The 114,070-nt window shown below is 66.2% G+C and carries 101 protein-coding genes, 1 other RNA gene, 3 pseudogenes and 1 riboswitch (1 of these 106 only partly in view); of the genes and pseudogenes, 52 read left to right on the top strand and 53 right to left on the bottom strand.

Features of this window, described 5'->3' with window-relative positions:
- Nucleotides 1-11 precede the first annotated feature (11 nt).
- Together AR540_RS18905 and AR540_RS18900 are read left to right on the top strand one after the other, a co-directional pair.
- Nucleotides 12-410 (top strand): hypothetical protein, encoded by a 399-nt coding sequence (locus AR540_RS18905; RefSeq protein WP_059230952.1) that lies wholly within the window; start codon nt 12-14, stop codon nt 408-410.
- Between the two features lie 102 nt (nt 411-512).
- Entirely contained in the window at nt 513-962 is a 450-nt protein-coding gene (locus tag AR540_RS18900; protein WP_059230950.1) for a hypothetical protein, read from the top strand.
- A gap of 4 nt (nt 963-966) precedes the next feature.
- On the opposite strand, the gene AR540_RS18895 is transcribed toward AR540_RS18900, so the two are convergent.
- Nucleotides 967-1,042: non-coding RNA, sX9 sRNA (locus AR540_RS18895), on the bottom strand.
- 123 nt (nt 1,043-1,165) lie between these two features.
- Between AR540_RS18895 and AR540_RS18890 the strand changes: the two genes are divergently transcribed.
- A complete protein-coding gene (locus tag AR540_RS18890; RefSeq protein ID WP_059230948.1) occupies nt 1,166-1,402 on the top strand; it encodes a hypothetical protein in 237 nt (78 codons plus the stop codon).
- Between the two features lie 173 nt (nt 1,403-1,575).
- Nucleotides 1,576-1,719, top strand: coding sequence for a hypothetical protein (locus AR540_RS18885; RefSeq protein ID WP_177339258.1), 144 nt, complete (start codon nt 1,576-1,578; stop codon nt 1,717-1,719).
- Nucleotides 1,720-1,880: 161 nt separating this feature from the next.
- On the opposite strand, the gene AR540_RS18880 is transcribed toward AR540_RS18885, so the two are convergent.
- Nucleotides 1,881-3,317: a dihydrolipoyl dehydrogenase gene (locus tag AR540_RS18880; RefSeq protein ID WP_059230944.1), complete on the bottom strand. Its 1,437-nt coding sequence runs from the start codon at nt 3,315-3,317 to the stop codon at nt 1,881-1,883.
- A 232-nt stretch (nt 3,318-3,549) separates the two neighbouring features.
- Here AR540_RS18880 and AR540_RS18875 point away from each other — a divergent pair, with 232 nt between their 5' ends.
- Entirely contained in the window at nt 3,550-4,056 is a 507-nt protein-coding gene (locus tag AR540_RS18875; RefSeq protein ID WP_059230943.1) for a hypothetical protein, read from the top strand.
- 347 nt (nt 4,057-4,403) lie between these two features.
- Entirely contained in the window at nt 4,404-5,456 is a 1,053-nt protein-coding gene (locus tag AR540_RS18870) for an acyltransferase family protein (RefSeq protein ID WP_059230940.1), read from the top strand.
- Nucleotides 5,457-5,475: 19 nt separating this feature from the next.
- On the opposite strand, the gene crcB is transcribed toward AR540_RS18870, so the two are convergent.
- Nucleotides 5,476-5,853, bottom strand: coding sequence for a fluoride efflux transporter CrcB (crcB, locus tag AR540_RS18865; protein WP_059230939.1), 378 nt, complete (start codon nt 5,851-5,853; stop codon nt 5,476-5,478).
- A gap of 11 nt (nt 5,854-5,864) precedes the next feature.
- Nucleotides 5,865-7,031, bottom strand: coding sequence for a Na+/H+ antiporter NhaA (gene nhaA, locus AR540_RS18860; RefSeq protein ID WP_059230937.1), 1,167 nt, complete (start codon nt 7,029-7,031; stop codon nt 5,865-5,867).
- Between the two features lie 243 nt (nt 7,032-7,274).
- Between nhaA and AR540_RS18855 the strand changes: the two genes are divergently transcribed.
- Entirely contained in the window at nt 7,275-8,438 is a 1,164-nt protein-coding gene (locus tag AR540_RS18855; protein WP_059230935.1) for an HPP family protein, read from the top strand.
- A 3-nt stretch (nt 8,439-8,441) separates the two neighbouring features.
- Here the strand turns inward: AR540_RS18855 and AR540_RS26640 are convergent, their stop codons facing one another.
- Complete coding sequence (locus AR540_RS26640) at nt 8,442-9,305, bottom strand: methyl-accepting chemotaxis protein (protein ID WP_442963807.1); 864 nt, start codon at nt 9,303-9,305, stop codon at nt 8,442-8,444.
- Nucleotides 9,297-10,067, bottom strand: a pseudogene (locus AR540_RS26635) (MCP four helix bundle domain-containing protein); the annotation flags it as partial. The gene AR540_RS26640 and the pseudogene AR540_RS26635, both read right to left, overlap by 9 nt.
- Before the next feature lie 148 nt (nt 10,068-10,215).
- On the opposite strand from AR540_RS26635, the gene AR540_RS18845 reads away from it, so the two are divergent.
- The 4 genes and pseudogenes from AR540_RS18845 (at nt 10,216) to AR540_RS18830 (ending at nt 12,632) form a co-directional block, all read left to right on the top strand.
- The gene (locus tag AR540_RS18845; protein ID WP_059230930.1) at nt 10,216-10,647 is read left to right on the top strand and encodes a DUF4398 domain-containing protein; all 432 of its coding nucleotides are present in this window, start codon (nt 10,216-10,218) and stop codon (nt 10,645-10,647) included.
- Between the two features lie 29 nt (nt 10,648-10,676).
- A pseudogene (locus tag AR540_RS18840) lies at nt 10,677-11,051 on the top strand (DUF4398 domain-containing protein); the annotation flags it as partial.
- Nucleotides 11,052-11,166: 115 nt separating this feature from the next.
- Nucleotides 11,167-12,174, top strand: a complete 1,008-nt coding sequence (locus AR540_RS18835; protein ID WP_059230926.1) for a zinc-dependent alcohol dehydrogenase family protein — start codon at nt 11,167-11,169, stop codon at nt 12,172-12,174.
- 65 nt (nt 12,175-12,239) lie between these two features.
- Nucleotides 12,240-12,632: a response regulator gene (locus tag AR540_RS18830; protein WP_059230924.1), complete on the top strand. Its 393-nt coding sequence runs from the start codon at nt 12,240-12,242 to the stop codon at nt 12,630-12,632.
- Between the two features lies 1 nt (nt 12,633).
- Here AR540_RS18830 and AR540_RS18825 read toward each other — a convergent pair whose 3' ends face one another.
- A complete protein-coding gene (locus AR540_RS18825) occupies nt 12,634-13,017 on the bottom strand; it encodes a response regulator (protein WP_059230923.1) in 384 nt (127 codons plus the stop codon).
- A 238-nt stretch (nt 13,018-13,255) separates the two neighbouring features.
- On the opposite strand from AR540_RS18825, the gene AR540_RS18820 reads away from it, so the two are divergent.
- A complete protein-coding gene (locus tag AR540_RS18820) occupies nt 13,256-16,597 on the top strand; it encodes a PAS domain S-box protein (RefSeq protein WP_059230921.1) in 3,342 nt (1,113 codons plus the stop codon).
- 500 nt (nt 16,598-17,097) lie between these two features.
- On the opposite strand, the gene yghX is transcribed toward AR540_RS18820, so the two are convergent.
- From yghX to AR540_RS24945, 3 genes and pseudogenes are all read right to left on the bottom strand, one after another.
- Nucleotides 17,098-17,988 (bottom strand): YghX family hydrolase, encoded by an 891-nt coding sequence (gene yghX, locus AR540_RS18815; protein WP_059230919.1) that lies wholly within the window; start codon nt 17,986-17,988, stop codon nt 17,098-17,100.
- 118 nt (nt 17,989-18,106) lie between these two features.
- Nucleotides 18,107-22,225: a CheR family methyltransferase gene (locus AR540_RS18810; protein ID WP_059230918.1), complete on the bottom strand. Its 4,119-nt coding sequence runs from the start codon at nt 22,223-22,225 to the stop codon at nt 18,107-18,109.
- Between the two features lie 585 nt (nt 22,226-22,810).
- Nucleotides 22,811-23,026: pseudogene (locus AR540_RS24945) on the bottom strand (threonine ammonia-lyase, biosynthetic); the annotation flags it as partial.
- A 99-nt stretch (nt 23,027-23,125) separates the two neighbouring features.
- Between AR540_RS24945 and coaD the strand changes: the two are divergent.
- Together coaD and AR540_RS18800 are read left to right on the top strand one after the other, a co-directional pair.
- The gene (gene coaD / locus AR540_RS18805) at nt 23,126-23,611 is read left to right on the top strand and encodes a pantetheine-phosphate adenylyltransferase (protein WP_059231592.1); all 486 of its coding nucleotides are present in this window, start codon (nt 23,126-23,128) and stop codon (nt 23,609-23,611) included.
- A gap of 99 nt (nt 23,612-23,710) precedes the next feature.
- Entirely contained in the window at nt 23,711-23,962 is a 252-nt protein-coding gene (locus tag AR540_RS18800; protein ID WP_058762937.1) for a YfhL family 4Fe-4S dicluster ferredoxin, read from the top strand.
- Nucleotides 23,963-24,183: 221 nt separating this feature from the next.
- Here the strand turns inward: AR540_RS18800 and AR540_RS18795 are convergent, their stop codons facing one another.
- The 18 genes from AR540_RS18795 to AR540_RS18710 form a co-directional block, all read right to left on the bottom strand.
- A complete protein-coding gene (locus tag AR540_RS18795) occupies nt 24,184-24,546 on the bottom strand; it encodes a hypothetical protein (protein WP_059230915.1) in 363 nt (120 codons plus the stop codon).
- Nucleotides 24,547-24,632: 86 nt separating this feature from the next.
- The gene (gene lgt, locus AR540_RS18790; RefSeq protein WP_059230914.1) at nt 24,633-25,445 is read right to left on the bottom strand and encodes a prolipoprotein diacylglyceryl transferase; all 813 of its coding nucleotides are present in this window, start codon (nt 25,443-25,445) and stop codon (nt 24,633-24,635) included.
- A gap of 19 nt (nt 25,446-25,464) precedes the next feature.
- Nucleotides 25,465-26,247, bottom strand: a complete 783-nt coding sequence (locus AR540_RS18785) for a sulfite exporter TauE/SafE family protein (RefSeq protein ID WP_059230912.1) — start codon at nt 26,245-26,247, stop codon at nt 25,465-25,467.
- A 76-nt stretch (nt 26,248-26,323) separates the two neighbouring features.
- Nucleotides 26,324-28,603, bottom strand: coding sequence for a phosphoenolpyruvate--protein phosphotransferase (gene ptsP, locus AR540_RS18780; protein ID WP_059230910.1), 2,280 nt, complete (start codon nt 28,601-28,603; stop codon nt 26,324-26,326).
- A gap of 111 nt (nt 28,604-28,714) precedes the next feature.
- On the bottom strand, nt 28,715-29,188 hold the full coding sequence (locus AR540_RS18775) for an RNA pyrophosphohydrolase (protein WP_007161635.1): 474 nt from the start codon (nt 29,186-29,188) through the stop codon (nt 28,715-28,717).
- Nucleotides 29,189-29,379: 191 nt separating this feature from the next.
- On the bottom strand, nt 29,380-30,903 hold the full coding sequence (locus AR540_RS18770; RefSeq protein WP_059230908.1) for an MFS transporter: 1,524 nt from the start codon (nt 30,901-30,903) through the stop codon (nt 29,380-29,382).
- Nucleotides 30,904-31,013: 110 nt separating this feature from the next.
- On the bottom strand, nt 31,014-32,027 hold the full coding sequence (locus tag AR540_RS18765; RefSeq protein WP_059230906.1) for an Ldh family oxidoreductase: 1,014 nt from the start codon (nt 32,025-32,027) through the stop codon (nt 31,014-31,016).
- Between the two features lie 92 nt (nt 32,028-32,119).
- Nucleotides 32,120-33,187: a uroporphyrinogen decarboxylase gene (gene hemE, locus AR540_RS18760; protein ID WP_059230903.1), complete on the bottom strand. Its 1,068-nt coding sequence runs from the start codon at nt 33,185-33,187 to the stop codon at nt 32,120-32,122.
- A 369-nt stretch (nt 33,188-33,556) separates the two neighbouring features.
- A complete protein-coding gene (locus tag AR540_RS18755; RefSeq protein ID WP_059230901.1) occupies nt 33,557-34,975 on the bottom strand; it encodes an FAD-dependent oxidoreductase in 1,419 nt (472 codons plus the stop codon).
- Between the two features lie 90 nt (nt 34,976-35,065).
- Entirely contained in the window at nt 35,066-39,514 is a 4,449-nt protein-coding gene (gene gltB / locus AR540_RS18750) for a glutamate synthase large subunit (protein WP_059230899.1), read from the bottom strand.
- Between the two features lie 216 nt (nt 39,515-39,730).
- On the bottom strand, nt 39,731-41,335 hold the full coding sequence (locus AR540_RS18745; protein WP_059230897.1) for an AAA family ATPase: 1,605 nt from the start codon (nt 41,333-41,335) through the stop codon (nt 39,731-39,733).
- An 18-nt stretch (nt 41,336-41,353) separates the two neighbouring features.
- On the bottom strand, nt 41,354-42,448 hold the full coding sequence (aroB, locus tag AR540_RS18740; protein ID WP_059230894.1) for a 3-dehydroquinate synthase: 1,095 nt from the start codon (nt 42,446-42,448) through the stop codon (nt 41,354-41,356).
- Between the two features lie 52 nt (nt 42,449-42,500).
- Nucleotides 42,501-43,019 (bottom strand): shikimate kinase AroK, encoded by a 519-nt coding sequence (aroK, locus tag AR540_RS18735; protein ID WP_059230892.1) that lies wholly within the window; start codon nt 43,017-43,019, stop codon nt 42,501-42,503.
- Nucleotides 43,020-43,024: 5 nt separating this feature from the next.
- Nucleotides 43,025-45,262 carry a type IV pilus secretin PilQ gene (gene pilQ / locus AR540_RS18730; RefSeq protein WP_082707046.1) on the bottom strand — a complete coding sequence of 746 codons (2,238 nt, stop codon included), beginning with the start codon at nt 45,260-45,262 and terminating at the stop codon, nt 43,025-43,027.
- Nucleotides 45,263-45,781 carry a pilus assembly protein PilP gene (locus AR540_RS18725; RefSeq protein WP_153014273.1) on the bottom strand — a complete coding sequence of 173 codons (519 nt, stop codon included), beginning with the start codon at nt 45,779-45,781 and terminating at the stop codon, nt 45,263-45,265.
- Nucleotides 45,778-46,428: a type 4a pilus biogenesis protein PilO gene (gene pilO / locus AR540_RS18720; RefSeq protein ID WP_059230888.1), complete on the bottom strand. Its 651-nt coding sequence runs from the start codon at nt 46,426-46,428 to the stop codon at nt 45,778-45,780. The genes AR540_RS18725 and pilO overlap by 4 nt, the downstream gene beginning before the upstream one ends.
- Nucleotides 46,425-47,018, bottom strand: coding sequence for a PilN domain-containing protein (locus AR540_RS18715; RefSeq protein ID WP_059230885.1), 594 nt, complete (start codon nt 47,016-47,018; stop codon nt 46,425-46,427). The genes pilO and AR540_RS18715 overlap by 4 nt, the downstream gene beginning before the upstream one ends.
- Complete coding sequence (locus AR540_RS18710; RefSeq protein ID WP_059230883.1) at nt 47,019-48,083, bottom strand: pilus assembly protein PilM; 1,065 nt, start codon at nt 48,081-48,083, stop codon at nt 47,019-47,021.
- A gap of 167 nt (nt 48,084-48,250) precedes the next feature.
- On the opposite strand from AR540_RS18710, the gene AR540_RS18705 reads away from it, so the two are divergent.
- Nucleotides 48,251-50,671: a penicillin-binding protein 1A gene (locus AR540_RS18705; protein WP_059230881.1), complete on the top strand. Its 2,421-nt coding sequence runs from the start codon at nt 48,251-48,253 to the stop codon at nt 50,669-50,671.
- A 53-nt stretch (nt 50,672-50,724) separates the two neighbouring features.
- Here the strand turns inward: AR540_RS18705 and AR540_RS18700 are convergent, their stop codons facing one another.
- From AR540_RS18700 to rpmE, 3 genes are all read right to left on the bottom strand, one after another.
- On the bottom strand, nt 50,725-51,993 hold the full coding sequence (locus AR540_RS18700; protein WP_059230878.1) for a malic enzyme-like NAD(P)-binding protein: 1,269 nt from the start codon (nt 51,991-51,993) through the stop codon (nt 50,725-50,727).
- Nucleotides 51,994-52,105: 112 nt separating this feature from the next.
- Nucleotides 52,106-52,933, bottom strand: a complete 828-nt coding sequence (locus AR540_RS18695; RefSeq protein ID WP_059230875.1) for a thermonuclease family protein — start codon at nt 52,931-52,933, stop codon at nt 52,106-52,108.
- On the bottom strand, nt 52,933-53,148 hold the full coding sequence (gene rpmE, locus AR540_RS18690) for a 50S ribosomal protein L31 (RefSeq protein ID WP_007161618.1): 216 nt from the start codon (nt 53,146-53,148) through the stop codon (nt 52,933-52,935). Before rpmE ends, AR540_RS18695 begins: the two co-directional genes overlap by 1 nt.
- A 157-nt stretch (nt 53,149-53,305) precedes the next feature.
- On the opposite strand from rpmE, the gene AR540_RS18685 reads away from it, so the two are divergent.
- The 6 genes from AR540_RS18685 to AR540_RS18660 all read left to right on the top strand — a co-directional run bounded on the left by AR540_RS18685 (nt 53,306) and on the right by AR540_RS18660 (nt 61,125).
- Nucleotides 53,306-55,519 (top strand): primosomal protein N', encoded by a 2,214-nt coding sequence (locus AR540_RS18685; protein WP_059230873.1) that lies wholly within the window; start codon nt 53,306-53,308, stop codon nt 55,517-55,519.
- Between the two features lie 240 nt (nt 55,520-55,759).
- The gene (argS, locus tag AR540_RS18680; RefSeq protein WP_059230871.1) at nt 55,760-57,517 is read left to right on the top strand and encodes an arginine--tRNA ligase; all 1,758 of its coding nucleotides are present in this window, start codon (nt 55,760-55,762) and stop codon (nt 57,515-57,517) included.
- An 18-nt stretch (nt 57,518-57,535) separates the two neighbouring features.
- Nucleotides 57,536-58,273 (top strand): SPOR domain-containing protein, encoded by a 738-nt coding sequence (locus tag AR540_RS18675; RefSeq protein WP_059230869.1) that lies wholly within the window; start codon nt 57,536-57,538, stop codon nt 58,271-58,273.
- Nucleotides 58,274-58,516: 243 nt separating this feature from the next.
- Nucleotides 58,517-59,050: an ATP-dependent protease subunit HslV gene (hslV, locus tag AR540_RS18670; protein WP_058764934.1), complete on the top strand. Its 534-nt coding sequence runs from the start codon at nt 58,517-58,519 to the stop codon at nt 59,048-59,050.
- A 19-nt stretch (nt 59,051-59,069) separates the two neighbouring features.
- Nucleotides 59,070-60,419 (top strand): ATP-dependent protease ATPase subunit HslU, encoded by a 1,350-nt coding sequence (gene hslU, locus AR540_RS18665; protein WP_059230867.1) that lies wholly within the window; start codon nt 59,070-59,072, stop codon nt 60,417-60,419.
- A gap of 334 nt (nt 60,420-60,753) precedes the next feature.
- On the top strand, nt 60,754-61,125 hold the full coding sequence (locus AR540_RS18660; protein WP_059231588.1) for a gamma-butyrobetaine hydroxylase-like domain-containing protein: 372 nt from the start codon (nt 60,754-60,756) through the stop codon (nt 61,123-61,125).
- A 6-nt stretch (nt 61,126-61,131) separates the two neighbouring features.
- On the opposite strand, the gene AR540_RS18655 is transcribed toward AR540_RS18660, so the two are convergent.
- The gene (locus AR540_RS18655) at nt 61,132-61,410 is read right to left on the bottom strand and encodes a polyhydroxyalkanoic acid system family protein (protein WP_059230866.1); all 279 of its coding nucleotides are present in this window, start codon (nt 61,408-61,410) and stop codon (nt 61,132-61,134) included.
- A gap of 151 nt (nt 61,411-61,561) precedes the next feature.
- Between AR540_RS18655 and ubiE the strand changes: the two genes are divergently transcribed.
- The 9 genes from ubiE (at nt 61,562) to AR540_RS18610 (ending at nt 67,783) form a co-directional block, all read left to right on the top strand.
- Complete coding sequence (ubiE, locus tag AR540_RS18650) at nt 61,562-62,332, top strand: bifunctional demethylmenaquinone methyltransferase/2-methoxy-6-polyprenyl-1,4-benzoquinol methylase UbiE (RefSeq protein WP_059230864.1); 771 nt, start codon at nt 61,562-61,564, stop codon at nt 62,330-62,332.
- A complete protein-coding gene (locus AR540_RS18645; protein ID WP_059230862.1) occupies nt 62,332-62,967 on the top strand; it encodes a ubiquinone biosynthesis accessory factor UbiJ in 636 nt (211 codons plus the stop codon). Before ubiE ends, AR540_RS18645 begins: the two co-directional genes overlap by 1 nt.
- Nucleotides 62,964-64,562: a ubiquinone biosynthesis regulatory protein kinase UbiB gene (ubiB, locus tag AR540_RS18640; RefSeq protein ID WP_059230858.1), complete on the top strand. Its 1,599-nt coding sequence runs from the start codon at nt 62,964-62,966 to the stop codon at nt 64,560-64,562. The genes AR540_RS18645 and ubiB overlap by 4 nt, the downstream gene beginning before the upstream one ends.
- 333 nt (nt 64,563-64,895) lie before the next feature.
- Entirely contained in the window at nt 64,896-65,297 is a 402-nt protein-coding gene (gene hisI, locus AR540_RS18635; protein ID WP_059230856.1) for a phosphoribosyl-AMP cyclohydrolase, read from the top strand.
- A complete protein-coding gene (locus AR540_RS18630) occupies nt 65,290-65,622 on the top strand; it encodes a phosphoribosyl-ATP diphosphatase (protein WP_059231587.1) in 333 nt (110 codons plus the stop codon). The genes hisI and AR540_RS18630 overlap by 8 nt, the downstream gene beginning before the upstream one ends.
- 27 nt (nt 65,623-65,649) lie before the next feature.
- On the top strand, nt 65,650-65,916 hold the full coding sequence (locus AR540_RS18625; RefSeq protein WP_059230854.1) for a twin-arginine translocase TatA/TatE family subunit: 267 nt from the start codon (nt 65,650-65,652) through the stop codon (nt 65,914-65,916).
- A gap of 9 nt (nt 65,917-65,925) precedes the next feature.
- Nucleotides 65,926-66,282, top strand: coding sequence for a Sec-independent protein translocase protein TatB (gene tatB / locus AR540_RS18620; RefSeq protein ID WP_059230852.1), 357 nt, complete (start codon nt 65,926-65,928; stop codon nt 66,280-66,282).
- Nucleotides 66,279-67,076, top strand: coding sequence for a twin-arginine translocase subunit TatC (gene tatC / locus AR540_RS18615; RefSeq protein ID WP_059230850.1), 798 nt, complete (start codon nt 66,279-66,281; stop codon nt 67,074-67,076). Before tatB ends, tatC begins: the two co-directional genes overlap by 4 nt.
- Complete coding sequence (locus AR540_RS18610) at nt 67,073-67,783, top strand: 16S rRNA (uracil(1498)-N(3))-methyltransferase (RefSeq protein WP_059230848.1); 711 nt, start codon at nt 67,073-67,075, stop codon at nt 67,781-67,783. The genes tatC and AR540_RS18610 overlap by 4 nt, the downstream gene beginning before the upstream one ends.
- 70 nt (nt 67,784-67,853) lie before the next feature.
- Here AR540_RS18610 and mdoH read toward each other — a convergent pair whose 3' ends face one another.
- The 4 genes from mdoH to pip form a co-directional block, all read right to left on the bottom strand.
- On the bottom strand, nt 67,854-70,451 hold the full coding sequence (gene mdoH / locus AR540_RS18605) for a glucans biosynthesis glucosyltransferase MdoH (RefSeq protein ID WP_059230846.1): 2,598 nt from the start codon (nt 70,449-70,451) through the stop codon (nt 67,854-67,856).
- Entirely contained in the window at nt 70,444-72,009 is a 1,566-nt protein-coding gene (locus AR540_RS18600) for a glucan biosynthesis protein G (protein ID WP_059230844.1), read from the bottom strand. The genes mdoH and AR540_RS18600 overlap by 8 nt, the downstream gene beginning before the upstream one ends.
- Before the next feature lie 168 nt (nt 72,010-72,177).
- On the bottom strand, nt 72,178-72,615 hold the full coding sequence (gene dtd / locus AR540_RS18595; RefSeq protein ID WP_059230842.1) for a D-aminoacyl-tRNA deacylase: 438 nt from the start codon (nt 72,613-72,615) through the stop codon (nt 72,178-72,180).
- Nucleotides 72,612-73,577, bottom strand: coding sequence for a prolyl aminopeptidase (gene pip / locus AR540_RS18590; RefSeq protein WP_059230840.1), 966 nt, complete (start codon nt 73,575-73,577; stop codon nt 72,612-72,614). The genes dtd and pip overlap by 4 nt, the downstream gene beginning before the upstream one ends.
- 132 nt (nt 73,578-73,709) lie before the next feature.
- On the opposite strand from pip, the gene AR540_RS18585 reads away from it, so the two are divergent.
- On the top strand, nt 73,710-74,516 hold the full coding sequence (locus AR540_RS18585; RefSeq protein WP_059230838.1) for a hypothetical protein: 807 nt from the start codon (nt 73,710-73,712) through the stop codon (nt 74,514-74,516).
- Between the two features lie 179 nt (nt 74,517-74,695).
- On the opposite strand, the gene AR540_RS18580 is transcribed toward AR540_RS18585, so the two are convergent.
- The 7 genes from AR540_RS18580 to AR540_RS18550 form a co-directional block, all read right to left on the bottom strand.
- Nucleotides 74,696-75,190 (bottom strand): YbhB/YbcL family Raf kinase inhibitor-like protein, encoded by a 495-nt coding sequence (locus AR540_RS18580; RefSeq protein WP_059230836.1) that lies wholly within the window; start codon nt 75,188-75,190, stop codon nt 74,696-74,698.
- Nucleotides 75,191-75,207: 17 nt separating this feature from the next.
- Nucleotides 75,208-75,771, bottom strand: a complete 564-nt coding sequence (locus AR540_RS18575) for a lipocalin family protein (protein ID WP_059230833.1) — start codon at nt 75,769-75,771, stop codon at nt 75,208-75,210.
- Nucleotides 75,768-76,022, bottom strand: a complete 255-nt coding sequence (locus tag AR540_RS18570; protein ID WP_059230831.1) for a hypothetical protein — start codon at nt 76,020-76,022, stop codon at nt 75,768-75,770. Before AR540_RS18570 ends, AR540_RS18575 begins: the two co-directional genes overlap by 4 nt.
- Before the next feature lie 64 nt (nt 76,023-76,086).
- Nucleotides 76,087-78,000, bottom strand: coding sequence for an arginine decarboxylase (gene speA, locus AR540_RS18565; protein ID WP_059230829.1), 1,914 nt, complete (start codon nt 77,998-78,000; stop codon nt 76,087-76,089).
- A gap of 86 nt (nt 78,001-78,086) precedes the next feature.
- Complete coding sequence (locus AR540_RS18560) at nt 78,087-78,431, bottom strand: translation initiation factor Sui1 (protein WP_059230827.1); 345 nt, start codon at nt 78,429-78,431, stop codon at nt 78,087-78,089.
- A 142-nt stretch (nt 78,432-78,573) separates the two neighbouring features.
- The gene (locus tag AR540_RS18555) at nt 78,574-79,125 is read right to left on the bottom strand and encodes an NUDIX hydrolase (protein WP_059230824.1); all 552 of its coding nucleotides are present in this window, start codon (nt 79,123-79,125) and stop codon (nt 78,574-78,576) included.
- Nucleotides 79,125-80,141 carry a DUF2333 family protein gene (locus AR540_RS18550; RefSeq protein WP_059230821.1) on the bottom strand — a complete coding sequence of 339 codons (1,017 nt, stop codon included), beginning with the start codon at nt 80,139-80,141 and terminating at the stop codon, nt 79,125-79,127. The genes AR540_RS18555 and AR540_RS18550 overlap by 1 nt, the downstream gene beginning before the upstream one ends.
- Nucleotides 80,142-80,408: 267 nt before the next feature.
- Here AR540_RS18550 and AR540_RS18545 point away from each other — a divergent pair, with 267 nt between their 5' ends.
- The 12 genes from AR540_RS18545 to AR540_RS18490 all read left to right on the top strand — a co-directional run bounded on the left by AR540_RS18545 (nt 80,409) and on the right by AR540_RS18490 (nt 96,406).
- The gene (locus tag AR540_RS18545; protein ID WP_059231585.1) at nt 80,409-82,028 is read left to right on the top strand and encodes a response regulator; all 1,620 of its coding nucleotides are present in this window, start codon (nt 80,409-80,411) and stop codon (nt 82,026-82,028) included.
- A 56-nt stretch (nt 82,029-82,084) separates the two neighbouring features.
- Nucleotides 82,085-83,848 carry a protein-disulfide reductase DsbD gene (gene dsbD, locus AR540_RS18540; protein ID WP_059230819.1) on the top strand — a complete coding sequence of 588 codons (1,764 nt, stop codon included), beginning with the start codon at nt 82,085-82,087 and terminating at the stop codon, nt 83,846-83,848.
- 118 nt (nt 83,849-83,966) lie between these two features.
- The gene (aroQ, locus tag AR540_RS18535; RefSeq protein WP_059230816.1) at nt 83,967-84,413 is read left to right on the top strand and encodes a type II 3-dehydroquinate dehydratase; all 447 of its coding nucleotides are present in this window, start codon (nt 83,967-83,969) and stop codon (nt 84,411-84,413) included.
- A 53-nt stretch (nt 84,414-84,466) separates the two neighbouring features.
- Entirely contained in the window at nt 84,467-84,925 is a 459-nt protein-coding gene (gene accB / locus AR540_RS18530; protein WP_059230814.1) for an acetyl-CoA carboxylase biotin carboxyl carrier protein, read from the top strand.
- 16 nt (nt 84,926-84,941) lie between these two features.
- Nucleotides 84,942-86,288 carry an acetyl-CoA carboxylase biotin carboxylase subunit gene (gene accC / locus AR540_RS18525; RefSeq protein WP_059230813.1) on the top strand — a complete coding sequence of 449 codons (1,347 nt, stop codon included), beginning with the start codon at nt 84,942-84,944 and terminating at the stop codon, nt 86,286-86,288.
- 238 nt (nt 86,289-86,526) lie between these two features.
- Entirely contained in the window at nt 86,527-87,402 is an 876-nt protein-coding gene (prmA, locus tag AR540_RS18520; RefSeq protein WP_059230811.1) for a 50S ribosomal protein L11 methyltransferase, read from the top strand.
- A 266-nt stretch (nt 87,403-87,668) separates the two neighbouring features.
- On the top strand, nt 87,669-89,042 hold the full coding sequence (locus AR540_RS18515; protein WP_059230808.1) for a DUF3426 domain-containing protein: 1,374 nt from the start codon (nt 87,669-87,671) through the stop codon (nt 89,040-89,042).
- Nucleotides 89,043-89,198: 156 nt separating this feature from the next.
- A complete protein-coding gene (dusB, locus tag AR540_RS18510; RefSeq protein ID WP_059230805.1) occupies nt 89,199-90,191 on the top strand; it encodes a tRNA dihydrouridine synthase DusB in 993 nt (330 codons plus the stop codon).
- Nucleotides 90,188-90,508, top strand: a complete 321-nt coding sequence (gene fis, locus AR540_RS18505; RefSeq protein WP_059230803.1) for a DNA-binding transcriptional regulator Fis — start codon at nt 90,188-90,190, stop codon at nt 90,506-90,508. The genes dusB and fis overlap by 4 nt, the downstream gene beginning before the upstream one ends.
- A gap of 64 nt (nt 90,509-90,572) precedes the next feature.
- Nucleotides 90,573-92,165, top strand: coding sequence for a bifunctional phosphoribosylaminoimidazolecarboxamide formyltransferase/IMP cyclohydrolase (gene purH / locus AR540_RS18500; RefSeq protein WP_059230801.1), 1,593 nt, complete (start codon nt 90,573-90,575; stop codon nt 92,163-92,165).
- Between the two features lie 89 nt (nt 92,166-92,254).
- Nucleotides 92,255-93,538 carry a phosphoribosylamine--glycine ligase gene (gene purD / locus AR540_RS18495; RefSeq protein ID WP_059230800.1) on the top strand — a complete coding sequence of 428 codons (1,284 nt, stop codon included), beginning with the start codon at nt 92,255-92,257 and terminating at the stop codon, nt 93,536-93,538.
- 93 nt (nt 93,539-93,631) lie between these two features.
- Nucleotides 93,632-96,406: a hybrid sensor histidine kinase/response regulator gene (locus AR540_RS18490; protein ID WP_059230798.1), complete on the top strand. Its 2,775-nt coding sequence runs from the start codon at nt 93,632-93,634 to the stop codon at nt 96,404-96,406.
- Here AR540_RS18490 and AR540_RS18485 read toward each other — a convergent pair.
- Nucleotides 96,390-96,785: an acyl-CoA thioesterase gene (locus AR540_RS18485; protein WP_059230797.1), complete on the bottom strand. Its 396-nt coding sequence runs from the start codon at nt 96,783-96,785 to the stop codon at nt 96,390-96,392. The two genes, AR540_RS18490 and AR540_RS18485, sit on opposite strands and share 17 nt — an antisense overlap.
- Nucleotides 96,786-96,936: 151 nt before the next feature.
- Nucleotides 96,937-97,079: riboswitch (S-adenosyl-L-homocysteine riboswitch) on the top strand.
- A gap of 22 nt (nt 97,080-97,101) precedes the next feature.
- Between AR540_RS18485 and ahcY the strand changes: the two genes are divergently transcribed.
- The 3 genes from ahcY (at nt 97,102) to AR540_RS18470 (ending at nt 101,482) form a co-directional block, all read left to right on the top strand.
- Nucleotides 97,102-98,508: an adenosylhomocysteinase gene (gene ahcY, locus AR540_RS18480; protein ID WP_059230795.1), complete on the top strand. Its 1,407-nt coding sequence runs from the start codon at nt 97,102-97,104 to the stop codon at nt 98,506-98,508.
- Nucleotides 98,509-98,569: 61 nt separating this feature from the next.
- Nucleotides 98,570-99,406: a methylenetetrahydrofolate reductase [NAD(P)H] gene (gene metF, locus AR540_RS18475; RefSeq protein ID WP_059230793.1), complete on the top strand. Its 837-nt coding sequence runs from the start codon at nt 98,570-98,572 to the stop codon at nt 99,404-99,406.
- A gap of 183 nt (nt 99,407-99,589) precedes the next feature.
- Nucleotides 99,590-101,482 (top strand): DEAD/DEAH box helicase, encoded by a 1,893-nt coding sequence (locus AR540_RS18470; protein ID WP_059230792.1) that lies wholly within the window; start codon nt 99,590-99,592, stop codon nt 101,480-101,482.
- Between the two features lie 123 nt (nt 101,483-101,605).
- Here AR540_RS18470 and AR540_RS18465 read toward each other — a convergent pair whose 3' ends face one another.
- From AR540_RS18465 to AR540_RS18455, 3 genes are all read right to left on the bottom strand, one after another.
- Nucleotides 101,606-101,893 carry a PA4642 family protein gene (locus AR540_RS18465; protein ID WP_059230789.1) on the bottom strand — a complete coding sequence of 96 codons (288 nt, stop codon included), beginning with the start codon at nt 101,891-101,893 and terminating at the stop codon, nt 101,606-101,608.
- Nucleotides 101,894-102,002: 109 nt separating this feature from the next.
- On the bottom strand, nt 102,003-102,473 hold the full coding sequence (locus tag AR540_RS18460) for a WbuC family cupin fold metalloprotein (protein WP_059230787.1): 471 nt from the start codon (nt 102,471-102,473) through the stop codon (nt 102,003-102,005).
- On the bottom strand, nt 102,470-103,024 hold the full coding sequence (locus tag AR540_RS18455; protein ID WP_059230785.1) for a hypoxanthine-guanine phosphoribosyltransferase: 555 nt from the start codon (nt 103,022-103,024) through the stop codon (nt 102,470-102,472). Before AR540_RS18455 ends, AR540_RS18460 begins: the two co-directional genes overlap by 4 nt.
- 264 nt (nt 103,025-103,288) lie before the next feature.
- Between AR540_RS18455 and upp the strand changes: the two genes are divergently transcribed.
- Together upp and AR540_RS18445 are read left to right on the top strand one after the other, a co-directional pair.
- The gene (upp, locus tag AR540_RS18450) at nt 103,289-103,927 is read left to right on the top strand and encodes a uracil phosphoribosyltransferase (protein WP_059230783.1); all 639 of its coding nucleotides are present in this window, start codon (nt 103,289-103,291) and stop codon (nt 103,925-103,927) included.
- A 2-nt stretch (nt 103,928-103,929) separates the two neighbouring features.
- The gene (locus AR540_RS18445; RefSeq protein WP_082707044.1) at nt 103,930-105,195 is read left to right on the top strand and encodes a uracil-xanthine permease family protein; all 1,266 of its coding nucleotides are present in this window, start codon (nt 103,930-103,932) and stop codon (nt 105,193-105,195) included.
- Between the two features lie 20 nt (nt 105,196-105,215).
- Here AR540_RS18445 and AR540_RS18440 read toward each other — a convergent pair whose 3' ends face one another.
- Nucleotides 105,216-106,271: a ferrochelatase gene (locus tag AR540_RS18440; protein ID WP_059230781.1), complete on the bottom strand. Its 1,056-nt coding sequence runs from the start codon at nt 106,269-106,271 to the stop codon at nt 105,216-105,218.
- A complete protein-coding gene (locus tag AR540_RS18435) occupies nt 106,268-107,176 on the bottom strand; it encodes a TIGR01777 family oxidoreductase (protein ID WP_059230779.1) in 909 nt (302 codons plus the stop codon). Before AR540_RS18435 ends, AR540_RS18440 begins: the two co-directional genes overlap by 4 nt.
- A 177-nt stretch (nt 107,177-107,353) precedes the next feature.
- On the opposite strand from AR540_RS18435, the gene AR540_RS18430 reads away from it, so the two are divergent.
- From AR540_RS18430 to phrB, 4 genes are all read left to right on the top strand, one after another.
- Entirely contained in the window at nt 107,354-108,340 is a 987-nt protein-coding gene (locus AR540_RS18430; RefSeq protein WP_059230777.1) for an NAD(P)/FAD-dependent oxidoreductase, read from the top strand.
- Nucleotides 108,341-108,465: 125 nt separating this feature from the next.
- Entirely contained in the window at nt 108,466-109,434 is a 969-nt protein-coding gene (locus tag AR540_RS18425; RefSeq protein WP_059230775.1) for a YbgA family protein, read from the top strand.
- Between the two features lie 10 nt (nt 109,435-109,444).
- A complete protein-coding gene (locus AR540_RS18420; RefSeq protein WP_059230774.1) occupies nt 109,445-110,368 on the top strand; it encodes a MerR family transcriptional regulator in 924 nt (307 codons plus the stop codon).
- Nucleotides 110,365-111,786 carry a deoxyribodipyrimidine photo-lyase gene (gene phrB, locus AR540_RS18415; RefSeq protein WP_059230771.1) on the top strand — a complete coding sequence of 474 codons (1,422 nt, stop codon included), beginning with the start codon at nt 110,365-110,367 and terminating at the stop codon, nt 111,784-111,786. Before AR540_RS18420 ends, phrB begins: the two co-directional genes overlap by 4 nt.
- 28 nt (nt 111,787-111,814) lie before the next feature.
- Here the strand turns inward: phrB and AR540_RS18410 are convergent, their stop codons facing one another.
- The 4 genes from AR540_RS18410 to prmC form a co-directional block, all read right to left on the bottom strand.
- Nucleotides 111,815-112,339, bottom strand: coding sequence for an acyloxyacyl hydrolase (locus tag AR540_RS18410; RefSeq protein ID WP_059230770.1), 525 nt, complete (start codon nt 112,337-112,339; stop codon nt 111,815-111,817).
- A 151-nt stretch (nt 112,340-112,490) separates the two neighbouring features.
- The gene (gene murI / locus AR540_RS18405; RefSeq protein WP_059230767.1) at nt 112,491-113,282 is read right to left on the bottom strand and encodes a glutamate racemase; all 792 of its coding nucleotides are present in this window, start codon (nt 113,280-113,282) and stop codon (nt 112,491-112,493) included.
- The gene (locus AR540_RS18400) at nt 113,275-114,030 is read right to left on the bottom strand and encodes a molybdopterin-synthase adenylyltransferase MoeB (protein ID WP_059230766.1); all 756 of its coding nucleotides are present in this window, start codon (nt 114,028-114,030) and stop codon (nt 113,275-113,277) included. The genes murI and AR540_RS18400 overlap by 8 nt, the downstream gene beginning before the upstream one ends.
- Nucleotides 114,024-114,070, bottom strand: partial view of a peptide chain release factor N(5)-glutamine methyltransferase gene (gene prmC, locus AR540_RS18395; protein WP_059230763.1) — the end only. Its footprint extends 784 nt past the window's final position; 47 of the gene's 831 nt are visible here — the last part of the coding sequence; its start codon lies off the right edge, out of view; it ends in the stop codon at nt 114,024-114,026. Before prmC ends, AR540_RS18400 begins: the two co-directional genes overlap by 7 nt.

The following is a 114,070-nucleotide window of genomic DNA, read 5'->3' as shown; positions in this document are numbered from 1 at the left end:
GAGGTAGCTCCATGCTGCGTCGCCTGTCGCTCGTCCTCGGCCTGCTGCTGCTCGCCGCCTGTACCCAGGCGCCACTGGTGACGCCCCAGGAGGTCTTCCCTACCGATCGGGTGGAGAACGCCGCCGACGTCCGCAATGCCATCGTCGAGGTGCTGGAGACCCGCGGCTGGACCGTGGGCAGCGAGAGCCCCGGCATGATCGTCGCCAGCATCTTGGTACGCAGCCGTCACCAGGCCTGGATCGACATCCCCTACAGCACCAAGGGCTACCAGATTCGCTACCGCGACAGCGCGGGGCTGGACTACGATGGCGAACGCATCCATCGCAACTACAATCGCTGGGTGCAGCAGCTCGACGCCGATATCCGCCGGCAACTGCGGCTGCCGGCGCCCACGGCCGCAGCGGAGTGAAAGGTACTTCGCTTGCGCGATGTCGCAGAACACTGGCCCGCTAGCTGACGGTCAAGGCGTTCTGCGTTACAAAATCATCCCCCCATCCACAAGGAAGTCATCATGCGCAATCTCGCCCCGAAACTGGCCCTCGCCCTGAGCCTGGCCGCCCTGCTGCCCGCCGCCGCCCAGGCGCGCGATACCACCTTGCAACTGCCCTTCGCCGCAGTCGTCCAGGAAGCCCTGGCGGCCAAGCGCCTGGATGGCAGCGTCAAGTTCTACCTGGCCGGCAATCCGGTTCCCGGCAAGGCCACGGTGGTCAATCCCAGCATCACCACCAACCAGAAGACCAACGCCTTCAACAAGAGCGACGAAGAAGCCTGCCGCTGGGTGCTGCAATCGGCGCTGATCCGCCTGCAGGATGCGGCCAAGGCCGCCGGCGCCAATGCCGTCACCGACATCACCAGCTACTACAAGAAGAACGAGTGGAGCGATCCCAGCCGCTACGAGTGCCACGCCGGCGCCTTCATAGCCGGCGTCGCCCTCAAGGGCAAGCTGGTCATCCTCAAGTAAGAGCGGCTAACAAAACGTAGCGAGCGGCTGTCAGGCGGGTGCGCGCGGCGCGCAGGAACCGCAGTGTATGGGTGATACATGAGGATTCCGAGCACTGCACGCCCCCGTCTGGCGGACGCGCAGTAGTTTTGTTAGCTGCTCTAAGCCGGAACGGCGGCGCGCCGGGAGGGGTCTGTCTAGAAACCCGCTCCGAGACCGCCGCCATGCCCCAGTTCCGCGTCCACTACCGCAAGGACGGCGAGTCCCGCCAGTTCGACCTCGAGCAGCCACAGACGACCTTGGCTCCACATGAGGCGGCCCTCGCCTTGCTGGAACACCTGCGGGCCGACGCCGAGAACAGCCTGGCCCTGCCACCCGCCGATGCGCCAGCCGAAGCCATCCTGCGGCAAGCGGAGGTGCATGGGTTGACGGATATCAGGGTGGAGACGTCGGCCTCGTAGGCACAGCGAAGCCCAACGGGCAGGACCTTCCGGTACGGGGCTACCCTCCCCCCTGTCCCTGAAGGAAAGGGTGCAGTGCGTTCGGCATGGACTTACCGCTTGATCGCGGCCATACCTGCATCTTGCGCATGGGATCGCTCCGCTTACGCAGTGCGCTATACCTACCCGCTGTCGTGGCGCTGACCTACAACCCGGCTATCAAGGTGCAAGCCGAGCGGCTGAAAGCCAGGGGGATGAAAGGTAAACAAACCGTCTGCGCCGCCATGCGCAAGCTGCTGACCATCGCCTATGGCGTGCTCAAATCGGGCAAGCCTTAGCGACTGCACACCGAGGGGCGAAGACGGTATCTACGCAGGCTTCCGCACCGATAGCTCCTTCTGCCGCGTGCGGGAGAGGGGTGGGGGAAGGGCGCTATCGCAGAAGCGAATCAATAGCGTGGAAAACGGCGCAGCCTTTTCCACCGCTGGCGCCGCGCCCGTCAGGCGCCGGACGGCGAGCCCTGGTCGCGGTCGTTGCGCAGGCTGCTGTGGGCGGCCTTACAGATCTCGCGCAGACCGGTCTTGAGGCCCTCTTCCAGGGTGGGGTGGTAGAAAGGCATGTCGAGCAGCGAGCTGGCGGTCTCGCCGTGGATCAGCGCCAGTACCAGCAGATGGCCGAGATGATCCATGCCCGGTCCGACCATGGCGGCACCGGTCAACTTGCCGGTGCCCGGTTCGGCGTAGAAGCGGGCGATGCCCTGGTTGCGCGCCTCGACCCGGGCACGGCCCTGGTCGTGATAGGAAGAGGTGCCGATCAGGCTGCCCTCGTCCGGCGGACTGCCCAGCACGGCCACCGGCGGATCGGTGAAGATCAGCGAGAACGCTGGCGAACGGGGCGTGGCCCGGACCTCCGGGTAGCAGGCGGCATTGTGCCCGGCGATGGCGCCCTCGTCGGAGGCCTCATGGAGGATGGGCCGGTCATGGTCGGCATCACCGGCGATGAAGATCGACGAAGAGCCGCACTGCATCGTCTTGGGGTCATAGAGCGGGGTGCCATGATCGTCCAGCTCGAGGCCAGTGCTGTCCAGACCCAGCCCTTTTAGCCGCGGCGGTCGCCCGGCGGCCACCAGCACAAAGTCGAAATCTCCCTCGCCGCTCGTGGCGCCGGACCAGGACAGCCGCACACCCTCGCCTTCGCGCCGGGCATCCACCTCGACATTCAGGTACAGGGCCAGGTCCTGTTCCAGGATCTGGCGCAGTTCGGCCTTCACCTCGGCGTCCTTGAGCGCACCGAGACCGTCGTCCTGCCCGAACAGGGTGACCGCCACCCCCAGGCGAGCCATGGCCTGGGCCAACTCCAGGCCGACCGGGCCGGTGCCTATCACCGCCAGGGAGCGCGGCAGGTCCGGCAACTCGAAGATCGTATCATTGGTCAGCGCACGGTCGCCGAGGCGGCCGAACGGAGCCGGTACCAGCGGATAGGAACCCGTGGCGATGACCACGCTACGAGCCTGAACAGTCCGACCATCGCTGAGTTGCAGGCGGTCAGGCGCCATGAAGCGGGCGGTGGCACACTGGGCCACGCCTTCGGGCAGCTTCTCGAAACCCTGCTGGGTGGCGGCGACGAAATGGTCACGCTCGCGACGGACCCGCGCCATGACCGCTGCGCCATCGACCCTGACACTGCCCACCTCGATGCCGAAGGTACCAGCGCGCCGGACGGCGTGGTGGGCCTCGCCGGCGACGATCAGCAGCTTGGACGGCATGCAGCCCACCGAGGCGCAGGTAGTGCCGGCCCAACGGTCATCGATCAATAGGGTGCGGGCGCCCTGGCGGCGGGCCGCGCGTTCGGCGGCAAGGCCGGCGGTGCCGGCGCCGATCACGGCGACATCGCAGTGGATATCCGGGGTGTTCGAAGGCTGTGCGGGGTCACTCATCACGTCACCTGACATTGCGGAGGGTTACCCGACTCGCGCCAGGCTCTAGCTAGGGACCCGAAGCGCAGCGTTGAGGTTGCATCCTCAAGGCGTGATCCACTTCGACAAAAAACCGACATTTCTTGTCAGTAGCGTCAAATTCCATGCCATTGGTCGCCTTATACTGGCGCTATGGAACCATCGAGGTGCGACGCCCTCAATCTAGTCAACTTAAATGGACGAAGGCACTCACATGGAACGTGATCTCAGCAAGATTTCGCTCATCACCGATTGGTCCTACCTGATCGCCCTGGAGACCGGCCTGTTCACCCGCGGTGAACTCAGCGGCGCGGTGCTCAAGGCGCTCAACGACCAGGCCCGCCTGCTCTCCCGGCGCTACCTGGTGCAGAAGTCCAAGCTGGACGTGCGCCGGCTTACCCCGGCCGAAACCGAGATCCTCGACACCCTCAGCGAGACCGCTGCCAATCTACGCCGGCGCGGGCGGCTGCCGCACAACATCGTCAAGAGCCTGAGAGCCGGTGGCCTGATCGCCGCCGTCGAGCGCAGCGTGTGCGCCGCGGGCATCCTGCAGTGCCACAACGGTTTCTACGAAGACGGCCTGGAACCCGGCGCCTTCGAACGCATCGTCATGCGGCATCCCCAGGAATTCGGCGACCACGCCCGGCAGAGCGCCGCCCTCTACTTCGCCGACCACGCCCCGCCGGTGACCCTCGACCAGCCGCTGCAGGCCAGCGCCTGATGCGCGGGACGCGCGCAACCGACGTGGCGGCCGGGAGGCCCCAGTCCACGTCCGCACACGCGCGTCCCTCGTTCTGGGTTGCCACCGCCATGCTGCCTTGCCCCCGTTCCCGGCGTCTGCCGCCCCCCGCCCACGCCCAGCTCAGCCCCCCATAGCCGCCTGCCCTCGCCGGCCCGGCCGATCGCCCCGATCGCGTCGGCTGCCGCCCATCCGCTGCCGGCCCTGCCGGCAGCGGCCTTTGCCTGCGTTCGCCCCGAGGCGAGCGCGCCCGCCTGGGTCGACGTCACCCCTGCCTGCCATTGCCAGGCGCCGGGGTTGACCGCGACCGAGGCCGCGAGGAGCAGCTCATGCCTACCCCACCCGTCACCCATGGACGCAACAACTTCGACTTCCTCCGTTTCGCCGCCGCTTCCACCGTGGTCATCGGCCACGGCTTCTGGCTCTCGGGTCGTCTCGATGCCGAGCCGATCCTGCAACTCACTGGCTTCACCGATGCCGCCAGCATCGCCGTCTACGTGTTCTTCGTGATCAGCGGCTTCCTGATCACCGGGTCCTTCCAACGCAGCCGCCATCCGCTGGACTTCCTTGCCAAACGCGCCCTGCGGATCTTTCCGGCGTTGATCGTCTCGGTGCTCTTCTCGGTGCTGGTGGTGGGCTGGCTCGCCACCACTCGCGACACCGGCGCCTATTTCAGCGACCGCCAGACCCTGGGCTTCTTCAAGAACATCTTCCTGCTGACACGTTTCGAACTGCCCGGGGTGTTCGCCGACAACCCCTTTCCCGACACGGTGAACGGCAGTTACTGGACCCTGCCCTACGAGGCGTTCATGTACCTCTCGGTGATGATCATCGGGGTGCTGGGGCTGCTGACCCGCTCGGTGGTCATGGCCACCCTGGTGGTGCTGGTACTGGGCAACTTCCTGCTGCTGCCGCAGATGGGCGTCGCCAGTTTCGTGCTGCACAAGGTATTCAGCCTGGGAATGTTCTTCTTCGCCGGCGCCCTGCTACAGCTGGCGGGGCCGCGCATCCCCTGGCGCCTGGACCTGGCCCTGGCGTTCTGCCTGCTGTCGCTGGCGGCCATCGTCTGGCAGACGCTGCCGGTGCTGCACCTGGTGTCGCTGTCCTACGTGAGCCTCTACCTGGCCCAGGCCCGGGTGCCGCTGCTGCACGGCTTCGGCCGCTGCGGTGACTATTCCTACGGCCTCTACCTGTTCAACTTCCCGGTGCAGCAATTGCTCATGCACAGCTTTCCCGACAGCTTCTCACTGGGTGGCTTCCTGCTGGTGAGCTATGGCCTCACACTGGGCCTCGCGGTGCTGTCCTGGCACCTGATCGAGGCGCCGGCCCTGAGATTCAAGCCGCGGCGCAAGGCCCTGGCATCATCCACACCGCAGCCCTGAGGACGCCTGGCCGCCCGGCTCAGCCGAGCCGCGCGGCCAGGGCGAAGCCCGCCAGGGTCATGAGCAGCGAACCCAGCACATGGGCGCTGACGGTGAGCGCCGCCCAGCCCAGGCGGCCGTCCTGCAACAGGCTCACCACCTCGGCGGAAAAGGTCGAGAAGGTGGTGAAGCCACCGCAGAAGCCGGTCACCAGCAGCAGCTTCCAGTGCGGGTCCAGCCCCGGATAGCGGGCGAAGAGTCCGAGCGCCAGCCCGATGACGAAGCCACCGACCAGGTTCACCAGCAGCGTTCCCAGGGGCAACTGGGCGAGCACGGCGTTGAGCCGCAGACCGATCCACCAGCGGCAGGCGCTACCTACCGCCCCCCCGAGCATCACCGCGAACAGCGCATAGGGCATGACCTTTCCTCTCAACGACGCGCAGCGAACAGCAACACGGCGACACCCGCCAGGGCCGACAGCATGGACCCCAGCAGTACGCCGATCTTGACCTCGTCCACCAGGAAGGGCGCCGTGGGAAAGGCCAGGGCACCGATGAACAGGCTCATGGTGAAGCCGATGCCGCACAGCAGGGCCACGCCATAGAGCTGCAGCCAGCTGGCGCCTTCCGGCAGGCGCGCCAGGCCGCTGCGGATGGCCAGCAGCACCAGCAGCGAGATGCCGACCTGCTTGCCGAGGAACAGTCCCAGGGCCACGCCGAGGGGCACAGGGTCCAGCAGATTAGCGGGCGAGATGCCGGCGAGGGAGACCCCGGCATTGGCGAAACCGAACAGCGGCACGATGAGGAAGGCCACCCAGGGATGCAGGGCGGACTCCAGCCGGAGCAGTGGCGAGGCGGCGTCGGCCTCGGTGTCGCCCAGGGGAATGAACAGCGCCAGGATCACCCCGGCCAGGGTCGCATGGATACCCGAGCGCAGCAGGCAGAACCACAGCAGCGCCCCGACCAGCAGATAGGGCAGCAGCGTCCTGACCTTGAGCCGGTTGAGCACGAACAGCACCGCCACCAGGCCCGCCGCGGCCAGCAGCATGGAGGTAGACAGGTCGCTGGTGTAGAACAGGGCGATGATCACCACGGCGCCGAGGTCGTCGAGGATAGCCAGCGCCGAGAGGAATACCTTGAGCGACGGCGGCACGCGCGAGCCCAGCAGCGACAGCACGCCAAGGGCGAAGGCGATGTCGGTGGCGGCGGGAATCGCCCAGCCGGCGAGGGTCTGGGGATCGTGGCGATTGACCAGGGCATAGAGCAACGCCGGCACCAGCATGCCGCCCAGGGCCGCCAGCCCCGGCAGGGCGCGGTCGCCCCAACTGGCCAGTTGGCCGACCGCCAGCTCGCGCTTGATCTCCAGGCCCACCAGCAGGAAGAAGAGGGCCATGAGGCCGTCGTTGATCCAGTGGCTGAGGGACAGACCGCCCACGTACCAATGAAGGCTGGCGAAATAGCCATCGGCCAGGGGCGAGTTGGCGACGACGAGGGCCAGGGCGGCGGCGACCATCAGCACGATGCCGCCCGCGGCCTCGGCGGCGCAGAATTTGATGAGAAAAGCCAGGGCCTTGGCCGGAGCGAGGGGGGAAGTCACGGGCAGCCGAACTCCGCGCGGCGGCCCGACCTGCGCTTGGTTCAACCTGTCCTTCCGCACCATTGCGGCGACACCCAGCCGCCGATGGTACACCGCTGCGGCCTTGCTGCGCAGCCGCCAATCCGGCGACCGCTCTGGCACGGACCGGTCGAGACCGCGCTGGCCGTCCGGGCTCGACGACCTTGCCAGAGGCGTCCTGGCGGAGCACCATCAGCGCCCGTTCTGCCCGCCCGTCGCCGTGCCATGTCCCAGGATTCCCCGTCGCCCGCTGCCACCCGCTGCTCCCGCCTCGCCCAGGGCCTGCGCGCCTTCTGGCCGGCGCCGCTGCCCATCGACGGCCGCGAGCGCCTGCGCGCCAGCCTGGGCGCCGGGCTCGGCATCCTGCTCGCCGCCCTGCTGGCGGCCTGGTGGCTGGAAGGCCAGCCGGTGCATCAGCATGGCGCCCTGGCGCTGGCCCTGGTGGCGCCGCTGGGCGCCAGCGCCGTGCTGGTGTTCGCCCTGCCCGCCAGCCCCCTGGCGCAGCCCTGGTCGGTGGTGGGCGGCAATACCCTCTCGGCGCTGATCGGCATCACCTGCGCCCTGTGGATTCCCGAGGCCAACCTGGCCGCCGCCGCGGCGGTCGCCCTGGCCATCGCCACCATGTTCGCGCTGCGCTGCCTGCATCCGCCGGGAGGCGCTTCGGCGCTGCTGATGGTGCTGATCGGCGCCCAGGACTTCAGCTATGCCTGGAGCCCGGTGGCGCTGGATTCGCTGCTGCTGGTGGCGGCCGGGCTGCTCTACAACAACCTCACCCGCCGCCCCTGGCCCCATGTGCCGCGTCCGGCCGAAGCCGGCAGCGAGACGCGCCTGCAGCGCGCCGACCTGGACGCCGTGCTGGCGCGCTACAACCAGGTGCTGGACATCAGCCGCGACGACCTGGCCGAACTGCTCGAACAGGTGGAGGCGCGCGCCTACCAGCGCAAGATGGGCGAACTGCGCTGCGCCGACGTCATGAGCCGGGAGCTGGTGACGGCCCGTGCCGAGATGCCATTGCAGGAAGCCTGGGCCTTGATGCGTGCCCGGCGCATCAAGGCGCTGCCGGTCACCGATCGCCAGGGGCATCTGCTGGGCATCGTCACCGTCGCCGACTTCATGCGGCAGATCGATCTGGACGTCCACGAAGGCCTCGGCTGGCGCCTGCGCTCCCTGGTCCGCCCGCGGGCACGCCAGGGCGCCCGCACCGTGGGCCTGATCATGACCCGCACCGTGCGGGTGGCCAGCGCCGACCGCCTGCTGATCGACCTGGTGCCGGTGTTCTCCGAGAACGGCCACCGGCACATCCCCATCATCGACGGCTCGCGCCGCCTGGTGGGCATCATCACCCAGTCGGACCTGATCCGCGCCCTGTACCAGGCGGTGCGGGCCTAGGGCTCACACCTGGAAGCGATTCACCAGCCCCTGCAGGTCCACCGCCAGCCGCGACAGCTCCCGGCTGGCAGCGCTGGTCTGGCGCGCACCGTCCGCGGACTGGGTGGAGAGATCGCGGATGTTGACCAGGTTGCGGTCCACCTCGCGGGCCACCTGGGCCTGCTCTTCGGCAGCACTGGCGATCACCAGGTTGCGCTCGTACATCTCGCCGATGCGGTCGTTGATCTCCGCCAGGGCGACCCCGGCGGTTTCCGCCAGCGCCCGGGTGGATTGGGCGCGCTGGCTGCTGTCCTGCATGGAATCCAGCGCCTGGCTGGCACCGCTGCGCATACCGGAGACCATCTGCTCGATCTCGTGGGTGGACTGCTGGGTACGGCTGGCCAGGGCGCGCACCTCGTCGGCCACCACGGCGAAACCTCGCCCGGCCTCACCGGCGCGGGCCGCTTCGATGGCGGCGTTGAGCGCCAGCAGGTTGGTCTGCTCGGCGATGGCGCGGATCACGTCGAGCACCTTGCCGATGTCCTGGGACTGCTCGGCCAGGCGCTGGACCACGTTGCCGGTGGCGGCGACCTCGTCGGACAGCGCGCCGATGGCGCCCAGGGTATCGGCCACCCGCGCCTGCCCCTGCTGCGCCGCCTGGCTGGAGGCGCGCGAGGCTTCGGAGGTGGAGACGGCGTTGCGCGCCACCTCGTCCACCGCGGTGCTCATCTCGGTGACGGCGGTGACCGCCTGCTCGATTTCCTCGTTCTGCCGTTGCAGGCCCTGGCCGGCCGCCTCGGTCACCGCATTGAGCTGCTCGGCGGCGGTGGCGAGCTGGGTGGAAGAACCGGCGATGCGCGACAGGGTCGCGCGCAGTTGCTCCTGCATCTGCTGCAGCGCGCGCTGCAATTCGCTGACCTCGTCGCGTCCGGCCACCGCCAGGGTCTGGGTCAGGTTGCCCTGGGCGACGCGGCGCGCGGCCAGCAAGGCTTCGCGCAGCGGCCGGACGATGCTGACGGTCAGCAACCAGGCCATCAGCACCGTGGCCAGGGCGGCCAGGACCATCACCGCGATAACGATCAGCCGCGAGGCGTCGTAGCGCTCGGCGGACACCTGGCCATCGCGCTCGATGCCTGCGGCATAGAAGTCGCCCAGCTCGCCCAGTTGCTTGCCGGTGCCATCCACCACCGGCTTCATGTCCACCAGGGTCAGCTTGTTGAGCGCGGCGGTATCGCCTTTGCGGGCCAGGGCGAAGGAGTCGGTCATGCCCTGCTGGTAGGTAGCGAAGTCGCGTTTGAACAGGTCCCAGCGCTGCCGTTCCTCGGGGGTGTCGACGAGTACCTCGTAGGCCTTGATGCCCTCCAGCAGCACCCTGTTGCGCGCCTCGTACTGGCTCACGTAGGTATCGATGTTGCGGGGGTCCGGGTCGAGCGCCAGGCGCAGGGAGATGGTCCTGATGCGCAGCATGTTCTCGCGGATGGCATCCACCGCGCGGATGCTCGGTACCCAGTCGCGCTCCGTGGCCACCTGGCGTTCGCGGATACCCGCCATCTGCGCCAGGGAGAACCAGCCGAGAAAGGCCACCATCAGGGCGATCAGGCCGAAGCCCAGCGCCGCCCGGGGCGCGATGTTGCAGGTGCGTAGCAGCATGGAGATCCTCGTGGCCGGCGGCCTTCTTGTTGTCTGACAACGTATATCGGCCGTATCGGTGCCGGCTTGAGCGCAGCGAACCTCGCCGCGTTTTCGTCGTCTCAAAGGCACCGTCGCCCATTTCGGGCGACCTGACAGGAAAGTTCGGATGAAAACCGGTCCCTCTCGTGCCTCCCCGTTCTCCGCTCCCCGGACGCTGCTGGCCAGCCTGGTCCTGGGCGGTAGCCTGCTGCTGGCGGGCTGCGCCGGCAACCCACCGACCGAGCAGATGGCCGTCACCCAGTCGGCCGTCGACGAAGCGGTGAACTCCGGCGGTAACCAGTACGCCCCCATCGAGACCAAGTCGGCCCAGGACAAGTGGACCCAGGCCCAGACCGCCCTCTCGAACGAGAAATACGACGACGCCAAGCGCCTGGCCGAGCAGGCCGAGTGGGATGCCCGCCTGGCCACCCGCAAGACCCAGGCCGCCAAGGCCGAGGCGGCGCTCAAGGACGCCAAGGACAGCATCCAGCAGCTGCGTGAGGAAGGTCAGATCAACCTGCAGTTGCAACAGAATCTCCAGAAAAAAGTGCAGCAGTAAGCTGCCCGCTCTCTTGAAGGACAAAGCCCATGCGTAAATCTTTCCTGCTTCCGGTGCTGTCGGCGCTGACCCTCACCCTGGCCGCCTGCGCCACCCCGCCCAACCCCAACCTGGAAAAGGCGCGCAACGACTACGCCGCCCTGGAATCCCAGCCCCAGGCCGCCCAGTTGGCCGCCCTGGAGACCAAGGATGCCGGTACCTGGCTGGCCAAGGCCGACAAGGCCTACAAGGACGGTGAGAACGAGAAGACCGTCGACCAGCTGGCCTACCTGACCCAGCAGCGCATCCAGACCGCCATGCAGACCATCAAGCTGCGCCTGGCCGAAGCCGAGCTGAAGAAAACCGATGCCGAACGCGGCGAGGCCCGCCTGAACACCCGCACCCAACAGCTGCAACAGCTGCAGAAAGCGGTGAAGTGAGGTTCGGGGGCGCAGGCCCTGTCCGGGAATCCTGCGCCCCCTGCCGTGGTCCTCTACAGACCCGCGAGCCCTCGCTCGTCCCCTGTCTGGAGGATTCCCCATGAAAGCCATACGCCTACGCAAACCCGGTGGACTCGACCAACTGGAAAGCTGCGAGCTGCCCGATCCTGGCCAGCCCGGGGCCGGCGAGATCCGCGTGCGGATCAAGGCCAGTTCGCTGAATTTCCATGACCTCGGCGTGGTGCTCGGCAAGATGCCCGCCGCCGACGGTCGCATCCCCATGTCCGATGGGGCAGGCGTGGTCGAGGCCGTGGGACCGGGCGTCAGCGACTTCGCCGTGGGCGATCCCGTGGTGTCCACCTTCTTCCCCACCTGGCTCGACGGCGAGCCGCCCCTCGACGACTTTTCCACCACGCCGGGCGATGGCGTCGACGGCTTCGCCTGCGAGGTGGTGGTGCGCCCGGCCACCGCCTTCACCCGCGCGCCGCGGGGCTACAGCCATGCCGAGGCGGCCACCCTGACCACCGCCGGCCTCACCGCCTGGCGCGCCCTGGTGGTGGACGGCGGTCTCAAGGCCGGCGACAGCGTGCTGGTGATGGGCACCGGCGGGGTGTCCATCTTCGCCCTGCAATTCGCCAAGGCCATGGGTGCCACGGTGATCGCCACCTCGTCCTCGGATGAGAAGCTGCAGCGCGCCTATGCCCTGGGCGCCGATCACCTGATCAACTACCGCGAAGAACCGGAATGGGGAGCCAAGGTGCAGGCCATCACCGGCGGCCGCGGGGTGGACATCGTGGTGGAAGTCGGCGGGCCGGCGACCCTGGCGCAATCGATCCAGGCCGCCCGTATCCATGGCCACCTGGCATTGATTGGAGTGCTCACCGGCGTCGAGGGCCAGGTCCCCACCGCCAATCTGATGCGCCGCCACCAGCGCCTGCAAGGCCTGATCGTCGGCAGCCGGCGCCATCAGCAAGACCTGATCCGCGCCCTTGAGAGTACCGGGATCAAGCCAGTGATCGACCGCCACTACCCGCTGCAGGAGATCGCCCAGGCCTTCGCCTTCCATAAGGACGGCAGCCACTTCGGCAAGATAGTCCTGGATATCTAAATTAGTCATACCATGAAACTGCTAAGCTTCCGGAAGTCGCCCCCGTGTGAATTCCGGAACGCTCGATGAACCTAGCCAGCGCCCATCCCTATGCCGTCGTCATCGAAGACAACGAGCTGCTCGGCGAGCTGCTGGGCAATCACCTCGAAGCCAGCCTGGGCTGGACCTGCCTGAGGTTCGACACGGCCGACGACGCCCTGGTCCAGCTGCTGCAGCGGCCGGCGCCGCCGGCACTGCTGGTCACCGACCACCTCATGCCCGGCCAGCTGAAGGGGGGTGAACTGGTGCAGCTGCTGAGTCAGCGCTGGCCAGACCTGCCCATGCTGATCACCTCGGGATACGGTTACGAGATCACCACGAGGCTGCCGCCCCGGGTGGTCTTCCTGCAGAAGCCCTGGACGCTCGACCAGGTGGATGCGGCGGTCCGCCTGGCACAGGCGCGCCAGGCACAAGACTAGACTAGATACCGAGCTGGTGGCAGGCGTGCAGCAACTGGTCGATGGTCCAGGGTTTGGGTAGGAACAGCGCGCGCTCTTCACGCTCGGCGTACTGCTGGCCGGTGTAGCCGGAGGAGACCAGGATGGGCAGCTCGGCGAAGCGCTGGCGTACCTGCTTGGCCAGGGCGAGGCCATCGAGCCGGCCGGGCATGCGCACGTCGGTGAAGAGCAGGTCCGGCGGCGCGGGATCCTCGTCCAGCCAGGCCCAGGCGGCATCGGCGGTGGCGAAGGACTGCACGGCGTAGCCTTCCATCTCGAATACCTCCGTCGCCAGGGAACGCAGTACCGGATCGTCCTCGACGACCAGCACGGTGGTAATGGCAACGGGTGTTATTGCATCGGTCATGGCAACGCTACTTCATTAGTACGACTAATATGGACCGACTTTACCTGACTTGGATCACAGGATGCGGATGGACGGCTGGTCGCTACCCGTCCGCACCTGTCTGATGCGCCAGCGACGACTTAATTCCCGATTGGGCGGAAAATTTCTCCGGAATCCCTGCGTCACGCTGGACTCTCTTTGGTAAGCCCTCCAGGCTCCACCTTCCTCGGTACCGTCTACCCTCCGCTTCGACGACCCCATGGCTGAACAGACTCCCTCCTACGCCGACCTCCAGGCGGAAGTGCACCGCCTTCGCGCCGCCCTAGAGGCGCGCTGCGCCCTGCAGCCCCAGGATACCCAGCGGCGCCTGGCGATCTTCGATGGCGCCATCGACTTCGCCATGATCGTGCTCGACCCCAAAGGCACCATCACCGACTGGAACAGCGGCGCCGAACGCCTGCTGGGCTGGACCGCCGAGGAGATACGCGGCGGCCCGGCCGAGCGTTTCTTCACCCCGGAAGACAATCGCAGCGACCGCGCCGGCCTGGAAATGCGGCTGGCGCGGCGCGATGGCCGGGCCGAGGACGAGCGCTGGCACCTGCGCCGCGACGGGACGCGCTTCTGGGCCAGCGGCGAGATGCACCCGCTGCACGACGATGCCGGGCGCCACACCGGCTTCGTCAAGATCCTGCGCGATCGCACCGCCCAGCACCTAGCCGGCGAAGCCCTGCGCGCCAGCGAGCTCAGCCTCGGCGACGTCCAGCGACGCCTGCTGGAAAGCGAGCGCTACTGGCGCGACCTGTTCGAGCAACTGGAGGAAGGTTTCATCCTCGGCACCATCCTGCGCGATGAACAGGGCCGTGGGCGGGACTGGCGCCACGACCAGGTCAACCGTGCTTGGTCGCGCCTCTTCGGGCTCAGCGCGGAACAGACCGTCGGCCGCAGCGCCCGTGAACTCTTTCCCGAGCTGGAAGACAGCTGGGTGGAGGATTTCACCCGGGTGGTCGATACCGGTCAGTCGGTCAGCTACGTGCGGCAATTCCACCACGACGGGCGCTGGTACGAAGGCCATGCGCACAAGGCCGGGCCGGACAGTTTCCTGGTGCTCTTCCTGGAGGTCACCGAGCGGGAACTCGCCGCCCAGGCCAAGCGCCACGAGGACCGCTATCGCCTGGCGCTGCTGGAGCTGGGCGAGCGCTTCAACCATCTCGATGACAGCGCGGCCGTCACCGAGGTGGCCTGCGCCACCCTGGGCACCACCCTCGGCGCCCACCTGGTGGGCTACGGCCTGGTGGATGCCGATGCCGAGACCATCACCGTGGAGCGCGACTGGACCGTCCCCGGCGCACGGAGCCTGGTGGGCACCCTGAATTTCCGCGACTACGGCAGCTATGTCGAGGACTTCAAGCGCGGCGAGACCGTGGTGATCGCAGACGTCCAGGACGATCCCCGTACCCGCGACAACCTCGCCGCCCTGCGGACCCTGGACACCCGCGCCTTCGTCAACACCCCGCTGTTCGAGCACCACCGCTTCGTCGCCCTGCTCTACGTCAGTTCCCGCACTCCACGCCACTGGGCGCCCCACGAACTCCAGTTCATCCGCGAGGTGGCCAGCCGCACCCGCTCGGCCACCGCGCGCCTCACCGCGGAGCACGCGCTGCACGACAGCGAGATGAACCTGCGCCTGGTGGCCGACACCCTGCCCTGCCTGATCGCCTTCGTCGATCGCGACCTGGTCTATCGCTTCGCCAACGCCGAGGCGCCCAGGTGGTTCAAGGAGGCCCCGGACGGCCTCGTCGGGCGCCGCATGCCCGAGGTCTTCTCGCCCGCGCTGTTCGCCGCCCGCCAGCATGCCATCCAGGCCGCCCTGGACGGCATCCCGGCGCGCCTCGACCTGCCGTGGCCCTGGCCGGATAGCCGCCGCCGGATCGCCGACATCCACTACCGTCCGCGGCGCGATGCCAAAGGCGCCGTGGATGGCTTCTACGTCTTCGCCCAGGACGTCACCACCCAGCGCGACGCCCAGGCGCTGATCCAGGCGCAGAACCTGAGCCTCAGCCAGGAGGTGCAGGCCCGCACCGCCGAGCGTGACCGGCTCTGGGCGCTCAGCGAGGACCTGCTGCTGGTCGCCGATTTCGCCGGGCAGCTGTTGCGGGTGAGTCCGTCCTGGTCCCGGCACCTGGGCTATTCCGAAGCGGAATTGCTCAGCCGGCCCTACACCGAACTCATCCATCCCGACGACCTGCCGAAGGTGCTGGCGGCCCTCGATGAGCTGCACCGCAGCGGGCTGCCGGCGCGGCTGGAGAATCGCGTGCTGGCGGCCAGCGGCGACTGGCACTGGCTCTCCTGGACCCTCTCCCTGGACCCCGACCAGGACCACCTCACCGGCGCCGGGCGCGACATCACCCGCGAAAAGGAAGCCGCCGAAACCCAGGCGTTGCTGGAAGAACAGTTGCGCCAATCACAGAAGATGGAAGCGGTCGGCCAGCTCACCGGCGGCCTGGCCCACGACTTCAACAACCTGCTCGCCGGCATCGTCGGCAGTCTTGACCTGCTCACCGTGCGCATCGGCCAGGGCCGGCTGAACAATCTCGAACGCTACACTACCGCCGCCCAGGGCGCCGCCATTCGCGCCGCCGCCCTCACCCACCGGCTGCTGGCCTTCTCCCGCCGCCAGACGCTGGACCCCAAGCCCACCGACATCAACCGGCTGGTCGCCGGCATGGAAGACCTGATCCGCCGCACCGTGGGTCCGGCGATCCAGATCGAGGTGGCGGCGGCCAGCGATCTCTGGTCGACCCTGGTCGATCCGCCGCAGCTGGAAAACGCCCTGCTCAACCTCTGCATCAACGCCCGCGACGCCATGCCCGAGGGCGGCCGCATCTACATCGAGACCGCCAACCGCGCCCTGGATGCGCGCATGGGGCGCCTGCGCGACCTGGAGCCCGGCGAGTACATCGCCCTCTCCGTGACCGACAACGGTTGCGGCATGCCGCCCGAGGTGATCGCCAAGGCCTTCGATCCCTTCTTCACCACCAAGCCCATCGGCGTCGGCACCGGCCTGGGCCTGTCGATGATCTATGGTTTCGTGCGCCAGTCCGGCGGCCAGGCGCGCATCCATTCCCAGGTCGGCCAGGGCACCAGCGTCACCCTGTTCCTGCCGCGCCACCGCGAGGCCCCCGTCAGCGCCGAGCGGGCCGCCAGCCAACCGGCACTGTCCCGCGTCGGCCAGGGCGAGACGGTGCTGGTGGTGGACGACGAGCCCACGGTGCGGATGCTGGTCACCGAGGTCCTCGAAGAACTGGGCTACGCCGCCCTGGAAGCCGCCGACGCCAGCTCCGGGCTACGGCTGCTGGAGTCCGACGTACGCATCGACCTGCTGGTCAGCGACGTCGGCCTGCCCGGCGGCATGAACGGCCGGCAGATGGCCGACGCCGCCCGCCAGCGCAGGCCGGGGCTCAAGGTGCTGTTCATCACCGGCTACGCCGAGACCGCCGTGGTCGGCAATGGCCACCTGGAGCCCGGCATGCACGTGATGACCAAGCCCTTCGCCATGGACGCCCTGGCGATCCGCATCCGTGACTTGATCGAGGGCACCTGAACGACCCACGGCGCCTCTCGGTTGGCGCTGGGCGCAGTGCAGCGCAACGCTGCCTGTATCCAGCGGGACGGTATGCGGATCGCAGCCATGGCGGTCCGCCGATGCGGTCTTATCGCGGCCATGGGCCGCTCCTACACGAGCCCCACTCTCTGTAGGAGCGGCTGTACTATCGCATCACGGATACCTCACGTAGCGTGGAAAACGGCGCAGCCTTTTCCACTGGAGACTTCGTGGCGAGGGGCGTCCTTATTCCAACCCTCTCCCGAACGGAGAGGGGCTATCCGAGCAGGCGTTCAATTACCTCGCCCGGCGAAATCGCGATAAACCGCCGTGCCCCCCACTCGTAGGAGCGGCCCATGGCCGCGATAGGGCGATCGCTCCGTAGGAGCGGCCATATCGGCGGACCCCCATGGCCATACAAGACTGCTGGTCGGGCCTGAACGCCGGACTCGCATGGTCCTTCTCAGGCTGGGCTGCTCGGCATCCGGGATAGCCCCGGGTCAGCTCAGGTAACGCCCGAACCAGCCCAGGGTGCGCTCCCAGGCCAGGGTGGCCGCGGCTGCGTCGTAGCGCGGGGTGGAATCGTTGTGGAAGCCGTGGGTAGTGCCGGGATAGCGCTGCACCTCGAAGGTCTTGCCCTGGGCCTTGAGCGCCTCTTCGTAGGCGGCCGCGCCCTCGTTGATGCGCGGATCGTTCTCGGCGTAATGGATCAGCAAGGGCGCCTTGATCGCGGCCACCTCTTCGGCGCGCGGCTGGCGGCCATAGAAGGGCACCGCCGCAGCCAGTTCGGGATAGGCCACGGCAGCGGCATTGGCCACCCCGCCGCCATAGCAGAAGCCGGTGATGCCGACCTTGCCGGTACTGAATTCATGGCTCATCAGGGTTTCCACGGCGGCGAAGAAGTCGTTCATCAACTTCGCGGGATCGACCTGCTGCTGCAGGTCGCGACCCTTGTCGTCGTTGCCGGGATAGCCGCCCATGGAGGTCAGGCCGTCCGGTGCCAGGGCCAGGTAGCCGGCCTTGGCCAGGCGCCGGGCCACGTCCTCGATATAGGGATTGAGCCCGCGATTCTCGTGCACCACCACCACCGCCGGCACCTTGCCGCTGGCCTTGGCCGGACGCACCAGATAGCCGCGCACCCGCCCGTGGCCCTTGGGCGAGGGGTAGTAGACGTATTCGGCGACGATGTCCGGGTCGGTGAATTCCACCTGGGTGGCCAGGGCGTAGTTGGGGCTCAGCGCCGCCAGCACCCCGGTGGCCGACAGCCCCAGGACCGCGGCGCAGGCACCGGCGCGGTCGAGGAAGTCGCGCCGACTGATGCGGCCATGGACATAGAAGTCGTAGAGTTCGAGCAGTTCGGGCGAGAAATCCTGGGCGGTGAGACGGGTCATCGCGTGCTCCTCTGGCGGGAAACGCGGCGTCCGCCCCGGATGGGCCGGCGCCGCGGCTGGCCCCGAGTGTGCCGCGAATCATCTGACTATGTAACCCTCCCCGCGCCGAGGCATGCCTTCAGTCGGCCACCTGCAGCTCGTGCAGCACGGCGATCAGTGCCTCGAAGCTGACCGGCTTGTTCAGGTGCCGGGCGAAGCCCGCCGCCCGCGCCTTGTCGACATCCAGCCGCGTGCCATAGCCGGACAGCGCCACCGCCGGGGTGCCGACGTTGCGGTCGCCGGTGCGTATCTGGCGCAGGAATTCATGGCCATCCATCTCCGGCATGCCGATGTCGGAAAGGATGACGTCGAAGTCCTGGGCCTGGGCCAACACCAGGCCATTGCGCGAATCGGTGGCGGCGGTGACCGCTACGCCCTCTTCTTCCAGCAGCAGTTGCAGGGTCTCGACGATGTCGGGGGAGTCGTCCACCAGCAGCACCCGCAGTCCGGCGATGGACTGGTCGTCGGTACGCGACTCCAGGACACTCGGCCGCTCGCCCTGGCACAGCGGTAGCCAGACACTGAAGCGCGCGCCCTGGTCGAGCCCTGCGGAATAGGCTTCGATGCGTCCGCCATGGGCCTCCACCAGTTGCTTGACCAGCGCCAGGCCGATGCCCAGGCCATGTTGGGCGCGGGCGGTGTACTTCATCTCCGCCTGGCCAAACATCTCGAACACCCGCGGCAGGAAGTCAGGGGCGATACCCTGCCCGGTATCCCTGACGTCCAGCCGGGCGTCCTCGCCGTCCACCCCCAGGGCGATCTCCACCCGCCCACCGGCGGGCGTGAACTTGATGGCGTTGTTGAGCAGGTTCCAGACGATCTGGCCGACGCGGGTGGCGTCCGCCCAGACGAACAGCGGCGTCGTCGGCCACTGCGCGCAGCTGACCTCGACCTCCCCGGCGAGCGGCCTGACCACCTCGGCGATCTCGCGCAACTGCTGGGCCAGGTCCAGGCTCTGCCGCTCCAGCTTGAGCTTGCCGGTGCGGATGCGCGACAGGTCCAGCAGATCGTCGATGATCTGCGCCTGGCTGCGCACTGCGCGCTGGATGGCCTCGGTGGCCCGGCGCGCCAGGGGCACGTCGCGCAGCACCGGCGAACGGGTGAGGAGTTCGCTGTTGAGCTGGATGAGGTTGAGCGGGTGCTTGAGCTCGTGGGACATCACCGCGAAGAACTCGTCCTTGAGCTGCCCCAGGGCGCGCTGCTGGGCCTGCTGAGTAGCCGCCTCGCTGGCCTGCACATGGTCGGCGGTGGCATCCCGGGCGATCTTGGCGTAGCCCCGCCCGCCGGAGGCGTTGCTCATGCGGCTGAGGACCCCGGTGCAATAGAGGCGGCTGCCGTCCTTGCGCCTGAGCCAGCGCTCGTCGTGCGCAGCGCCGTGCTCGTCGGCGCTGCGCATTTCCGCTTCCGGCACCTGGGCGGCGATGTCTTCCGGGGTGAAGATCAGCCCCACCGGCTGACCGAGGGCCTCACGCTCGCTGTAGCCGAACAGGCGGGTGGCGCCACCGTTCCAGCTGTCGATGATGCCGCGGGCGTCCAGGGTGACGATGGCGCAGTTGTGGATGTTCTGCGTCATGAGGCGCATGTTCTCTTCGCCGGCACGGGCGCGATCCTGGGCCAGGCGCCGCTCGGTGACGTCGATGAAGGTCAGTACGGCCCCTTCGATGCGATCCTCGGCGGTGCGGTAGGGCAACAGCCGCGCCAGGTACCAGCGGTCGTCTTGGCTGCGCACCTCGCGCTCGATCAGACCGAGAGACTCGAACACCTGGTTGGCGTCGGTGGCCAGCTCCGGGTAGTCCAGCCGATGGGTGATATCGAGCAGCGAGCGGCCGGTGTCGCTGACGATCATGTTGAAGATGCTGGTCGCGCGCGGCGTGAATCTCTTGATGCGCATGCCGCGGTCGACGAACACCGTGGCGATGTCGGTGGAGGTGATGAGGTTCTGCAGATCGTCGTTGATCTTGCCGGTTTCCTCGATCTTGGATTTCAGCTCGTAGTTGACGGTGATCAGCTCTTCGTTGATCGACTGCAGCTCTTCCTTGCTGGTCTCCAGTTCCTCGGTGGCCGAGCGCAACTCCTCGTTGATGGCCTGCAATTCCTCGTTGGAGGCCTTGAGTTCTTCGGTGGAGGTCTCGGACTGCTCGATGGTCAGTTGCAGCTGTTCCTTGGTGCGCTGCAACTCGGCTTCCAGCTGGGTCAGGACGCTGTCCTTGGCCTCGGCGTGGTCGCTGGGGGAGTCGGTGCTCATGACGTCTTCGACCTCGTCGAAGAGCACCAGCAGGTAGTCGGTACTGGTGTCGCTGTCGCGGAACGGCCGCACCACCATGTTGATGTAGTAGCTGCGCTCGTCGCGCTGGATGTGCACGCGGCGCGCCTCGATGCTCTTGTTGCTCTGCAGCGCCTGGAACAGCGCCGTACGCAACTCCAGGCGCAGCTCCTCGAGCACCAGCGCCGGCAGGTTGTAGCTGGGCTCGCCACCGACGTAGCGGAGGAAGCGCCCGGCCCGCTCGGACAGGTGCACGATATTGGATTCGCGATCGACGATGATGCTCGGCGGGGCGTACTGTTCCAGCACCCGCTGGTGCACCTCGGCGAAGGACACCTTCTTGCGCCGGCCGACCTGGTGCGGTGGCAGGCGCACGCTGTGCACGCCGGGGTTGAGGTTGAGCATGGGCGTCGGGCGCCCCACGCTGGTGGTGTGCTTGGCGCGGTAGATGCGGTTCTTCTTGTCCACCGTGGCGAAGAGGCTGCTCTGCACATCGGCCGACTCGGAGCTGCCGAGGAACAGGTAGCCACCCGGCCTGAGGGCGAAGTGGAAGGTGTGCAGGATTTCGGCCTGCACCTCGCGATCCAGATAGATCAGCAGATTGCGGCAGCTGATGAGATCGAGGCGCGAGAACGGCGGATCGCTGAGCAGGTTGTGCTGGGCGAACAGCACCTTCTCGCGCAGCTCCTTCTTCACCCGGTACTGGTTCTGCTCCTTGAGCAGATGCTGGCGCAGCCGGGCGGGGGCGACATCCGTGACGATGGAGCCGGGATAGACACCGTGGCGGGCAATCGCCAGGGCGTGCTCGTCGAGATCGGTGGCGAACACCTGCAGCCGCGCACCGGATTGACGCAGCTCGGCCTGCTCGGTGAATAGCATGGCCAGCGAATAGGCCTCTTCACCACTGGAGCAGGCCGCGCTCCAGACCCGCAATTCCTGGTCGTCGGCCGCGCCTTGCAACTGCTCGAACAACTCCGGCACCACGTCGCGCTCCAGCGCTTCGAAGGCTTCGCGATCGCGGAAGAAGTTGGTCACGCCGATGAGCATGTCCTTGAGCAGCGCCGGGGTCTCCTCGGGATGGTCATGGAGAAAGCCGGCATAGGCCGGCATGTCGGCGATGGCGTTGACCTGCATGCGCCGCTCCACCCGGCGCAACACCGTGGCGGTCTTGTACTGCTTGAAGTTGTGCCCGGTGCGGGTGCGCAACAGGGTGAGGATGTCGCGCAGGGCCAGCTGTACCGCCTTGCTCGATGGCTCCGGCACCCGGGCGTCGAGATCGAAGTGGCGTAATTCGCCCTGGCTGAGGGTGCTGATGGTAGTGGCCAGCTCCAGCAGCTTCTGCGGCATCTCCACCACCGGTAGGACGAAGTCCACCATGCCGGTGGTGATGGCACTGCTCGGCATGGACTCGAACTCGGCATCTTCCGGCGCCTGGGCCAGGGTCACCCCGCCCTGCTCCTTCACCCGCGCCAGGCCCACGGCGCCGTCGGCGCCATTGCCCGAGAGGACGATGGCGATGGCACGCGTTCGATGGACATCGGCCAGGGTGCGGAAGAACAGGTCCACCGCCACGTGATCGCCCTGGGGCCGCTCCGCCTGGCTCAGGCGCAGATAGCCGTCGTTCATGGTCAGGTCGGCGCCGGGCGGAATCACATAGACGTGCTCGGCCTGGATGGGTACCGGCTGAACGACCTGTTGCACCGGCAAGCGCGTGGCGCGTTGCAGGATCTGGTCGAGATTGCTCTGATGCTCCGGGGAGAGATGCATCACCACCACGAAGGCCATGCCGCAATCGGCCGGCATGGCTTCGAAGAAGTGCAGCAGGGCCTGGATCCCCCCCGCGGAGGCTCCGATGCCCACCACCGGGAACGGCAGGTCGCTGGGGATCAGGTGCTTGGAGTCATTGGGTCTGGCCACGTCCGCCTGGTTGCTCATCTATCCGCCGTCTGAAAATCCGCAAGAAATCGTCATTGCCGCGACCGCACCGGCCACCTCTTGGCCAGGCCGTCCATTCCTTCTCGGAAAGACCCGTCACCGGCCGGAGTATAACGAGCGGGCGCCAGGAGGGCGGGCATCATCCGGCCATCGGAGCAGGTAACCCCAGGGTGGACCACCTAGATGGGACTGATGAGCACAGGGCAAGTGCGAGCGAAGCGCGGGAAAGCCTGGGCTGGGAAGAGGCGCTAGTGGCAAGGTACCCAGCATCCGCACCGGACCGCCCCTCCCCCCGTGTGCGGGAGAGGGTTGGCGTGAGGGTGTTCCACGCCACGCGATGGGCCACGCATGCAAGGACGCGTGGACAAGGCTGCGCCGTCATCCAACCCTGTATCTCGACGACAGCCTTTTCAGGGGGGCATAGTCCCCGACTGATCAGCGGAGGAGGATGGCAGGCCATGTCCAACCTTAGGCCCTTGAGCTTGCAACGTAGAGAGGCTGCCTCCTCCACACTCCTTCCCGAGTCCGAACGCTATCTACCCGTAGGTTGGTGCTGGGCGCAGCGAAGCCCAACGCCGCCAGACCTCAGCCCAGGAACAACCGATACGCCGGATTCTCGGTCTCGTCCCAGTAGCGATAGCCGATGGCATCCAGGGTCGCCAGCAGTTCCTCCCGCTCGGCCTGGCTCGCCTCCAGCGCCGCGAACACCCGCCCATCCGCCGCGCCATGGTTGCGATAGTGGAACATGCTGATGTTCCAGCGCCCGCCCAGGCGTTCGAGGAAGTCGAACAGCGGCCGATCACCTCGACGTTGGGCAGGTGCGCCGTCACCGCCTTGGCCAACTCCACGCGCCTGAGCTACCATCCAAGCCCCAACAGCTTCACCCCCAAGGACAGCGTCATGAACCGAGTGCTATACCCCGGCACCTTCGACCCCATCACCAAGGGCCATGGCGATCTGGTGGAGCGCGCCTCGCGGCTGTTCGATGAAGTCGTGGTGGCGGTAGCCGCCAGCCCCAAGAAGAATCCGCTGTTTCCCCTGGAGCGGCGCGTGGAGTTGGCCAAGGCGGTGACGGCGCACCTGCCCAACGTCGAGGTGATCGGCTTCAGCTGCCTGCTGGCCAACCTGGTGGAGCAGCAGAAGGCGACCATCATCCTGCGCGGCCTGCGCGCCGTGTCGGACTTCGAATTCGAATTCCAGCTGGCCAACATGAACCGCGTCCTGGCGCCCCAGGCGGAGAGCATGTTCCTCACCCCCTCGGAGCACTACTCCTACCTCTCCTCCACCCTGGTGCGGGAGATCGCGGCACTCGGCGGCGACGTGACCAAGTTCGTCCATCCCACCGTGCACCAGGCATTGCTGGAGCGTTTTCCGCCGGCGGACTGATTAACCCCAAGGACTGTCGGGTGCAGCCGGCGCGCGGATGGGGCAAAATGCGCGCCTGACTTTTGGATCGCCGCGCAGCCGTGTGGCGAGGAGCCGACGATGTCCCTCATCATTACCGACGATTGCATCAACTGCGACGTGTGCGAGCCCGAGTGCCCGAACGGCGCCATCTCCCAGGGTGCGGAGATCTACGTGATCGATCCGAACCTGTGCACCGAGTGCGTGGGCCACTACGACGAACCCCAGTGCCAGCAGGTCTGCCCGGTGGACTGCATCCCCCTCGACGAGAACCACGTCGAGACCAAGGAGCAGTTGCACGAGAAGTACCTGAAGATCAGCGGCCAGGCCTGACGCCAGGCCCTGAGAGCCTGTTCACAATCCAGCGAGCTAGAGCCAAACAAGGCCTAGGCGGCCCCACGAAAAGGGCTGAGGAAGCGGATCGGACCCGCGCTCGGGTTTACCAGTGATAAATGAGCATTGCGACGAGGCCGCCCAGGTGAGGCTGGCCTTCCAGGCCATTTTCAACGCAGTTTGGCCGACGCGCAGCAGATTTTGAACAGGCTCCGATGACGTTATTCCTCGTTGGTACGGCCATAACCGCTCTGGGTGCACCCCAGGCAGCGAACGAAGGCTGCCTTGCCCGGTTCGACCACCAGCGCCTTGCCGGCCTTGCCGACATTGCCGCCCGCGGCGGTGAACGGCAGGCTGATCACGAAAGCGCCGGCCCCGATCACGGTGGCGGCGATCAGCAACGGCCGCGCGATCAGCAGATCGCCGATCATGGAGAAGGCCTCGGGCGCCCGGGCTTCGCCGAAGGCCTGGTCCGCAGTCTGGTACTCGGTGATTTCACCCTGAGCCTGTTGCGCCTGCACCGGCAAGGCCTGGAAGGTCAGGGCCAAGGCCAGCACGGCAGCCAGGCTACGGAACGGATTCATACGGCTGATCCCTTGCGCGAAAAAGATTGGTGGTTCCTGAACTATAACAGGCCGCCCGCACTTGTCATGCGGGCGGGCCCCAGACGTCATTCGGCGCGGACGACCGGCTGCGGCGCCCGGCGATAGGCATAGACCATCAGGGCCACACCGCCCAGCACCATGGGCACGCAGAGCACCTGGCCCATGGTCAGCCAGCCCCAGGCCAGATAGCCAAGCTGGGCATCCGGTACCCGGACGAACTCGACGATGAAGCGGAAGATACCGTAGCAGAGCACGAACAGTCCGGAGACGGCCATCGTCGGCCGCGGCTTGCGCGAGTAGAGCCAGAGGATGACGAACAGCGCCACGCCTTCCAGCGCGAACTGGTAGAGCTGCGACGGATGGCGCGGCAGCTGGGCCGGATCGCTGTAGGGCGGGAAGATCATCGCCCAGGGTACGTCGGTGGGCTTGCCCCAGAGTTCGGCATTGATGAAGTTGCCGATGCGACCGGCGCCGAGGCCGATGGGCACCAGCGGGGCGATGAAGTCCATCAGCTCGAAGAAGCCCTTGTCGTGGCGCTTGCCGAACCACCAGACCGCCAGGATCACCCCGAGCAGGCCACCATGGAAGGACATGCCGCCCTTCCAGACCTCGAAGATCAGCGTCGGATTGGCGATGTATTCCGCCAGGTTGTAGAACAGCACGTAGCCCAATCGCCCGCCGGCGATGACCCCCAGCGCCACCCAGAACACCAGGTCGGACAGGGTTTCGCTGGTCCAGCGCGGGTCGAAGCGATTCAGCCGGCGCTTGGCCAGCCACCAGGCGCCGCCGATGCCCACCAGGTACATGAGGCCGTACCAGTGGATCTTCAGCGGGCCCAGTGACAGGGCCACCGGGTCTATTTGCGGATACGGCAGCATGGTGCCTCCTTGATGGGGATCAGAGTAAGAAGTTGAGCCCGACGCCGAACAGCAGCAGAGCGAACAGCCGCTTGAGCAGCCGCGGCGACAGGCGATGGGCCAGCCGGGCACCGAAGCGGGCGAAGAACATGCTGGTCAGGGCGATACCCAGCAACGCCGGCAGATAGACGTAGCCCAGGCTCCAGGCGGGCAGCCCTGGCTCCTGCCAGCCGACGACGATGAACGAAAGCGCTCCGGACAGGGCGATGGGCAGGCCACAGGCCGCCGAGGTGGCCACCGCCTGCTGCATCGACAGGCTGCGCCACACCAGGAAGGGCACGGTGAGCGAGCCGCCGCCGATGCCGAAGATGGCCGAGGCCCAGCCGATCACCACGCCCGCCACCGTCAGCGCCGGCTTGCCCGGCTCGCTGGCCCGGGCCTTGGGCCGCAGGTCCAGGGCCAGCTGGATGGCGATCAGGATGGCGAAGGTGCCGATGATCTTCTGTAGCAGCGGGCCATGGATGGCAGCCGCCGTGACGGCGCCCAGGGAGCTGCCACCGACGATGCCCAGCGCCATCCAGGCGAACAGTCGCCAACGTACCGCGCCCAGGCGGTGGTGGGCCCAGACCGAGTTGAGCGAGGTGAAGACGATGGTGGCCAGCGAGGTGCCCACCGCCAGGTGGGTGAGGATGTCCGGATCGAGCCCCTTGGCGGTGAAGCTGTAGACCAGCACCGGCACGATGATGAGGCCGCCACCGACCCCGAACAGTCCGGCCAGCACCCCGGCGCAGGCGCCGAGCACCAGGAAAAGCAAGAGATCCATCATCACCTCGGGCGCAAGAAGCGGCATGGTACGCCGCTACTTGCCGGGCGGGAAGCGAAGGCCCCGCCCGGCACGCTCAGCTCTGGACGCTGGCCGCCGGATTGATCACCCGACCCAGGCCGAGGTTGCGCAAGGCCAGGTGCAGGGCGCTGTGGATCACCTGGGGGTTATCGATCTGGCGCATCTGCTGCACCAGCTCCTGGGCCTTTTCCAGGGTGACCTGGCGCAGCAGCCACTTCACCTTGGGCAGGTTGGTGGCGTTCATCGACAGGGTGTCGAAGCCCATGCCCATGAGCAGCACCGCCGCCGCCGGATCGCCGGCCATCTCGCCGCAGATGCTCACCGGTACGCCCTCGGCATGGGCCCCATCCACCACCTGCTGCAGTGCCTGCAGCACCGCCGGATGGAAGTAGTCGTAGAGATCGGCCACCCGCGGATTGTTGCGATCCACCGCCAGCAGGTACTGGGTGAGGTCGTTGGAGCCTACGGAGATGAAGTCCACCTGGCGCGCCAGGTCGCGGGCCTGGTAGACCGCCGAGGGCACCTCGACCATGACGCCCACGGGCGGCATGGGAATGTCGACGCCTTCGTCACGCACCTCGCACCAGGCGCGGTGCAGCAGGTGCTGGGATTCCTCCACCTCGTGCACGCCGGAGATCATGGGCAGCATGATACGCAGGTTGTTCAGCCCCTCGCTGGCCTTGAGCATGGCGCGGGTCTGCACCAGGAAGATCTCCGGATGATCCAGGGTGACGCGGATACCGCGCCAGCCCAGGAAGGGGTTGTCTTCCTTGATCGGGAAATAGGACAGGGCCTTGTCACCGCCGATGTCCAGGGTGCGCATGGTCACCGGCGCCGGATGGAAGGCCGCCAGCTGCTCGCGATAGATCGAGAGCTGTTCCTTCTCGCTGGGGAAGCGCTCGTTGACCATGAAGGGGACTTCGGTGCGATACAGCCCCACCCCTTCGGCGCCCCGCTGCTGGGCGCGAGCCACGTCGGCCATCAGGCCGGTGTTGACCCACAGCGGCATGCGGTGACCGTCGAGGGTCTCGCAGGGCAGGCTGCGCAGGGCGTCGAGGCCCTGGGTCAACTGGCGCTCTTCTTCCACCACATCGCCGTACTGCTTGATCAGCGTCGGCGAAGGGTTGGTGAAGATCTCGCCGTGGTAGCCGTCGACGATGAGGTCGATGCCATCGACCTTGGAGTACGGCAGGTCAACCGCGCCCATCACCGTGGGGATACCCATGGCGCGAGCGAGGATGGCGACGTGGGAGTTGCCCGACCCCAACACCGAGATGAGACCGACCAGACGCCCTTCGGGCACCTCGCCGAGCATGGTCGGCGAGAGCTCCTCGCTGACCAGGATGGTGTTTTCCGGATAGATCAGGCAGGCCTGGTGGGCCTGTTGCAGATAGGCAAGCAGCCGGCGCCCCAGGTCGCGCACGTCGGCGGCCCGTTCGCGCAGGTAGGCGTCGTCCATCAGCTCGAAGCGCTGGACGTGCTCCATCACCACCTGGCGCAGGGCGCCCTGAGCCCACTGGCCGCTCTTGATGATGGTGGTCACCTCGTTACCGAGGGCGGCGTCGTCGAGCATCATCAGGTAGACGTCGAACAGCGCCCGCTCTTCCTTGCGCAACTGGGTGGACAGCCGCTTGGACAGCGCCTTCATGTCCGCCCGCACGCCCTCGAGGGCGGAGCGGAACAGCTGCAACTCCGCCTCGATGTCGGTGACGGTCTTGTCGGGCACCACTTCCAGATCGGCAGGTGGCAGCACCACCACGGCCTTGCCGACGCCAACGCCGGGCGAACCGGGAATGCCGACGAAACGGGCTTCCTGGATGCCCTTGCCCTGCCGATCCAGGCCACGGATGGTACCGGTGGCCTCGGCGTGGGCGATCACCCCGGCAAGCTGGGCGCTCATGGTGACCAGGAAGGCTTCCTCGCCCTCGTCGAACTGACGGCGTTCCTTCTGCTGCACCACCAGCACGCCCATGACACGCCGGTGGTGGATGATCGGGGCGCCGAGGAAAGACGCATAGCGTTCCTCACCGGTCTCGGCGAAATAACGGAAACGGGGATGGCTGGCGGCGTCTTCGAGATTGAGCGGCTCTTCGCGCGTGCCGACCAGGCCGACCAGGCCCTCGTTGGGGGCCATGCTGACCCGACCGATGGACTTCTTGTTCAGGCCTTCGGTGGCCATGAGCACGAAACGGTTGGTGTCCGGGTCCAGCAGATAGACGGAGCAGACCTGGGACTGCATGGCTGCGCGGACGCGCTGCACGATGATGGACAGTGCCGACCCCAGATCCTTGGCGGCATTGACCTCCTGGACGATCTTGCGCAGAACTGCAAGCATCTAGCGCCTCCGCAGTCGACGCCCGGCGAGACCGCCGGCGTGCATCACGTGTCGTTCATCCTGCATGACCACAGCTTCTCCTCACCTCTTTCGCACCGGCCAAGCCGGTAATCAGGCCAGCAAGCGGGGTGCCAACTCCTTGAGCGCCCGCCGATAGACCTCTCGCTTGAAGGTCACCACCTGGCCCAAGGGGTACCAGTAGCTCACCCAGCGCCAGCCATCGAATTCCGGCTTGCCCGTCACGTCCATCCGCACCCGCTGTTCTTCCGCCGTCAGCCGCAGCAGGAACCACTTCTGCTTCTGGCCTATGCACAGCGGGCGGCTGTGCGTGCGCACCATGCGCTGCGGCAGACGATAGCGCAGCCAGCCCCGGGTACAGGCCAGGATACGGACGTCGTCAGGGCTCAGCCCTACCTCTTCGTTCAGCTCCCGGTACAGCGCCTCTTCGGGCGTCTCCCGGTCATCGATCCCACCCTGGGGGAACTGCCAGGCATCCTGGTTGATCCGGCGGGCCCACAGTACTTGGCCGGCATCATTGGCGAGAATGATGCCGACATTGGGGCGAAAACCATCAGCATCGATCACGGCTGCCACCCTTGAAAAATGTCGTTGCCCGCATTGTTCCACAAAGCTCGACAGCCCAGCAATGCAAGCTCCGGACCGACTGGGGCGCGGCCGACCGGCGCGGTCTTCCGGCGACTGGCACGACCGGCAGGGGTCAGCAGTATGGTGGCTGCTCGCTGAACGCCGGCTTAAGGGTTGGCGATCAGCGGCCGCTAGCGGAAATGGCGTTGCAGGGCCATGTAGACGGCCAGCGCCAGGCCGATCCAGCCGACCAGCCAGAAGTAGTCGAGATAGCCCAGCACCTGGCTCTGGCGGGTGACCAGGCTGGAGATCTGCGCCAGGGCGTTGTCCGCACCGGTGGCCTGCCGATAGCGCTCGCCATAGGCCTGGTAGCTCTGGGCATAGGGGTTGATCGAGGCGCCGAGCACCGTGGCATGGAAGGCATCGCGCCACTGCAGGAAGACATTGGACAGCACGATGCCCAGGGGCATGACCAGTTGCTGGGTCATGTTCTTGATCTGGTAGGCCTGACTGAAATAGGCCGGTTCGACGCGCATGAAGGTGTACATGATGATCACCGCGAAGGTGCCGATCAGGTAGGTGCCGTGCATCATCAGGCCCGGTACCAATTGCTGATAAAGGGGCACATCGGCATGCTGGCGCACCATCCAGAAGCCGTAGCCGGCCAGCAGCAGATAGCCGGCCACGAGGTACTTGCGAAAACCACCCCAGGGAAAGCGCTCGCGCAGCCGCACCGAGGTGATCATCAGCAGCGGCGCCAGGCCGCACAGCCAGCCGAGCGCCATGACCCCGCCCGCGGTATAGACCGGCACCTGCAGGGCATTGACCACGTACTGGGGGATGATGAAGTTGTAGGCGCCAAGCAGGAAGTAGTTGAGCATCATGAACAGCATGCCGGCGAGGAAGCCCGGCGTGATGGCGTGCCTGAAGTCCAGGGTCGGCCGCGCCAGGCCCCGCTCGTAATAGATGTAGAGCCCGAGGATGGCTACCCCAGCCAGCAGCTCCAGGGCCAGCCGCGGCCCATCGCTGAAGAAGTCGAAGGCCAGCCGCTGGGTGGTGATGGTGAGCAACAGGCTGCCACCGGCCAGCAGCACCATGGACAGCAACGAGGGCGCGCCGGAGTTCTCCAGCGGATGGGAGCGCCGGGGCAGCGACAGCCAGACGCACACCGCCACCAGCAGGCAGGCCAGTGCCGGCACCATGAAGATGGCGCGCCACTGATGGCCTTCCAGCAATTCGGCAGTGGTGAAGGAGGCCAGAGCGCCGCCCAGGGGTACGCCCGAGGCGAAGGCGCGGATGCCGGTCGGCAGCTGCGGCCCGGAGAAGTACATCTGCACCAGCACCCGCGCCCCGGCGAAGAAAGTGGCGGCGCCAGCCCCCATCAGGACACGACCGGCGATGAAGGTCGGCAGGTCGGTGGCGATCAGGCAGAACACCTGGCCGACCAGGTGGATGCCGACGGCCGCGAAGATCAGGTTGCGATAGCCCAGGCGCTGGGCGAACCACTGGTGCGGCGCGCTGGTGAGGATGACCGCCGCACTGTAGCAGGCGGTGGCCAGGCTATAGCTGCGCTGGTCGATACCCAGGCCGCCGTAGACATAGCGATTGGCCAGGGCGATGGAGAGGTTGTCGAGGAAGTACACCAGCACCATGAGGGTGATGCTCAACAGGAGCAGGCCTCGGTGATGGGGACGGGCGGTGTCGTCGGCGTACATGAAGATCCAGGCTGGCACGATAGTAGCCAGCCGTGGACCTTGAGCCTGCGACGGGGTTCAGGAGGCGCGTTGTCGCAGTCCTCTACAGGTGATGCATATCGCGCGGTGGATCAGTCCGGCAGCAGCGTCCGGACCTCGGCGAGCAACTCGTCCGGCACCTCCAGCCAGCCGCGGGCGGTATTGCGTTCCCGCGCTTGGTAGCGACGCTGCGACGGCAGCCGGGCACCCTGGGCCTCGATACCGGCGAATAGCGCCTCGGCGCGCTGTTGATAGTCGGCTAGTGCAGCGCCGAGAAAGCGCTGGGGGTCGAAGGCCAGGATGAGTTCGCCGTGATAGGGCAGCCCGCCGGCTCCCGCATCGTAGTCGGAGGACTCCGGGCTGGTGAGATCACCGATCAACGGCCCGGCCAGCAACTCGATCATGGCCGACAAGGCCGAGCCCTTATGACCGCCAAAGGTGAGCATGGCGCCCTCCTCCAGCACGGTACGGGCATCGCTGCTGGGCGCGCCCTCGGCATCCACGCCCCAGCCCTCGGGCAGGGCCTTGTCGGCCCGGCGATGCAGCTCGATCTCGCCGCGGGCCACGGCGCTGGTGGCGAAGTCGAAGACGAAGGGCACACCTTCCGGTCGCGGCCAGCCGAAGGCGATGGGATTGGTGCCGAACAGGGGGCGACGACCTCCGGCCGGAGCGACGTAGGCCTGGGTCGGATTGCAGGCCAGGGCCACCAGGCCACGGGCAGTGAGGGCCTCCATTTCCACCCAGAGCGCCGAAAAGTGCACGCAGCGGTTGATCGCCAGGGCCGCTAGGCCGCAGGCCCGCGCCTTGGCCTCCAGCAGGGGCAGACCCGCCGCGAAGGCCAACGGGGAGAAGCCGCCACCGGCATCGACGCGGACGATGGCCGGGGCCAGGTCCTCTACCCTTGGCTCGGCATCGGGCACCACCTTGCCGGCCTTGAGCGTCTTGACGATGCCCAGCAGCCGATAGATGCCGTGGGAGGCGCAGTCGTCGCGCTGGCCGGCCACCATCATGGTAGCAATGGCCGCGCCCTGCGCCGGGCTGAAGCCATGGGCCTGAAGTACGTCCTCGGCCAGTTGCTGCAAGTCTTCCGGGGTCATCTGGGCCATGGCGGCGCTCCATCGGGAAAACCCCGACTATGCCGCAACCGGCAGCAGCCCGCTCGCTCGACTTGGGATCGGCTGGGCCGATCCCGGCACAGTCAGCCCTGGTGGTAGCGCCCAGACAACTCGTGCACGGCCTCGATGAAGGCACCGGCATGGGCCGGGTCCACCTCGGGGGTGATACCGTGGCCGAGGTTGAAGACGTGGCCGCTGCCCTGGCCATAGCTCTCCAGGATGCGTCCCACCTCGGCCCGAATGGCCGCCGGCTTGGCGTAGAGCACGCTGGGGTCCATGTTGCCCTGCAGGGCGACCTTGCCACCCACGCGGCGGCGGGCTTCGCCGATATCGCAGGTCCAGTCCAGGCCCAGGGCCTCAGCGCCGCTGTCGGCCAGGCTTTCCAGCCAAAGCCCCCCATTCTTGGTGAAGAGGATCACCGGCACCCGGCGTCCTTCGTGCTCGCGGATCAGCCCGGCGACGATCTTGCGCATATAGGCCAGGGAAAATTCCTGGTAGGCCGCCGCCGACAGATTGCCGCCCCAGGTATCGAAGATCTGCACCGCCTGGGCGCCGGCGCGGATCTGGCCATTGAGGTAGGCGGTAACCGCCTGGGCCAGCTTGTCCAGCAGCAGGTGCAGGGCCGCGGGGGTGTCGTAGAGCATGGCCTTGGCCTTGCGGAAGTCCTTGCTGGAGCCGCCTTCGATCATGTACGTCGCCAGGGTCCAGGGGCTGCCGGAGAAGCCGATCAGGGGTACCCGGCCGTCCAGCGCCGTGCGAATGGTGCGTACGGCGTCCATCACGTAGCCCAGGTCGGATTCGGCATCGGGGATCGGGAGCGCCTCGATGTCCGCCGGAGTATCGATCACCTTGCGAAAGCGCGGGCCCTCGCCGGTCTCGAAATACAGGCCCTGGCCCATGGCATCGGGGATGGTGAGGATGTCGGAGAAGAGGATGGCCGCGTCCAGCGGATAGCGTTCCAGCGGCTGCAGGGTCACCTCGCAGGCGAACTGCGGGTTCTTGCACAGACTCATGAAGTCACCGGCGCGGGCCCGGCTGGCGCGGTACTCGGGCAGGTAACGTCCGGCCTGGCGCATCATCCACACCGGGGTAACGTCCACCGGCTGCTTGAGCAGGGCACGCAGGAAACGGTCGTTCTTCAAGGCAGTCATGGCGACATCCGGCAGCAAAAGTGCCGGCATTGTCGCAAAGCGGCTGGCAAAAGGCACGGCGGCGAGCGGAGGCTTTTGTCTATCGGGGTGATGGGGTGCTCCGTAGGGTGACGGTGCAGCCTCGCCTATCGCCGGACAGTCATCCAGCCAGAAAACGCTGTGCGGTTTTCAATCCTACGGCTCGGCGGGCTAATCGCGGCCATGCCGGTGCGCCGTAGCGACCGCTCCTACAGAGTGGTGCTTTTCGTAGGAGCGGCCCATGGCCGCGATTGCTTGGCGGATAGTGCACGGAGCCCCGCGCCGACAGGATCCCGCCCACAAAAAAGCCGACCGGCTTGCACCGGTCGGCTCCTGTCCGACGGACTGGGCTCAGACGCCCAGGTAGTCGAGGATGCCCTCGGCGGCGTTACGGCCTTCGAAGATGGCGGTCACCACCAGGTCGGAACCGCGCACCATATCGCCACCGGCGAAGATCTTCGGGTTGCTGGTCTGGTGCTTGAACTCGTTCAGGCCAGGCGCGACGACGCGACCCTGGCTGTCGAGGTCGATGCCGAATTGCTCGAACCAGGGCGCCGGACTCGGGCGGAAACCGAAGGCGATGACGACTGCATCGGCCGGCAGGATTTCCTCGGAACCAGGAATTGGCTCAGGACTGCGGCGACCACGGGCATCGGGCTCACCCAGGCGGGTCTCCACTACCTTGACGCCCTCCACCTTGTCTTCGCCGATGATGGCGATGGGCTGACGGTTGAAGAGGAACTTCACGCCCTCTTCCTTGGCGTTCTTCACTTCCTTGCGCGAGCCCGGCATGTTGGCGGCGTCGCGACGATAGGCGCAGGTCACGCTCTTGGCACCCTGGCGAATGGAGGTGCGGTTGCAGTCCATGGCGGTGTCGCCGCCACCCAGGACCACCACGCGCTTGCCCTTCATGTCGACGAAGTCGGCCGCATCCTTTTCGAAGCCCAGGTTGCGGTTGACGTTGGCCACCAGGAAATCCAGGGCGTCGTGCACGCCGGGCAGGTCTTCGCCGGGGAAGCCGCCCTTCATGTAGGTGTAGGTGCCCATGCCCAGGAAGACCGCATCGAATTCCTCGAGCAGTTGGTCCATGGTCACGTCCTTGCCCACCTCGGTGTTGAGGCGGAATTCCACGCCCATGCCGCCGAAGACCTCGCGGCGACGACTGAGCACGGTCTTTTCCAGCTTGAACTCGGGGATGCCGAAGGTCAGCAGACCACCGATCTCGGGGTGCTTGTCGAACACCACCGGGGTCACGCCATTGCGTACCAGGATATCGGCACAGCCCAGGCCGGCCGGACCGGCACCGATGACGGCGACGCGCTTGCCGGTGGGCTTGACCTTGGACATGTCCGGGCGCCAGCCCATGGCGAAGGCGGTGTCGGTGATGTACTTCTCCACCGAGCCGATGGTCACCGCGCCGAAGCCGTCGTTGAGGGTACAGGCGCCCTCGCAGAGACGATCCTGCGGGCAGACCCGACCACAGACCTCGGGCAGGGTGTTGGTCTGGTGCGACAGTTCCGCCGCCGCCAGGATGTTGCCTTCGGACACCAGCTTGAGCCAGTTGGGAATGAAGTTGTGCACCGGGCACTTCCATTCGCAATAGGGGTTGCCGCAACCCAGGCAACGGTGCGCCTGCTCGGCGGCCTGCTGCGGCTTGAAGGGATCGTGGATCTCGACGAACTCCTTCTTGCGCTGGCGCAGCAGCTTCTTCTTCGGATCCTTGCGACCGACCTCGATGAACTGGAAGTCGTTGTTCAGACGTTCAGCCATTTCCAAACCTCTTGAAGCGACGCCCCTTCAGCTGGGCGTCACGAGCTAGCACGGTGAAACCGGCGCCTTGAGGAGCCGGCATCGAAGTCGTTATTCCGGACGGGCGCGGGTGCTGACCAGCAGCGAAGCCAGGCTGGCGGCCTTGGGCTTCACCAGCCAGAACTTGCGCAGGTAGTCGTCCAGATTCTCATGGAGATGGCTGCCCCAGGCACTGCCGGTCTCGCGCACGTATTCGGCCAGCACCCCTTCCAGGTGGCTGCGATAGGCTTCCATGGCCTCGCTGTTGATGCGCTGGATCTCCACCAGTTCGTGGTTGACCCGGTCATAGAAGCCGTTGTCCAGGTCCAGCACATAGGCGAAGCCGCCGGTCATGCCCGAGCCGAAGTTGTAGCCGGTCTTGCCCAACACGCAGACGAAACCGCCGGTCATGTATTCGCAGCAATGGTCACCGGTGCCCTCCACCACGGTATGGGCCCCGGAGTTACGCACTCCGAAGCGCTCACCGGCGGTACCGGCCGCGAACAGCTTGCCACCGGTGGCGCCATAGAGGCAGGTGTTGCCGATGATGGCCGATTCCTGGCTCTTGTAGCCCGCGCCCTGGGGCGGGGTGATGACCAGCTTGCCACCGGTCATGCCCTTGCCCACGTAGTCGTTGGCATCGCCTTCCAGATACAGATGCAGGCCGCCGGCGTTCCAGACGCCGAAGCTCTGGCCGGCGGTGCCCTTGAAACGGAAGGTCAGCGGGGCCTTGACCATGCCCTGGTTGCCGTGACGCCGGGCGATTTCGCCGGAGACACGGGCACCGATGGAGCGGTCGCAGTTGCCGATGCTCAGGCTGAAGTCACCGCCTTCGAGCTTTTCGATCCCCGGCAGCGCCAGGCGCACCATCTCCTCGGCCAGCAGGCCCTGGTCGAAGGGCGGGTTCTTCTCCACCTGGCAGAACTGCGGCTTCTCGGCCGGGATAAGGTCGCTACCCAGCAGCGGCGTGAGGTCCAGGTGCTGCTGCTTGGCGGTCTCGCCCGGCAGGATTTCCAGCAGGTCGGTGCGGCCGATCAGCTCGCCCAGGCTGCGCACGCCCAGCCTGGCCAAGCACTCGCGGGTTTCCTCGGCGATGAAGGTGAAGAAATTCATCACCATCTCCACCGTGCCGATGAAGTGTTCCTTGCGCAGCCGGTCGTTCTGGGTGGCCACGCCGGTGGCGCAGTTGTTCAGGTGGCAGATACGCAGGTACTTGCAACCCAGGGCGATCATCGGCGCGGTGCCGAAGCCGAAGCTCTCGGCGCCGAGGATGGCCGCCTTAATCACATCCAGGCCGGTCTTCAGGCCGCCGTCGGTCTGCACCCGTACCTTGCCGCGCAGGTCGTTGCCCCGCAGCGTCTGGTGCGCCTCGGCCAGGCCCAGTTCCCAGGGCGAGCCGGCGTACTTGATGGAGGTCACCGGCGAAGCGCCGGTACCACCGTCGTAGCCGGAGATGGTGATGAGGTCGGCATAGGCCTTGGCCACGCCGGCGGCCACGGTGCCCACACCAGGCTCGGAGACCAGCTTGACCGATACCAGCGCCTTGGGATTGACCTGCTTGAGGTCGAAGATCAACTGGGCCAGGTCTTCGATGGAATAGATGTCGTGGTGCGGCGGCGGCGAGATCAGGGTCACGCCGGGTACCGCATAGCGCAGCTTGGCGATCAGGCCGTTGACCTTGCCGCCGGGCAGCTGGCCGCCCTCGCCGGGCTTGGCGCCCTGGGCCACCTTGATCTGCAAGACCTCGGCGTTGACCAGGTACTCGGGGGTGACGCCGAAGCGGCCGGTGGCCACCTGCTTGATCTTGGAGCTCTTCACCGTGCCGTAGCGCGCCGGATCTTCGCCACCCTCACCGGAGTTGGAGCGACCGCCCAGGCGGTTCATGGCCTCGGCCAGGGCCTCGTGGGCCTCCGGCGACAGGGCGCCCAGGGAGATGCCGGCGGCGTCGAAGCGGGTGAAGATGTTGGCCAGCGGCTCGACCTCTTCCAGCGCCAGGGGCTGGTCGCTGGTCTTGACCTTGAGCAGGTCGCGGATCATCGCCACCGGACGCTGGTCCACCAGCGCGGTGTATTCGCGGAACTTGGCGTAGTCGCCCTGTTGCACGGCGGCCTGCAGCAGGTTGACCACGTCCGGGTTGTAGGCGTGGTACTCGCCACCGTAGACGAACTTGAGCAGGCCACCCGGCTGGATCGGCTTGCGGTTGTTCCAGGCTTCGCCGGCCAGCAGCTTCTGCTCGGCTTCCAGGTCGACGAAACGCGCACCCTTGATGCGGCTGGTGACGCCGGGGAAGCAGAGGTCGGTGACCTCGTCCGCCAGGCCCACGGCCTCGAACAGCTGGGCGCCACGGTAGGAAGCGACGGTGGAGATGCCCATCTTGGAGATCACCTTGAGCAAGCCCTTGGTGATGCCTTTGCGGTAGTACTTGAACACCTCGTAGAGATCGCCCAGCACCTCGCCGGTGCGGATCAGGTCGCCCAGCACTTCGTAGGCCAGGAACGGATAGACCGCGGTGGCGCCGAAGCCCAGCAACACGGCGAAGTGGTGCGGATCGCGGGCGGTGGCGGTCTCCACCAGGATGTTGCTGCTGGTGCGCAGCCCCAGGTTGACCAGGTGGTGGTGCACGGCGCCGGTGGCCAGCACCGCGTGTACCGGCAGCTTGCCCGGCTCGATGTGGCGGTCGGTCAGCACCAGCAGTACCTTGCCGGCACGCACGGCTTCCTCGGCCTGCTCGACGATGTTGCGCAGCGCCGCCTCGAGGCCCATGGACTCGGGGTAGTTGAGATCGATCTTCACATGCTCGAAGCCGGGCTTGGGCATGTTGAGGATGGTCCGCCACTTGGCCGGTGAGATCACCGGACTGCTCAGGATGGCGCGATCGGCGTGCTCGGCGGTTTCCTCGAAGACGTTGCGCTCGGCGCCCAGGCAGGTTTCCAGGGACATGACGATGGACTCGCGCAGCGGGTCGATCGGCGGGTTGGTGACCTGGGCGAATTGCTGGCGGAAATAGTCGTAGGGCGAGCGGACGCGCCGCGACAGCACCGCCATGGGGGTGTCGTCGCCCATGGAGCCGACGGCTTCCTGGCCCTGCTCGCCCAGCGGACGCAGCACCTGGTCACGCTCCTCGAAGGTGACCTGGAACATCTTCATGTACTGGCGCAGCTGATCCTGGTCGTAGAAGGCCGAACCATGGTCATGGTCCTCCAGGGTCGCCTGGATGCGCATGGCGTTCTTGCGCAGCCACTGCTTGTAGGGATGCCGCGCCTTGAGGCGGTTGTCGATGTCGTCGGTCTGCAGGACCTCACCGGTCTCGGTATCCACCGCGAGGATCTGGCCCGGACCGACCCGGCCCTTGGCGATGACGTCATCGGGCTGGTAGTTCCAGACGCCGACTTCCGAGGCCAGGGTGATGTAGCCGTTCTTGGTGGTCACCCAGCGAGCCGGACGCAGGCCGTTGCGGTCGAGCAGGCAGACGGCGTAGCGGCCTTCGGTCAGCACCACGCCGGCCGGACCGTCCCAGGGCTCCATGTGCATGGAGTTGAATTCATAGAAGGCGCGCAGATCGGCGTCCATGGTCTCGACGTTCTGCCAGGCCGGCGGAATGATCATGCGCACGGCGCGGAACAGATCCATGCCGCCGGTCACCAGCAGCTCCAGCATGTTGTCCATGCTCGAGGAGTCGGAACCCACGCGGTTGACCAGCGGACCGAGCTGGTCGAGGTCCGGGATCAGTTCGTTGACGAACTTGGTCCGCCGCGCCTGGGCCCAGTTGCGGTTGCCGGTGATGGTGTTGATCTCGCCATTGTGGGCGAGATAGCGGAAGGGCTGCGCCAGCGGCCACTTCGGCAGGGTGTTGGTGGAGAAGCGCTGGTGGAACACGCAGATGGCGGTAGCCAGGCGCGGATCGCCGAGATCCGGATAGAAGGCGGCCAGATCCGCCGGCATCATCAGGCCTTTATAGACGATGACCTTGGACGACAGGCTGCAGATGTAGTGCTCGGCATCCTCGGCGTTGCGTACCGAGGAGCGGCGGCGAGCGGAGAACAGCTTGACCCCGAACTGCTGGTCGTCGAGGCCGGGGCCGGCGACGAACACCTGCTCGATGCGTGGCAGCCGGGCCAGGGCCAATTCACCCAGCACGGAGGTATCGATGGGTACCTTGCGCCAGCCGACCAGGGTCAGGCCGGCGGCCTCGATCTCCAGGTTCATGTTGGCACGGGCCCGTTCGGCACGGGCCTCGTCCTGGTTGAAGAACACCACGCCCGCGGCGTACTGCTCGGGCAACTCGGCACCGAACTGCTCCTGGGCCACGGCGCGCAGGAAGGCGTCCGGCTTCTGCATGAGCAGACCGCAACCGTCGCCGGTCTTGCCATCGGCGTTGATACCGCCCCGGTGGGTCATGCAGGTCAGGGCTTCGATGGCCGTTTCCAGCAGGTCATGGCTGGGCTCGCCCTGCATATGGGCGATCAGGCCGAAGCCGCAGTTGTCCTTGAAGCTATCGGGATTGAACAGGCCTGCTTTCATAGCGCTCTCACCGGCAATCAGGTTATTGCGAAGGCATCACAAAACGGTCCGTTTATTTGAACTTTTTTCGGACAGTCAAAGGCCGTCCAGTGTAGCGAAAAAAATGGCTTCGACAAACACCGATGACACCTAATGAAAATTCAATGACGCAAAAAAGAAAGCCCCAGCGTCACTCTCGTGATAGCACCGGGGCTTTAGTTTCGTGTCAAGCAAGAATCAACGACTGGTCGCGATGTCCTGCTGAATGCTGGCGAAGGTACGCGGCCAGGGTTTGCTGGCCTGGACCTTGGCCGGCAGTTGCTTGACCGCTGCCTCGGCCGCCGCGCGATTGGCGAAGCTGCCGTAGGTCACCACATAGAGCGCCTTGCCCTGGTAGCTCTTCTTGAAATAGCGGAAGTTGCCACTGTCGGCCTGGCTGGCGATGAAAGCCTGAGCAGCCTTCTCGGTGCTGGTCCCCACCACCTGCAGGGCGTACTTGCTGCCGGACTGGCTGCCGTACCAACCTGCGCCAGCACCACCGGCGGCATGGGTCGGCGCCGCGACTGGAGCGGGCTTGGCGGGTGCCGGGGCCGACGTCGTCGGGGCAGGCGCCGTGTGCTTGGGCGCGGGTGCGGCGACCACCGGGGCGCTGGGCGCCGGCGTCCGCGCGGGCGTGCGGCTGGGCAGTTCGTCCTCGTCGCTGATCGGCGGCGCGTCCGTGGTCACGGTCGGCGGCACTCCGCCCGCACCCAGGTCATTGCCCGCCGCGGTACCGGCCTGACGACCACCGGCCGCTTCCGCCAGGGGCTCGCGAATCACCGGCTGCGAGTCACCTACCAGCGGTAGGGGCAGCGGCTTGGAAGAGCCATCGAACTGGATAGGGGCGCCCTGGGCCTCCTTGTTGGCCGCCGCCGAGCCCTGACCACCCAGCGGCAGCGCCTGACCGCTCGCGGCAGTGGTCGGCGCCTCGCTCTTGCCGCCCTTGAGCGACAGTGCCGCGGCACCCACCGCCAGCACCACGACGCCCAGGATGACCAGATGCTTGCGCGGCAGGGCGGCCAGCAGGTTACGCGATCCCTTGGCCGGCGCCGCAGCCTTCTTGCGGCGGGCGCTCATGCCAGCCACCAGGACATCCCGCGCCTCTTCGTTGAGCCGTCCCGGCCAACCGCCGGAACGCTCGTGGATAGTCGCGAGCTGCTCGTCGGTGAAGATCTCCAGACCCTGGCCGGCACCTTCCAGGCGCTGGGCCAGATACTCTTCGGCCTCGCTCTCGCTGTAGGGCAGCAACTCGATGGCGTGATAGCGCTCTTCACCCTGGGCGATGTCCTCCAGGCGCATCACCACTTCCGCCTCGCCGAACAGGAAGACGTGCAGGCGCTCCTTTTCGGCGCCACCGGCCAGCTCCAGCAGGGCTTCCAGCGCGGGGGTGGCCAACGCTTCGGCGTCATCCACCAGGATGTAGACCTCCTGCCCCGCCAGGCGCACTTCCGCCGCCTGTTCGAGGATGGCCGCTGGGGTCTGGCTGCTCGCCCCGACCCCCTTGGCGATCTGGCCCAGCACGGTACGGACGTCGCCGCCGTTCTGCGCGGAGATCACCACGCAATGCACGGCCTCCTTCTTGGTGCTGGCCACCAGCGCCTGGCGCAGCAGCGTCTTGCCACTGCCCTGCGGACCGCTGACCACCAGCAGCAGCTGGCTGTAGCGTGCCAGGTGGTGCAGTTGCCCCAGCACTGGCTTGCGTTGCGCCGGGAAGAACTTGAAGCCGGGCACCCGAGCGGCGAAGGGATCGTGAGTGAACTGATAGTGACCGAGGAAGGCTTCGTCGGCGTGCAGATTGGACATGGGACTCTCTTGTTCTCCTTACTGGGCGGTCAGCGCTTGGTAATCGGTACGCAGCGTCTGCTCGAGAATGTCGCGGGCGAAGTCGGCGGTCACCACGGCCTGGCCCAGGTCACTGAGCAGCACCAGCCGGAGTTGTCCATCCAGGACCTTCTTGTCCACCGCCATGAGGCGTTCGAAATCGGCCGGCTGCATGTCCGCCGGCGGCACCACGGGAAGCCCTGCCCGCACCAGCAGGCGAATGGCGCGGTCGCGCTGCTCGGTGCTCAACCAGCCCAGCAGCACGGACATTTGCAATGCCATCACCATCCCGGCCGAGACGGCTTCGCCATGCAGCCAGACGCCATAGCCCTGGTGGGTCTCGATGGCGTGGCCAAAGGTATGGCCAAGGTTGAGGATCGCCCGCAAGCCCGACTCCCGCTCATCGCTGCCCACCACCGCGGCCTTGGCCGCGCAGGAGCGTTCGATGGCTTCGGTGAGCGCCGCCTGGTCGAGGGACCGCAGGGCCTCGACGTGCTCTTCGAGCCAGCCGAGGAAGGGCTCGTCGCAGATCAGGCCGTACTTGACGACTTCTGCCAGACCCGCCGACAACTCGCGCGTCGGCAGCGTGGACAGGCTGTCGGTATCGATGACTACCGCCTTGGGCTGGTAGAAGGCACCGATCATGTTCTTACCCAGCGGGTGGTTGATGCCGGTCTTGCCGCCTACCGAGGAATCCACCTGGGACAGCAGCGTGGTCGGCACCTGGATGAAGTCCACGCCGCGCTGGTAGCAGGCCGCGGCGAAACCGCCCATGTCGCCGATCACCCCGCCACCCAGGGCGATGAGGGTGGTCTTGCGGTCGTGGCGGTCCTGCAGCAGTCCATCGAAGATCAGTTGCAGGGTTTCCCAATTCTTGTGCCCCTCGCCATCGGGCAGCACGATCGAGCTGATCGGTCGGTCGCCTAGCGTCTGCATCAGACGCTCCAGATAGAGCGGCGCGATGGTGTCGTTGGTGACGATGGCCACCTTGCGCCCGGCGAGATGGGGCAGGAAGCATTCCGGGCGATCCAGAAGGCCCTGGCCGATATAGATCGGGTAGCTGCGCTCACCGAGCTCGACGTGAAGAGTCCGCATGCCGTCACCTTGATTCAAAGGGCGCCTAGCATAGCGCAGAACGCCGTCGGCTTTAATGCGGCGCCAGGGCTTTCAGACGGTCGAGTATCTGCAGGACCACCAGCCGTGGCGGCCGCTCGTCGGTTTCGATGACGATGTCGGCGATTTCGCGATAGAGCGGATCGCGCATGGCCATCAGGTTGCGCAGTACCGCCGCCGGATCGGCCGTCTGCAACAGCGGTCGGTTGCGATCCCGCGCGGTTCGCTCGATCTGCTGCTCGATGGAGGCATGCAGATAGATCACCCGGCCACCGCGCTTGAGCGCCTGGCGATTGTCCTCACGCAGGACCGCTCCGCCTCCGGTCGCCATGACCAGGCCGTTTTCGGCGCACAGGTCGGCGATCGCGGCACTTTCGCGCTCACGAAAGCCCTGCTCGCCTTCCACGTCGAAGATCCAGGGAATGTCGGCACCGGTACGTTCTTCGATTACCTTGTCGGAATCCTTGAACGGCAACCGTAATTCCTTCGCCAGGAGCCGACCGATGGTGCTCTTGCCCGAGCCCATCGGTCCTACCAGAAACAGATTACGCACTTATGTCATCGACCAACCGCTATCGCCTGGTTGTTCATGATACGCGGCGTGAGGAAGATCAGCAGCTCCACTTTGCTGTCGGTGACCGCATCCCGGCGGAACAGCCGCCCTACGTAGGGAATGTCGCCCAGCATGGGCACCTTGATGGTGGAGCGGGTCTGGGTATTGGAGAACACCCCACCCAGCACGATGGTCTCGCCATCGCTCACCAGCACCTTGGCATTGACCTCGTTCTTGCTGATCGGCGGTACGCCGTTCAGGGCATTCTGGTAGTCCGGTGCATCCTTGTTGACCTTGACCTCCATGATGATGCGATTGTCCGGCGTGATCTGCGGCGTCACCTCCAGCGACAGGGCGGCCTGCTTGAAGCTGGTGCTGGTGGCGCCACTGGAGCTGGCCTCCTGGTAGGGTATCTCGGTACCGCGCAGGATCTTGGCGGTCTCCTTGTCCGAGGTCACCACCTTGGGCTGGGAGATGATTTCGCCGTTACCGCTGGCCTGGAGAGCGGACAGTTGCAGATCGAGCATCTTGCCGCCGACCATGAAGCCGACCCCGATACCCGAGGTACTGCCGCTGACGCCCATGTCGACGAAGGGCGTCGGCGCCACCCCGCTGGTCGCGGTGTAATTACCGATGGTGGTCGTACCCGGCAAGTAGACTTGGCCTGTCGTCTGGTCGACCGTGGTGGCACCATCCTTGCCGTAGACAGCGAAGTTACCTGAAGTTGCAGCGCCGCCCCAACGTACCCCCAGCTGCTTGCTGTAGTCCACATTGGCTTCCACCAGCCGCGCCTCGATCATCACCTGGCGCACCGGGATGTCCAGCTGGGAAACGATCCGCCGTAGCTCGTCCAGGCGGTTCTGGGTCTGGTAGGCGATGATGCTGTTGGTGCGCTCGTCCACCGAGATGGAGCCCCGCTCATCGGCGGTCTTGTCGGCACTGGTGACCGACTGGAACAGCTTGGCGATGTCGGCGGCCTTGGCATAGTTGACCTGGATGAGGTCACGGCGCAGGGGGGCCAGTTGCTGGATCTGCTTCTGGGACTCCAGCTCCTGGCGCTCGCGGGCCGCGATCTCGTCGGCCGGGGCCACCAGCAGGACGTTGCCGATCTGGCGCTTGTCCAGACCCTTGGTCTTGAGGATCAGGTCCAGGGCCTGGTCCCAGGGCACGTTCTGCAGGCGCAGGGTGATGTTGCCCTGCACGGTGTCGCTCGCCACCAAGTTGAGGTTGGTGAAGTCGGCGATCAACTGCAGCACCGAGCGTACGTCGATGTCCTGGAAGTTGAGCGACAGCTTCTCGCCGGTGTAGGTGAAGCGATCGGCGGCGCGCTTTTCCTTCTCCTCGGTGGTGAGCGGCTTGACGCTCAGGGTCAGGCGATTGTTGGTCTGGTAGGCCAGGTAGTCGTAGGTTCCGGTCGGCTCGATGACGATGGAGGCGCCGCTGCTGTCAGCCGAGGCATTGACGAACTGCACCGGGGTGGCGAAATCCTTGACGTCCAGCCGCACACGCAATTCCTCGGGCAACTGGGTACCGGCGAAGGCCAGGCGGATCTTGCCGCCCTGCTCCTGGATGTCCGGATTGATGCCGGTCTCGCTCAGGTCGATGACCACGTTGCCCTCACCCTGGGGACCCCGTTGGAAATCGATATGGCGGATCGCCTTGCCACGCAGTTGCGGCCGGGCAGCGGTCATGGCCGCCACGCTGGACGTCGCCGGGGTGGCTGGCGAGACCGTCCGTGCCACGCCGCCCGTCGTCGGGGCGGTCACGGTGGCGGGAGCGGCAGCGCGCGGCAGATTGGGCGTCAGGCCACCCTGGGCGGCGGCCGTCTGACCGCCCGCCGTGCCACCGATGGTGACGAAGAGATTGCGCCCGTCGACGCGGGTATCGTAGCTGGCCAGATTGGTGAGGTTGATGATCAGCCGGGTGCGGTTGCCCGCCTCGACCACCGTCACGCTGCGAGCATTGCCGTTGCCCAGGTCGCGGCTCTTGGTACCCAGCTTGTTGGAGACCCCAGGCAGGTCCAGGGCGATGCGCGCCGGCTGCTCGATGGTATAGCCCTTGGGCACGGCGACCGGCTGGTCGAAGGTCAGCTTGAGCTCGACGCGATCCCCGGGCAGGGAGGCGACGTTCAAGGCCTGCAGATCCGCCGCCAGGACCTGGCCGGCCAGGCTGCTCAGCAGCAGGGCCAGGCCCAGTCCCAGTCGTCCCGCGATAGTAGTGTTCACAGTGCTCGCCCTGCCCATTTAAGTCTTTTCCTTCAAGGTGATGGTGCGCGGCCGTTCCAGCCAGCCACCCTCGCCATCCGGGACGATTTCGATCACGTCGATCTCACCGTCGGTAATCTTGGTGATGCGTCCGTCGTTACGCCCCAGGTAATCCCCTACCTTGACGCGATGCACGCCTCCGGCACCGTTGACCAGCGCATAGCGGCCACTGGCATTGGCCAGGATGCCCACCATGCTGAAGGTTTCGATATTGAAGCCTTCGAGAAACTGCTTGGGCCGATTCACGTCCGGCTTGATGTTGCCGGTACCGCGCTGGCGTACCGTGGGATCGATGCGTACCGGTGCCTGGAAGGGGCTGCGCAGTGCGGCTGCGGCATAGGTGAAGGGCTCGTAGGCGCGAAACTGCGGCAGCGGCTCGATGGAGCCCCGCGGCTTGGCACGGGTCTCGTCCATGAACGCCTGCAGATCGCTGGTATCGCTGGAACCGCAACCGACCAGTACGGTGGTCAGCAGGCAGAGCAACAGGGGCGTTCTCATTTGCCGAGCCCCTTGTCGTTGTAGCGATAGGTCTTGGCCAGGACGTTCATGCGCAACTTGCCACCGCCGCCGGAAACGGAACCGCCATTGGCATTCTTGTCATCCACTGGTTTGAGATCGAAGTCATGCAGGGTGACGATGCGCGGCAGGCTGGACACGCTGCTGACGAAGGTCGCCAGGTCATGATAGCTACCGACGACGGTGATCTGGATCGGCAACTCGACATAGAACTGCTGCGTCACCTCCGGCAGCAGCTTGATCTGCTCGAACTCGAGACCACTGCCGAGTCCGGTACGGGTGATGTCTTCCAGCAGCGCGGGCACCTCGGTGTCGCCCGGCAATTGGCGCAGCAGGGCGCCGAAGGATTCCTCCATCTCCACCATCTGCTGCTTGTAGGCATCCAGGTTGGCGGCCTGGAAGGCCTTGCTGGCGTATTGCTGCTTGAGGGCCTCTTCCTGGGACCTCTGGCTGTCCAGCTGCGCTTCCATGTCGCTGAGGTGGAACTGGTAGCCGAGCAGCAGCACCACCAGCACAATCAGCAGACAGGCGATGACCTTGATCGGCTTGGGCCAGGAACCGAGGTTCTCGAAGTCCAGGTCATTGATGTCGATCTTGCGCAGACCGGCCAGGGAATCGGCGAGACTCATGGTTTGCCTCCCTTGGCGAGCGGTGCCGGCGTGGGCGCAGGACCACCGGGCTGGGTCTGCTTGACGGTGAGCTGGAAGGTGTTGGCCTGGTCCACCGCACCCGCGGTGGTCGCCTTCACCTCGATCAGCGTAGGCGAGGCGAACCAGTCCGAGGCATCCAGGTTACGCATCAGGTTGGAGACCCGGTTATTGGATTCCGCCTCGCCACTGATCGACAGGGTGTCGCCCTGCATCTTCAGCTCGCGGAAGAACACGCCGTCCGGCAGCGTCCGCACCAGTTGATCGAACACATGGCCGATGACCGGGCGGTTGCCCTGCAGGTCCTGGATGATCTTCATCCGCGCCAACAGCTGCTGGCGCCGGGTCTTGAGTTCGCTGATCTCCTTGATGCGCACGTCCAGTTGGGCGATGTTCTGCTGGATGAAGGCATTGCGTGCCTCCTGCCGGGCGATTTCCCCGGACAGGTACTGATCGGCCAGGAACACGGCGCCGCACGACAGCACGAAGATGCCGCCCAGGATCACCAGGAACTGCTTGCGCCTTTCTTCGCGCAGCTGCTCCCGCCAGGGCAAGAGGTTGATGCGGGCCATCTAGTCGAAACTCCTCATGGCCAGGCCACAGGCGATCATCAGCGCCGGGGCATCCCCCGTCAGGGCCGCCGCGTTGACCTTGTTGCTGACGGCCATGTCGGCAAAGGGGTTGGCGAGAACGGTCGGGGTGCCGATTTTCTGCTGGATCAAGCGGTCGAGTCCGGAAATTGACGCTGTTCCTCCCGCAAGCAAGATGTAGTCCACATCATTGTATTGCCCGGCGGCGAAGAAGAACTGCAGCGAACGCGCCACCTGCTGCACCACCGCTTCGCGGAAGGGGGTCAGGACCTCGCTCTGATAATCGTCCGGCAGCCCGCCCTGTTTCTTGGCCAGACCGGCCTCTTCCACCGACAGGCCATAGCGCCGCTGGATTTCCTCGGTCAGCTGACGGCCGCCGAACAACTGCTCGCGGGTGTAGATGGTCTTGCCGTTGTGCAGCACGCTCAGGGTGGTCATGGTGGCGCCGATATCGACGACCGCCACGGTCAGATCATCGACGTGGCCACCCAACTGGTTGGCGAGCAACTGGTAGGCCCGCTCCATGGCATAGGCCTCGACGTCGACCACCTTGGCCGAGACGCCAGCCAACGCCAGCGCCGCTTCCCGGACCTCGACGTTTTCCTTCCGGCAGGCGGCGAGCAGCACCTCGACGCGCTCGGCGTTGCGCGGCGACGGCCCCTGCACCTCGAAGTCGATGGCGACCTCGTCCAGCGGATAGGGGATGTACTGATCGGCTTCGAGCTTGATCTGGTTTTCCAGCTCGTCGTCGGACAGGCCGGCATCCATCTCGATGGTCTTGGCGATCACCGCCGACCCCGAGACGGCCACCGCCGCGCTGCGAGCGGACGTGCGCGCCTTCACCAGCACCCGCCCGATGGCCAGGCCCACGCCTTCCAGCTCGGCGATGTTCTTCTCGACTACGGCATTGGCCGGCAGGGGTTCCACCGCATAGGCTTCGACGCGATAGCGCCCGCCCGAACGGCTCAGCTCGATGAGTTTCACGGATGTCGAACTGACGTCGATACCCAGCAGCGTATTCGCCTTCTTTCTGAATAGCCCTAGCACATCAGTTCCCTATGAGCGACGGTGGTGTTCCGCGGACGCGCATTAGATAACAGACTTGACACCCGAGCAAATAGCGGCCAACCGCCAAACGCGCCTATAATGGCGACGCCGTGTAGGCTGACCGTCACCTGTCGCCCTTTCCCTCTTTCCATTCGAAAAGTCTCTTGATGCGTGTTCTGAAGTTTTTCTGGTGGTCGCTGGTCGCCCTGGTCTGCAGCCTGTTGCTGGGCCTGAGCGGCGCCTTCCTCTACCTTAGCCCCAGCCTGCCCTCCATCGACGCCCTGCGTAACGTCCAGCTGCAGATCCCGCTGCGGGTGTACAGCGCCGATGGCAAACTCATCGCCGAATTCGGTGAGATGCGCCGCTCGCCGCTGCGCTTCAGCGAAATTCCGCCCGATTTCATCCATGCCTTGCTCTCCGCCGAAGACGACAACTTCGCCAACCATTATGGCGTCGATGTGAAAAGCCTGATGCGCGCGGTGAGTCAGCTGGTCAAGACGGGACACATCCAGACCGGCGGCAGCACCATTACCATGCAGGTCGCCAAGAACTACTTCCTTACCAGCGAGCGTAGCTTCTCGCGCAAATTCACCGAGATTCTGTTGGCCCTGCAAATCGAGCGCCAACTGACCAAGGACGAGATCCTCGAGCTCTACGTCAACAAGATCTACCTGGGCAACCGCGCCTACGGCATCGAGGCCGCCGCCCAGGTCTACTACGGCAAATCCATCAAGGACCTGACCATCGCCCAGATGGCGATGATCGCCGGCCTGCCCAAGGCGCCGTCGCGTTACAACCCGGTCGCTAACCCTGAGCGTAGCCTGGAAAGACGCAACTGGATTCTCGAACGCATGTTCAAGCTCGGCTACATCGACCAGGCGGCCTACCAGGCCGGCATCGCCGAGCCGCTCGAGGCCTATCACCACGTCGCCGTGCCGGAACTCAATGCCCCCTACATCGCCGAGATGGCACGGGCGGAGATGGTCGGGCGCTACGGCGGCGACGCCTACACCGACGGCTATCAGGTCTACACCACCATCGACAGCCGGCTGCAGACTTCCGCCTTCGAGGCCGTGCGCGACGGCCTGACCGACTACGACCGCCGCCACGGCTATCGCGGCCCCGAGGCCCAGTGGCCGAACCAGAGTCGCGCCGAGTGGGCCGCCCTGGTCCAGAAGCAGCGCATCGTCGGCGGCCAGGACCCGGCCGTGGTCACCCAGGTGGAGAAGAGCGGCATCCTGGTCATGACCCGCGAAGGCAAGGAAGAGGCCGTGTCCTGGGAGTCCATGAAGTGGGCCCGCCCCTATCTCAGCGCCAACAGCCTGGGCCCTCGCCCGAATGGCCCCGCCGATGTGGTCAAGGTCGGCGACCTGGTTCGCGTGCAGCGCCAGGCTGACGGCAGCTTGAAGTTCTCGCAGATCCCCAAGGCGCAGAGCGCCCTGGTGTCCCTCGACCCGCAGGATGGCGCCATTCGCGCCCTGATCGGTGGCTTCTCCTTCGAACAGAGCAACTACAACCGGGCGACCCAGGCGCGGCGCCAGCCTGGCTCCAGCTTCAAGCCGTTCATTTACAGCGCGGCGCTGGAAAAGGGCTTCACCGCGGCCAGCCTGGTCAACGATGCACCCATCGTCTTCATGGACGAGAATCCCGACGAAGCCTGGCGCCCGAAGAACGACAACAACACCTTCCTCGGCCCGATCCGGCTGCGCGAGGCGCTCTATCGCTCGCGCAACCTGGTGTCCATCCGCGTACTGCAGGCCATCGGCATCGACTATGCCCTGGACTACGTCAGCCGCTTCGGCTTCGAGCGAGACCAGTTGCCGCGCAACCTGTCCCTCGCCCTGGGCACCCCGGGCCTGACCCCCCTGGAAGTGGCCACCGGCTGGTCGGTATTCGCCAACGAGGGCTACAAGGTGACGCCCTACGTGGTCGACCATGTGGCCGATCGTGACGGCAAGGTGGTCTATCGGGCCGCACCGCCGCGTGTCCCCCAGCAGCCCCAGGCACAGGCGGCGGCGGACGTCCAGGTCACGCCGGCGGCGGATACCGCAACGGCGGATCCCGCCAATCCGGCCCCGGTGTTCGCGCCCCAGGTGATCGACCCGCGCAATGCCTACATCATGAACAGCATGCTGCAGGACGTGATCAAGCGCGGCACAGGCCGCAAGGCGCTGGAACTGGGACGCAACGACCTGGCCGGCAAGACCGGCACCACCAACGAATCCAAGGACACCTGGTTCTCCGGCTACAACGGCGACTACGTGACCACGGTTTGGGCGGGCTTCGACCAGCCCGACACCCTGGGCCGCCAGGAATTCGGCGGTACCGTCGCCCTGCCGATCTGGATGAGCTACATGGGCGCCGCGCTCAAGGACAAGCCGCCGCATCAGCTCAAGGAGCCGGACGGCATCGTTTCCATCCGGGTCGATCCCACCACCGGCCGTGCGGCGCCGCCTGGCACGCCCAACGCCTACTTCGAGCTGTTCAAGAGCGAGGACACTCCGCCCAGCCTGGACGAGCTGCCGCCCGGTGTGGCGCCCGGTACGCCGCTGCCCTCCAGCGAAACCGTGCCCATGGACATCTTCTGATCCCAGGCCAATAAAAAACCCCGCCGAGGCGGGGTTTTTTATTGCACCAGGACTTACTTGGCGAAGACGTCGTCCACCGACTTCAGCGGATAGTTCGCCGGGTAGGGCAGTGTGGCGACCCCGGTCTCGATGGCGGCCTTGGCCACGGCATCGGATACCAGGGTGATCAGACGCGCGTCCATCGGCTTGGGAATGATGTACTCGCGACCGAAGCTCAGGCTGTCGACGTTATAGGCCGCGCAGACTTCCTTGGGCACCGGCAGCTTGGCCAGGTCACGCAGGGCCAGGGCGGCAGCGATCTTCATCTCTTCGTTGATGACCCGGGCGCGGACGTCCAGGGCACCACGGAAGATGAAGGGGAAGCCCAGGACGTTGTTGACCTGGTTCGGATAGTCGGAACGGCCGGTGGCCATGATCACGTCGTCGCGGGTGGCGTGGGCCAGCTCGGGGGTGATTTCCGGATCCGGGTTGGAGCAGGCGAAGACGATGGGGTTGGCCGCCATGCGCTTGAGGCCTTCGGCCGACAGCAGGTTCGGACCGGACAGCCCGACAAAGACATCGGCACCCTCGAGGGCGTCGTCCAGGGTGCGCTTGCTGGTCTCGGTGGCGAAGGCCGCCTTGTACTGGTTCAGGTCGTTGCGGCCGCTGTGGACCACGCCCTGGCGGTCGACCATGTAGATGTTCTCGACCTTGGCACCCATGCTCGCCAGCAGGCGCATGCAGGAGATGGCGGCGGCACCGGCGCCCAGGCAGACGATCTTGGCGTCTTCCAGGCGCTTGCCGGCGATTTCCAGGGCGTTGAGCATGCCGGCGGCGGTGACGATGGCGGTGCCGTGCTGGTCATCGTGGAAGACCGGGATGTCGCACTGCTCGATCAGGGCGCGCTCGATCTCGAAGCACTCGGGTGCCTTGATATCTTCCAGGTTGATGCCGCCGAAGGTGATGGAGATGCGCTTGACGGTATCGATGAAGGCCTGGGGGCTCTCGGCGTCGACCTCGATGTCGAAGACGTCCACACCGGCGAAGCGCTTGAACAGCACGCCCTTGCCTTCCATCACCGGCTTGGAGGCCAGCGGGCCGAGGTTGCCCAGGCCGAGAATGGCGGTGCCGTCGGAAATCACGGCGACCAGGTTGCCCTTGCCGGTGTAGCGGTAGGCCAGTTCCGGATCGCGGCCGATCTCGCGGACCGGTTCGGCGACGCCGGGACTGTAGGCCAGGGACAGGTCACGGGCGGTTGCGGTGGGCTTGGTCAGCTCGACGCTGAGTTTACCGGGGCGCGGCTGGGCGTGGTATTCGAGGGCGGCGGTTTTGAGATCAGACATTATTGGTATATCCGCGTGGTGTGGGTCTTGGGTCGGGCGAGAATACGCAAAGACTCAAGGTGCCACAAGCAATCGGCCACCTGCCTGAAATCAATCGCAATACGACTTTCGGCTAAAACGATTCAACCCGCAGACCGAGCATGCGCGGGTCGTTCAGGGTCATCTGCCAGCGTGCCCGCCCCGCTTCCTGGCGCCGGCTGCGATCGGAAATCCAGCCACGTGCCTCGAGGTTGCGGCCGATCCACTGCCGCAGCGGCACGCCGTCGAAGGCGTCGACGAAACGATTGGGGACATTGACCACCAGGTCGCCTTCGAACTGCAGCCAGAGGCCGCCGCGATTGCGTTCGACGTCCTGCAGGCGACCCTGCACCACGGCGAAACCGCCTTCGGCGATACGGGTGGCGGCTATGGCCGGATCCTGCTTCCATACGCCGAGGCGTGCGTTGCGCGCCGCGCCTTCCGCCGCGGCCTGGCAGTCGGCCAGCCGGGTGTTGGGGGCGATGGCCACCGCGTAGCCGAGGCCTTCGGCGATCAGCTGCATTTCGAGATTGCGGCCCTGGCGATCATAAAGGTGCGCCAGGGTACGGCCGAAGCGGTCGGCCTGCTCGACACCGGGGACCAGCGTGAGGCGCTCGTCGCTGGCCTCGACCAGCGCCTGCAGGCGTCGCCGGGCGGCTTCGGCGTAGGGCTGGGCCGTACCGCCCGACTTGCCCAGCTCGGGGGCATTGACACCAATCAGGCGCACGGAGCGGCCGTCGACCAGGCGCAGGGTATCGCCGTCCACCACCTGCCGGACCGTCACCTCCTGCCCATTCGGCAGCAGGGGACATGCCGCGGCCAGGGCCTGAGGCGCCGTAACCAGTGCCCAAACGAAAAAGGCGCCCCAGAGGGACGCCTTGTTCAGTGTCGAGCCATACGGAGATGGTCGACGGCAGAGCATTACTTGCTGCTGCCGAACACGCCGAAGCGCTGCTTGAAGCGGTCGATACGGCCGCCAGCGTCCAGGACTTTCTGCTTGCCGGTGTAGAACGGATGGCATTCGGAGCAGACGTCCAGGTGAATGTTCTTGCTCAGGGTGGAGCGGGTCTTGATGACGTTACCGCAGCTGCAGGTCGCTTCGATGGCGTCGTACTGCGGATGGATGTCAGCTTTCATGGGGCTATCCTCGGGGTCTAGCTGTGCCGCCACCCGGCGCCATTGCCGGATACCGCACAGATTTGGGCTGAGAATCATACCAGAGCAGGTAAGACGTGCAAGCAACCCCCACACCGCCCGTCTGCTACCATCGGGCTTTACGCCTGCGAGTCTTGCCGTGCCCCTGATCCTGCGCCTGGCGCTGCCCTCCCCGCTGCGTCGTCTGTTCGACTACCTGCCGCCCAAGGGCGTCGTCGAGGAGCAGCTGCGTCCCGGTGTACGACTGCGCGTGCCCTTCGGCCGACGTGAAATAGTCGGGGTGCTGATCGAGGTCGCCCAGGACAGCGAGGTGCCGTCGGACAAACTGCGCCAGGCCCTGCAATTGCTCGACGAGCGTCCGCCACTGCCGGGCGCCCTGTTCGAACTCTGCCAGTGGTCCGCCCAGTACTACCAGCACAGCCTCGGCGACACCTTGAGCTGGGCACTTCCTGCCCTTTTGCGTCAGGGGGAACCCGCGGAACGCCGCCTGCAGCGCTTCTGGATCGCCCAGCCCGATGCCCACCCGGAAGACCCGCGCCTGGCCCGGGCACCGCGGCAGCGCGAGGCGCTCAAGACCCTGCGCCAGCATCCTCACGGCGTGCTGCACGAATTGCTCGGCCAACTCGGCCTGGTCAAGGACAGCCTCGATCTGCTGCTGGCCAAGGGCCTGGTCAAGGTGGAGACCCGCTATCACCAGCCGACAAGGCACCAGGGTTCCTGGCTCGCCCAGGCCGAGTTGCCGCTCAATGGCGAGCAGCGGCTGGCCTATGAGGCGGTCCGCGCCGGCAGCGGCTTTCATTGCTATCTATTGGAGGGGGTGACCGGCAGCGGCAAGACCGAGGTCTATCTGCAACTGATCCGTGCCACCCTGGAATCGGGTCGCCAGGCGCTGCTGCTGATTCCGGAGATCAACCTGGGGCCCCAGACCCTGGGGCGCTTCGAGCAACGCTTCAATGCCCGCATCGCCCTGCTGCATTCGGCACTGACCGATCGCGAGCGCATGGACATCTGGCTGGCCGCCCGCGACGGCGAGGTGGACATCGTGGTGGGTACCCGCTCGGCGTTGTTCACCCCGCTCAAGCATCCCGGCCTGATCATCGTCGACGAAGAACACGACGCCTCCTATAAACAGCAGGAAGGCCTGAGGTACCACGCCCGCGACCTGGCGCTGGTCCGCGCACGCCTGGAAAACCTGCCAGTGGTGCTGGGTTCGGCCACGCCATCACTGGAAAGCCTGCACAACGCCGAGCAGGGGCGTTACGCCCATCTGCGCCTGTCGCTGCGCGCTGGTGGGGCCCAGCCGCCACGCTTCGAGCGCCTGGACGTGCGCAGTCGGCCGCTGGACAGCGGCCTGTCGCAACCGCTGCTCAAGGCCATGGGCGCGACCCTGGAGCGCGGCCAGCAGGTCCTGGTGTTTCTCAATCGTCGCGGTTTCGCCCCTACCCTGCTCTGCCACGACTGCGGCTGGCTGGCCCAGTGTCCGCGCTGCGATGCCCGCATGACCTATCATCGTGGTTCTGGCGAGCTGCGCTGCCACCACTGCGATCAGCGCCAGGTGCCGCCCCGCCATTGCCCGTCCTGCGGCAAGCTGGATCTGCGCCCGGTAGGCGCCGGCACCGAGCGCGCCGAAGAGCGGCTCCAGCTGCTGTTCCCGGACGTGCCGGTGCTGCGCATCGATCGCGACACCACGGCGCGCAAGGATGCCCTGGGCAAGCTGTTGCGGACCATCCACAGCGGCGCGCCCTGCATCCTGGTCGGCACCCAGATGCTCGCCAAGGGGCACCATTTCCCCAAGGTGACCCTGGTCGCCGTGCTGGATGCCGACAGCGGGCTGTTCTCCGCCGACTTCCGCGCCAGCGAGCGCATGGCCCAGCAGATCGTCCAGGTGGCCGGACGCGCGGGGCGTGCCGAGGAACCAGGCCAGGTGTTGATCCAGACCCATCTGGCCGATCATCCGCTGATGGTGCAGCTGGCCGAGGAAGGCTATCCCGCCTTTGCCCGCCAAGCGCTGCAGGAGCGGCGATCCGCCGGACTGCCGCCCTTCGCCTATCTGGCGCTGCTGCGCGCCGATGCGCACCGCCAGGATCAGGTCGAGAACTTCCTTGAAGCGGCCTATCACGTCGCCGAAGGCCTGGCGGTCAATCTGGCCCTGCCCCAGGTGGAGTTGCTCGGTCCGGTACCGGCGCCGATGGAGCGCCGCGCCGGCCGTCATCGCGCCCAGTTGCTGCTGCAAAGCAGCAGCCGCGCGCCCCTGCACCGGCTGCTGGGGATCTGGGTCGCCCAGCTCGAGAGCCTGCCCGAGGCCCGCCAGGTGCGCTGGTCGCTGGACGTCGACCCCATCGATCTCTTCTAGCGGTACCGGCTTAGAGCCTGTTCAAAGGCTGCTGCGCGTCGGCCAAACGGCGTTAAAAAATGCCTTCGGAATGCTCATTTACCACTCGTAAACTCCGCTTCCTCGGGCATTTTCGCCCTGTTTGGCGCTAGCTCGCGAGACGTTGAACAGGCTCCTACCATTGGCAAGGTCGGGCCAGCCACGGATAATGCCGGGTTTTCATCGCAGTGCGCGCCCGGCGCACGCCGAAGGCCAACGACCATGAAAGACAGCATCCGCCAGCTCATCCAGCACGCCCTCGACCGCCTGATCGCCGACGGCACCCTGCCGGCCGACGTCGCCCCGGCCATCCAGGTCGAGAACACCAAGGACAAGAGCCACGGCGACTTCGCCAGCAACGTCGCCCTGCTGCTGGCCAAGCCGGCCCGGGCCAAGCCGCGCGACCTGGCCGAGAAGCTGCTGGCCGCCCTGCCCGCCGATCCGGCGGTAAGTAAGGTGGAGATCGCCGGCCCCGGCTTCCTCAATTTCTTCCAGAATCACGCGCAACTGGCCGCGCGTCTGGATGCGGCCTTTGCCGATCCACAGCTGGGCGTACCCAGGCACGATCCACGGCAGCGCGTGGTCGTGGACCTGTCCTCGCCGAATCTGGCCAAGGAGATGCACGTCGGCCATCTGAGATCCACCATCATCGGTGACGCCGTGGCGCGGGTGCTGGAATTCCTCGGCGACGAGGTGATCCGCCAGAACCACGTCGGCGATTGGGGCACCCAGTTCGGCATGTTGCTGGCCTACATGGAAGAGCAGCCCCAGGCCGCCGAGGGCGAGCTGGCCGATCTGGAGGTGTTCTACCGCGCCGCCAAGGGCCGCTTCGATGCCTCGCCGGAATTCGCCGCCCGGGCTCGTGAGCTGGTGGTGGCCTTGCAGGCGGGCGATGCCCACTGCCTGCGTCTCTGGGAGAGATTCAACGCCGTCTCCCTGTCCCACTGCCAACAGGTCTACGACCGCCTCAACGTCAAGCTGACGCCGGCCGACGTCAAGGGCGAGAGCGCCTACAACGACGACCTGGCCCAGGTGGTGGCCGATCTGGACGCCGCCGGCCTGCTCACCGAGAGCGACGGTGCCCGCTGCGTCTTCCTCGACGAATTCAAGAACGCCGAGGGCAATCCGCTGCCGGTGATCGTGCAGAAGGCCGGTGGCGGCTATCTCTACTCCACCACCGACCTGGCCGCCATGCGCTACCGCAGCCGCCAGCTGCATGCCGACCGGGCGCTCTACTTCGTCGACCAGCGCCAGGCCCTGCACTTCCAGATGGCCTTCGAGGTCGCGCGCCGCGCCGGCTTCGTCGATCCGGCCATGGACCTGGAGCACATGGGCTTCGGCACCATGAACGGCGCCGACGGCCGCCCGTTCAAGACCCGCGACGGCGGCACCGTGAAGCTGGTCGACCTGCTCGACGAAGCCGAAGAGCGCGCCTACCAACTGGTCAAGGAGCGCAATGCCGGTCGCGCCGAGCGCGGCGAAGCGCCCTTCAGCGAAGACGAACTGCGCCACATCGGCCGCGTGGTGGGCATCGCCTCGGTCAAGTACGCCGACCTCTCCAAGCACCGCACCAGCGACTACAGCTTCAACTTCGAGCAGATGCTCAGCTTCGAGGGCAACACCGCGCCCTATCTGCTGTACGCCTACACCCGGGTCGCCAGCGTGCTGCGCAAGGCCGAGCAAACCGAACCTGCCGGCAGCATCCGCCTGGACGCCCCTCAGGAGCAGGAACTCGGCGGCCGCCTGGCGCAGTTCGGCGAGATCCTTGGCAGCGTCGGCGACAAGGGGACTCCGCACCTGCTGTGCAGCTATCTCTACGACCTGGCCGGCCTGTTCTCCAGCTTCTACGAGAATTGCCCGATCCTGACCGCCGAGGAGCCCGAGTTGCGCCAGAGCCGCCTGCGCCTGGCCGCCCTCACCGGGCGTACCCTCAAGCAGGGCCTGGAACTGCTCGGCCTGCACACCCTGGAACGCATGTAAGAGACGGATCCCCGCCTGATGGCCACCAAGAAAGCCCCCCCCAAGCGCGGCGCCAGTCGCAACACCTCGGCCCCCAAGAAACAGCCGCTGCCGGGCTGGGTCTGGCTCGCGTCGGGGCTGGCCATCGGTGCCTTCGTGGTCTTCCTCATGAAGCTCGAACCGGGCAACAAGGCGGTGCAGCGCACCAAGCCGGACGAGGGTCGGCCGGCGGCCACGGCGAGCAATGGCAAGGCGCCGGCCGCAGCAGCCAAGACCGAGGCTACCCCGCCGACCCCGATCAAGCCCAAGTACGACTTCTACACCCTGCTGCCCGAGTCCGAGGTGATCGTGCCGCCGGATGCCGTGCCGCGTAACCCGGCTGCCAAACCGACCACGCCGGCCAAGCCGGATGCCGCGGCGACTCCGACGCAACCTGGCCAGCCGGCGACCGCGACGCCGGCCACGCCCGCGACGACCCCGGGCCAGCTGGCCGCCACGCCGCCCAAGGAAGCCACCGCCAAGGCCCAGCCCCCGGTGACGCTGTTCTTCCTCCAGGCCGGTTCCTTCCGCACCCAGGCCGATGCCGACCGGGTGCGCGCCCAGATCATCATGCTCGGCCAGGACGTGCGGGTGGAGTCGGGCAAGGTCAAGGACGATACCTGGTACCGGGTGCTGGTCGGCCCCTACAGCGATCGCGACCAACTGACCCAGGCGCAGAAGCAACTTGCCGGTAGCGGTTTCAAGAACCTGCTCTTGCAACAGCGACGCGGTCACTGACGCCGGTCCATGGCCGGCTGCGCGCTGGCCAGATGGCGTTGAAACCCTCTCGAAATGCTCGGTTACCATTCGTAAACCGCGCCTCCTCGAGGGTTTTAGTCCTGCCTGGCGCTAGCTCGCCAGTCCGTGAACCGACTCCCGCCCGGTGAATCCCCTCGCCGCGGCGCTTGAAGGGCGTCGCGGCCATCCCCATATCTTCGCGTAACCGGGGCCGACTGCCCCAAGCAACGCGGAGAGATTCCCTTGACCACCATCGTTTCTGTACGCCGCAACGGCAAGGTCGTGATCGGCGGCGACGGCCAGGTTTCCCTGGGCAATACCGTCATGAAAGGCAACGCCAAGAAGGTCCGGCGGCTGTACCGGGGCGAGGTGCTGGCCGGTTTCGCCGGCGGTACCGCCGACGCCTTCACCCTCTTCGAGCGCTTCGAGGCGCAACTCGAGAAGCACCAGGGCCATTTGGTCCGCGCCGCCGTCGAGCTGGCCAAGGACTGGCGTACCGACCGCGCCCTGCGCCGGCTGGAAGCCATGCTGGCGGTCGCCAACAAGGACGCCTCCCTGATCATCACCGGCAACGGCGACGTGGTGGAACCCGAGGAAGGCCTGATCGCCATGGGCTCCGGTGGCGCCTATGCCCAGGCCGCTGCCCGCGCGCTGCTGATGCACACCGACCTCAGTGCCCGCGAGATCGCCGAGACCGCCCTGAATATCGCCGGTGACATCTGCGTGTTCACCAACCGCAACCTGACCATCGAGGAGCTGGACGCGCCCCAGGCGTGATCCGGTTTAGAGACTGCCCATGTCCATGACCCCCCGCGAGATCGTCCACGAACTCAATCGCCACATCATCGGCCAGGACGACGCCAAGCGCGCCGTGGCCATCGCCCTGCGCAATCGCTGGCGGCGCATGCAGTTGCCCGCCGAGCTGCGCCCCGAGGTCACGCCCAAGAACATCCTGATGATCGGCCCCACGGGTGTGGGCAAGACCGAGATCGCCCGGCGCCTGGCCAAGCTGGCCAATGCGCCCTTCCTCAAGGTGGAAGCGACCAAGTTCACCGAGGTGGGCTATGTCGGCCGCGACGTCGAATCCATCATCCGTGATCTGGCCGATGCTGCGGTGAAGATGCTGCGCGAGCAGGAGATGGTGCGTAACCGCCATCGCGCCGAAGACGCTGCCGAGGAACGCATCCTCGACGCCCTGCTGCCGCCGGCGCGCCCCTCGGTAGGCTTCAGCAACGAGCCGCAGCCGACCGCTACCGATAGCAACACCCGCCAGCTGTTCCGCAAGCGCCTGCGCGAAGGCCAGCTGGACGACAAGGAAATCGACATCGAGGTGGCCGATACCCCGGCCGGCGTCGAGATCATGACCCCGCCCGGCATGGAGGAGATGACCAGCCAGTTGCAGAATCTCTTCGCCGGCATGCACAAGGGCAAGACCAAGCAGCGCAAGCTCAAGGTCAAGGAAGCCCTCAAGCTGGTGCGCGACGAGGAAGCCGCCCGCCTGGTCAACGAGGAAGAACTCAAGGGCCGTGCCCTGGAAGCCGTCGAGCAGCACGGCATCGTCTTCATCGACGAGATCGACAAGGTCGCCAAGCGCGGCAATACCAGCGGTGCCGATGTTTCCCGCGAAGGCGTGCAACGTGACCTGCTGCCGCTGATCGAGGGCTGCACCGTCAACACCAAGCTGGGCATGGTCAAGACCGACCACATCCTGTTCATCGCCTCGGGCGCCTTCCACCTGTCCAAGCCCAGCGACCTGGTGCCCGAGCTGCAGGGTCGCCTGCCGATTCGTGTCGAACTCAAGGCGCTGACGCCCCAGGACTTCGAGCGCATCCTCACCGAGCCTCACGCCTCCCTTACCGAGCAGTATCGCGAACTGCTCAAGACCGAAGGGCTGCACGTGGAGTTCGCCGCTGATGGCATCACCCGCATCGCCGAGATCGCCTGGCAGGTCAACGAAAAGACCGAGAACATCGGCGCCCGCCGCCTGCACACCCTGCTGGAACGCCTGCTGGAAGAGGTGTCCTTCAGCGCTGCCGATCTCGCCAGCCAGCAGAATGGCGACCCCATCGTCATCGACGCGACCTATGTCAATGGCCACCTGGGTGAACTGGCCCAGGACGAGGACCTGTCGCGCTATATACTGTGACGGTAGGTCTGGAGCCTGGTTGATCGGGCCATGACGATCCGCCGATGCGGCCGCTCCTACGGGCCCCTAGGCAAACCTGTAGGAGCGACTGCCTTATCGCGGCCATGGGCCGCTCCTACAGGGGGTGATGCTTTTGTAGGAGCAACTGTCTTATCGCCTGAGTCACTGAAGACGAGCGTCCGCTCCAAGCGCCCCCTCTCCCTTCGGGAGAGGGCTGGGGTGAGGAAGTCCTTCGCGGCGAACTCACCTGTGGAAAAGGCTGCGCCGTTTTCCACACTACGACCTGTAGGAGCGGCCCATGGCCGCGATGGCTCTCCGACAAGAGAATCTCAACATGCGTATCCCCACCGCCATCCAGCTCCACAAGGCCTCGAAGACCCTCAGCGTCAGCTATGGCGCGGAAACCTTCGAGCTGCCCGCCGAATTCCTGCGGGTGCACTCGCCCTCGGCAGAGGTGCAGGGGCACGGCAATCCGGTGCTGCAATTCGGCAAACAGCACGTCGGTATCACCGCCGTGGAGCCGGCGGGGCGCTACGCCATCAAGCTGACCTTCGACGACGGCCACGACAGCGGCCTGTTCAGCTGGGACTATCTCTATGAACTGGGCAGTCGCCGCGACCAGCTCTGGGCCGACTACCTGGAAAAACTCGCCAGCGCCGGCAAGACGCGGGACCCGCACGTCAGCGCGGTCAAGCTGATGCTCTGACCGGACTCAGGCCGCCAGGGCCTTGTCCAGCTTGCGCTCGATCTCTTTCTCGATCTGGCCGCTGAGCATGGAGAACATCATGCCCAGGGTCGCCTGCACCCGCACCTGATCTTCCGCCACCTCGATCCGCCCATCCACGCCACTGCGCGCGAACTTCAGGGTATCGCCTTCCCAGGTGCAGGCCACCCCATAATCGCGCGTGAGTTTTTCGGCCAGTTGATCGGCCTTCTGGCGTGCACCGTCCAGGCCGAGGGAATGGCTGCGTTCGATGGTGATCTGGGACATCGGGGAACTCCGGTTGAGGGGCCCTGACTATAGCGAGGGGCCGTCACGTCGCCAATCGCGAGAACCGAGCGGTCAGCGCAGGTTTTAGCCGGGCAAGTCGGGTGATCGGCCTGCTAGAATGCCCTCTTGTCCCTGTCCCAGGTGTAGCCCCATGAGCGATCCGCGCAAAGGCCCCGAGGCCGAATCCCAGACCCACTTCGGCTACCAGAGCGTTCCGGAGAGCCAGAAGGCTTACAAGGTCGCGGAAGTCTTCCACTCGGTCGCGGCCAAGTACGACGTGATGAACGACCTGATGTCGGCGGGCATCCACCGGCTGTGGAAGAGATTCACCATCGAGCTCTCCGGCGTGCGCCGTGGCAATCGGGTCCTGGACATCGCCGGCGGCACGGGCGACCTGACCAAGCAGTTCGCCCGCCTGGTCGGCCCCACCGGTGAGGTGGTCCTGGCCGACATCAACGATTCCATGCTCAAGGTCGGTCGCGATCGCCTGCTCGACGAAGGGGTGGCGAGCAACGTGCGCTTCGTCCAGGCCGACGCCGAGAAGCTGCCCTTCCCCGACAATCATTTCGACTGCATCACCATCGCCTTCGGCCTGCGCAACGTGACCCACAAGGACCAGGCCCTGGCGTCCATGCTGCGCGTGCTCAAGCCCGGTGGCCGGCTGCTGGTGCTGGAATTCTCCAAGCCCACCAATCCGCTGGTATCCAAGGCCTATGACGCCTACTCCTTCGGCTTCCTGCCGCTGATGGGCAAGCTGGTCGCCGGCGACGCCGAGAGCTATCGCTATCTGGCTGAGTCCATCCGCATGCACCCCGACCAGCAGACGCTCAAGGCCATGATGGAAGAGACCGGCTTCGCCCGCGTCACCTACCACAACATGACCGGCGGCGTGGTCGCCCTGCATCGCGGTATCAAACCCTGATGGCCCTCGTCACCCAGGCGTTGCTGGCCGCGCTGGAGCGTGGCCTGAATCCCGTGCTGGCACTCGACCCGGTGGCCCTGCCGCGGCTGGCGAGCCTAACTGGCCGCGTCATTGCCGTGCAGACCCGGCAGCCCAGCCTGCGCCTCTATGTCCTGCCGGCGGGTGACGGCCTGCACTTCGCCGCCCATCACGAAGGCGACATCGATTGCACCCTGGGCGCACCGGCGACACGCCTGGCTGAATTGGCCCTGGCCGGTGACAAGCAGCGGGTGCTGCACCAGCCGGACGTCCGCCTGGAGGGCGACAGTACCCTGCTGATCGAACTGGCCGATATCCTGCAGAACCTGGAGTTGGACTGGCAGCACGAGGTCAGCCGCTGGCTGGGCCCGCTGCCGGCAGCGCTGCTGGGTGACCTGGCGCGCCGCGGCCAGGCATTCGGCCAACAGGGCCGGGATAGCCTGCAGTTGACGCTGTCCAACTGGCTGAACGAGGAGAGCCGCCATCTCGTCGGTCGTCTCGAAGGCGAAGCCCGCTTCGCCGAGATCGACGCCCTGCGCCTGGCCGTCGACCGTCTCGACGCTCGCCTCGCTCGCCTGGGCACCGCCCGCTCCGCCAGGGATAACCTCGACGAATGAAGCTGTTCGCTGCGCTCAACCGCCTGTTGCGGATATTCTTCGTCGTCATTCGCTACCGGCTGGACGACATCGTCTATGCCCTGCCCCTGCCCTGGTACCTGCGTGCCACCCGCTATGTGCTGCCCTGGCGCTGGTTGCCACGGCCGAGCAAGACCCTCCCGCGCGGCGCCCGCCTGCGCCTGGCGCTGGAAGGCCTGGGCCCGGTGTTCGTCAAGTTCGGCCAGATCCTGTCCACCCGGCGCGACCTCATGCCCGAGGATATCGCCGACGAACTGATGTTCCTGCAGGACAAGGTCCCGCCCTTCCCGCCGGAAAAGGCCGTGGCGCTGATCGAGTCCCAGCTCGGCGTCCCCATCAAGCAGGCCTTCGCCCGCTTCGACCACCAGCCGCTGGCCTCGGCCTCGGTGGCCCAGGTCCATGCAGCCCAGCTGCGGACCGGCGAAGAGGTGGTGGTCAAGGTGGTGCGCCCGGGGCTTAAGAACATCATCAGCCAGGACATCGCCTGGCTGTTCCTGCTGGCGCGCCTGGCCGAACGGCTGTCCGCCGAAGCCCGCCGCCTGCATCCGATGGACGTGGTCAGCGACTACGAGAAGACCATCTACGACGAGCTGGACCTGCTGCGCGAGGCGGCCAACTCCAGCCAGCTCAGACGCAATTTCGACGGCTCCGAGCGTCTCTACGTGCCCCAGGTGTACTGGGACTGGTGCCGCGAGCGGGTGCTGGTCATGGAGCGCATCTACGGCATCCCGGTGACCGACCTGGCCGCCCTGCGCGACCAGGGCACCGACTTCAAGCTGCTGGCCGAACGCGGCGTGGAGATCTTCTTCACCCAGGTGTTCCGCGACAGCTTCTTCCACGCCGACATGCACCCGGGCAACATCTTCGTCAGTACCGCCAAGCCCTGGGACCCGCTCTACATCGCGGTGGACTGCGGCATCATCGGCAGCCTGACCCCCGAGGACCAGGACTATCTGGCACGCAACCTCTGGGCCTTCTTCCAGCGCGACTACCGCAAGGTCGCCCAGCTGCACATCGACTCCGGCTGGGTACCGGCCAATACCCAGGTCAACGAACTGGAAGCGGCCATCCGCACCGTCTGCGAACCCATCTTCGAGAAGCCGCTCAAGGACATTTCCTTCGGCCAGCTGCTGCTGCGGCTGTTCCAGGTGGCGCGCCGCTTCAACATGGAGATCCAGCCGCAGCTGGTTCTGCTGCAGAAGACCCTGCTGAACATCGAGGGGCTGGGCCGCCAGCTCTATCCGGATCTGGACCTCTGGTCCACCGCCAAGCCCTATCTGGAAAAGTGGATGCGCAAGCGGCTGAGTCCGCCGCAGGTCGCCCGCAATATCCAGCAGCAACTGGAACAGATCCCGCACCTGGCGCAGATGGCGCGCGATACCCTGGAACGCATCACCCAGCCCCACCGCAAGGACCCGCCCAACCCTTGGGGCGACCGTCGCGACGACTGGATCGTGCGGGTGATCGGCGCGGTGCTGTTGGTCGGCGCTACCCAACTGGGTCTCGAGCCCCATGCCCAGGCCTGGCCGGCCTGGGCCATGCTGGTCGGTGGACTGGTGATGGTGATCCGGCGCTGAACTCCTTAAGCTGTAACCGTATCGTCATTTTCATCGGGCGAAATACACGCCCTCAGCCACTGGTGCCCTGCCGCTGTATTCGAGTTGCGTCTTGTGCGAGGCTAGGGCCTGTCTGAAAAGTCGCCGAGCGAAGGTCAGGCAAGGCGCAACGACCAACGGGAGTAACAGCCAAGGGCTGGCCCGAAGGGTGAGCGCCAGCGAATCAAATCCGTGAGGAAGCGGAGTTTACGAACGGTAAATGAGCATTCCGAACGGGTTTTAACGCCGCATGACCGAGCGCAGGCATTTTTCGGACAGAGCCCAGTACCCTAATTCGTAGTATTGAACAGACTCATGAGCGACTGGTTAGACGAAATCCACTGGAACGACGATGGCCTGGTGCCGGCCATCGCCCAGGACCCCACTTCGGGTCGCATCCTGATGATGGCCTGGATGAACCGCGAATCCCTGGCCCTGACCGCCGCCGAAGGCCGTGCGGTCTACTGGTCGCGGTCGCGCAATCGGCTGTGGCGCAAGGGCGAGGAATCCGGCCATGTGCAGCGAGTCATCGAATTGCGCCTGGATTGCGATGCCGACGTCGTCGTGCTGCAGGTGGAGCAACTGGGCGGCATCGCCTGCCATACCGGCCGCGAGAGCTGCTTCTATCGCGTGTTGCGTGACGGCCAGTGGCAGACCGCCGACCCGGTACTCAAGGACCCCAACGCCATCTACGCCGGAGGGCATGGCCATGACTGACACCTTCGCGCGTCTGGCGCAGGTGCTCGAAGAACGCAAGCAGGCCGCGCCGGATTCCTCCTATGTGGCCAGCCTCTATCACAAGGGCCTGAACAAGATCCTGGAAAAAGTCGGCGAAGAAAGCGTCGAGACCATTCTCGCCGCCAAGGACGCTGCCACCAGCGGTCAGTACGACGACGTCATCTACGAGACCGCCGACCTCTGGTTCCATAGCCTGATCATGCTCTCGGCCCTGGGCCAGCATCCCCAGGCCGTACTGGACGAACTGGACCGCCGTTTCGGCCTCTCCGGGCATGCCGAAAAGGCCGCTCGCGCTCAACCCTGACCCCAAGCTTCGCAACGAGGAAAGACCATGGGTATCTTCGACTGGAAACACTGGATCGTCATCCTGCTCGTCGTGGTGATCGTCTTCGGCACCAAACGCCTGAAGCACCTCGGCTCCGACGTGGGCGAGGCCATCAAGGGCTTCCGCAAGGCCATGCACACCGACGAGGACGACAAGGCCGAACAGCCGACACCCACCACCAGCACGGCTAATCCGAATGCCCCGCTGAATCGTCCCCAGACCTTCGACGCCGAACACCGCAAGGTCGAAGAGCCGGTGGTGCGCAAGGACTAAGGCCCTCCCATGTTCGGAATCAGCTTTCCCGAGATGATGCTGGTAGGGTTCGTCGCCCTGCTGGTGCTGGGCCCGGAACGCCTGCCAGGTGCCGCGCGCACCGCGGGTCTGTGGATCGGTCGCCTGAGGCGCAGCTTCAACAGCATCCGCCAGGAAGTGGAGCGCGAGATCGGTGCCGACGAAATTCGCCAGCAACTGCGCAACGAGCATATCCTGTCCATGGAACAGCGCGACAACCGGCCCAAGCCTGCCGCTTCCAGCCCGGAAGTCCAGACGCCGCCCGCCGTCGCCGCTCCACCCATGCCCCAGGACGTGGTTGCCGAACGCCCGCAGGATCCGCCCCAGACGCCGCCAAGAGCACCATGAGCGACCAGCCTTCCGAACATGACGACCAGGAAATGCCCCTGGTCTCGCACCTGACCGAATTGCGTACGCGCATCCTGAGATGCGTGCTGGCGACCTTCCTGATCTTCCTCGGGCTGTTCTACTTCGCCCAGAAGATCTATGCCTTCGCTTCCGAGCCGATCCGCCGCGTGCTGCCCGAAGGCGCGACCATGATCTCCACGGACGTCACCTCGCCCTTTCTCGCCCCCTTCAAGCTTACCCTGGTGGTGTCGTTGTTCATCGCCATGCCGGTGATCCTGCATCAGGTCTGGGGGTTCATCGCGCCCGGGCTCTATCGTCACGAGAAGAAGGTCGCCATCCCGCTGCTGATCTCAAGCATCCTGCTGTTCTATGCCGGCATGGCCTTCGCCTACTTCCTGGTGTTCCCGATCATCTTCCACTTCTTCAGCAGCATCACGCCGGAAGGCGCCATGATGATGCCGGACCTGAACGCCTATCTGGATTTCATCCTGACGCTGTTCTTCGCCTTCGGCGTAGCCTTCGAGATTCCAGTGGCTACGGTGCTGCTGATCTGGATCGGCGTGGTCGACGTGGACTACCTGAAGAAGATCCGTCCCTACGTCATCATCGGCTGCTTCGTGGTCGGCATGATCCTGACGCCGCCGGATGTCTTCTCCCAGACCATGCTGGCCGTGCCCATGTGGCTGCTGTTCGAGATCGGCCTGCTGTTCGGTCGCTTCGTGCAGAAGCGCGAGCGCCCGGTCAACGATGACGACGCCAGCCCCGACGCCCAGCCGCCTGCCGAACGCCCGTGAACCTCATCCTGCTCGAGGCGGCCGACTTCACGGCCGCTGACCGGGTCGTGCTGCGCGATCCGCGCCGTCTCGCCCATCTGCGCGAGGTCCACCAGGCTGAGGCAGGCGATCGCCTGCGGGTTGGCCTGCTGGGCGGGCTGATGGGTACCGGCCAGCTCGAGTCTCTCGATAGCACCCACGCCAGCCTGCGGGTCGTGCTCGACCAGTCGCCACCGGCCAAGCTGCCACTCACCCTGCTGCTCGCCCTGCCCCGTCCCAAGATGCTGCGCCGAGTGTTGCAGACGGTGTCCGCCATGGGCGTCGCGCGGCTGGTACTGCTCAACAGTTATCGCGTGGAAAAGAGCTTCTGGCAGACGCCGTTCCTGGCGCCCGAGGCCATCGAGGAGCAATTGCGCCTCGGGCTGGAGCAGGCGCGGGACACGGTGTTGCCGGAGGTGCTGATCGAAAAGAGATTCAAGCCCTTCGTCGAGGATCGCCTGCCCGCATTGGCAGCCGGCAGCCGGGGCCTGGTCGGCCATCCGGGCAGTTATCCCGCCTGCCCTCGTGCCCTCGGCGAGCCCGTGACGCTGGCGATCGGTCCCGAGGGTGGTTGGATACCCTACGAGGTGGAGAAGCTGCAGGAAGCGGGCCTGGCGCCCGTGCAGCTCGGTGAACGCATCCTGCGCGTCGAGAACGCCGTACCCGCCCTCCTCGCACGCCTGTTCTAGCCTGATCACGGACAAGAAAAAACCCCGGTGTCTCATGACACCGGGGCTTTTTCATGGGCGGAGCGCCTCCTCAGGAGGCAGGCCGCGGGGTCATGCTGGCTGGACTGGCCGCGGCATCCGCGGCCGAATCGCTATGGGTGCGTGGCCGCAGGGTCGCATAGGCTTCCCGCCAGTTACGGTACTCCTCGGCCTTCCAGACCTGCAGGTGCAGTTGCGCCATGCCATCCGGATCGCTTAGTAGACGCCACTGGTCGTCGCCCTTGGTCTTCTCGGGACCGGCAGCCAGGACCCGCGCCACCCGCTCTTCGCGCAGCCGACGCGCCGGCTCCACCACCTTGCCGTGTCGCCCACGGGCCATGGCGATGGCCAGGGCGTTGAGCACCGGATCGACGGTGGCGCGCAGGAAGCCCTTGGTCAGGGCGTTGCGGTTGTTCAGGTGCAGATACTCATCGGTCGCGACCAGCTCCCGTGGCGGAGCGTACTCTTCCGGAATCAGGAACAGGTGATGGCGACGACTGCCCAGGCCCAGGTTGGTCCGACTGGAAATCACCGACACCGGTGCCGACAGGATCAGCGATACCACGATGGGCGACAGCCACCAGAGGAAACGTGGGTCCAGCCAGGCGACGCCGGCGGTCCAGATCAGACCGAGCAGCATCTGCGAGCCATGGCGGCGGAAGGCTTCGCTCCAGGGCGTGTCGTTGTCGTCACGCTGGGGCGAGTTCCACTGCACCGACCAGCCGAGGAAAGCAGCGGTGACGAATACCGTGTGGAACAGCATCCGCACTGGCGCCAGCAGCACCGAGAAGAGCATTTCCAGCAGCATGGAGAGGGACAGCCGCAGACCACCGCCGAACTCCTTGGCGCCCTTGGCGATGATCAGCACCACGCTGAGCAGCTTGGGCAGGAACAGCAGCACCAGGGTGGTGGAGAACAGCGCGATGGCCTGTTCCGGATGCCACTGGGGCCAGACCGGGAATAGCTGCCGCGGCTGGAAGAAGTACTGCGGCTCCAGCAGCTTGTGGATCGCCAGCAGCGCCGTCGACAGCACCAGGAAGAGGAACCACAGCGGTGCCGACAGGTAGGACATCACCCCGGTGAGGAAGACCGCGCGGTGCACCGGGTGCATGCCCTTGACCAGGAACAGCCGGAAGTTCATCAGGTTGCCGTGGCACCAGCGACGGTCCCGCTTGAGTTCGTCCAGCAGGTTCGGCGGCAGTTCTTCGTAGCTGCCCGGCAGGTCGTAGGCGATCCAGACCCCCCAGCCGGAACGGCGCATCAGCGCGGCTTCGACGAAGTCGTGGGAAAGGATGGCGCCCGCGAAGGAACCGGTACCCGGCAGTGGCGCCAGAGCGCAGTGGTCGATGAACGGCTTGACCCGGATGATGGCGTTGTGACCCCAGTAGTGGGATTCACCCAATTGCCAGAAGTGCAGGCCCGCGGTGAACAGCGGTCCGTACACCCGGGTAGCGAATTGCTGCAGGCGCGCATAGAGGGTGTCCATGCCCGACGCCTTGGGCGCGGTCTGGATGATGCCGGCACGGGGATTGGCTTCCATCAGCCGGACCAGGCTGGCCAGGCATTCGCCACTCATCACGCTGTCGGCGTCGAGCACCACCATGTACTTGTACTGGCTGCCCCAGCGACGGCAGAAGTCGTCGATGTTGCCGCTCTTGCGCTTCACCCGACGGCGACGACGACGATAGAAGATATGCCCGAAGCCACCGACCTCGCGGCACAGCTCCAGCCAGGCCTTCTCTTCGGCCACGCATTTGTCCGGATCGTTACTGTCGCTGAGGATGAAGAAGTCGAAGTGCTCCAGCTCGCCGCTGGCCCGCACCGACTCGTAGGTCGCTCGCAGGCCGGCGAAGACCCGCGGGACGTCTTCGTTGGCGATGGGCATCACCAGGGCGGTACGCGACTGGGGATCGATCGGCTCGGTACCGGTGGAGCTGGCCGAGATGCTGTACTTGTCACGCCCGCTGAGCAGTTGCCAGAAGCCCATCAGGGCGGTCCAGAAGCCGGCGGATACCCAGCAGAACAGCAGGGCGAAGAGCAGCAGGATGCTGGTCTGCACCACGTAGGGCAATACCTGACGGATGGACTCGCCCCAACCTTGACGGTAGATCTCGCTGAGATCGACCAGCGCCCAGCCCTGATAGGGCAGCACGGCCTTCATGTACCAGGTGGCGATGCCGGTCTGCACCAGCATCAGGATCAGCAGGACGAAGCGCCGGAAGGAACCGACCTTGCGCCAGTGCGCATGGGCATCGGCCTCGGGATCGGGTTGCCAACGGCTGTGGTCCTTGCGGCCGAGCAGACGCTTCCAGCTCCGCGCCACGGGATTGGTGCGCCAGGGATCGGGCACCATCATGGAACGGGTCATGGGCGGGGTGGCCTTGATGAAGACCCGACCCTGGGCATCGCTGCCCAGCAGCTCGCCGTCTTCCAGGGTATCGTCCCAGCCGGCGGCGAGGCGCGCCTCGGTGGAGGCGATCACCGCATCGGTGCCCTGGGCGCCCTCGCCACGGACACCGGCCAGTTGCCGGTGCAGCGTCTCGACATCGGCGGCCGAAGCCAACCCCTGCCGCTGCCCAGCGGGCAACGGCAGGTGCTCCAGATAGTCACCAGTAGCGGCGACCGAGGTATCACGGGTGCTGTTATTCATTGGCAGGTAGCTGGTAAGTCCAGGTTTCGCTGAGCGGCTTGTCACCCTGGGCGAGGTTGGCGCGCATTTCCACCGGTTTGGTCTGATCCTTGACCTTGAGTCTCAAGGTCAGGCGATAGCCCTTGGTAACCGGGTTGTAGCGCACAGAGTTCTCGATCAGTTCACCGTTGGCGTCCAAACTGACCTGGGAGCCGACCTGGGAATCCTCGGGCAGGTCATCGAGGTTCGGACCTTCGAAGTCGATGATGTAGGCCAGACTGCCATCGGTCTGGCGCACCAGGTTGGACTGGCGCACGTCACCGGTGGACAGACGGGTCTGGGAGACCCAGGCCAGGTCCTTGGTGTGCAGCGCCGGCTCATCGGTGGTGAAGTGCAGCCGGTAGCTCATCTCGATCGGCTGGCCCTTCTCGGGCAGCGTATCCGGCGTCCAGAAGGCCACGATGTTGTCGTTGGTCTCGTCCGGCGTGGGGATCTCCACCAGTTCGATGTGGCCCTTGCCCCAGTCACCCTTGGGCTCGACCCAGCCGCTGGGACGCTTGTCATAGCGCTCGTCCAGATCCTGGTACTTATAGAACTCGTGGCCGCGCTGCAGCAGACCGAAGCCACGCGGATTCTCGATGGTGTAGGTGCTGACCGAGAGGCGCCGCGGGTTGTTCAGCGGACGCCACAGCCACTCGCCATTGCCGGCGGCGATGGCCAGGCCATTGGAATCGTGCAGCGCCGGACGATAGTTGACCTGGGGGCTCGGCTGGTTGGGGCCGAACAGGTACATGCTGGTCAGGGGAGCGAGGCCGAGCTTGTTGACGTTGTCACGCAGGAACACCTTGGACTCGACGTCGACGGTGCTGTCCTTGCCGGGCGTCAGCACGAAGCGATAGGCGCCGGTGGCGCGCGGCGAATCGAGCAGCGCATAGATCACCAGGTTGCGGCGATCCGCCTGGGGCTGTTCGATCCAGAATTCGGTGAAGCGCGGGAATTCCTCGCCGGACGGCAGCGCCGTGTCGATGGCCAGGCCGCGAGCCGACAGGCCGTAGACCTGGTTCTTGCCGATCACGCGGAAGTAGCTGGCACCGAGCATGGTCATGACTTCGTCGTACTTGTCCGCCTTGTTCAGCGGATAGAGCACCTTGAAGCCGGCGAAGCCAAGATCCTTGAGCTGGGCCTGGTCGATCTGCAGGTTGCCGAAGTTGAACATCGAAGGATCGTACTTGATCTCCTCGACGTTGGTGGCCGTGACCTCGTTGATCTTCACCGGCACGCTGTAGTGCATGCCCTCGTGATAGAAGTTGAGGCGGAAGGGGGTCTTGGCATCCTTCCAGTAGGCCTTGTCCTGATTGAAGGTGATCTGCTGATAGTCGGCGTACTTCATGCCGCTGAAGGATGCCGGCAGGTTGCTCTTGGGCGCGACGAACTTCTGGCCGGAAAGCTCCTTGGCCTTGGCAGCCACGTCGTCCAGGCTGAAGGCCAGGGCCTGGGCACTGAACAGGCCCAGCGCGAGGGTGAGCCCGGCAAGGGCGAAGCCCTGCTTGCCCGGCTTAACTTTGGAATTGGATAACACGCAGCCTCCTAAATCAGCGTACGAATACGTTCGGCGACCCACGGTCGCGAAACGGATAGGCAGTGGTCCGACTCCCTCAGGGGGCAATGATTCCCCAATTGGACGACCGTTCAAACTCGAACTGCGCAATCATAGACACTTGGCAGGGCGCTGTAAGGGGCACCCTCACTAAATCGACAATAAAAATGTCACCGGGCCGTCGTTGACCAGGGAAACCTGCATATCGGCACCGAAACGCCCGGTCTGCACCTCCGGATGCAGGTCACGGGCGAGACTTACCAGATGACTGAACAGTCGCTCGCCCTGGGCCGGCGGCGCGGCGGTGGAAAAGCTCGGCCGTCGCCCGCTGCGGGTATCGGCGGCCAGAGTGAACTGGGAGACCAGCAGCAGACCGCCGCCGACATCCTGCAGGGACAGGTTCATGCGCTGTTCGCCGTCGGCGAATACCCGGTACTCCAGCAGCCGCTTGAGCATGCGGCCACAGGCCGCTTCGTCATCCCCGGGCTCGATGCCGACGAAGACCAGCAGACCTGGACCTATGGCGCCGACCGTCTCTCCCTCCACCTCGACGCTGGCGCGGATGACCCTTTGCAGCAGCGCCTTCACTCGGCCTCCTGCGGCAGGTCGAGCAGCTGGCGAGCGATCTGGTCGGTCGCCCGCACCAGGGCGTCGCAGATACCGGGCTCGCTGGCCGCGTGGCCAGCGTCGCGGATGATCTGCAACTCGCTGCCCGGCCAGGCATGGTGCAGCGCCCAGGCATTGTCCAGCGGGCAGACCATGTCGTAGCGACCGTGGATGATCACCGCCGGGATATGGGCGATCCTGGGCATGTCGCGCAGCAACTGGTCAGGTTCGAGGAAGGCGTCGTTGACGAAGTAGTGGCATTCGATGCGGGCGATGGCCAGGGCGTGCTCGCTGAATTTCTCCAGTACCTCGGGATTCGGTCTCAGGGTCGCGGTACGGCCTTCCCAGCAGGACCAGGCACGGGCGGCGGACATCTGCGCCAGTTCGTCCGGGCCGGTCAGGCGCCGGTAGTAGGCGCTGATCAGCTCACCGCGCTCTTCCTCGGCGATGGGATTCAGGTAGTCCTGCCAGAAGTCCGGGAAGAGCCGGCTCGCCCCCTCCTGGTAGAACCACTGCAGGTCCACCGGTCGGCAGAGGAAGATGCCGCGGACGATCATCGCCCGGACGCGCTCGGGATGGCGTTGGGCGTAGGCCAGCGCCAGGGTCGAACCCCAGGAGCCACCGAACAGCACCCATTGCTCGATGCCCAGGTGCTCGCGCAGGCGCTCGATGTCTTCCACCAGGTGCCAGGTGGTGTTGTTCTCCAGGCTGGCATAGGGCGTGGAGCGGCCGCAGCCGCGCTGGTCGAAGGTGACGATGCGATAGAGATTGGGGTCGAAGAAGCGCCGGCTGAGCCGATCGCACCCGGAGCCGGGGCCACCATGGATGAACAGCACCGGCAGACCGTCGGGCGAGCCGCTCTCGTCGGCATAGAGCACATGGGGGGCTTCGACGGCCAGCTCGTGGCGGGCGTAGGGCTTGATTTCCGGGTACAGATTCAGCATGTCGCGCTCCGCGGTGCAGGGTCGGCCTGTTCATCATAGACCTGCACCTTACCGGGTTTCCATGCCGCCCGGGGCTTGCCTGCCGTCCGCGCCTGCCCGCACCATCATCAGCCCTTCGCCCGAGGAGTCCCCATGTCCGAGCCCAAGCTGCACCTACTGCTGATCGACCCGCAGAACGACTTCTGCGATCTGCCGGGCGCCGCCCTGCCCGTCCCCGGCGCGGTCGCCGGCCTGCAGCGCGTCGCGGCCCTGGTCGAGCGCCTTGGCCCGCGCCTCGACCAGGTGCACCTGACACTGGACTCCCACCAGCCCTTGCATATCGCCCACCCGCACTGGTGGCAGGACGCCCGAGGTCGACCGCCAGCGCCCTTCACGCAGATCGGCGCCGACGAAGTGGCCAGCGGCCGCTGGCAGACCCGTGACCCGGCCCAGCGGGCCCACGGCCTGGCCTATGTGCGGGCCCTGGAAGCAGGCGGGCGCTATCGACTGGTGATCTGGCCGGAGCACTGCCTGGTCGGCGGCTGGGGACACGGTGTGCAGCAGGACGTGCATCAGGCACTAAATAACTGGGGACGAGCACAGGGGCGCCTGGTGGACTTCATCGCCAAGGGCGGCAATCCCCGAACGGAGCATTATTCGGCCCTGCGCGCCGAGGTGGCGGATCCGACAGACCCGAGCACCGAACTCGATGCCCGACTCATCGCCCGTCTGCAAGACGCCGATACCCTGGTGGTGGCCGGTGAAGCCCTGTCGCACTGCGTGGCCAGTACCCTGCGCGATCTACTCGAGGTCTGGCCGGCAGACCGGCGGCAGGATCTGGTGCTGCTGACCGATTGCAGCCATTCGGTGCCCGGTTTCGACGATCAGGGCAAGGCCTTCCTGGCCGAGATGCGCGCTGCTGGCGTGCGGCTGGTGGCGTCGACGGACGAGCTGTTCTAGTGTGGTGTTTCAGACGTTCACGCAAGAATTGGCGAGTGATTTTTGGGTCCTGGCTAGGCGCCGCGACGAGCCATAGCAGAGCTATGGCGAGGAGTGGCAACGCCGCCGGGGCCGAAAAAGCGCCGCCAAAATTGTGTAGATAACTTCTGAAACACCACACTAGCTCGTCCGTCCAGCCCCTATTTGATCTCGTAGAGACCGGTATAGGTCGCCGAGGCCAGTTGATTGAGGTGGATCATGAAGCGACCGACAGCGTTGGTGGCGTCCGCCGGTACCGGCAGCTGAGCGACCTTGAGCGCATGCAGCTGGAAGATGTAGCGATGCGGCTTGTCGCCCTTGGGCGGCGCCGCACCACCGAAGCCACGGGTGCCGTAGTCGTTGATCAGTTGCAGGGCACCGGCCGGCAGGCCGGCACCATCGGCGCGACCGGCATCTTCCGCCAGGCCCTGGGTATCGACCGGGATATTGACCACGACCCAGTGCCAGAAGCCGCTGCCGGTGGGGGCATCCGGATCGTAGACGGTCAACGCCAGGCTCTGGGTGCCGGCCGGCAGGTCGGACCATTGCAGGGCGGGCGAGACATTCTCGCCGTGGGCACCGAAGTCGGCCACATCGAATTCGTGGCGCTTGGGCATGAAGCCATTGTCGGCGAAGGCATCGGTCCAGAGTTTCATGAACGGGCTCCTGTCACTCAAGGCATATGGGCGTCGGTCTCGCGCCAGACCAGACGGTTGAGGTTGTAGCCCTTCTCGCGGGCGATACGCAGCAGCTTTTCGCTCTGCGCCGCGGAGATCTCGGGGCTGCGCGCCAGCAGCCAGAGGTACTTGCGATCAGGGCTGCCGACCAGCGCGGTCTTGTAATCGTCGTCGACATAGAGAATCCAGTACGGTCCCTTGGCGACGTTGGGCAATACCCCGCTGAACCAGGTATCGAAGCGAACTTCCAGGCGATCGGTCACGCCCGGCTTGATCGGCGTGGCGGTGCCCGTGGCTTCCTGGACCTTGCCATCCAGGGTGCGGCAACGGTTGAACACCGCGACCTTGCCGTCGGCCATGACGTGGTAGTTGGCTTCGGACTGGGCGCAGTTGCGCTGGAAGAACATCGGTAGCCGCGCCAGCTCGTACCAGTGCCCCTGGTAGCGCTGCAGGTCGACATTGCCGGCGGTGAGCGGCGGCACCGGCTTCGGGCCGCTGGCGCAGGCCGCGAGCAGACCGGCGGCGCCCGCCAGCAGTAACAATTTGGTAGAAGTTTTCATCGCAGCCCCTGCCCGGCGAACATCGCCACCTTGTCGTTGAGATACTGCACGCTGATGAAGGAGCCGCGATCACCCCAGGTACAGGTGGTGACGCCCAGGGCGCCGGCGCATTCGGTGGGCGCGCCCAGGATCTGCTCCACTTCCGCCTTGGTCTGGCCGGCCTTGAGCCGTGAATAGTTTTCCTGGGTCACCTTGCCACACGCGGCCAATACCAGGCAGCTCAACAGCAGCGACGCCGTACGCAGCTTCATGGGTCCTCTCCTCCATCCTGACGGCAAGGCTATAGAACCCGCCTGGCCGTCAGGGTTCGCCGTCTCAGCCGGCGAGGTAGGAAGAGCGGGTCAGGCCCAGGCGCATGGCGTCGAGGAACTGGGTCCGCTCGCGGGCGGTGAGCCGTGCGCTGGCGACCTTGTCGCGGTAGTAGGTCATCAGCTCTTCGGGCGAGAGGTGCACGTACCTGAGCATGTCCTCGATGGTGTCGTGGGTCTCGATGCCGCCATGGCGTACGCTGCCGTCGGCATCCTGGTAGACGTTCACCGAATCGGTATCGCCGAACAGATTGTGCATGTCGCCGAGGATCTCCTGGTAGGCCCCCACCAGGAACACCGCCAGCAGGTAGTCCTCGCCTTCGCGCACCTCGTGCACCGGCAGACTGGTCTCGATGCTCTGCTCGTCGACGTACTGCTTGATCTTGCCATCGGAGTCGCAGGTGAGGTCCTGCAGCACGGCGCGACGCACCGGCTCCTCGTCCAGTCGAGTGAGGGGCACGATGGGCAGGATCTGGTCGATGGCCCAGGTATCCGGCAGGCTCTGGAACACCGAGAAGTTGCAGATGTACTTGTCGGCCAGCTTGTCGTTGAGTTCGTCGAGCACCTGGCGGTGGGACCGCTGACGCGCCTTGAGCTGGTTGTAGAGACGGCGGCAGATGGCGAAGTAGCACTGCTCGGCCAGCGCCTTGTCGCCCAGGCTGAGACTGCCCGCGGCGTACTGGGCGGCGGCTTCGCTGACGTACTGGGTGGCGCGCCAGTAGGTTTCGGTGACCATCTCCGGATCGGTATCGCCGAGCAGTTCGGCCAGCCACTGCACCACCTCGGCCTTGCCTTCGAAACGCTCGCTGGCCGGCACGCTGTCATTATGGCGCTCGACGTCGGTGACCTGCATCACCAGCATGGCATGGTGGGCGGTCATGGCGCGGCCGCTTTCCGAGAAGATGTTCGGATGCGGCAACTCCTGCTGGTCGCAGAATTCCTTGAGCATGCCGACCACGGTACCGGCGTAGTCGTCCATGTCGTAGTTGATGGAGCTGGCATTGCGCGAGTGGGTACCGTCGTAGTCCACGCCCAGGCCGCCGCCGACATCGATGTGGTCGAGCGGCAGGCCCAGGGCGCGCAGCTCGGCGTAGTAGCGGATGGCTTCGCGGAAGCCCTGACGGTAGTCGGCCAGGTTGGCGATCTGCGAGCCCATGTGGAAGTGCAGCAGCCGCACGCCCTGTTCCAGGCCGGCGGCGCGGAAGCGCTCGATCACCGACAGCAGCTGGGCGGCGGAGAGACCGAACTTGGATTTCTCGCCGCCGGTATCGGCCCATTTGCTCGACGCCAGGGATGACAGGCGCACGCGCAGACCGACCTGGGGCGTGACCTTGAGCTCGGCCGCCTCCTCGATCACCAGCGGAACCTCGGATTCCTTCTCGATGACGATGAAGACGCTATGCCCGAGCTTCTGGCCCATCAGCGCCAGGCGGATGAATTCGCGGTCCTTGTAGCCGTTGCAGACGATGGTGCCGCCCTTGGGCGCCAGCGCCAGCACCGCCATCAGTTCCGGTTTGGAACCGGCTTCCAGGCCGATGGAAACGTCGCGGGTGGCGATGATGTTCTCCACCACCGCTTCCTGCTGGTTGACCTTGATCGGATAGAGAGCGGTGTAGCGGCCCTGGTAGTCGAGCCGCTCGATGTTGCGGTCGAAGGCGCCGGTCAGGTGGCGTACCTGGCCTTGCAGGATGTCCGGGAAACGGACCAGCAGCGGCAGCGAGAGCCCTGCCTCGCGCAATTGGCCGACCAGCACGTGCAGGTCGATCGGCGAACCGTCCGGGCCATGGGGACGTACCTCCACGTTGCCGGCGTCGCTGATGGCGAAGTAGCCGGCGCCCCAGTGGCGAATACCGTAGACACTGCGGCTGTCCGCCACCGTCCACTGGCTGCCGTCGTCTTTGCGCGTGCGTCGTGGGGACATTCGCGGGAATCTCCTGTAGGGAATCTTGCTTGGATGGACCGCCGCCAGGGGCGGTAAGTTGTACGCAGGGGCACCGAGGGTGCGATCTAGCCGCCTGCTCGCTTGGTCTTGAAGCCACGCTTCTCGAGTTCACCAACCAGCAGGTCGACATGGTCGCCCTGGATCTCGATGATGCCCTCCTTGAAGGCGCCGCCGGTGCCGCAGCGACGCTTGAGCGCACTGGCCAGCTCCCTGAGTTCATCACCCTCGAGTGGCACGCCGGTGACAGTGGTCACCGTCTTGCCACCGCGCCCCTTGGTCTCGCGTCGCACCCGGGCGATGCCGTCACCGGTCGACGCCGGGGCGGCTGGCTCTTCCGGACGAATGCGCCCCACGTCGGTGGAGTACACCAGACGGCTGAGGTCCGACAGCGACGAGGTTTTCTTGCTCAAGGGACGTCCTCCCAGTTCGATTCAGACGCCGGGCGCCTGGAGGCAACCTTGGATGCAACGCCGACCGGTTCGGGCCGCGCTATTCCGGGGCCGCGCAATGTAGCAGCATCGCCCGCGGATGCTAAGGCGCGAATGCGAGAAATTAAGGCAGGGATGCGACATCGGTACCGTTCAGGACGAGCCGCAGTGCGGCCAGTGAATCAGGGCAATAGGGCACCTCGCGCGCCTGCTCAAGGATGACCGCGGGCGCGAGAAAGCGCGCCTCCAGCACCTCTTCCGGCTGCAACCGCAGCGGGCCATCCCAGTGGGCGCTGAACACCCCGCCCCAGAGCCGATTGCCCGGTTCCTCGTAATAGAAGGTGCCGTGCTGGCGCAAGGGGACGCCGCTCACGCCCAGTTCCTCCGCCAATTCCCGCGCCGCGGACTCGGCATAGCTTTCCCACGGCGCCACCATGCCGCCGGCGGCCACGTCCCAGTAACCCGGGTAGAGCGCCTTGCTCAGGGTACGGCGGTGCACGCAAAGCTCGCCCGCGCCGTTGAACAGCAGGATGAAGGTGCAGCGACCGATCAGGCCACGGGCACGCAATTCCGCCCGCGGCAGGTGGCCCTGGATGCGGTCATCACGGTCGACCCAGACCACCGCCTCCCGGTCGGACGCGGCGCGATGGGCCGCTTCGCGCTCGTCTATCGCCATCAACCCTGTTCCAATAGTTGGCGCAGGTCGATGATGGCGGCATTGGCGCGGGAAATGTAGTTGGCGATCACCAGCGAGTGGTTGGCCAGAATGCCGAAGCCGCTGCCGTTGAGGATCATCGGACTCCAGATCGGCTGCTGCGCCGCCTCCAGCTCGCGGATGATCTCGCGCACATTCACCGTGGCGTTCTTCTTGGCCAGGGTATCGGCGAAGTCCACCTCGATGGCACGCAGGATGTGCGACAGCGCCCAGGCCTGGCCGCGGGCTTCGTAGAAGACGTTGTCGATCTGCAGCCAGGGCGTCTCGACGCGCTGCTCGTGCACTTCCGGCACCTGGCCGGCGGGAATGTCCTGGTTCGGCTGCACCTCGGCATCCAGGCGTACCCGACCGACGCTGGCGGAAAGCCGCTGGGACAGCGAGCCCAGGCGGGTCTCGACGTCACCCAGCCAATTGCGCAGGTTGTCGGACCGCGAATAGAAGTAGGCGGCAGGCTGGCCCTGGGCATTCTGGCCACCCAGGCGCGCCAGGTAGCGATCCAGGGAGGCGATGCCGGCGCGGTATTCCGACTCCGACGAGGGCATGGCCCAGCTGTGGTTGTCGAAGTTGAAGCGTGGCTCGGCCTGGGCCAGGTCGACGTCCTCGGTGGATTGCGACTGGGAACGGGCGAAGTCCTTGCGCAGGGCACGGGCCAGGTCGCGGGTCTGCACCAGCACGCCATATTCCCAGGACGGCATGTCGTCCAGCCAGACGCCCGGCGGCAGGATGTCGTTGGAGAGGTAGCCACCCGGCTTGTCGAGCAGGGTGCTGGCCACCTGCTTGAGCGTTTCCACGGTGGTGTAGCCCAATACCAGCTTGCGCCCGCTGGCCGTGGCCGCCTCCTGGGCATGCTGCTGCAACGGGAAGAAATCCGGTTCGCGGCTCCAGTACCAGCCGATCGCCAGGGTGACCAGCAGATAGAGTGCCACCAGCACTGCCACCAGCCGGAGCCATCCCGACCTCATATTCCACTCCCGCATGGCCAATTCCTTGCAATGATTTCAAAGGGGTCTGCGCTTGGACTGTCGCCGGTGGCGCCGGTTGCGCGCTTAAGCTCGGGCGCAGGCGGCAGAGGCGCGTCGGCGGTCATCCCGAGACTAGGGTAACAGGCGACGGACGCTACTCCAGAAGCGACCGGCAGTGTCCATGCGAGCGGCATCGCCGCCGCTAACCAGGGTAACGCCTCTTCCCTGCCGGTCTTCAATTGGTAGCATAGAGCCATCACCTCAAGAATGACGGATCAATTCGTGAGCGAACCTGAAGACCCGAGCCGCGACCGCCTGAAGCTGCACTTCGCCCAGCGGGTCATTCATCAGTCGCGCCAGGTGCTCGAGATCTGGCAGCGGCTGCAGCGGGACGAATGGAACGCGAGCAGTCTCGCCGAGCTGACCGATGCCAACGCGCGCCTGCTGCAATACGCCAAGCGCTTCGACCAGCAGGGGCATGCCGAACTCGCCGAGGCCATCGCCGCGACCCTGGCTCAGGTCGCGGCCAATCGTGGCCGCCTCAACAGCCAGGCCATCACCGAGCTCAGCCAGGCCATGCAGAGCCTGTCGCGCACCGGCCTGCGCCAGGGCGACCAGCTGGAGACCACCAGCCTGCCACCGCTGCGCAAGCCGATCTACATCGCCCTGCTCGATACCGCGCGTGCCGAGCGTCTGGCGCAGCAGATGGAATACTTCGGCGTGGTCATCCAGATCTGCCGCAGCGCCGAGGAATTCCGCCAGATGCTGGACACCCGCCACCCGGCGGTCATCGTCATGGACGTGGACTTCGGCGGCGTCGGTGCCGGTATCCAACTCGCGCTGGAGGCCCAGACCGGCCTGGAGCGCAAGCTACCGGTGCTGTTCTACAGCCACCAGGAGGCCGATACGCCCTTTCGCCTGGCGGCGGTCCGCGCCGGCGGCCAGGAGTTCTACACCGGCACCCTGGATTCGGCGCGGCTGCTGGAGAAGATCGAGAATCTCACCCGTACCGTCTACTACGACCCGATCCGCGCCCTGGTGGTGGACGACTCGCGCGCCCAGGCCATGGCCACGGAAATGGCGCTCAACAGTGCCGGCATCGTCACCCGCACCCTGATGCAGCCTGGCGCGGTGATGTCCCACCTGGCCGAATTCGTGCCCGACCTGATCATCCTCGACATGTACATGCCCGAGTGCATCGGCACCGAGCTGGCCAAGGTCATTCGCCAGCACGAGCGCTATGTCAGCGTGCCCATCATCTATCTGTCGGCCGAGGACGATCTCGACAAGCAGTTGGACGCCATGAGCGAAGGTGGCGACGACTTCCTCACCAAGCCGATCAAGCCGCGTCACCTGATCGCCACCGTCCGCACCCGCGCCGCCCGGGCGCGCAGCCTGCAGGCGCGCATCGTCCAGGACAGCCTCACCGGCCTGTACAACCACACCCATACCCTGCAGCTGCTGGAAGACGCCTGCTTCCGCGCCCGCCGTACCCAGCGGCCGATCACCTTCGCCATGCTGGACATCGACCATTTCAAGCAGGTCAACGACCACTACGGCCACCCCATGGGCGACCGGGTGATCAAGAGCCTGGCGCTGTTCCTCAAGCAACGCCTGCGCAAGTCCGATCACATCGGTCGCTACGGTGGCGAGGAATTCGCCATCGTCCTGCCCGATACCGACCTGGCCACCGCCACCCGGCTGATCGACGAGATCCGCCAGCGCTTCGCCGAGATCCACTATCCCGCCCCGCCCAAGGAGCTCAGCTGTACCTTCAGTGCGGGCCTGGCGCAGCTGGAGCCCAACCAGGAGATGACGCTGCTGGCCAAGCAGGCCGACCAGGCGCTCTACGCCGCCAAGCGCGCCGGCCGCAACTGCGTGCGCCAGTACGGCCAGGATTAACCGGACCCCGCCATCGCCTCTGCTATGATCGGCCGCTGCCGTTCATCGAGAAGCCCATGCGTGTCCTGCTGTTCCTGCTCACCCTGCTGCTGACCCTGCCCGCCGCCGCCGGCCTGTTCGATGCGCCGCGCCCGAGCGCCGCGCTGGGCCTGGACGGCCAGCGTCCCAGTCAGCAATTCCTGCCGGTGGATCAGGCCTTCCGCCTGGAGCAGCGCCGCGACGCCGAGGGCCGCCCCCAGGTGCGCTTCATCATTGCCGAGGGCTACTACCTCTATCGGCAACGCTTCGCCTTCGACGCCGACCCCGGTCTGCTGACCGCGCCGGTGGCCCTGCCGCCCGGCGAGCCCAAGCACGATGAATGGTTCGGCGACGTCCAGGTCTATCACGCCGGCGTCGACATCCCCCTGCCCCTGGCGCCCGACCGCGGTGGCCAAATAAAGGTGACCTACCAGGGCTGCGCCGATCGCGGTCTCTGCTATCCGCCGGAAACCCGCACACTGGACATCGCCGGCCCTGCGATGTCGACCGCAGCGACCCCGGCGGCGGACGCTCTCGTCCCCGATCAGCTCGGCTGGAACAGCCTCCTGCTGGCCTTTCTCGCCGGACTCGGGCTGACCTTCACCCCCTGCGTCCTGCCGATGCTGCCCATCGTCTCGGCAGTGGTCCTGGCCGGGCGGGTACGGCCGGGACGCGGCCTGCTGCTGGCGATGACCTACGTGGTGCCCATGGCCCTGAGCTTCGCCGCCCTGGGCGCGCTCATGGGGGTCTTTGGCGCCAGTCTCAATCTGCAGGCGCAATTGCAGTCGGCCTGGGTGCTGATTCCCTTCGCCGCGCTGTTCGCGCTGTTCGCCCTGGCCATGTTCGGTCTTTTCGAACTGCGCCTGCCGGCGGTCCTGCGTGATCGTCTGGAACAACTGGCCAGCGGCACCCGCGGCGGCTCCCTGGGCGGCGCGGCCACCCTGGGCGTGCTCTCCAGCCTGATCGTCTCGCCCTGCGTTTCGGCGCCCCTGGCGGGCCTGCTGCTCTACATCAGCAGCACCGCCGACTGGCTCGGCGGCGGACTAGCGCTGTTCGCCCTGGGCCTGGGCATGGGTACCCCGCTGATCCTCATCGCAGCCGGTGGTGGAGCCCTGCTGCCACGCAGCGGCGCCTGGCTGATGGGCATGCGCAATGCTTTCGGCGTGCTGCTGCTGGCGGTGGCCCTGTGGCTGCTCGAACGGCTGCTGCCGGGGCCGCTGGCGCTGGCAGCCTGGGGGCTGCTGGCGGCCGGCGCCGGGCTGTTTCTCGGCGCCCTGGAATTCGTGCCCAAGCCACCCCGCCAGCGGCTGCTGCAACTGGCGGGTCTGACCCTGGTGGTCTATGGCGCGGCGGCCGGCATCGGCGCCCTGCGCGGTGCCAGCGATCCCTTGCGCCCGCTGGGCGACGCCGCGGCGCCTGCCGTGGCCGCCCGCGCGGACGTCATGCGCAGCCTCAGCGATCCGGCGGCCCTCGCCGCCGCCCTCGGTCAGGGCCGCCCGGTGCTGGTGGATGTCTATGCCGACTGGTGCATCAGTTGCAAACTCATCGAGCGCGAGGTGTTCGGCGATCCCGGGGTGCAGGCACAGTTGCGGGATTTCACGCTGATTCGCTTCGATATGACGGCGAGCGACCGGGAACAACGGCAATGGTTGGAGCGCCAGGGCCTGTTCGGCCCGCCAGCGATCCTGTTCTACGATGCAAGGGGCCAGGAACGGACCTCGGCTCGCATCGTCGGCGAAATCGACGCTACCGGCTTTCTCGCCCGCCTGACTGAGGTAAAAAGGCTCAGCTCCAGCGATTAAAAGAAATTTCGCCCAACGTGCTGGCATTTCCGGCAAACGTCCAGCGACTGGACAGTCACCTCAGGTTGCGGCATAGTCCGCGGCCAATCTGGTTGCGAAAACGTGAGGCAAGGCGGCTATGGCGCATCTGCTGGTACTGCATGGGCCCAACCTGAATCTGCTGGGGACCCGGGAGCCGGGCGTCTACGGTGCCACCACCCTGGCCCAGATCAACGCCGATCTCGAAGCCCGCGCCAGCGCTGCCGGGCATCGCCTGCAGTACCTGCAGAGCAACGCCGAGCACCAGTTGATCGACCGCATCCATACCGCGCGCGACGAAGGGGTGGATTTCATCCTGATCAATCCGGCCGCCTTCACCCATACCAGCGTCGCCCTACGTGACGCCTTGCTCGCGGTGAGCATCCCATTCATCGAAGTGCACCTTTCCAATGTGCACAAGCGCGAACCCTTCCGCCACCACTCCTATTTTTCCGACGTGGCGGTCGGGGTCATCTGCGGGCTCGGCGCCAGTGGCTATCGCCTGGCCCTGGAAGCCGCCTGCGAACAGCTCGCCGCCCGCGGCTGAGCGCGATCCAATTCCTAGAACATCATCTGAACCCGAGGGGAGAGCCAACGCCAATGGACATCCGTAAAGTCAAGAAACTGATCGAGCTGCTGGAAGAGTCCGGTATCGACGAGCTGGAAATCCGCGAAGGCGAAGAGTCCGTCCGCATCAGCCGCAACACTGGCCGCGGCCAGGGCATGCAGACCGTCTACGCCGCCGCTCCGGTCGCCGCCCCGGCTCCGGCTGCCGCGCCGGCCGCTGCTGCGCCCGCCGCCGAGGCTGCCGCTCCGCAACTGACCGGTAACGTGGCTCGTTCGCCCATGGTCGGCACCTTCTACCGCGCTTCCTCGCCCACCACTCCGCCCTTCGTCGAAGTTGGCCAGCAGGTGAAGAAAGGCGACATCCTGTGCATCGTCGAAGCCATGAAGATGATGAACCACATCGAAGCCGAAGCCAGCGGCACCATCGGCCAGGTGCTGGTCGAGAACGGTCAGCCCGTCGAATTCGACCAGCCGCTGTTCACCATTGTCTAAGCCCGTGGAGCCCACGATGCTGGAAAAAGTCCTGATCGCCAACCGCGGGGAAATCGCCCTGCGCGTGGTGCGTGCCTGCAAGGAGCTGGGCATCAAGACGGTGGCGGTTCACTCCACCGCCGACCGCGAGCTGATGCATCTGTCCCTCGCCGACGAATCGGTGTGCATCGGCCCGGCCCCCTCGCCCCAGTCCTACCTGAACATCCCGGCCATCATCAGTGCCGCGGAAGTCACCGGCGCCACCGCCATCCATCCCGGCTACGGCTTTCTCGCCGAGAACGCCGACTTCGCCGAGCAGGTGGAACAGTCCGGCTTCGCCTTCGTCGGCCCCACCGCCGAGGTGATTCGCCTGATGGGCGACAAGGTCTCCGCCAAGAACGCCATGAAGAAGGCCGGCGTGCCTACTGTCCCGGGCTCCGACGGCGCCCTGCCGGATGACGAGGCCGAGTGCCTGCGCATCGGTCGCGAAGTCGGCTATCCGGTGATCATCAAGGCCGCCGGTGGCGGTGGTGGTCGCGGCATGCGCGTGGTCGAGGATGAGGCCGAGCTGATCAAGTCGATCAAGCTGACCCAGACCGAAGCTGGCGCCGCCTTCGGCAATTCCATGGTCTACATGGAGAAATTCCTCGGCAATCCGCGTCACGTGGAAGTCCAGGTGCTCTCCGATGGCCAGGGCAATGCCGTGCACCTCTACGACCGTGACTGCTCGCTGCAGCGTCGGCACCAGAAGGTCATCGAAGAGGCGCCCGCGCCCCAGATCGACGAGAAGGCCCGCGAAGAAGTGCTGGCCCGCTGCGTCAAGGCCTGCATCGACATCGGCTACCGTGGCGCCGGCACCTTCGAGTTCCTCTACGAAGACGGCCGCTTCTACTTCATCGAGATGAATACCCGCGTGCAGGTGGAGCATCCAGTGACCGAGATGATCACTGGTGTCGACATCGTCAAGGAGATGCTCAGCATCGCCGCTGGCAATCCGCTGTCGATCAAGCAGGAAGACATCAAGATCACCGGCCACGCCATCGAGTGCCGGATCAATGCCGAAGATCCCAAGACCTTCATGCCCTCCCCGGGCCTGGTCAAGCACTACCATGCGCCGGGTGGTAACGGCGTGCGGGTGGATTCGCATCTGTACAGCGGCTACAAGGTTCCGCCGAACTACGATTCGCTGATCGGCAAGCTGATCACCTGGGGCAAGACCCGCGACGAGGCCATGGCCCGGATGCGCAACGCCCTGGACGAGCTGATCGTCGACGGCATCAAGACCAACGCCGATCTGCACCGGATGCTGACCCGCGACCAGGCCTTCGGCCAGGGCGCGGTGAATATCCACTACCTGGAGAAGAAGCTCGGCATGCGCCACTAACGCGGGACGGCTGCGCGTCGGCCAGGCTGCGTTGGAAGCCGCCTGGGTCGGCAGCCCGGCCTGGACGGCCTCGTCGGAATGCTCATTTACCCTAGGTAGAATGGGCTTCCTCGGCGATTTCCGCCTTGCCTGACCTAGCTCGCTCGCCCCGCCGGCTTCTTATCCAATAGACGGGCTGCCCTCGGGCAGCCCGTTTTCATTTACCCTCCCCGCTTTGATCCGATTCAGGTAGCCCATCATGTCCTGGCTGCAAGTCCGCCTCGCCCTCACTCCCGCCCAGGCGGAAACCTACGAAGACCTCATGCTCGAACTGGGCGCCGTCTCGGTGACCTTCATGGACGCCGAGGACCAGCCGATCTTCGAACCGGATCTCGGCACCACGCCGCTGTGGTCCCAGACCCATCTGCTGGCGCTGTTCGAAGGCGATACCGACGCTGCGGCCCTGGAGCAGCGCGTACGACTGTTGGCCAATGGCCTGACCTACGAGGTGGAGCGCCTGGAAGACCAGGAGTGGGAGCGTAGCTGGATGGACAACTTCCAGCCCATGCGCTTCGGCCAGCGCCTGTGGATCGTGCCCAGCTGGCACGAGGCGCCGGAGCCGGAGGCGGTCAACCTGCTGCTGGACCCGGGCCTGGCCTTCGGCACCGGCACCCACCCCACCACCTCCCTGTGCCTGCAATGGCTGGACGGCGAGCCGGTGGCCGGTCGCCAGGTGCTGGATTTCGGCTGCGGCTCGGGCATCCTTGCCATCGCCGCCCTGCTGCTGGGCGCCGAGCGCGCCTTGGGCACCGACATCGACGTCCAGGCACTGGAAGCTTCGCGGGAGAACGCCAATCGCAACGGCATCGACCCGGCACGCTTTCCGCTGTACCTGCCCGCCGACCTGCCGAGCGAACCGGCCGACGTGGTGGTAGCCAACATCCTCGCCGGTCCGCTGGTCGGCCTGGCCGAGCAGATCACTCGCCTGACCCGTGTCGGCGGCCGCCTGGCGCTCTCCGGCATCCTCGCGGAGCAGGCCGAGGACGTGCGTGCCGCCTACGCCGGCAGCTTCGACCTGGAGCCCACCGCCACCCTCGACGGCTGGGTGCGCATCAGCGGCACCCGCGTTCGCTAAGGGCCGGTCCAACGTCTGCTGCGCGTCGGCCAAACGGCGTTGAAAATGCCTTCGGAATGCTCATTCACCACTCGTAAACTCCGCTTCCTCAGCTATTTTCGCGCGGCCGCCCAGGCCTTGTTTGGCTCTAGCTCACGAGACTTAGAACGGGCTCCAACGACCGCCACACCGGCGGACCGCTCACCGGGCGGGCCGGCGGAAGCCCTTCTTTCGCCAGGGCCTTCGGGTACACTAGCGCGCTTAAATTCCCTGGCTGTCGCCTCGCCATGACCGATTCCCTCGTCGCCCAGTGTCCGCATTGCCATACTCGCTTCCGCGTCACCCAGGAACATCTGGCCGCTGCGGACGGTGACGTCAGGTGCGGCGTCTGTCTGGAAGTCTTCAACGCTACCAATCAGGCGGCGCCCCTGACCGCTCCGGCCGCCGCGCCCGCCCCGGTGGTACCGCCGCCCGCCGCGACAGCGCCGACGCCGAACGAAGCCGCCTGGCCGCACGACGAGCTGGATCTCAGCCACCTGGAGCTCGACGCCGAGGTCGCCCGCCTCGGCGCACTGGAAGAGCAGCGCCGTGTTCCGGCCATGCCTGCCTCGGCCCCCTCGGTGAAGGCACCGCAGGCAGAACCGGCGCCGGAGCCTGGCCTGGCCGCGCGTCGTCCCAAGGATGACGAGGACCCGCTGGAACTGCCGGCACTGGGGTCCGTCACCGCCGAGCGGGAAGCCGAACCTGAGCCGCTGGCGCTGCACGCTGTTGCCGAGCCGGAGCGCGACGACCACCCCGAGCCTGCAGCCGAACCCGAGCCCGTCGTCGCCCCACGGTCGATCCCCCCCCTGGCACCGATCACCACCAGTGCGGCGCCCTTGCGCCCGGCCGCCCCGCCGCCGCCCGCCCCGCTCACGGTGCCCGCGCGCGAACGCCAGGAGCCAGCCCTCGGCCACGTCGATGCCGAGGACGACGACCGCGCCGAACCCGGCCTGGGGCGCCTGGACGATTGGCGGGAGCCGGTCGCGGAGCCGCTCAGCGCCGACCGTGACGACGAAGAGAAAGCCCTGCCGGCCAAGTCGGCGAGCGCGTTGCGCAGCGAGCCGGAATGGCGGGACGATCCCCTGGTCGACCTGCACGACGACCCTCTGCTGCTGGACACCCGCCGCGAACGCCCGCGCTGGGGGCGCCGCCTGCTGTGGTTCTTCCTCTGCCTGCTGGCCCTGCTGGCTCTGGCCGGCCAGTACGTCTACTACCACTTCGACGAACTGGCGCGGCAGGACGGCTACCGGCCGCTGTTCGTCCAGGCCTGCGCCAGTCTCGGCTGCAAGGTGCCCTCCAAGGTCGACGTCCAGCAGATCCGCAGCAGCAACCTGGTGGTGCGCAGCCACCCGCAGTTCTCCGGCGCCCTGCGCGTCGATGCCATCCTCTACAACCGCGCGCCCTTCTCGCAGCCCTTCCCGCTGTTGGAACTGCGTTTCGCCGACCTCAACGGTCAGTTGCTCGCCAGCCGCCGCTTCAAGCCGGGCGAGTACCTGAACGGCGAGCTCAAGGGTCAGGACGAGATGCCGCCGCAGACGCCGATCCACATCGCGCTGGACATCCTCGACCCCGGTCCACGGGCGGTGAATTACAGCCTGAGCTTCTTTTCGCCGGAGTGAGGGAACCCGGGAATTGCTCATAAACTAGCCAACTCGCGCTTTATCCGGAGGCGGCGAGCGGGTATCATTCCCAACCCTTTTCAAGCACAGCAGTCCCTGTCCGCGGCCGGTTTCCGGCGCAGGCGGAACAGGCGCCTATTCGCCAGGGAAAAAGATATGTCGATGGTACGCATCGGCCCTTATACCTTGCCCAATCCGCTGATTCTCGCGCCCATGGCCGGGGTCACCGACCTGCCCTTCCGCCGCCTGTGCCTCGCACTGGGCGCTGGCATGGCCGTGTCGGAAATGGTGACCAGCGACGTGCGTCTCTACGACAGCCGCAAGTCGCGGCTGCGCCTGATTCACGCCAGCGAGCAGGAGCCGCGCTCGGTGCAGATCGCTGGCGGCGATCCGGCCATGCTGGCCGAAGCGGCCCAGCGCAACGTCGAGCTGGGCGCCCAGATCATCGACATCAACATGGGCTGCCCGGCCAAGAAGGTCTGCAACAAGGCCGCCGGTTCCGCGCTGATGAAGGACGAGGCCCTGGTGGCCGAGATCCTCGCCGCCGTGGTCGCCGCCGTGGATGTCCCCGTCACCCTGAAGATCCGCACCGGTTGGGATCCCGAGCACCGCAACGGCCCGCGCATCGCGCGCCTGGCCGAGGATGCCGGCATCCAGGCCCTGGCCGTGCACGGGCGTACCCGTGACGACAGGTTCCTCGGCGCTGCCGAATACGACACCATCGCCACCATCAAGCAGGCGGTCGGGATCCCGGTGTTCGCCAATGGCGACATCGACAGCCCGGAAAAGGCCCGGGCGGTGCTCGAACACACCCGCTGCGACGGCCTGCTGATCGGCCGCGCCGCCCAGGGCCGTCCCTGGATCTTCCGCGAGATCGCGCATTACCTGGCGACCGGCGAGCACCTGCCGGCGCCGACCGACGCCGAGGTGGCAGCCATCCTGCTGGAGCACATGGCCGCCCTGCACGCCTTCTATGGCCCGGAGATGGGCGTACGCATCGCGCGCAAGCACGTCGGCTGGTACCTGGCCGATCGCCCCGGCGCGACGGAATCGCGCGCCCTGTTCAATCGTTTGCAAGACGCGGACGCGCAACACGCCAGCATTCGCGCCTTCTTCGCGCAGCCCCCGATCGGGAAGCAGGTGGCATGAATTCGATGACCCAGACCCCTTTGACTGGAATAGCGCCCGTGAGCGACAACGGCGACTTAAAGCAGCACCTGACCGCCCCCCTGCAGGAGGGCCAGACGCTGCGCGACAGCGTCGAGAAGGCGCTGCGCAACTATTTCGCCCATCTCGATGGGCAGCCGGTGACCGACGTCTACAACATGGTGCTCTGCGAAGTGGAAGCACCGCTGCTCGAAAGCGTGATGAATTACGTCAAGGGCAACCAGACCAAGGCCTCGGAAATGCTCGGCCTCAATCGCGGCACCCTGCGCAAGAAGCTCAAGCAGTACGACCTGCTCTGATGCGCCTCCTCGCCGGCGGCCCAGGGCTCGACCGGCGGTCTCTCTTCTCCTGATGGACATGACCATGACCGACCAGACCTCTCGCCTCCCCGTCCGCCGTGCGCTGATCAGCGTGTCCGACAAGACGGGCGTCGTCGACTTCGCCCGTGAACTCGCGGCCATCGGCGTGGAAATCCTGTCTACCGGCGGCACCTACAAGCTGCTGCGCGACGAAGGCATCCCGGCCGTGGAAGTCGCCGACTACACCGGCTTTCCGGAGATGATGGACGGTCGCGTCAAGACCCTGCACCCGAAGATCCACGGCGGCATCCTCGGTCGTCGCGGCATCGATCACGAGGTGATGAACGAGCACGGCATCCGTCCGATCGACCTGGTCGCGGTCAACCTCTACCCCTTCGCCGCCACCGTGGCCAAGCCCGGTTGCAGCCTGGCCGACGCCATCGAGAACATCGACATCGGCGGCCCGACCATGGTCCGCAGCGCGGCCAAGAACCACAAGGACGTCGCCATCGTGGTCAATGCCAGCGACTACGCGGCCATTCTCGACAATCTCAAGACCGGCGGCCTGACCTATGCCCAGCGTTTCGACCTGGCGCTCAAGGCCTTCGAGCACACCGCCGCCTACGACGGCATGATCGCCAACTACCTGGGCAGCATCGACCAGCAGGCCGAGACCCTGTCCACCGAGGGCCGCGCCGCCTTCCCGCGCACCTTCAGCGCCCAGTTCATCAAGGCGCAGGACATGCGCTATGGCGAGAACCCGCACCAGCAGGCGGCCTTCTACGTCGAGCACGCCAGCGAAGCCTGCGTGGCCACCGCGACCCAGCTGCAGGGCAAGGAACTGTCCTTCAACAACGTCGCCGACACCGACGCCGCCCTGGAAACCGTGAAGAGCTACGACGAGCCGGCCTGCGTCATCGTCAAGCATGCCAATCCCTGCGGCGTGGCCGTGGCCGGCGACATCCGCCAGGCCTACGAACTGGCCTACGCGACCGACAACGAATCGGCCTTCGGCGGCATCATCGCCTTCAACCGCGAGCTGGACGCCGGGACTGCCCGCGCCATCGTCGAGCGTCAGTTCGTCGAGGTGATCATCGCCCCGCGCGTCAGCGCCGAGGCCCGTGAAGTGGTCGCCGCCAAGGCCAACGTCCGCCTGCTGGAATGCGGCGAGTGGCCTGCCGAGCGCAAACCCGGCCTGGACCTCAAGCGCGTCAACGGCGGCCTGCTGGTACAGAGCCGCGACATCGCCATGATCACCGCCGCCGACCTCAGGGTGGTGACCCGGCGCGCGCCCAGCGAGCAGGAGCTGCAGGATCTGATCTTCGCCTGGAAGGTGGCCAAGTTCGTCAAATCCAACGCCATCGTCTACGCCAAGGGCCAGCAGACCGTGGGTATCGGCGCCGGCCAGATGAGCCGCGTCAACTCGGCACGCATCGCCGCCATCAAGGCCGAGCATGCCGGCCTGGCCGTGGCCGGTGCGGTCATGGCCTCGGACGCCTTCTTCCCCTTCCGCGACGGCATCGACAACGCCGCGGCCGTCGGCATCACCGCGGTGATCCAGCCGGGCGGTTCCATGCGTGACGCCGAGGTCATCGCCGCCGCCGACGAAGCGGGCATCGCCATGGTCTTCACCGGCATGCGCCACTTCCGTCACTAAGACCTGCCACGGCGCGGCCGCAAGGCCTCGCCGTCGCGCCAATTTTCAGCGGTGGCCGCCCCGATGCGGACGCCCGAGAGGAATTCTGCATGAACGTACTCATCATCGGCAGCGGCGGTCGCGAACACGCCCTGGCCTGGAAGGTCGCCCAGGACAGTCGGGTGACCAAGGTCTACGTCGCACCGGGCAACGCCGGCACCGCCACCGAGGCCAAGTGCGAGAACGTCGCCCTCGACGTCCTGGCCCTGGAGCAGTTGGCCGACTTCGCCGCCGCCAACGTCCAGCTGACCATCGTCGGCCCCGAGGCGCCCCTGGTGGCCGGGGTGGTCGATCTGTTCCGCCGACGCGGCCTGCCCTGCTTCGGCCCCACCGCAGGCGCGGCCCAGCTGGAAGGCTCCAAGGCCTTCACCAAGGACTTCCTGGCCCGGCACCGGATCCCCACTGCCGCCTACGCCAACTTCACCGAGGTGGAGCCGGCGCTGGCCTACCTGCGCGAGCAGGGTGCCCCCATCGTCATCAAGGCCGACGGCCTGGCCGCCGGCAAGGGCGTGATCGTCGCCATGACCCTGGCCGAAGCCGAGGACGCCGTGCGCGACATGCTCTCCGGCAATGCCTTCGGCGACGCCGGTGCGCGGGTGGTGATCGAGGAATTCCTCGACGGCGAGGAAGCCAGCTTCATCGTCATGGTCGACGGCAAGCACGTGCTGCCCATGGCCACCAGCCAGGACCACAAGCGCGTCGGTGACGGCGACAGCGGCCCCAACACCGGCGGCATGGGCGCCTACTCCCCGGCACCGGTGGTAACCGCCGAGGTGCACGCCCGGGTCATGCGCGAGATCATCGAGCCCACCGTGGCCGGCATGGCCAGCGAAGGCAACGTCTACACCGGCTTCCTCTATGCCGGTCTGATGATCGATGCCAGCGGGGCGCCCAAGGTCATCGAATTCAATTGCCGTTTCGGCGATCCCGAGACCCAGCCCGTGATGCTGCGCCTGCAATCCAGCCTGGTGCTGCTGGTGGAAGCGGCACTGGCCGAGGCGCTGGACAAGATCGAAGCCCGCTGGGATCCGCGGCCGAGCCTGGGCATCGTCCTGGCCGCCGGCGGCTATCCCGGCGACTACGCCAAGGGCGACGCCATCGCCGGCCTGGCGGCTGCCGCGGCGCTGCCGGGCAAGGTGTTCCATGCCGGTACCACCCTGCGCGACGGTCAGGTTGTAACAGCCGGTGGCCGGGTGCTGTGCGCCACGGCGTTAGGTGATACGGTTTCCGCTGCCCAGCAGAACGCCTATGCCCTGGCGCGGGAAATTTCCTGGAATGGCTGTTTCTTCCGTAGCGATATCGGCTACCGTGCCATCGCCCGCGAGCGACAGTGACGCTCGTCCGGGATTCGTCCGTCCAGCCGATGACGTCACCGGCTGCGATGGGCTGATCTATACTCGATACCTGCATCCGCGAAGGGAACTCTCGTGCACCGGCTCTGGATCGCCCTAGGCTTTGTGGTCAGCTGGCTGCTGTTGCTGGCGGTGACCAATTCCGTGCAAGCCGAGAATCCGCCGGACGCGGGCTGGGCGCAGTACGAAGACGCCACCGGCGACTTCCGGCTGGACGACGTGCGCGACCGTCTCTCCGCCTTCAAGCCGCTGATCGCCAACAAGACCCATAGACCCGCCGGCCCGGGCGCCCTCTGGCTGCACGCCCGGGTCTCGCCCGATACCCAGCAGCGGCTGCTGCGTATCATCTCGCCCAACGTCGGCTACCTGGACTTCTACGCCTATAGCGAAGACCAGATGCTCAGCGAGATCCGCGATGGCCTGGCCCGACCGCTGCTCAATCCCCAGCAGATCAGCCGCGATTTCGTCTTCCCCATCCCGCCCAGCACCGAGCCGCTGGACCTGTTCCTGAGATTCGAATCCCCCCAGCCGATGCGCATCGCGCTGACGCTCAGCAGCAGCGCCGAGGCCGAGATCACCCATCGCCTGGTGATGTTCGGCGTGCTGCTCGGCTGCCTGGCCATGCTCGCGCTGTACAACGGCGTGCAGTTGCTCTACCACCGCAGCCGCGCCACCAGCGCCCTGACCATACTGCTGGTGATGCTGGTGTGCGTGGCGCTCAACCTGTTCGGCCTGAGCAAGTTCCTGCTCGGCACCTTCAAGAACCAGGCGCCGCTGCTGACCGATCTGTCCGTACTCGCCTGCAGCGCGGCCGGACTGCACCTGGTCGCCGCCTTCTTCGGCTGGCGCCGGCTGCCGCTCTGGACCCGACGGGTGGTGCGGGCCCTGCTGGCCCTGGTGGGCGTGGCGGCCGTGGGACGGATACTCGCCGGCGACGTCTACGTCGGCGACTGGCTGATGCTGGTCAACGGCCTGGTACTGTTCGCCTGCCTGGTCATCGCCAGCGAACGCTGGCACCAGGGCGCTCGCTATGCGCGGCTGCTGGTGGTCTGCTGCGCCCTGCTGGGCTTGTCCGGCCTGATCGCCCTGCCGATCCTCACCGGCTACGCCAATGCGCCGCTATGGCTGGGACGGGCGCTGATGAGCAGTTGCATGCTCGGCGGCATCCTGCTCACCCTGGCCCTGGAGGAGCGCCGCCGCTATCTCCGCGAGGAGCAATTCACCCGCACCCGCGATCGCGCCGCCAACCACGCCGAGCTCAAGGGCAAGGCCGAATTCCTCTCGCGCATCAGCCATGAGATCCGCACCCCCATGAACGGCGTGCTGGGCATGACCGAACTGCTGCAGGGCACGGCGCTGTCGGCCAAGCAGCGCGACTACGTGCAGACCATCCACAGCGCCGGCGCCGAACTGCTCAACCTGATCAACGAGATCATCGACATCACCCGCCTGGAAAGCGGCCAGATCGAGCTGGAAGAGGTGACCTTCGACCTCAACGCCCTGCTCGACGACTGCCTGGACATCTTCCGCCCCCGTGCCGAGGAGCACCGGGTCGAACTGCTCAGCTTCATCCAGCCCCAGGTACCGCGCCGCTTCATCGGCGACCCGACCCGCCTGCGCCAGATTCTGCTCAACCTGCTGGAAAATGCCTTCCAGCGGACCGAAGAGGGCGAGATCCTGCTGGTGATCTCCCTGGAAGAAGCCGCCGGCCATGCGCCGCGCCTGCGCATCTCCGTGCAGGACAGTGGCACGCCGCTGGATGCCACCCTCAGCCGCCAACTGCTCTCCAGCCATCTCGACAGCCGTGACTTCCTCACCGGCGACACCGACAGCCTCGACTTCGGCCTGATCATCGCCCGCCAGCTGGTGCTGCTGATGCAGGGTGAATTCGGCATCCAGAACAACGCCGAGGGTGGCTCCAGCTTCTGGATCAGCCTGCCCATCCCGGCCCAGGCGCTGGTGCTCTCCCGCGGCGACAGCGACTACCCGCTGCAGGACGTGCGCGTCCTGGTGGTCGACGACAACGAGCTGTGCCGCAAGGTGCTGCAGCAGCAGTGCAGCGCCTGGGGCATGCAGGTGGTCACCGCCGCCTCCGGCCGCGAGGCCCTGGCGCTGCTGCGCACCCAGTCGCACCTGCGCGAATACTTCGACGTGGTCCTGCTCGACCAGCAGATGCCCGGCATGACCGGCATGCAACTGGCCGCCCGCATCAACGAAGACGAGAACCTCAACCACGACCTGCTGCTGATCATGCTCACCGGGCTGAGCAACGCGCCCAGCAAGGTCATCGCCCGCAACGCCGGCATCAAGCGCATCATGGCCAAGCCGGTGGCCGGCTATACCCTCCGTGCCACCCTGGCCGACGAACTGTCTCGCCGTGGCCAGCGCGCCAGCGAACCGGAGCCCCAGGAACAGCCGAGTGGCGTTCCGGCCGACTTCCGGGTGCTGGTGGCCGAGGACAACAGCATCTCGGTCAAGGTGATCCGCGGCATGCTCAAGAAGCTCGGCGTGGAGCCCGACACCGTGAGCAACGGCCTGGAGGCCTTCGAGAAGATCCAGCAGAACACCTACGACCTGATCCTGATGGACTGCGAGATGCCGCTGCTCGACGGCTTCGGGGCCACGCGCCGGTTGCGGGCCTGGGAGCAGCAGAACCACAGGTCGCGCACCCCGGTGGTGGCGCTGACCGCCCACATCCTCACCGAGCACAAGGATCGCGCCCAGGAGGCCGGCATGGACGGCCACATGGGCAAGCCGATCGAACTGTCCCAGCTACGCGAGCTGCTGCTCTACTGGGCCGAGCGCCGGCGCCTGGACGTGAGCAAGCCCGGTCTCAAGGCGCATCCTTGAACCTGTCCTTGACGTAGGTGATCTCGGTCTTGCCGTGCGGCGCCGGATTGCCCTCCTCGTCGAGGTTGACGAAGACGATCTTGTCGATGGTGAGGATGCTCTTGCGGGTGATCTTGTTGCGCACCTCGCATCTCAGGGTGATGGAGGTCCGACCGAACTCGGTGGCGGTGATGCCCAGCTCGATGATGTCACCCTGGCGCGAGGCGCTGATGAAGTTGATCTCCGAGATGTACTTGGTCACCACCTTGGGATTTTCCAGCTGGACGATGGCGTAGATCGCCGCCTCTTCGTCGATCCACTTCAGCAGGCTGCCACCGAACAGGGTGCCGTTGGCGTTGAGGTCCTCGGGTTTCACCCATTTGCGGGTATGGAAGTTCATCAGGGCTCCTTGAATGTCCAGGGGGGTGGGGCATCAGATCAGAGGGCGCGCGGTAGATTCCGGTCGACATGAGGCAGAGCGCCACCCTTTGGGTTTAGTGCGATCCTCGTTATACTGCCCCCGCATCGCGGCCACCAGGCCGCCCCGCCTTCCGCTCGAGGGGCGCTGCAGCACGCTGCGTTATCCCATCCTAGCCGACCCGCCGCCGCTGCGGGAATCTCGGCGGGCATGACGCCAGACGTTGTCAGGCTCGAGTGGAGCGTTATCAGAACGCATCAACGGCGCCCATTCGCACCTAACGAATGGAGACTCTTCAATGAGCGCTGTCCTTACGCCTGCCGCTTTCAACGATTTCAAGGTCGCCGACATTTCCCTGGCCGACTGGGGTCGTCGCGAAGTCATCATCGCCGAATCGGAAATGCCCGCCCTGATGGGTCTGAGACGCAAGTACGCCGGCGAACAACCCCTGGCCGGCGCCAAGATCCTCGGCTGCATCCACATGACCATCCAGACCGCCGTGCTCATCGAGACCCTGGTGGCCCTGGGCGCCGAAGTGCGCTGGTCCAGCTGCAACATCTTCTCCACCCAGGACCAGGCCGCTGCCGCCATCGCCGCCGCCGGCATCCCGGTGTTCGCCTGGAAGGGCGAGACCGAAGCCGAATACGAGTGGTGCATCGAGCAGACCATCCTCAAGGACGGCCAGCCCTGGGACGCCAACATGGTGCTGGACGACGGCGGTGACCTGACCCAGATCCTGCACGACAAGTACCCGCAGGTGCTGGAGCGCGTGCACGGCATCACCGAAGAGACCACCACCGGCGTGCACCGCCTGCTGGACATGCTCAAGGACGGTACCCTCAAGGTCCCGGCGATCAACGTCAACGACTCGGTCACCAAGAGCAAGAACGACAACAAGTACGGCTGCCGCCACAGCCTCAACGATGCCATCAAGCGCGCCACCGACCACCTGCTGTCCGGCAAGCAGGCACTGGTGATCGGCTACGGCGACGTGGGCAAGGGCTCGGCCGCCTCGCTGCGTCAGGAGGGCATGATCGTCAAGGTCTCGGAAGTCGATCCGATCTGCGCCATGCAGGCCTGCATGGACGGCTACGAGCTAGTCTCGCCCTATGTCGATGGCCTCAACGACGGCAGCGAAGGCTCCGTGGATCGCGCCCTGCTGGGCAAGATCGACCTGATCGTCACCACCACCGGTAACGTCAACGTCTGCGACGCCAACATGCTCAAGGCCTTGAAGAAGCGGGCCGTGGTGTGCAACATCGGTCACTTCGACAACGAGATCGACACCGCCTTCATGCGCCAGCATTGGGGTTGGGAAGAGGTGAAGCCGCAGGTGCACAAGATCCACCGCACCGGCCTGACCGTCGATCCGACCAACGACGACTACCTGATCCTGCTGGCCGAAGGCCGTCTGGTGAACCTGGGCAACGCCACTGGCCACCCCAGCCGCATCATGGACGGCTCCTTCGCCAACCAGGTCCTGGCGCAGATCCACCTGTACCAGGAGAAGTTCGCCGACCTGCCGGTCGCCGAGAAGACCGCCAACGTCACCGTCATGGTCCTGCCCAAGAAGCTCGACGAAGAAGTGGCCCTGGAAATGGTGAAAGGCTTCGGTGGCGTCGTCACCCGTCTGACCGAGGCCCAGGCCAAGTATATCGGTGTGACCCAGGACGGCCCCTTCAAGCCGGACAGCTACCGCTACTGATGGCACGCCCCTGAGGGCACTCCCCGCCCGCGAGGGCGGGGCTTCTCACGAGAGAGACAATGTGAAACCCAGTCTGAGTTTCGAATTCTTTCCCTGCAAGACCGAGGCGGGCCACGAGAAGCTGATCGCCACCGCGCGGCAGCTGGCAGGCCACGGGCCGGAGTTCTTCTCCTGCACCTACGGCGCCGGCGGTTCGACCCGGGATGGCACCTACCGCACCGTGCGCCAGCTCAACGACGAGGTCGGCGTACCGACCGCGCCGCATCTGTCCTGCGTCGGCGACAGCAAGGCCAAGCTGCGCGAACTGCTGCAGCAGTACCGGGAAGCCGGCATCAACCGCATCGTCGCCCTGCGCGGCGACCTGCCCTCCGGCATGGGCCTGTCCGGTGGCGGCGAGTTGCGTCACGCCAGTGATCTGGTCACCTTCATCCGCGAGGAAACCGGCGATCACTTCCATATCGAAGTCGCCGCCTATCCGGAAACCCATCCGCAGGCGCGCAGCTTTACGGACGACGTGCGCAATTTCGTGTACAAGATGGAGGCCGGTGCTGACCGCGCGGTCACCCAGTACTTCTTCAACGCCGATTGCTACTTCCATTTTGTGGAACGTGTCCGCAAACTGGGGGTCGAAGCTCCTGTGATCCCTGGCATCATGCCGATCACCAACTACAGCAAGTTGGCGCGCTTCTCCGATGCCTGTGGCGCTGAATTGCCGCGCTGGCTGCGGAAGCAATTGGAAGCCTACGGTGACGATACCCAAAGCATCCAAGCCTTCGGCGAAGAAGTCATGACCGCCCTGTGCGAGCGTCTGCTCGAAGGTGGGGCACCCGGCGTGCACTTCTACACCCTGAACCAAGCGGAGCCGTGCATCGCCATCTGGCGAAACCTCGGCTTCTGAAGCCGGCCACGCGTTTTGGCGGCGGCTTCACCCAACCGTGATTACCGCTTCCGGTCATCGCCCGGCCCTTCATCCAGCGCAGGATGACGAGTGCGGGCGAGACGTCCAAACCTTTCGGACGTCAACCAGGAGCGCAACCGCGCCCCCACGTCGGCGGGACGCCGACAGAGACAGGAACCCCGCATGTCCTTCATTTCCCTCGGTCTCTCCGAGGCCCTTGCCCGCGCCGTGGAAGACGCCGGCTACCTGAACCCCACTCCCGTCCAGCAACGCGCCATTCCGGCCGTCCTGCAGGGTCGCGACCTGATGGTGGCGGCCCAGACCGGTACCGGCAAGACCGGCGGCTTCGCCCTGCCGGTCCTGGAGCGGCTGTTCCCCAACGGTCATCCCGATGGTCACCACTACGTCGCCAAGCAACCGCGCGTCCTGGTGCTGACCCCGACCCGCGAGCTGGCGGCCCAGGTGCACGACAGCTTCAAGGTCTATGCCCGCGACCTGCCCATGCGCAGCGCCTGCGTCTTCGGCGGCGTCGGCCTCAAGCCGCAGGTCACCGCCCTGGCCAAGGGTGTCGACGTCCTGGTCGCCTGTCCCGGCCGCCTGCTGGACCTCGCCGGCCAGCAGAGCGTCGACCTGTCCGCCGTGGAGGTCCTGGTGCTGGACGAAGCCGACCGCATGCTCGACATGGGCTTCATCCATGATGTGAAGAAGGTTCTGGCCCGCCTGCCGTCGCGACGCCAGAACCTGCTGTTCTCGGCCACCTTCTCCAAGGACATCACCGACCTCGCCGGCAAGTTGCTGCAGGACCCGGAGCGCATCGAAGTCACCCCGCCGAACACCACGGTGGAGCGCATCGAACAGCGCCTGTTCCGTATCCCGGCCAACCAGAAGCGCGCCCTGCTCGCCCACCTGATCACCCTGGGTGCCTGGGAGCAGGTGCTGGTGTTCACCCGGACCAAGCATGGCGCCAACCGTCTGGCCGAGTACCTGAACAAGCACGGCCTGCCGGCCGCGCCGATCCATGGCAACAAGAGCCAGAACGCGCGTACCAAGGCCCTGGCCGACTTCAAGAGCAATGAGGTCCGCGTCCTCGTCGCCACCGACATCGCCGCCCGCGGCCTGGACATCGACCAGTTGCCCCACGTGGTCAACTTCGAGTTGCCCAACGTCGAGGAAGACTATGTGCACCGCATCGGCCGTACCGGTCGAGCCGGTCGTAGCGGCGAGGCCATCTCGCTGGTATCACCGGACGAAGAGAAGCTGCTCAAGGCCATCGAGCGCCTGACCAAGCAGAGCATCCCGGACGGCGACATGCAGGGCTTCGACCCCGCCAGCGTCCCGCCGGAGCAACCGGAAGTACGGGCACCGCGCGAGCCGCGTGGCAAGCCGCAGCAGAATCGCCAGAAAAAGGCCGAGAAACCGGCGCGCAGCGAAGGCCAGGGCCAGAACCAGGGCCAGGGCAAATCCAGCAGCAATGGCGAGGCCTCCGGTACGCAGCCCCAGGGCGAGCGCAAGGGCCGTACCCGCAATCGTCGCAACCGCCGCGATCGCGATGACGCCGGCCAGGACAAGGCCGCCCAACCCGGCCAGGCCGTCGCCCAGCAGCCGCGCAATCGCGATCCGGAAGAATTCCTGGACGACGATTACGACAACTTCGGCAACAGCGTCGACTACGTGAGCCCCTACCAGGGCAAGGGTCGCAAAGGCCCGCGCAGTGGCAATGCCGGTAATGGCGCCCGTCCTGCTGCGACCGCCGGCGGTGGCCAGCCCCGCCAGGGCCAGGGCCAGGGCCAGGGCCAGGGTGCTGCTCGTGCTCCGCGTGGCCAGCAACAGCAGCAGCCCGGCAAGCGTCGCGGCCAGAACGGCGGGCAGCCCCGCGCGGCCCGGCCTTACGAAGCCGCACCGAGCGAGCCGCGCGCCTATGCCACCGAAGAGCGGGCGTCGAGCAAGCCACAACCGAAGATCGTGCACAAGCCGTCCCGTGCCGATCGTCTGCCGACGCTGGAGCAGTTGGAAGAACTGCCAAGCCGTCCGCGTAGCGAGAAGCCCGCGCTGCTGACCCGCAACCGCGAAGCCTGATGGATCACGGGCCGCTCAGGCGGCTCGTTTTCCAGGCAAAAATAAACCCCGCCATGGCGGGGTTTATTTTTGCCTATCGAAAGGGTCACCAACCAGGGGGAGGCCTTTCAGACAGGGCCTGAATCAGGCGTGAGCGGCACGCAGGGCGTCGATATAGGGCTCGGCCTGGCGATGGCTGCGGATCAGCGCGATGAAGTCTTCACCCTCGGCATTGCGTGCATCGAGATCGTAGCCCGCTTCGACGAAGAAGCCGACGAAACGCTCGAAGTCGTCGGGACGCAACCCGCGATAGGCCTTGACCAGCTTGTGCAGAGACGCTGGGGTATCGTCCGCCGGTTCGACGTCGAGGAACAGCTTGATCTGCTCGTCACTGATCTCTTCACCGATGACCTGCTTTTTATCCTTGCGCATCCTTTGGCTACCTGTGCTGGGGGATTTGAGGGAGGATCGATTCTACTCCCGCCTTCCGCCACCCCGCCAGTGACAAAGCCCTGGCGATACCGCGAGACCGATCGAAAGTTCAATCGAACTGAGCGTGCATCCAGGTGCGATAGCGGTCGGCATCCGCTGCCCCCTCCAACGGCGCCCAGGCGGCTCGCTCGCCTTCGCCCAGGGCCGCGAAGGGACCGGCCTTGCATTCGAAGAACAGGCAATCGCCGCCCAGGGCGACCAGGGCATGGAACTGGCCTGGCGCCAGATCGACGCCCAGGCAACCGGCGCCCCCGGACAGTTCGCGGCGCAGCAGCACCTGGCCGTCCTCGGCGAAGGTCAGCAGCCCCAGCCGACCCTGCAGCACCAGCAGGCTCTCGGCCTTGTGCGGATCCAGGTGGCGATGGGGCGGCACGTAGCTGTCTTCGCACATCCCCACCACCAGCCGGTGGCAGGGCTCGTCCATGGCATGCAGACAGTGATGGGCGCGTCGGCGCGGGCTGGCCGCCGCCTGCCGGAGCAGGTCGGCGAACAGCGCCTGATCGAACAGGCGGGCGGTCACAGCCCCTTCACGGCGTAGATGCCGGGGGCGTTGCGCCAGTAGCCCTTGTAGTCCATGCCATAGCCGAAGATGTAGCGATCGATGCAGGGCAGGCCGACGTAGGTGGCTTCCAGGCCCTTGACCTTGCGGTCGTGGGTCTTGTCGATCAGCACCGCGGTATGGACCTCGCGGGCACCCGCGTGGCGGCAGAAGTCGATGATGGCCTTGAGGGTATGGCCCTCGTCGAAGATGTCGTCGACGATCAGCACATCGCGATCGATGAAGGACACCTCGGGCTTGGCCTTCCAGAACAGCTCGCCGCCGGTGGTCTCGTTGCGGTAGCGGGTGGCGTGCAGGTAGGACATTTCCAGCGGAAAGTTCAGCCGGGTGGCCAGCTTGCCGGTCAGGATCAGCCCGCCATTCATCACGCAGAAGACCACCGGATTGCGCTCGGCGAGATCGGCGGTGATGGACGCGGCGATCCGATCGATGGCCGCTTCGACCTGGGCTTCGTCATAGAGGCAGTCGGCCTCCTGCATGACCTGGCGGATGTGGGCGAGATCGGCGGACATGGGGCTTCTCCGGGGGACGGGGCGCCTGCCTGGTGGTTGGCGCGGATAAAAGGCGGCAAAGGTACAGACACCGCCGGCCGATCTCAAGCGCCGGCAGGCGGCTAGTATTGTCGCAGGGTACTGCCCAGCTCGAGTCGGATGCTTTAATGTACCGCGGTTTTTTTATGGCTTGCCCTGCCCCGTGGCAAGCCTTCGGGCCGCCGGTCGTACCGACACCCTCCTCGCTCGCGGCGATCCGCTGCCCCACCGTCTCTGGAGAATCCCATGCCCGTCCATGAAATCCGCCACCCGCTCATCCGCCACAAGCTGGGCCTGATGCGCCGCGCCGACATCAGCACCAAGAACTTCCGCGAATTGGCCCAGGAGGTCGGCGCCCTGCTCACCTACGAGGCGACCCAGGATCTGCCGGTGGAAACGGTGGACATCGAAGGCTGGTGCGGCACCGTGCAAGTGGAGAAGATCTCCGGCAAGAAGGTCACCGTGGTGCCCATCCTGCGCGCCGGCATCGGCATGCTCGATGGCGTGCTCAGCCTGATCCCCAGCGCCCGGGTCAGCGTGGTGGGCCTCGCCCGCAACGAATCCACCCTGCAGGCCCACACCTACCTGGAAAAGCTGGTGGGTGAACTGGACCAGCGCCTGGCCATGATCATCGATCCCATGCTGGCCACCGGCGGCTCCATGATCGCCACCATCGACCTGCTGAAGAAGGCCGGCGCCAAGGAGATCCGGGCACTGGTATTGGTAGCCGCGCCCGAGGGCATCGCCGCGGTCGAAGAAGCCCATCCGGACGTGCGCCTCTACACCGCCTCCATCGACGAGCGTCTCAACGAGCATGGCTACATCCTGCCCGGCCTGGGGGATGCCGGTGACAAGATCTTCGGCACCAAGCAGAAGGACGCCTGAGCGTGACGACGCGGGAACCGCTCTGGCGGGAAATCGTGGTTGGTGCCCAGATGCTCTTCGTGGCCTTCGGCGCCCTGGTGCTGATGCCGCTGATCACCGGCATGGACCCCAATGTCGCTCTCTTCACGGCCGGCTTCGGCACCCTGCTGTTCCACCTGGTCACCGGCCGCCAGGTACCGGTGTTCCTGGCGTCCAGCTTCGCCTTCATCGCGCCGATCATCGCCGCCAAGGCTGAATTCGGCCTGCCGGCGGTACTCGGCGGGGTGGTGGCGGCCGGCTTCGTCTACACCTTCCTGGGCCTCGCGGTGAAGCTGCGCGGCGTGGGCTTCATCGACCGGCTGCTGCCGCCGGTGGTGATCGCCCCGGTGATCATTTCCATCGGCCTGGGCCTGTCGCCGGTGGCGGCCAACATGGCCATGGGCAAGGCCGGGGACGGCAGCGCCCAGCTGGTGCCCTACGCCACGGCGATGCTGGTCTCCATGCCGGCGCTGGTCACCACCCTGCTGGTGGCCATCTACGGCAAGGGCATGTTCCGCCTGGTCCCCATCCTCGCGGGGGTCTTCGTCGGCTATGCCCTGGCCTTCGTCTTCGGCATCGTCCATACCGAAGGCATAGGCGCCGCACCCTGGCTGGCGATCCCGGCCTTCGTCGCGCCGGAATTCCACTGGGGTGCCATCCTGTTCATGGTCCCGGTGGCCCTGGCGCCGGCCATCGAGCACGTCGGCGGAGTGATCGCGGTGGGCGGGGTGACCGGCAAGAACTACCTCAAGCAGCCCGGCCTGCACCGCACCCTGCTGGGCGATGGCCTGGCCACCTCCTCCGCCGGTCTGTTCGGCGGCCCGCCCAACACCACCTACGCCGAGGTGACCGGCGCGGTGATGCTGACCAAGAACCACAATCCGCGGGTCATGCTGTGGGCGGCGGGCTTCGCCATGGTGCTGGCCTTCGTCGGCAAGTTCGGCGCGGCGCTGCAGACCATCCCGGTGCCGGTCATGGGCGGCATCCTCTGCCTGCTGTTCGGCTCCATCGCCGTGGTGGGCCTGAACATCCTGATCCGCCACCAGGTGGACCTGTCCGAGGCGCGCAACCTGGTGATCGTCTCGGTGACCCTGGTGTTCGGCATCGGCGGCATCGTCTTCGGCAACGGCGAGATCGGCCTCAAGGGCATCTCCCTCTGCGGCCTGATCGCCATCGGCCTCAACCTGGTCCTGCCCGGGCACAATGCCTGGAAGAAGGATGCCGAACCACCAGAGCGCCCGCTGCTCTGACGGCCCGTCCAAGCTGCCGGTTACGCCGGCAGCTTGGGCTGTTCGATGGGCCGCGGCGGCAGCTCCGCCACCTCTTCGCACAGCTCCACCAACGCCGCTACCCATGCCGGGTGGTCATTGACGCAGGGAATCAGCACCAGCTCCCGGCCGCCGGCCTCGATGAACTGTTCACGCCCGCGATCACCGATCTCCTCCAGCGTCTCGATGCAGTCGGCGACGAAGGCCGGGCACATCACCAGCAGGCGCTTGACGCCTGCCTTGGCCAACTCGTCCAGCCGCGCTTCGGTGTAGGGCTCGATCCACTTGTCCTTGCCCAGCCGGGACTGGAAGGACACCGACCACTTGCCGTCGGGAATACCCAGGCGCTTGGCCAGCAGTTCGGCGGTGCGCTGGCACTGGCTGCGATAGCAGACGGCCAGGGCCTTGGCGCTGACCTTGCTGCTGTCGGGGGCGCGCAGGTCGTGGCTGCGATCCTTGACCAGCTTGCGGATGTGCCGCTCGGGCAGGCCGTGGAAGGACAGCAGCAGGTGGTCATAGGGCTCCTGCAGATAGGGCTCGACGCTGGCCGCCAGCGCCGCCTGGTATTCCGGGCGATCGTAGAACGGCGGCAGGATCTTCAGCGTCAGCGGCAGCTGATGGGCCTCGATGACGCGCCGCGCCTCGACGATGGCGGTGGTGGTGGTGCTGTCGGCGAATTGCGGATAGAGCGGCGCGTAGGTCACCTCGCGGATGCCCTCGCTGGCCAGGCGCTTGAGGACCGACTCCACCGATGGCTCGCCGTATCTCATGCACAGCTCGACCGCGCCATGGCGCCAGTGCGGACGCACGGCTTCCTGCAGACGGCGACTGAGCACGATCAGCGGCGAGCCATCGTCCCACCAGATCGACTCATAGGCCTCCGCCGAGGCGGCAGGCCTTTTGATCAGCACCAGCGAGACCAGCAGGCGGCGCAGCGGCCAGGGCAGATCGACCACATAGGGGTCCATCAGGAACTGGTTCAGGTAGCGCTTCACATCGGGGACGTGGGGCGAATCGGGCGAACCCAGGTTGGCGAGCAGCAGAGCGTTGGCAGTCATCGTGAATCCTTGGCAGCGAGCAGATTGGCCAGGGCCTCATCCAGCTCGGGATAGCGAAAGACGTACCCGGCCTCGAGCAGACGCTCGGGGCGGGCGCGCTGGCCACCCAGCAGCAGGATGGACAGCTCTCCCATCAGGCGCAGGGCGAAGGCGGGGATCAGCAATCGCGCCGGGCGCCGCAAGGCCCGGCCCAGGGCTTCGGTGAAGTCGCGGTTGCGCACCGGCTGGGGGGCACAGAGATTATAGGGACCCTGGGCGTCGCTGCGGTTGAGAAGAAAATCGATGGCCCCGATTTGATCCTGCAAATGAATCCACGGCATCCACTGGCGTCCATTGCCCAGGCGCGCGCCCAGACCAAAGCGGAAGGGTGGCAACAGGCGCAGCAGGAAGCCATCGTCGGCGGCCAGCACCAGACCGGTACGCAGATTGACCACCCGGATGCCCAGCTTCTCGGCCTCGTTGGCCATCTGCTCCCAGGCCAGGCACAGCTCGCCGGCGAAATCGGGACCCGCCAGGTTGTCGGTCTCGCTCACCGGCTTCTCGCCGCTGTCGCCATAGAAGCCGGTCGCCGAGCCGGAGAGCAGCACCGCGGGCTTCTGACTGCGCCCGCGCAGCCAGTCGACCAGCCGTTCGGTGGTGCCGATCCGGCTTTCCCAGAGCTCGGCCTTGCGACTGCGCGTCCAGGGCTTGTCAGCGATGGGTGCACCGGCCAGATTGACCACGGCGTCCAGGGGTTCGTCACCCAGTTCTTCCAGCCGGGCGATGCCGCGCACGCCCGGTCCACATTCCCGGGCGACCCGTCCCGGGTCCCGGCTGAGCACGCTGAGCTGGTGCCCAGCCGCCGTCCATTGGCGGCAGAGGGCACGGCCGATGAGTCCGGTACCACCCGTCAGCAGGATATGCATGTCGTCACTTCCTTCTCGTAAAGCCCTCTCGCCAGTTGGCATCTGGACGATAGGGATGAGGATTGTTTGTTATGGTCGTGGGTCGAATGATCCAGAACGGTTGCCAGTCGTAGCCGTAGAGCCCTTGCGCGCGCAAACGTTCGTCGAGGGCGATTCGTCAGACAAGCGAGGTCCATCATGACTACCCCTATCGCCATCATTGGCGCAGGAATAGCAGGACTTTCCGCTGCTCAAACGCTGATTCGCGCCGGGCAGCAGGTCCAGATCTTCGACAAGAGCCGCGGCAGCGGCGGCCGCATGGCCAGCAAGCGCAGCGAAGCCGGTGCCCTGGACCTGGGCGCCCAGTATTTCACGGCGCGGGATCGCCGCTTCATCGACGCCCTGAACGAATGGCGCCGGGCCGGCTGCGCGGCCGAATGGAATCCTTCGCTCTACCAGTACCGCGACGGTCGCCTGAGTCCGTCCCAGGACGAGCAGCCGCGCTGGGTCGGGGTACCGCGCATGAGCGCCATCACCCGCCACCTGCTGGCCGATCTGCCGACCACCTTCGATTGCCGCATCACCGAGGTTTTCCGCGGTGCCAGGCACTGGCACCTGCTGGATGCCAACGGCGAGACCCACGGCCCCTTCGCCCAGGTCATCATCGCCATGCCGGCGCCCCAGGCCGCCGCGCTGCTGTCCAGCGTGCCCAAGCTGGCGTCGACCGTGGCCGGCGTCAGCATGGAGCCGACCTGGTCGGTCGCGCTGGCCTTCGCCACGCCGCTGCAGACGCCAGTGGAGGGTTGCTTCGTGCAGGGCAGCGAGCTGGACTGGCTGGCGCGCAACCGCTGCAAACCCGGCCGCGATACCACCCTGGATACCTGGGTGCTGCACGCCACCAGCACCTGGAGCAAGGCGCACATCGACGCCGCCAAGGACGAGGTGATCGAGCGGCTGCACGGCGCCTTCGCCGAGCTGATCGGCTGCCCCCTGCCAGCGCCGACCTTCACCCTGGCCCATCGCTGGCTCTATGCCCGGCCGGCCCAGCCGCACCAATGGGGCGCGCTGGCAGATCCGGACATGGGTGTCTTCGCCTGTGGCGACTGGTGCTCCACCGGGCGGGTGGAAGGGGCCTGGTTGAGTGGTCATGAGGCAGCACAACAGCTCCTGGGTAGCCTGGACTAAACGACGAAGCGCACGCCGTTGGTAACCTGCGGCGAATTTTTTGTGGCAGCCCCCTGTCGAAAATTGCACCAAACTTGTACAAATAGGAAATCCTTGTACAAGAAAATACACGACAGGGGATTGCCATGCCTTCCAACGCCGCCAGACTGCCCCGCCCGCGCCTGGGCATCAGTGCCTGCCTGCTGGGTGACGAAGTCCGCTACAACGGCGGGCACAAGGAATCCCGGCTCTGCAGCCAGACCTTCGCCGAGCACTTCGATTTCGTCCGGGTCTGCCCGGAAATGGCTATCGGCCTGGGAACGCCTCGCGAGCCGATTCGCCTGGTTGGCGATTCATCGGCGCCGCGTGCCGTGGGTACCATCGACCCAAGCCTGGACGTGACCGATGCCCTTACGGCCTATGGTGAGAAGATGGCAGGGGAGCTCTCCGACCTGTCCGGTTTCATCTTCATGCAGAAATCGCCTTCTTGCGGCATGGAACGGGTCAAGGTCTATCACGCCAACGGCCAGGGCAGCGACAGCGACGGGCGTGGTCTGTTCGCCGCGGCCATCATGCGTCTGCGTCCGGACCTGCCGGTGGAAGAAGCCGGTCGGCTGAACGACCCGGTGCTGCGGGAAAACTTCGTCACCCGCGTCTTCGCCCACGCCCACTGGCTGCAACTGGTGCAACAGGGCCTGACGGCGCGGGCACTGTTGTCCTACCATTCCCGCTACAAGTATCAGCTGATGGCCCACGATCCGCAGCGTGCCCGGGCGCTTGGCCAACTGGTCGGCAGCATCGGCCAGCGCAACCTGGACGAACTGGGTCAGGAGTACTTCAGTGGCCTGATGGCGGCGCTCAAGCGCTGCGCGACCCGTGGCACCCACTGCAATGTGCTCTATCATCTCTTCGGTTATCTGCGTCGTGTGCTAAGCGACAGCGAGAAGCAGGAGATGCAGCAGCTGATCGAGCAGTACCATGAGGGGATCGTCCCGCTGGTGGTCCCCCTGACCCTGCTCAAGCATCACTTCCGCCAGCATCCGGATCGCTATGTGAACGAGCAGGCCTACCTGCAACCGCACCCCGAACGTCTGAGTCTGCGAAATGCCATCTAGCGCTACCCCCTTGCCTTCATCGCCCGGCGGTGAGGATCAGGACTACGATTCCGCCCTCCACGAAGGGTGGCTGCCCATCCGCGAAATCGCCCGGCGTACGGGGGTGAATGCCGTGACCCTGCGCGCCTGGGAGCGTCGCTATGGGTTGCTGGTGCCCAAGCGCACCCCCAAGGGCCATCGTCTGTACAGCGAGGCTCATGTGGTCCGCGTACAGCAGGTCCTCGCCTGGATCGCCCGGGGCGTAGCGGTCAGCCAGGTCAAGGGACTGCTCGACGAGCAGCGGCCGGCGGTGCTGCCGAGCGATACGCCCTGGCAAGGCATCCATCGGGAGATGATGGACGCCATCGGCCGGCTCGCCTCGCGGTCACTGGATGAAGCCTACAACCGTGCGGCGTCGCTCTATCCGCCGCGGGTATTGCTGGACCAGTTGCTGGCGCCCCTGCTGCGCGAACTGGAGCGGCTGTGCCAGGCCACCGACGACGGTCGCCTGCAGCAGGTGTTCTTCCATACCTGGCTGCGCAGCAAGCTGGGGGCGCGTATCTACCATAGCCAGCACAGTCTGCGTGGTGCCCCGCTGGTGCTGCTGAACCTGGACGACACGCCGATGAACGCGTCGCTCTGGCTGTGCGCCTGGTTGATCAGCGCCGCGGATTGCCCGGTGGAGCTGGTGGAATGGTCGATCCCGGCCAGCAATCTGGATCGCCTGGTCGAACAGCTCGAACCCCGTGCGCTGATCCTTTGCCGCGACAGCCGTCCTGACAGCGACCTGCGGCGCCAGCTGCAAGCCTTCGCCAACCGGCATTCCCTGCCCTGCCTGACCCTGGGTGCGCTGGGCGAATCCCTGACCGCCGAAGCCGCACCGGCCCGCGGCCCGGGTGAGGCCTTCGATCGGCTGCAGAGCGCCGGGCTGTTGCGTCAGGAACGCCATGCATGAGGGGCCTCGTCTGGTTTCGAACCGACCTGCGCCACCATGACCATCCCGCTCTCCACGCCGCCGCCGAACAGGGGCCGGTCATCGCCGTCTTCCTGGTGAGCCCTGTGCAATGGCAGGCGCACGACGAGGCGCCGGTCAAGGTCGACTTCTGGCTGCGCAATCTTGCCGAGCTGGGCAAGACCCTCAAGGCACTGGGCATTCCCCTGTTGGTCCGCAAGGCCGCTACCTGGGAGCAGGCGCCGCAGGTGCTGCTCGACCTGGCCCGGGAAGTCGAGGCCCAGCATCTCTATTTCAATGACGAATACGGCCTCAACGAAGCCGCCCGTGACGAGGCGGTGACCCAGGCCTTCGACGCCGCCGGGCTCGCTACGCATCGCTATCTGGACCAGACCCTGTTCGCGCCGGGTACGGTGCTGACCAAGAGTGGCGGCTATTTCAAGGTCTTCGGCCAGTTCAAGAAGACCTGCCTGGCGCGCCTGGAGACCGGCTTGCCTACGCCGCTGCCAGCGCCTGGCAAGCAGCAGAAGGCTGCGCTTCAGTCCGACGAGTTGCCTACCCGGATCGACGGCTTCACCGAGCCTGCGGCCGAGGTGCGCCAGCTTTGGCCGGCAGGTGAACAGGCGGCATTGCAACGCCTGAAGACCTTCATCCGCGATGACCTGGACGATTATTACCAGGCACGCGACATCCCGTCCGAACCCGGTACCAGCCAGCTATCGGCTTACCTGAATGCCGGCGTGCTGTCGCCACGGCAATGCCTGCAGGCCGCGGTCGTGGCCAACGGGGGACGATTGAGCGGCGGTAGCCAAGGCGCGGCGACCTGGATCACCGAACTGCTCTGGCGCGAATTCTATCGCCATGTGCTGGTGGGCTATCCCTGGGTCTCGCGTCATCAACCCTTCAATCGCGAACTCGCCGCCCTGCCCTGGCGCGACGATCCCGACGGCCTCGCCGCCTGGCAGCAAGGTCGCACCGGCATTCCCATCATCGATGCGGCCATGCGCCAACTCCAGCAGACCGGCTGGATGCACAACCGTATGCGCATGCTCACCGCCATGTTCCTCTGCAAGAACCTGCTGATCGACTGGCGTGAGGGCGAGCGCTGGTTCATGCGTCATCTCGTCGATGGCGACCTGGCCTCCAACAACGGCGGCTGGCAGTGGAGCGCCTCCACCGGCACGGACTCGGTGCCCTACTTCCGGGTATTCAATCCCCAGACCCAGGCGTTGAAGATAGATGCGCGGGGTGACTATGTGCGCACCTGGGTACCGGAACTGGCTGAGCTCAAGGGCAAGGCCGTGCACACCCCGGGCGCCCGCTACCTGACACCCCTGGTGGATCTGGGCGAAAGCCGCCAGCGCGCCCTCGCCGCCTATCGCGGTATGGCGCGGAAGACGGAAACGAAAAAGCCGGACTAGGTCCGGCTTTTTGCATTCCAACCGCGGCTCAGAGGCTGTGGCTATAGAACAGCGCGTACGACTCGATGCCGTCGTTGGGCTGCTTGATGCCCGCGTTGGAATAGTGGGTGGCGCGGATGCCGACGCGCTGAGTTTCACCGAACTTCAGACCCAGGCCGATGCGGTCCTCGAAGTTGAAGGCCGACCCCAGGTCCTGCTCGCCGACCTTGGTGCTGGAGAACACCGAAACGCCGATACCGGCCTCGACGAAGGGCTTCACGTAGCCCCTGCCGAATTCATAGACGAATACCGGAGCGAAGGACAGCGAATGCTCACCGGAGGAATGGCCGCTCTCGCCTTCCCAGTAGGTGTAGCCGGCATCCCAGTAGCCGGTCAGGCGGCCCGTGGAGCTTTCCCACCAGCTCTTGTCCCACTTCCAACCGGCACCAAGGCGGTAGGTCATCCCGCTCTGGCTGGTCGCACCGACCGCACCGGTGATCTCGGCGGCCTGTACCGACGCCACTCCACCGAGCGCAAGCGCGGTGGCTACTGCGAAGGAAAGCAATTTGTTCATGAAAGTGCCCTTATGGATGTTTCTAGTTTTTACGAACTGCCAGCATTGACCAGCAAGCCGTGAAGGGGTTCACAGGCTAAGACTTTTTTACCTACAAGGTCGGATGCTAATCGCTGGAAAAGACTTTGGCGAGCGAAACCCTGACGGATAGTCAGACGAACGCCTGTACCTCGGCGCCCGCCGGCCATAGCTGGGGCAGTACCCCAGCCAGCTCGACGGAATCGCCCGAGGTCCAGAAACGGGTCGGACCGGCCGGCCCCTGCGCGAGCCGCCCGCCGAGCGCCAACAGACTCTGCAGCCGGCGCGCCACGGCGGCGCCGGTGTCCACCAGGATGACCTCGGGTGGCACCAGCTCGGCCAACAACGGACGCAGGAAGGGATAGTGGGTGCAACCCAGGATCAGGGTGTCGCAGCCGGCTGCCAGCAGCGGCTCGACGAACCCCTGCAGCAGCCGGCGGGTCTGGGGGCCGTGCAGATCGCCGCGTTCGACCTGCTCCACGAGGCCCGGGCAGGGCTGGGTAAGTACCTGGACGCCATGGGCGAAGCGGTCGAGCAAGGCGGCGAACTTGGCGCTCTGCAGCGTGCCGGTGGTCGCCAGGACCCCGACCACGCCATTGCGCGTGGCCGCCGCCGCCGGCTTGACCGCGGGTTCCATGCCGACGATGGGCCAGTCGGAATAGCGTTCGCGCAGATCGGCCACCGCGGCCACCGTGGCAGTGTTGCAGGCCACCACCAGTGCCTTGGCACCCTGCTCGCGCAGCCGCGCCGCGATCACCTGGCAGCGCTCGCGGATGTATTCCGGGGTTTTCTCGCCATAGGGGATGTGGCCGCAATCGGCCACGTAATGCAGGGTTTCCGCCGGCATCAGCCGGTGGATCTCCGCCAGCACCGACAGGCCGCCGACGCCCGAGTCGAAGACCCCGACCGGTGCCTCGTCAGCCATGGCGGGCGCCGCATACCGGGCAACCCGGATCGCGCTTGACCCGCAATTCGCGGAAGCGACTACCCGCTGCATCCACCAGCAGCAGGCGACCAATCAGGGGCTCGCCGAATTCGGCCAGCAGTTTCAGGGCTTCCAGCGCTTGCAGGCTGCCTACCAGTCCAACCACCGGGCCGAGCACCCCGGCTTCGCTGCAACTGAGTTCGGCTTCGCTGCCCTCGCCATAGAGGCAGTGGTAGCAGGGGCTGTCGGCCCGGCGCGAATCGAACACGCTGAGTTGGCCTTCCAGGCGGATGGCCGCACCGCTCACCAGGGGGCGACCGGTGGCCACGCAGGCGGCGTTCACCGCCGTGCGGGTGGTGAAGTTGTCCGAGCAATCCAATACCAGATCCACCGCGGCGACCCGCTCCTGCAGGCTGTCGGCATCCAGCGCCTCGCGCAGCGGCAGCAGGCGCACCTCGGGATTGAGCGCTGCCAGGCGTTGCAGGGCGGAATCCACCTTGCCCTGGCCGATCAGGCTTTCGTCGTGCAGCACCTGACGTTGTAGATTGCTCAGGTCGACGCAGTCGAAGTCGGCCAGGTGCAATTCGCCCACGCCGGCCGCAGCCAGATAGAGTGCCACCGGCGAGCCCAGGCCGCCGAGCCCGACGATGAGCACCTTGGCCGCTTTCAGGCGCAATTGTCCGGCGATGTCCACCTGGGCCAGCAGGATCTGCCGGCTGTAGCGCAGCAGCTCACGGTCGCTCAGCATGACCAACGGCCTCCGCTGATCCGGTCGTGACCGCCCAGGT

The sequence above is a fragment of the Pseudomonas sp. EpS/L25 genome (assembly GCF_001512295.1).
GTDB lineage: Bacteria > Pseudomonadota > Gammaproteobacteria > Pseudomonadales > Pseudomonadaceae > Chryseomonas.
The sequence above is the reverse complement of the archived record's forward strand: the minus strand, read 5'-3'. Positions and strand labels throughout refer to the sequence as shown.

Excerpts from the sequence above, each read along its gene's own strand:
- AR540_RS18905 (WP_059230952.1), top strand. The coding sequence starts at position 12 with ATGCTGCGTCGCCTGTCGCTCGTCCTCGGCCTGCTGCTGCTCGCCGCC.
- AR540_RS18900 (WP_059230950.1), top strand. The coding sequence starts at position 513 with ATGCGCAATCTCGCCCCGAAACTGGCCCTCGCCCTGAGCCTGGCCGCC.
- AR540_RS18890 (WP_059230948.1), top strand. The coding sequence starts at position 1,166 with ATGCCCCAGTTCCGCGTCCACTACCGCAAGGACGGCGAGTCCCGCCAG.
- AR540_RS18880 (WP_059230944.1), bottom strand. The coding sequence starts at position 3,317 with ATGAGTGACCCCGCACAGCCTTCGAACACCCCGGATATCCACTGCGAT.
- AR540_RS18875 (WP_059230943.1), top strand. The coding sequence starts at position 3,550 with ATGGAACGTGATCTCAGCAAGATTTCGCTCATCACCGATTGGTCCTAC.
- AR540_RS18870 (WP_059230940.1), top strand. The coding sequence starts at position 4,404 with ATGCCTACCCCACCCGTCACCCATGGACGCAACAACTTCGACTTCCTC.
- crcB (WP_059230939.1), bottom strand. The coding sequence starts at position 5,853 with ATGCCCTATGCGCTGTTCGCGGTGATGCTCGGGGGGGCGGTAGGTAGC.
- AR540_RS18855 (WP_059230935.1), top strand. The coding sequence starts at position 7,275 with ATGTCCCAGGATTCCCCGTCGCCCGCTGCCACCCGCTGCTCCCGCCTC.
- AR540_RS26640 (WP_442963807.1), bottom strand. The coding sequence starts at position 9,305 with ATGCAGGAGCAACTGCGCGCGACCCTGTCGCGCATCGCCGGTTCTTCC.
- AR540_RS18845 (WP_059230930.1), top strand. The coding sequence starts at position 10,216 with ATGAAAACCGGTCCCTCTCGTGCCTCCCCGTTCTCCGCTCCCCGGACG.
- AR540_RS18835 (WP_059230926.1), top strand. The coding sequence starts at position 11,167 with ATGAAAGCCATACGCCTACGCAAACCCGGTGGACTCGACCAACTGGAA.
- AR540_RS18830 (WP_059230924.1), top strand. The coding sequence starts at position 12,240 with ATGAACCTAGCCAGCGCCCATCCCTATGCCGTCGTCATCGAAGACAAC.
- AR540_RS18825 (WP_059230923.1), bottom strand. The coding sequence starts at position 13,017 with ATGACCGATGCAATAACACCCGTTGCCATTACCACCGTGCTGGTCGTC.
- AR540_RS18820 (WP_059230921.1), top strand. The coding sequence starts at position 13,256 with ATGGCTGAACAGACTCCCTCCTACGCCGACCTCCAGGCGGAAGTGCAC.
- yghX (WP_059230919.1), bottom strand. The coding sequence starts at position 17,988 with ATGACCCGTCTCACCGCCCAGGATTTCTCGCCCGAACTGCTCGAACTC.
- AR540_RS18810 (WP_059230918.1), bottom strand. The coding sequence starts at position 22,225 with ATGAGCAACCAGGCGGACGTGGCCAGACCCAATGACTCCAAGCACCTG.
- coaD (WP_059231592.1), top strand. The coding sequence starts at position 23,126 with ATGAACCGAGTGCTATACCCCGGCACCTTCGACCCCATCACCAAGGGC.
- AR540_RS18800 (WP_058762937.1), top strand. The coding sequence starts at position 23,711 with ATGTCCCTCATCATTACCGACGATTGCATCAACTGCGACGTGTGCGAG.
- AR540_RS18795 (WP_059230915.1), bottom strand. The coding sequence starts at position 24,546 with ATGAATCCGTTCCGTAGCCTGGCTGCCGTGCTGGCCTTGGCCCTGACC.
- lgt (WP_059230914.1), bottom strand. The coding sequence starts at position 25,445 with ATGCTGCCGTATCCGCAAATAGACCCGGTGGCCCTGTCACTGGGCCCG.
- AR540_RS18785 (WP_059230912.1), bottom strand. The coding sequence starts at position 26,247 with ATGGATCTCTTGCTTTTCCTGGTGCTCGGCGCCTGCGCCGGGGTGCTG.
- ptsP (WP_059230910.1), bottom strand. The coding sequence starts at position 28,603 with ATGCTTGCAGTTCTGCGCAAGATCGTCCAGGAGGTCAATGCCGCCAAG.
- AR540_RS18770 (WP_059230908.1), bottom strand. The coding sequence starts at position 30,903 with ATGTACGCCGACGACACCGCCCGTCCCCATCACCGAGGCCTGCTCCTG.
- AR540_RS18765 (WP_059230906.1), bottom strand. The coding sequence starts at position 32,027 with ATGGCCCAGATGACCCCGGAAGACTTGCAGCAACTGGCCGAGGACGTA.
- hemE (WP_059230903.1), bottom strand. The coding sequence starts at position 33,187 with ATGACTGCCTTGAAGAACGACCGTTTCCTGCGTGCCCTGCTCAAGCAG.
- AR540_RS18755 (WP_059230901.1), bottom strand. The coding sequence starts at position 34,975 with ATGGCTGAACGTCTGAACAACGACTTCCAGTTCATCGAGGTCGGTCGC.
- gltB (WP_059230899.1), bottom strand. The coding sequence starts at position 39,514 with ATGAAAGCAGGCCTGTTCAATCCCGATAGCTTCAAGGACAACTGCGGC.
- AR540_RS18745 (WP_059230897.1), bottom strand. The coding sequence starts at position 41,335 with ATGTCCAATCTGCACGCCGACGAAGCCTTCCTCGGTCACTATCAGTTC.
- aroB (WP_059230894.1), bottom strand. The coding sequence starts at position 42,448 with ATGCGGACTCTTCACGTCGAGCTCGGTGAGCGCAGCTACCCGATCTAT.
- pilQ (WP_082707046.1), bottom strand. The coding sequence starts at position 45,262 with ATGGGCAGGGCGAGCACTGTGAACACTACTATCGCGGGACGACTGGGA.
- AR540_RS18725 (WP_153014273.1), bottom strand. The coding sequence starts at position 45,781 with ATGAGAACGCCCCTGTTGCTCTGCCTGCTGACCACCGTACTGGTCGGT.
- pilO (WP_059230888.1), bottom strand. The coding sequence starts at position 46,428 with ATGAGTCTCGCCGATTCCCTGGCCGGTCTGCGCAAGATCGACATCAAT.
- AR540_RS18715 (WP_059230885.1), bottom strand. The coding sequence starts at position 47,018 with ATGGCCCGCATCAACCTCTTGCCCTGGCGGGAGCAGCTGCGCGAAGAA.
- AR540_RS18705 (WP_059230881.1), top strand. The coding sequence starts at position 48,251 with ATGCGTGTTCTGAAGTTTTTCTGGTGGTCGCTGGTCGCCCTGGTCTGC.
- AR540_RS18700 (WP_059230878.1), bottom strand. The coding sequence starts at position 51,993 with ATGTCTGATCTCAAAACCGCCGCCCTCGAATACCACGCCCAGCCGCGC.
- AR540_RS18695 (WP_059230875.1), bottom strand. The coding sequence starts at position 52,933 with ATGCTCTGCCGTCGACCATCTCCGTATGGCTCGACACTGAACAAGGCG.
- rpmE (WP_007161618.1), bottom strand. The coding sequence starts at position 53,148 with ATGAAAGCTGACATCCATCCGCAGTACGACGCCATCGAAGCGACCTGC.
- argS (WP_059230871.1), top strand. The coding sequence starts at position 55,760 with ATGAAAGACAGCATCCGCCAGCTCATCCAGCACGCCCTCGACCGCCTG.
- AR540_RS18675 (WP_059230869.1), top strand. The coding sequence starts at position 57,536 with ATGGCCACCAAGAAAGCCCCCCCCAAGCGCGGCGCCAGTCGCAACACC.
- hslU (WP_059230867.1), top strand. The coding sequence starts at position 59,070 with ATGTCCATGACCCCCCGCGAGATCGTCCACGAACTCAATCGCCACATC.
- AR540_RS18660 (WP_059231588.1), top strand. The coding sequence starts at position 60,754 with ATGCGTATCCCCACCGCCATCCAGCTCCACAAGGCCTCGAAGACCCTC.
- AR540_RS18655 (WP_059230866.1), bottom strand. The coding sequence starts at position 61,410 with ATGTCCCAGATCACCATCGAACGCAGCCATTCCCTCGGCCTGGACGGT.
- ubiE (WP_059230864.1), top strand. The coding sequence starts at position 61,562 with ATGAGCGATCCGCGCAAAGGCCCCGAGGCCGAATCCCAGACCCACTTC.
- AR540_RS18645 (WP_059230862.1), top strand. The coding sequence starts at position 62,332 with ATGGCCCTCGTCACCCAGGCGTTGCTGGCCGCGCTGGAGCGTGGCCTG.
- ubiB (WP_059230858.1), top strand. The coding sequence starts at position 62,964 with ATGAAGCTGTTCGCTGCGCTCAACCGCCTGTTGCGGATATTCTTCGTC.
- hisI (WP_059230856.1), top strand. The coding sequence starts at position 64,896 with ATGAGCGACTGGTTAGACGAAATCCACTGGAACGACGATGGCCTGGTG.
- AR540_RS18630 (WP_059231587.1), top strand. The coding sequence starts at position 65,290 with ATGACTGACACCTTCGCGCGTCTGGCGCAGGTGCTCGAAGAACGCAAG.
- AR540_RS18625 (WP_059230854.1), top strand. The coding sequence starts at position 65,650 with ATGGGTATCTTCGACTGGAAACACTGGATCGTCATCCTGCTCGTCGTG.
- tatB (WP_059230852.1), top strand. The coding sequence starts at position 65,926 with ATGTTCGGAATCAGCTTTCCCGAGATGATGCTGGTAGGGTTCGTCGCC.
- tatC (WP_059230850.1), top strand. The coding sequence starts at position 66,279 with ATGAGCGACCAGCCTTCCGAACATGACGACCAGGAAATGCCCCTGGTC.
- mdoH (WP_059230846.1), bottom strand. The coding sequence starts at position 70,451 with ATGAATAACAGCACCCGTGATACCTCGGTCGCCGCTACTGGTGACTAT.
- pip (WP_059230840.1), bottom strand. The coding sequence starts at position 73,577 with ATGCTGAATCTGTACCCGGAAATCAAGCCCTACGCCCGCCACGAGCTG.
- AR540_RS18585 (WP_059230838.1), top strand. The coding sequence starts at position 73,710 with ATGTCCGAGCCCAAGCTGCACCTACTGCTGATCGACCCGCAGAACGAC.
- AR540_RS18580 (WP_059230836.1), bottom strand. The coding sequence starts at position 75,190 with ATGAAACTCTGGACCGATGCCTTCGCCGACAATGGCTTCATGCCCAAG.
- AR540_RS18575 (WP_059230833.1), bottom strand. The coding sequence starts at position 75,771 with ATGAAAACTTCTACCAAATTGTTACTGCTGGCGGGCGCCGCCGGTCTG.
- AR540_RS18570 (WP_059230831.1), bottom strand. The coding sequence starts at position 76,022 with ATGAAGCTGCGTACGGCGTCGCTGCTGTTGAGCTGCCTGGTATTGGCC.
- speA (WP_059230829.1), bottom strand. The coding sequence starts at position 78,000 with ATGTCCCCACGACGCACGCGCAAAGACGACGGCAGCCAGTGGACGGTG.
- AR540_RS18555 (WP_059230824.1), bottom strand. The coding sequence starts at position 79,125 with ATGGCGATAGACGAGCGCGAAGCGGCCCATCGCGCCGCGTCCGACCGG.
- AR540_RS18550 (WP_059230821.1), bottom strand. The coding sequence starts at position 80,141 with ATGCGGGAGTGGAATATGAGGTCGGGATGGCTCCGGCTGGTGGCAGTG.
- dsbD (WP_059230819.1), top strand. The coding sequence starts at position 82,085 with ATGCGTGTCCTGCTGTTCCTGCTCACCCTGCTGCTGACCCTGCCCGCC.
- aroQ (WP_059230816.1), top strand. The coding sequence starts at position 83,967 with ATGGCGCATCTGCTGGTACTGCATGGGCCCAACCTGAATCTGCTGGGG.
- accB (WP_059230814.1), top strand. The coding sequence starts at position 84,467 with ATGGACATCCGTAAAGTCAAGAAACTGATCGAGCTGCTGGAAGAGTCC.
- accC (WP_059230813.1), top strand. The coding sequence starts at position 84,942 with ATGCTGGAAAAAGTCCTGATCGCCAACCGCGGGGAAATCGCCCTGCGC.
- prmA (WP_059230811.1), top strand. The coding sequence starts at position 86,527 with ATGTCCTGGCTGCAAGTCCGCCTCGCCCTCACTCCCGCCCAGGCGGAA.
- AR540_RS18515 (WP_059230808.1), top strand. The coding sequence starts at position 87,669 with ATGACCGATTCCCTCGTCGCCCAGTGTCCGCATTGCCATACTCGCTTC.
- dusB (WP_059230805.1), top strand. The coding sequence starts at position 89,199 with ATGTCGATGGTACGCATCGGCCCTTATACCTTGCCCAATCCGCTGATT.
- fis (WP_059230803.1), top strand. The coding sequence starts at position 90,188 with ATGAATTCGATGACCCAGACCCCTTTGACTGGAATAGCGCCCGTGAGC.
- purH (WP_059230801.1), top strand. The coding sequence starts at position 90,573 with ATGACCGACCAGACCTCTCGCCTCCCCGTCCGCCGTGCGCTGATCAGC.
- purD (WP_059230800.1), top strand. The coding sequence starts at position 92,255 with ATGAACGTACTCATCATCGGCAGCGGCGGTCGCGAACACGCCCTGGCC.
- AR540_RS18485 (WP_059230797.1), bottom strand. The coding sequence starts at position 96,785 with ATGAACTTCCATACCCGCAAATGGGTGAAACCCGAGGACCTCAACGCC.
- ahcY (WP_059230795.1), top strand. The coding sequence starts at position 97,102 with ATGAGCGCTGTCCTTACGCCTGCCGCTTTCAACGATTTCAAGGTCGCC.
- AR540_RS18470 (WP_059230792.1), top strand. The coding sequence starts at position 99,590 with ATGTCCTTCATTTCCCTCGGTCTCTCCGAGGCCCTTGCCCGCGCCGTG.
- AR540_RS18465 (WP_059230789.1), bottom strand. The coding sequence starts at position 101,893 with ATGCGCAAGGATAAAAAGCAGGTCATCGGTGAAGAGATCAGTGACGAG.
- AR540_RS18455 (WP_059230785.1), bottom strand. The coding sequence starts at position 103,024 with ATGTCCGCCGATCTCGCCCACATCCGCCAGGTCATGCAGGAGGCCGAC.
- upp (WP_059230783.1), top strand. The coding sequence starts at position 103,289 with ATGCCCGTCCATGAAATCCGCCACCCGCTCATCCGCCACAAGCTGGGC.
- AR540_RS18440 (WP_059230781.1), bottom strand. The coding sequence starts at position 106,271 with ATGACTGCCAACGCTCTGCTGCTCGCCAACCTGGGTTCGCCCGATTCG.
- AR540_RS18435 (WP_059230779.1), bottom strand. The coding sequence starts at position 107,176 with ATGCATATCCTGCTGACGGGTGGTACCGGACTCATCGGCCGTGCCCTC.
- AR540_RS18430 (WP_059230777.1), top strand. The coding sequence starts at position 107,354 with ATGACTACCCCTATCGCCATCATTGGCGCAGGAATAGCAGGACTTTCC.
- AR540_RS18425 (WP_059230775.1), top strand. The coding sequence starts at position 108,466 with ATGCCTTCCAACGCCGCCAGACTGCCCCGCCCGCGCCTGGGCATCAGT.
- phrB (WP_059230771.1), top strand. The coding sequence starts at position 110,365 with ATGAGGGGCCTCGTCTGGTTTCGAACCGACCTGCGCCACCATGACCAT.
- AR540_RS18410 (WP_059230770.1), bottom strand. The coding sequence starts at position 112,339 with ATGAACAAATTGCTTTCCTTCGCAGTAGCCACCGCGCTTGCGCTCGGT.
- murI (WP_059230767.1), bottom strand. The coding sequence starts at position 113,282 with ATGGCTGACGAGGCACCGGTCGGGGTCTTCGACTCGGGCGTCGGCGGC.
- AR540_RS18400 (WP_059230766.1), bottom strand. The coding sequence starts at position 114,030 with ATGCTGAGCGACCGTGAGCTGCTGCGCTACAGCCGGCAGATCCTGCTG.